This window comes from Nocardioides sp. J54, from assembly GCF_000519005.1.
Lineage (GTDB): Bacteria > Actinomycetota > Actinomycetes > Propionibacteriales > Nocardioidaceae > Nocardioides.
On sequence record NZ_JAER01000002.1, the window covers coordinates 1 to 110,083 of the forward strand.

Consider the following 110,083-nt stretch of genomic DNA (forward strand, 5'->3'; position numbering starts at 1 on the left):
CTGGTGGTCGAGCACGGCTACGACGCCAGCACCCTGCAGACCGCCTTCGGCTCGATCGTTCGTGAGCTCGACCCCGACGCCACCATCATCAACACCGAGAAACAACGCGTCCGCGACGAGAAGGCAGCACACCTGTGCCGCTACCTGTCCATCNNCGANGACGGACGCGGCGGGGTCCGGNTCAAGGGCTACGGCACCATCGAGGACTCCGAACGCATCAAGACCGTCCTCCTCCCCCTCTCCGCACCCCTCACCACCGAACCCGGTGACTGCGGCGGCAAGAACCCCGACCCGGGTGCGCCCATGTTCGATGAGACCGGTGAGGCCACCCACCGCTCGTGTGCCGAGCCGGGTTGCGTGCACGACGGGCGGGATTCCCGCGACCACGGGAAGAGGTTGTGGGACGCCCTGGTCGATGCCTGNGACCGGCTCCGCGCCACCGAGACCCTTCCCCGTGACCACGGGGCCGTGCCGCGGATCATCGTCACCATCGACCACAAGTCACTCGTTCAGAAGGTCATCGACACCGGGGTCGCTGTCGAGGGTGAGACCACCACCGGAGCCCGACTGTCCGCCACCGCCGTACGCCGCCTCGCGTGTGACGCCGAGCTGATCCCCACCGTCCTCGGCAGCCAGGGNCAGGTCCTCGACGTCGGCCGCGCCCAACGGTTGGTGACCGCGGCGATCTGGGTCGCGCTCATCGCCCGCGACCACCACTGCGCCTTCCCCGGCTGCACCCGCCTCCCCCTCGCGTGCGATGCCCACCACATCCAGCACTGGGCCGACGGCGGCCCCACCAGCCTCGACAACCTCGTCATGCTCTGCCGCCACCACCACACCGTGGTCCACCACAGCCCCTGGACCGTCGCCATCGACCCCGACACCAGAAGACCCGTGTGGACCCCACCCCCACGCCTCACCCTCCAATCCCTCCAACGCCGCGCCACCTACCACCCCGCCACCGACGCTGCCTGATCTCCTGCCGCGCCGCCGCTGGTTGAGGTGCGAGGCGCCCCAGCGCCGAGCCTCGAAACCAGTGGCACCGGTCCCCCGGACCCAACCACGCAGAGCCCGCCTCGCAGGCCCGGAGGTTTCGAGGCTCGGCCGCGGGCGGCCTCGCACCTCAACCGCCGGGAGTCAGGCGGGGCGAACCCAAGTCTTGCCGCCACGCGGACCCGACCACCCACGGCCCAGCCATCCGCCGCTGGTTGAGGTGCGAGGCGCCCCAGCGCCGAGCCTCGAAACCAGTGGCCCGGTCCACCGGGAGACACGCTCCAGGGCGCTGCACATGTCCGCATCCGCCCAAAACGAACTCATCCCCACCCTGATCTCTCAGTGGTGGGGATGATCCCTGTGTCCGAGGGGGGACTTGAACCCCCACGCCCTAATACGGGCACTAGCACCTCAAGCTAGCGCGTCTGCCAATTCCGCCACCCGGACGAGTGCGGAGAAACCGTAGCAAAGGGTGTGCTCGGATGCCGCATCGGGACCACCCTTCGTCTCGTCGGCGGGTCCTCTACCAAGGGAAACACCAGCCTCACGGCCCCCAGCACCGGGACGGCGAGGTCGAACAGGCGACCGCGGCGACACGCCGGGCGGCTTGAACGGGCTGGGGTCGCCTGCAACGGTGGGAAAGGTCTCTGACCTCGAACCGAGAAGGCAATCAATGCTCACCCTGACTGAGAACGCTGCCACGATCGTCAAGCAGATGACCGACGCACCCGAGGCTGCCGAGTCCGCCGGGCTCCGCATCTCCGAGGCCGAAGCCGGCTTCGCCGTCACCGCGACCAACCAGCCCGAGGCGGGCGACCAGGTCGTGGAGCAGGACGGGGCGACCGTCTACCTGGACTCCAACGCGGCCGAGAAGCTCGATGCCATGGTGCTGGACGCCGGCGTCGACGACACGGGCGCCATCCAGTTCGGCCTGCTCGCGCAGGCCTGACGTCATCGACGAGGCCCGGGCACCCTCGGTGCCCGGGCTTCGTCATGTCTGGGCCTTCTGGGAGGCTGGCAGGCATGGAGCAGCTGCGGGTCGCGTTCGTCTCCGGCGTCATGCCGGACAAGTGGGCCCGGGTGTGGCGCGAGCGCAACCCCGCGATCCGGCTCGACCTGCTCCCGATCGACCAGACCGACCAGCGCGCCGTCCTCGACGACGGCACCGCCGACATGGTCCTGGCCCGGCTCCCCGTCGACCTCGACTCCCCCGCGCCGCTCCACTGCGTGCGCCTGTACGACGAGCTGCCGGTCGTCGTCGCCGGCCGCGACCACGTCGTCGCGGCAGTCGACGAGCAGGACGTCGTCGCGCCCGACGACCTCGTCGACGACCAGCTCGTCCTCCCCCACCCGTCCGGATGGCGGCCGACGGCTGACCAGCTCGACTTCCCGCCGATGACCGTGAAGGACGCCATCGAGGTGGCTGCGTCCGGCACCGGCATCGTCATCGTGCCGATGTCCGTCGCCCGGCTGCACCACCGCAAGGACGTCGTGCAGCGGGTCGTCGACCTGCCGCCGACCACCGTCGCCCTGCTGTGGCTGCGCGACGCCGACAGCCCGGTGCACCAGGACTTCGTCGGCGTCGTCCGTGGTCGCCGCGCCAGCAGCAGCCGCTGACCCGCTGGCCCAGGCTCAGGCCAGGTGGCTCGCCACCCACTCGCCGAGGACCCGGGCACTGCGGTCGACCATCGCGGTCCACTCCAGCGCGCTCTCGTCGGCGTTGTCCGACACGTGCTTGACCAGCCGCACCGGGACGCCGAACTCCGCGGCGACGTACGCGACCGCGTAGCCTTCCATGTCGACCAGCTGTGCCTGCTCGGCCAGGCGGGCGCGCACGAGCGGGTCGGTGACGAAGACGTCCCCGGTGGCGAGGACCGTCGCCGACTCCCCGACCACCAGCCGCTCACGTGGGTCGTAGCCGAGCGCCCGGATCGCGTCGGCGTTGAGGTCGTGGTTGATGACCGTGCCGACCTCGAAGAGCCCGTCGACGTGGTCGTGCAGCGCGCCGGCGGTGCCGATGTTCACCACCTCGACGTCGTCGAGGTCGCCCATCGTCGCGAGGCGACGCGCGAGGGCGGTCGCGGCGGCGGTCTTGCCCAGCCCGGTGACGAGGACGTCGAGGCCGGCGGGCACGTGGGCGGCTTCGGCCCGGGTCGCGGAGACGATCAGGTGGCGCGGCACGGCGACAACCTAGCGGCCGTGCTTGCGAGGATGGACGGGTGACCACCGTGCGCGCCACCGCCCCCGGTCGGGTGAACCTGATCGGCGAGCACACCGACTACAACGGCGGGCTGTGCCTGCCGATCGCGATCCCGCTCGGGACGACCGCCACGGTCACCCGTCGCGACGACGAGGCGGTGCACGTCACCAGCGACCGGGCTCCCGAGGGCTCCGCCTGGCGACAGTACGTCGACGGCGTGGTCGCCGAGCTCCGCACGCTCGGCTGGGCCGTGCCCGGCCTCGACATCGAGGTCACCAGCACGCTGCCCCTGGGCGGCGGGCTGTCCAGCTCGGCAGCGCTCGAGTGCGCGGTCGCCACCGCGGTCGCGGGGCTGCTCGGGCACGATCTCGTCGCGCACCTGCGCCGGGTCCTCGCCGAGGTCGCGCGCCGGGCCGAGACGCTGCACGTCGGGGCGCCCACGGGCGGGATGGACCAGCTCGCCTCCATGCTCGGACGGCCGGACCACGCCCTCCTCCTGGACTTCGCCGACCCCGAGCGCCCGGGCGTCACCCCCGTGCCCTGCCGTCCCGGCGCGGCGGGTGTCGTGCTCCTCGTGACCGACACCGGGGTGCGGCACCGGCTGGCCGACGGCGACGGCGGCTATGCCCAGCGCCGGCGCGAGTGCGAGGCGGGCGACCCGCGACGGTGGCGGCACGTGCAGTCCGAGAACGACCGCGTCCGCGCTGCCGCCGCTGCGATGGAGGCGGGCTCCTGGGGACGCGTCGGTGAGCTGATGGTTGCCTCGCACGTCTCGTTGCGCGAGGACTTCGAGGTGTCCTGCCGCGAGCTCGACCTCACCGTCGAGGCTGCGCTCGCCGCCGGAGCGCTGGGGGCGCGGATGACGGGCGGGGGCTTCGGCGGCTGCGTGGTGTCGGTGACGCACGAAGGCCGCGTCGACGCCGTACGGGACGGCATCGACGCGGCCTACGAGGCGGCGGGCCTCCCCCGGCCGGTCCACCACGAGGTGGTGCCGGCCGAGGGAGCCCGGCTCACTTGAGCTCGGCGCTCGAGAGCCCGAGGATCCGACGGGCGATGATCAGCTGCTGGATCTGCTGGGTGCCCTCGAAGATGTCGAGGATCTTGGAGTCGCGTGCCCACTTCTCGAGCAGCTCCTCCTCGCTGTAGCCGATCGAGGCGCACAGCTCGACGCAGGACAGCGTCACGTCGGATCCGACGCGGCCCGCCTTCGCCTTGGCCATCGAGGCCTCGAGCGAGTTCGGCTTGCGGTTGTCGGCCATCCACGCGGCCTGGAGGGTGAGCAGGCGGCCCGCCTCCCAGTCTGACTCGAGCTGGAGGAACTTCGCCGCCGCGGCGTGCTGCAGCACCGCCGGCTTGTCGTAGTCGACCTCGATGCCGGCCTCCTTGAGCAGGTCGCGGGTGAGGTCGAGCGAGGCACGGGCGCAACCGACGGCCATGGCCGCCACCAGCGGGCGGGTGTTGTCGAAGGTCGCCATCGCGCCGGCGAAGCCCTTCTCGACGTTGATCTCCGGGTCGCCGAGGAGGTTCTCCTTCGGGACCCGGGCGTCGGTGAAGGTGATGACAGCGGTGTCGGAGGCGCGGATGCCGAGCTTCTCCTCGAGCCGCTCGACCTTGACGCCGGGCGTGCCCTTCTCGACGACGAACGACTTGATCGCCGCCCGGCCGAGGGACTTGTCGAGCGTGGCCCACACGACGATGCAGTCGGAGCGCTCGCCGGAGGTGACGAAGATCTTCTCGCCGTTGATCACGTAGTGGTCGCCGTCGAGCACCGCGGTGGTGGAGATCGCGGCGGAGTCGGAGCCGAAGTGCGGCTCGGTGATCGCCATCGACGCCCAGCGGCCCTTGAACCGCTCGAGCTGCTCGTCGTTGGCCACCGACGCGATGGCCGAGTTGCCCAGACCCTGGCGCGGCATGGAGAGCAGCAGGCCGGTGTCGCCCCAGCACATCTCGGCGACCGAGGTGACCGACGCGAGGTTGGCGCCGTTCTTGACCGACGCGTCGTCGTCCTTGCCGTCGCGGCGGACACCCGTCGCACCGGCACCCTCGCTCGCGCCGGACTCGGAGAGCCCGTCGATCATCGCCGCGAGCATGTCGAGCTCCTTGGGGTACTCGTGCTCGGCGATGTCGTACTTGCGGGAGATCGGTCGCAGCATGTTCATCGCGACCTGGTGGGCCTGGTCGACCAGCGCCCGGTGCTTCTTCGGAACTTCCAGGTTGATGGCCATCAGACCAGCACCGTCCCTTCCATGATCCCGATGGCACGCAGGTCGCGGTACCACCGCTCGACCGGGTGCTCCTTGACGAAGCCGTGGCCACCGAGCAGCTGGACGCCGTCGAGGCCGATCTGCATGCCCTTGTCGGCGCACGCCTTGCGGGCCAGCGCGACCTCGCGGGAGAAGTCCTTGCCCGCGGCGGCGCGCGACGCGGCGCGGTAGGTCAGCAGGCGCATGCCCTGCAGCTCGATCGCGATGTTGGCGACCATGAACGCCACGGACTGGCGGTGGGCGATCGGCTCACCGAAGGCCTCGCGCTCCTTGACGTACGGCGTCACGTAGTCGAGCACGGCCTGCGCAGTACCGACGGCCAGGGCGCACCACGCCAGGCGGGAGAGGCGCACGCACTCGGTGTAGGTCGAGCCGTCGGTCTCGCCGAGCACCGCGTCGGCGGGGACCTTGACGTCCTCGAGGACCAGCTTGGTCATCGACGCGGCCCGCACGCCCATCGCGGGGTCGCCCTCGATGGACAGGCCCTCGGTCGAGGACTCGACGAGGAAGAGGACCGGCTTGCCGTCGAGCTGGGCGCCGACGACGAACAGCTCCGCGTGGTCGCCGCGGGCGACGAGGCTCTTGGTGCCGTTGAGCACGTAGCCGTCGCCCGACTTCGTGGCGGTGGTCGACGGGGACAGCACGTCGAAGAGCACGCTCGGCTCGTTGAGGGCGAGGGCTGCGGCCGGCACCTCGTTGCCGGTGGAGGCCGGCAGGTAGGTCTGCTGCTGCGCGTCGGTCCCCCAGAGGCCGATCGCGGTCGCGACCGAGCCCGGGGCGAGGGTGGCGACGGCGAGGCCCATGTCGCCCTTGGCGAGCGCCTCGGCGACGAGCGTGCCAGCCATCGCGGAGCGCTCCTCCGAGACACCGCCGAGCGACTCGGGCAGACCCAGGATCGGCAGCCCGATCTCGAGGCTCGCCTTGAGCAGGGTGTCGGGCGCGGCGCACGCCTTGTCGGCCTCGGCCGCGGCGGGACGCACGACCTCCTCGGCGAACTCGGTCACGACGTCGACGAGCATCTGCTCGTCCTCGGTCGGGGTGAGGTCGAAGACGCCGGAGCTCGCGGCCGCCGTCGGACGGGTGCCCGGCTGGCCCTTCTTCCCGGCCCTGGCGAACGTGCGGCTCGCGCTGGTCATCGTCTTGAACCCGGTGCGGGTGACCGAGAAGACAGCCTGCTCGGCGGGCTTGCGCATGCGCACCCGGTCGAGGAGGTCGGTCTGGGCGAGGCGGTTGAGGCCGGCGACCAGGTAGCCGATGGGGTCGCGGCTCTCGCTGCTCGGGACCCCGTTCTTGCCGCCCGGCTTGAGGTTGCTGATCAAGGACATGGACCAAATGTAACTGTGAGTTACACGTTGCGCTACACATGGGGTGACAAAGTTCGTTGTGATCCGCGCAGCACTCAGGGCGGGCGTCGGGGCGTCAGCGGGCGGGGATGCGGACCGGGACCGTCCGCTCCTCGACGGTCAGCAGGACCGACGAGGGCGTCACGCCGTTGATCAGCGTCGCGACGCGCGTGGTGCCACCGACGACGAGGGTGCCGCGGCTGAAGTCGGCGGGCACGAGGAACACGGCCGCCCGGGGCAGCGTGGGCGCCTTCACGTCCCGGCGCGGGAACCGCTTGCCGTCCGGACCGCGCAGGCTGAGGTGCCCCGCGTCGAAGTACGACGGCGTCGGGTCGCCGCTGCGGGTGTAGCTCACGTCGACGGCGAGGTAGGCGCGGTCGGTGCGCTGGGGTCCCTTCCGGCCGGCGAAGAAGAACAGCCGGGCCTCGCCGACAGTGAGTCGACGGCTCCGGTCCTGGGCGGCCAGCGGCTGGTCGGCCGTGACTGCGAGGTCGTCGGTGAGGCCGATGTCGACGGCGAGACGGGGGCGGACGAGGACCGCGACCTGGTTGTCCACCTTGCCGCCGGGCAGCGACACCGCCTGGCGAACGCCGTCCGCCGCGAACACGAGCTGGACCGGCGCGTCGTCGGGTGCGACGGCCACGAAGGTCGGGCCACCGGCCGGCAGTGCCCGCGCCGCGCCCCCGCCAACGACGAGGCGCAGGCCCAGGCGGGCCCAGCCCCGGCAACCCCGCGCCTGGCACGGCCCGTCAGCCAGCGTGAACGCCACCAGCCGGTGGCCGTCGGGCGCGATCGACCGCTCCTCGCCCGTGCCCACGGCGGGCACCACGCCGAGGGCCGGCACCGCGACCCCGCCGAGGCGGCCGGGCAGGGCGACCGGCTGCTCGAGGCGGGGCGGGCGGACCAGGTCCGTGGCCAGCACCGTCCCCGGCTCCAGGACTTCCGCAGCCGACAGCTCGGCCTCGGCGCCCGGACCCTCGGCGCGGGGCGTCGGGCGCTCGGAGGAGGGCTCGTCGTCGCGCTGCCACCACCAGCCCGCGGCCACCCCGCCCACGAGGAGGACGAGAGCGGCGGCCATGGCGACGAGGCGACCCCGGGCGCGGCGTGGAGGATCGGGGTGGGGCCGCGCGACCGGCGCCGGCCCGGACGGCGGTCCATGACCTGCCGAGACCGTGCCGTGGTGCTCGGTCCGGGGCGACGGCGGCCCAGCCGGCGGAGCGCGCGTCGGTGCGGGTGGCGGCGCGGCTGGCGGCGCCGCTGGTGGCGCGGCTGGTGGCGCGGCTGGTGGCGCGGCTGGTGGAGCGAGTGTCGGAGCCGGACCCGGTGGTGGCGCGGGGGCGCCCGGCGTCGGATCGTCCACCTTGCCGAGCGCGAACAGCAGGACCCCGAGGGCCCAGCGGGCCCCGTCCGCCTCCCGGGTCCCTCGCTGCTCGGCCAGCCGGGCGCCGTGCTGCTCGATGACCCGGGGAGCGTCGGCTCCCTCGCGGAGCTGGGCCAGGGCCCGGTGCAGGGTGCCGAGCCGGATCGCGTCGGCCAGCAGGTTGACCTCGCCCTCGGTCGCCGCGCCCTCGTCGAGGAAGTCGTCGACCGCAGCGCGGAACTCCACGGCGTCCATCAGGACGTCGCGGCCCGCCCTGTCGACCAGGTCGGCGAGCTCGCGGTGGAGAGCCACTCGTTCAGGCTGACAGAGGCAGGCCGTCAAGTCCGCGGAATTACCGTAAATTCGGGCATTCTGCGTGGTGACGTGACAGGCGGGCGAACCTACGCTGGAGGGATCTCGGGCGCCGCAGTCTCGTTCGTCCCACGGAGACCCCATGAAGCGCCTGCTCGTCCTCAGTGCCGTCGTCCCGCTCGTCGCGACGTTCCTCGTGATCACGGGCGCCCCGCCGGCGCGGGCCGCCAACAGCACCACCGTCGTGAACGGCTTCGACTACCCCTCATCGCTGACATACATCGAGCTGGGTTGCGAGACGCCGAGCGCCTCGGAGGTGTATGCGCTCTACCGGCGCGGCGGTGCGCGGGGGACTCATGCGACCGGTTTCAGGTTTGAGGCTGCGGACACCATGGCGGGCGCCTTGGGTCGGGTGTCGTCGCCATCGACCCTCCACACCGCGACCGTCAGGCTCTACTTCCCTGACCCGGGGGACAACGACACGGTGGCCGACGGCTATTTCGTCGTGCGCTACACGCTGTCGGGCGGCGAGGCATTCGTCGGTTACCACGGCCTCACCGCCCCCGGTCCCGGCGGCGCTTGGGTGACCAGCAAGAACCTCGCGACCGTCCAGCTCGGATGGGTTCGCGAGTCGGACGGCGAGTTCCTCGGCTACAACACCGTCGCAGGCTTCACCCAGGGCACAGTCGGGACTGCCCAAGCCGGCGTGGCGTTCGGGTGCGACGGACGGGACTACTACATCGACGACTTGCGGCTGTCGTCGGCCGCCGGCACGTCGTCGTGGGACTTCGAGGGCGCCCGGTCGCGGTCCTACATCTCCGCGACCCCGACCCACCACAGCGAGCGGCTCGAGCGCGACATCATCAGGTTGCGGCTGGTCCACGGCCAGGACCACCACCTGCTCGGTGACAGTGCAGGCGTGCCCGACGGGGTCGTGGGCAACGCCTACATCGCCGGCACGGCACGCCTCCACGCGCGGGGCTGGAACAAGGCGTCCTTCCGCCGGATCGGGACGGCGAGCTACACCGCGACCACCTACGCGCACTTCCGGATCAAGCCGTCGCGGCAGACGAGGTACCAGGTGCGCACCGTGCCCACCAGTCCCACGTTCGAGAACAGCTCGTCGAAGATCCTCCTCGTCACCGTCCAGCGACGGGTCCGGTCCCGGGTGGCCGACACCAGGATCAGGAGGGGCCAGCGGATCGTGGTCAGCGGCCACGTCCTGCCGCGCGACCGCGGTGTGGGGGTCACCCTCCAGCGACGGGTGAACGGCACCTGGCGGGCGGTCGGCCGCGCCACGACCGGGCGGTCCGGTGGCTACGTCGTCGGCGTGCGCGCCCGCAGCGTCGGGAAGTGGGTCGTGCGGGTCAAGGTCGCCTCCGCGAAGGGCAACGTGGGCAACGTGTCGCGCCCGCGGACGGTGCGCGTGACGCCGCCGCCCCCGAAGCCGTCGCCGGCACCGGCGCCGGTGACGCCGGTCGTGGACACCACGCCCATCCCGCCGACGCACAGCGTGGTGCCCATCAAGCGCCCGGTGGTCGGTGCGACCGTGGCCGACACCGCCGGCCCGGCCGCCCTGTCCGACCCGGTCGTCAGGGTGGTGCCGGAGCAGGTGGGCGAGCGCGCTGCGGTCCCGTTCGCCCGTCCCTGACCGCGCTTGCGAGCCCCTGACCCCCTCCGGCCGGCAGCGGTCGGGCGCCTCCTAGGATCGATGCATGGCGTGGGGAAGGAACGACGTGACGGACACCGGCGAGCCCGACGAGGTCGTGCACGCGCCGTACGGTCCGCTCCCCCGCGGCGGCAACGTCCGCCCGATGACGCGCTGGGGGACGCCGGTCATGCACCGGCCCCAGCAGAAGGTCACCTCGTTCGACGACGACCTGCGGGCGCTGGCCGCGGACATGGTGGCGACGATGTACGCCGCCGAGGGCGTCGGCCTGGCCGCCTGCCAGATCGGCGAGGACGTGGCGATGTTCGTCTTCGACTGCCCCGACGCCGCCGGCGAGCGCTGGGTCGGCGTGGTCTGCAACCCCGTGGTGCACCTGCCCGAGGGCAAGGACCGCCAGCTCGACGACAGCCCCGAGGGGTGCCTGTCGTTCCCGGGCGCGTTCGTCGACTGCGCGCGGCCCGACCACGCCGTCGTGGAGGGTGTCGGGCTCGACGGCCAGCCGGTGCGCTTCGAGGGGGACGGACTGCTCGCCAAGTGCCTGCAGCACGAGACCGACCACACGCTCGGCACCGTCTTCGGCGACCGGCTCGCGGCGCGCGCGATGAAGAAGCTGCGCAAGCAGCACGACGCGGCGGCGGACGAGTACCCGCCGGAGTGGCCCACCTGAGCCCCTCGCTGCGCTACGTTGCCGGACATGCCCGTCGACGCGCAGCTCGCCCCGCTCCTGCAGATGATCGAGGCGGGCACCCCGCTGCACGTGCTGAGCCCGGTCGACGCCCGCGCGTCGTTCCGCAAGCTCGCCGTCGACCTGCGGCCGCCGGAGAGCCTGGCCGACGTCGCCTCGGTCGAGGAGGCCAGCGTCGCCGGCGCGGACGGCCCGCTGGCTGCCCGCGTCTACCGACCGGCCGCTGACGGCCCGGTGCCGACGGTCGTGCTGCTGCACGGCGGCGGCTTCGTGATCGGTGACCTCGACACGCACGACGCGATGGCCCGCGCGATCTGCCACGGCACGCGGTCCGTGGTCGTCTCCGCGGACTACCGGCTGGCGCCGGAGGCGAAGTTCCCTGCCGCGGCCGACGACGCCATCGCGGCGGTGCGCGACGTGCAGGCCCGGCTCGGCGAGTACGGCGGCAGCGACGTCCTGGGCGTCGCGGGCGACTCCGCCGGCGGGAACCTGTCCGCCGTGGCGGCCCAGCACGTGCCCGGGATCGCGGCGCAGCTGCTCGTCTACCCGGCGACCGACGTGCTCGGTGAGTACGCCTCGCGCGAGGAGAACGCGACCGGCTACTTCCTCGACCAGCCGACCCTGCTCTACTTCATCTCGCACTACGCCGACGAGGCCACCGACCTCGCCTCGCCGAGGATCTCCCCGCTGCACGGCGAGCTCGCCGGCCAGCCCCCGGCGGTCGTGGTCACCGCGGAGCTCGACCCGCTCCGCGACGAGGGCGTGGCCTACGCGGACGCCCTGGCAGCTGCCGGGGTCGAGGTGCACCACACGACCTACCCCGGCCTGATCCACGGCTTCTTCGACATGGGCCCGTGGTCGGCGGCCTGCCAGCGGGCGATCGACGAGACGGTCGAGCGCTTCGGCGAGATCCTGAACCGGCACTGAGACCGGACCGGCGAGGGCCGGCCGGGACCCACCCACCCCGTCGCAGGAAGGCCTGCGGGCCGGTCTCACGGGCGCACGGCGCGCACCGACGCCCCGCGGCGCCGGGAGAAACTCTCAGCGGGGGCAACGGCGCCTGCCCGCAGCCGCTGCACGCTGCCCACCGTCCCGTGGGGCGAGACGGAGGGTGGCGGTCGTTGACGTCCGGTGTGGCCGGCCTTACATTCATCCCGAATCCCCATTCTAGAAGCGCTGCTCTAGAGCACCACCGAGCCAGCCGTCCCGGCTGGTCTCCTGACTGACAAGGCATTCCCCCATGTCTACGACGAACGTCTTCGAGGCGGTGAAGACCGGACGGATGTCCGGCATGCAGTGGCGCGCGGTGATCGTCGGCCTCCTGCTGATCGTGCTGGACGGCTACGACATCGCGCTGGCGTCGTTCGCCTCGCCGTACATCGCGCAGGGCCTCCGGCTCACCCCGCAGGAGCTGGGCTACGTCGGCTCCGGAGCCCTGGTGGGCATGTGCATCGGCGCCGGCCTGATCGCGCCGCTCGGCGACAAGTACGGGCGCCGCTTCAGCGCCATCCTCGGCTCGGTGCTGGCGACCGCCGGCATGGCGGTGTCCGCCTCCGCGGACGTCTTCGAGGTCCTCATCGTGGGTCGCGTGATCACCGGCGCCGGCGTCGGCACACTGCTCGCGGCGATCGCGGTGATCTTCTCCGAGTACGTCAACCGCAAGTTCTACGCGCTCGTGATGGGCCTGTACGCCGCCGGCGTGCCCCTGGGCACCCTGTTCGGCTCGCAGCTCGCCGGCCCGGTCATCGCCGAGCACGGCTGGCGCGCCGGCTTCCTCATCGGCCTCTTCGCCACCGGCGCCTGCATCCCGCTGACGCTGTGGGCGATCCCCGAGTCCCTCTCCTTCGTCGCGGGCAGCCGCAAGCCGGGCGCACTGAAGCGCTTCAACAAGCTGCTCACCTCGATGAGGATGCCGGCCGTCGACGCCCTGCCCGACACCAGCAGCCTGGCCAAGCCCAAGGTCCCGGTCTCGGAGGTGTTCCGCGGCAGCATGCTCGTGCGCACGCTGATGGCGATCGTGTCCTACTTCCTGTTCATGGCCGCGTTCTACTTCACGACCCACTGGTCGGCGAAGTACCTGGCCGACGTCACCGGCGACCACTCGATCGCGCCGCACCTGATGACGATGTACAGCGTCGGCGGGCTGATCGGCGTCGCCGTGTTCGCCGTCGTGACGGCGCGAGCCGCGAACCTGTACCTGATCACGGCCGGCGTCCTGCTGGTCTCCGCGCTGGGCATGGGCCTGTACGGCATGGCTGCCACCGCCCAGACCCTGCCGGTGCTGACCCTGTCGGTCGCCTCGGTGTTCCTCTCAGCGGGCACCGCCGGGTTCTACGCCGTGGTGCCCCGGCTCTACCCCGAGAAGATCCGCTCGACCGGCTACGGCATCGTCATCGGCGTCGGCCGCATCGGTGGTGTCGTCGGACCGTCGCTGGGCGGCTTCTTCTTCCAGCGCAACGTCGACGAGCGCCTGGTCTACTGGCTCTTCGCCATCCCGATGGTGCTCTCGGCCGTCATGCTGGTCGCGATGCGCGGCCTGCGCGACGGGCAGGACCTGGCCGACGAGGAGGCCGGGGCCACCATGGCGGGCGGGGCACGGCGCGCCGAGGAGCCCGAGAAGCCCACGGCGCTGGTCTGACCGCAAGAACCCCTGGCACGGGTGCGGACGTCCTCCGGGACGGCCGCACCCGTGCTGTGTTGGTCGGGCGGGGCCCGGCCTGTGCTGGACGAGAGACGAGGAGTGAGGAAGAACCATGGAGACGACTGACCAGAAGAGCGCCCAGCGGACCGCGCTCGTCGTAGCGGGCAGCAGCGGAATCGGCGCCGCGTCGGCCCGCGAGCTCGCCCGGACCGGCCACCGGGTCGCCGTGCTGGCGCGCAGCGAGGCGGCGGACGCCCTCGCGGCCGAGGTGGACGGCATCGCCATCAGGGGCGACTACACCGCGGACGGGGTGGTCGAGGCCGCGGTCACGCAGGTCCACGAGCAGTGGGGCCGCCTCGACGTCGTGGTCAACAGCGCGGGCCACGGCCCGAAGGGTGCGATGACCGAGCTGACCGGCGCCGACTTCGCCGCGGGGTTCGACATCTACTTCCACCACGTCGTGCGGGCCTGCCACGCCGCGCTGCCGATCATGCGCGCCCAGGGCGGGGGCTCGATCGTGAACATCTCCAGCGCGGTGCCGACCGAGCCGTCGCCCCGCTTCCCGACCTCCATGGTCGCCCGGGCCGCCCTCGGCACCTGGGTGAAGCTCTTCTCGACCGAGGTCGCCGCGGACGGGGTCCGGGTCAACAACGTGCTGCCCGGCTACACCGTCGACGACCCGGCAGCCGTGCCGTCGGAGTGGACCGCCGCCATCCCGATGCAGCGCGCGGCTGCCTGCGAGGAGGTGGCCCGGGCCGTCGCCTTCCTGGCCTCCCCCGCCGCGTCCTACATCACCGGCCAGAGCCTGCGTGTCGACGGGGGCACGACCCGCAGCGTCTGATCAGGCGCGGGCCGCCGGCTCGCCGCGCTGCTCCCGCGCGGCCTGGGCGTACCGCTCGACCAGGCCCTCGAGGGCCTGCGCGGCGAGGTCGGCGTACATCTTGAAGTCGAGGTCCACGTGCACGTCGGTGTTGGCGTGCACGTAGAAGCCGTCGTTGATGGCGAGCGAGAGGACGGCGAGCCGGGTCGCGAGGTCCGGGAACGCCTCGAGCACCTCGGGCGGGAGGGACTCCGCCACCCGTTCGACGTTGACGTCGAACATCCGCGCACGGATCTCCACGTAGCGCTTGCGCACCTCGCTGCCCTCGCCGAGGCCGCCCAGTCGCTTGTCGAGGGCCATCATCTGCGCGACGCGCAGGAAGGACTCCTCCAGCGTGTACTCTCGCTCCTCGCCGACCGGGCCGATGATGCCGCGCTCCACCTTGTCGCGCAGGCCGACCGGACCGGCGTAGACCTCCATCCACTTCTCGTAGCTGTGCTCGAGGAGGGCGACGAAGAGCTGTTCCTTGTTCGCGTAGTGCCAGTAGACCGAGCCGATCGGCAGGCCGGACTCCGCGCTGACGTCGGCCATCGTGGTGCCGTCGTAGCCGCGCTCGACCGCCAGCCGCAGGGCCGCCTGGAGGATCTGCGCCTTGGAATTCCCGGACTTGCTCCGTGCCGAGGAGCTGGGCGTTCGTCGAGCCATGGGGTGCAGCCTACGGCTCGCCGTGGGCGTCCGTTGCACGTGGGCCACGCCACTAGTATTCTCATTCTAGAATCGCGGTACTAGTGAGGACGGAACAGACATGACCTTTGCCGTAGCAGCCCTCAGCCACGCGCCTGTGCTCGGCCGCGTCGACCCCGGCGGCACCATCTACGAGGAGATCCTCGAGGCGGTTGCCCGGACCAGGGCGTTCGTCGAGGACTTCGACCCCGAGGTCGTGGTCTCCTTCGGGCCGGACCACTTCAACGGCGTGCTCTACGAGATGATGCCGCCCTTCTGCATCGGCGCCCAGGCCTTCGGCATCGGCGACTGGGGCACCTACGAGGGCCCGCTGCCCGTCGACGCCGACCTCGCCCGCCGCCTCCACTACGACGTGCTCGAGCAGGGCACCGTGGACGTCGCGCGCTCCGAGCGCCTGTACGCCGACCACGGGCTGCTCCAGTCGCTGGAGTTCATCTTCGGCGAGCGGTTCAGCCGCGAGTTCATCCCGGTCTTCGTCAACTGCGTCGGCAAGCCGCTGGGCCCGATGCAGCGCATCCGCCTGCTCGGCGAGGCGATCGGCAAGGCCGCGCTCAAGCTGGACAAGCGCGTGCTCTTCACCGCCTCCGGCGGGCTGTCGCACGACCCGCCGATCCCGGACTTCGACAGCGCGCCCGAGGAGGTCCGCGAGCGCCTGACGAGCAACAAGGTCACCCTGGAGCAGCGCCAGGCGCGCGAGGAGATGATCCTCAAGGCCGCCAACGAGAAGGCTTCCGGCTCGGACAAGTACAAGGACGTCAACTCCGCCTGGGACCGCGAGATCCTCGGCGTGCTGGCCTCCGGGGACCTGAGCCAGGCCGACGCGTGGCGCAACGACTGGATGGTCGCGCAGGGTGGCTCGGGCGCGCAGGAGATGCGCACCTGGCTCGCCGCCTACGCCGCGCTGTCCGCCGCCGGCGAGTACGAGACCGTCGAGGAGAACTACTGGGCCTCCAAGCCGTGGGGCTGCGGCTTCGGCATCGTGACGGCGAGGACCAGTCGATGACCCTCGACCGACCGTTCGCCACCCAGCACGAGACGCTCTGGTCGCAGATCGCCGACCGGGCGCACGTGCTGGAGTTCCCCGAGATCGCGGGCACCCGCACCCGCGTGCTGCGGGTCGGCGAGGAGAACGCCGGGCGCGGCACGATCCTCATGCTCGCCGGGACCACGGGGCACCTGGAGGCGTTCACGCACAACATCCGCGCGCTCTCCGAGCACTACCGGGTGCTGGCCTACGACTACCCCGGCCACGGCTACTCGACGCTCGCCGAGGGCAGCCTCGAAATCAAGGACTACGCCGACCACCTGCTGGCCCTCGTGGACCACTACGGCCTCGAGAAGCCGCACCTGTGCGGGGAGTCCCTCGGCGGCTGGATCGCGCTGAAGGTCGTGCCGGAGCACCCCGAGGTGTTCGGCTCGGTGATCCTCTCCGCCCCCGGCGGCCGGATGATCCCGCCCGCGAAGCTCAACGGCACGCAGAGCGTGTCCGCCGACGCCGTCGCCCAGCCGACCTGGGAGAACGTCAAGCGCCGCCTGGGCGTCGTCATCCACGACGAGGCGGCGATCAGCGACGAGCTCGTCGCCGTCCGGCAGGCGATCTACGCCCAGCCGGGCTTCGTGGCGTCCGCGAAGGCGATCGCCGCGCTGCGGACCCCGGAGGTCCGTGAGCGCAACGCGGTGGACGACAGCGACTACGCCCGCCAGCCGCTGCCGACGCTGCTGGTCTGGACCGACAACGAGCCCTCGGGGAGCCCTGAGGTCGGTGCGCACCTCGCCGAGCTGCTGCCCCGCGGCCGCTTCGTGCTGGCCGAGGGCGCCGCGCACTGGCCGCAGTGGGAGCGCCCCGACGTGTTCAACACCGCGGTCCTCGACTTCCTCGAGAGCCTGGAGGCCTGACATGACCATCTCCCCCACCTCGCTGCGCGAGGACCGCAGCCTCGACGAGGTCACCGACCTCCTCTGGGAGGCGACCCTCGCCAACACGAAGACCGACTTCGTGCACGACCACATCGACCCCGACGACATCGACGCGGCGTACGAGATCCAGCGCCGCATCGTGGCGCGCAAGATCGAGCAGGGCCGGGTCCGCGTCGGCCGCAAGGTCGGCCTGACCAACCCCCGCGTGCAGGCGGCCGTCGGGGTCCACGAGCCCGACTACGGCACGATCTTCGCCGACATGGTCTTCGAGTCGGGCGTCGTGCTGGACCGGTCGAGGTACATCCAGCCGAAGATCGAGGCCGAGGTCTGCATCGCGCTCGGCAAGGAGCTCACCAGCTCCGACCTCGCGTCGGTGGAGGCGGCGATCGAGTGGATCGCGCCGGCCTTCGAGCTGGTCGACGGCCACATGCCGCACTACCGCGGCACGATCGTCGACACCATCGCCGACAACGCCTACTGCGCCGGCATCATCATCGGCGAGCGGCAGGAGTACGGCGCCGTGGACCTCGCCGAGGTCGAGCTGTCCCTGTGCCGGGACGGTGTCGAGATCACCTCCGGCATCGGCTCCAACGTGATGGGCTCCCCGCTCAACGCGGTCTCCTGGCTCGCGCAGACCGCCATCGAGCAGGACCTCCCGCTGCAGGCGGGCGAGATCCTGCTGCCCGGCTCGATCGGCCTGATCATGGACTTCGACGACGGCCCGCTCTACACGGCCGACATCAGCGGCCTGGGCCGCGTCGAGGCCCGGTTCGGAGGTGTCCGGTGAGCACCCCCACCCCCGAGCAGGCGCTCGCCGTCCAGCAGCTCGTCCACGAGTACGGCTTCCGCAACGACCACGGGCAGGCCGACCGCCTCCACGAGCTGGTGACCGAGGACTACACCTCGACCGGACCGATGGGCACCATGAACGGCCGCGAGGCGCTGCGCACGTGGGGCCGGGCCCGGCTGTCGAACACCAGCCAGGTGCGCCACGTGCTCAGCAACCTGCGGGTCTTCGTCGAGGACGGCGTGCTCAGGGCGACCTCCTACTACGTCGCCTACCGCGACACCGGCGCCAACCCGGCCGTCCCGGCCAGCGTCGGTGAGTACCACGACACCTTCGCCGTCGTGGACGGCGAGCTGCGCCTCGCCGCACGCGAGGTGGTGCCGGTGTTCACCAACCCCGACGCGCCGCGCCCGGTGATCGGGGCGCCCAAGTGAGCCGCGTCCCGGCGTACCTGCACGTGGGCACCCGCTCGCAGCAGGTCGTGGAGACGGCGCTGCACGCGGGGTTCGACGGCGTCGTGCTGGACCTCCAGCACGGCGAGCTCGACCTCGGCTCCACCTCGACCATCCTGCGCTCGGTGCCGGGCTGCGTCGAGCGCACGCTGGTCCGGGTGCCCAGCCTCGAGCCCGGGGTCATCGGCACCGTGCTGGACGCCGGCGCAGGCGGCATCATCGCGCCCTGCGTCGAGAGCGCGGAGGAGGCGGCGGCCGTCGTGGCCGCCACCAAGTTCGCACCCGTGGGCGCTCGCAGCCTCGGGCCGCGGCGCCCCGGCCTGTACGACGACGCCGACCCCACCGGGGACGCCAACTGGCGGGTGTGGGCGATCGTCCAGATCGAGTCCCAGCTCGGCGTCGAGCGCCGTGAGGAGATCCTCGCGGTCGAGGGGCTCGACGGCGTGTACGTCGGCCCGGCCGACCTCGCGCTCACCATGGGCGAGGCGCCTCGCCTCGACTGGGAGGACGGCCCGGTCCGCGAGGCGATCGACGCCGTCCTCGCCACCGCCGGCGAGAACGGCCTCTCGCGCGGCATCTTCTCCGTCTCCGGCTCCTACGCCCGCGGCCTCGCCGAGGCGGGGTTCATCGATTTCGTCGGCCTCGGATCCGACCTCGGCCTGATGGCCCAGGCGACCAGGTCCCTCTTGGAAGGCTTCAACTGACATGAACGACGTCCAGGTCCTCGTGGTCGGCGCGGGTCCGACCGGCCTGACCCTCGCGAACATCCTCGGCCAGTACGGCGTGCGTGCCCTGGTCGTCGAGCGGCTGCACGAGCTGATCGACTACCCCCGCGCCATCGGCATCGACGACGAGGCACTGCGCTCGATGCAGGCCATCGAGCTCGTCGACGAGGTGCTCCCCCACACGGTGCCGCACCACATGGTGCGCGCCGTCAACGGCCGCGGCACGATCATCGCCGAGATGGCGCCGCAGACCGACGAGTTCGGCTGGTCGCGCCGCAACGGGTTCATCCAGCCGCTGGTCGACCGCGTGCTGCTCGAGGGGCTCGAGCGCTTCGACCACGTCGGCGTGCGCCTCGGCCACGAGCTCGTGGCGATCACCCAGGACGAGTCGGGCGTCCGCGCCACGCTGCGCGTCGTCGACACCGGCGCGACCGTCGAGGTCACCGCGGACTACCTCGTCGGCACCGAGGGCGGCCGCTCCTTCACGCGGGAGTGGATCGGCGCGGAGTTCGAGGGCATCACCCTGCGCAAGCGCGTGCTGGTCGTCGACGTCGAGGACGACCCGCTGGGCACGCCCAACGCGATCTTCGGCGCCGACCCGGTCCGCGCCTGGGCGACCTTCGGCCTCCCCCACGGCATCCGCCGCTGGGAGTTCATGCTGAACGACGACGAGTCGGTCGAGCTCGCCGAGTCGGACACGTTCGTGCGGCGCCTGCTCGACGAGCACATCCCGAACCCGGAGCGGCTCAACATCATCCGGCGACGCGTCTACACCCACAACGCGCGGATCGCGTCCACCTGGCGCAAGGGACGGGTGTTCCTCGCCGGCGACGCGGCCCACGTGATGCCGGTCAACGCCGGTCAGGGCTGGAACTCCTGCATCCGGGACGCCGTCAACCTGGGCTGGAAGCTCGCGACCGTCCTGAAGGGCGCCGCGGCCGACGAGCTCCTCGACACCTACGAGCTCGAGCGCCGTGACCACGTCAAGGGCATGGTCGACCTCTCGGTCGGCATGGGCAAGGCCTTCGCGGGCGACGGTCGCGGCAAGGAGCTCATCCGCCTCGCCGCCGGTGTCGTGGTCGACAAGGTCCCCGCCGTCAAGCGCTACATCGCCTCGATGCGGTTCAAGCCGATGCCGAAGTACACCCGCGGCGCGGTCGTCGCGGCCGACCCGATCGTCACGAAGTCGGTGCTCAAGGCGCACGGCCCGAACCGGTCCGTCGGCACCCTGTTCATCCAGCCGCGCGTGAGCGACGAGACCGGCGCGGTCCGGCTCCTCGACGACGTGCTCGGCCTGCGCTGGGCCGTGCTCGCGTGGAACAACGACCCGAAGCGCCTGCTGTCCAAGGAGGCCGTCGCGGACCTGGAGCGCCTCGGTACGGTGTTCGTCCAGGCGGTGCCCGAGGTGCAGCGCCCGTGGGCGGCCGAGCGTGCCTCCGAGGGCGTGCTGACCATCGGCGACGCCCAGGGCCGCCTGAAGAAGTGGTTCGACGACAAGCCGGTCTCGGTGCTGTTCGTCCGCCCCGACCGGGTCGTCGCCGCGGAGAGCCTCGCGGTCCAGGCCGTCGACACCGCCGAGCGCCTGCTCGACGCCGTGGCCTACCAGGCCGAGCCGGTCGCGAGCCGCTGAGGAGGACCCCACCCGCGGTGCAGCGCCCGGGCCGGACGTCCCCGTCGCCCCGGGCGCTGCGCCCCTCAGCGCCACCTCCCCGGCTGCGGAACTGCCGGGGAGGTGGACCTGGCCTGGCTGTCGCTGGTCAGCGGCGGGCGGTGACGTAGCAGGCGACGGCCGTCGCGGCGGCGACGTTGAGCGAGTCGATGCCTGCTGCCATGGGGATGATCGCGCGCCGGTCGGCGCTCTGCTCCCAGCGCGCGGACAGGCCGTGGCCCTCCGAGCCGAGGACGAGGGCGACCTTGTCGAGCCCGGCGACTGCCTCGTGGATCGGCCGCGCGTCGGGTGCGAGCGTGAGCGCCACGGTCGTGAACCCGCGGGCGCTGAGGTCCGGCAGGGCGTCGTACCAGTCGGGCAGCCGGGTCCACGGCATGCTGAACACCGCCCCCATCGCCACCTTGATCGCGCGACGGTAGAGCGGGTCGGCGCAGCGCGGGGCCAGCAGCACGGCGTCGAAGCCCAGGGCCGCACCGCTGCGCAGGATCGCCCCGACATTCGTGTGGTCGACGATGTCCTCCAGCACGAGCACCGAGCGGGCACCGGCGAGCACCTCGTCGACCTCGGGGAGCGGCCGGCGGTGCAGCGAGGCCAGCGCGCCACGGTGCACGTGGAAGCCGGTGACCTCCTCGGCCAGCGCCTCGGAGATGAGGTAGCAGGGCGCGTCGGAGCGGTCCAGGACGTCGGCCAGGCCGTCCAGCCAGCGTGGGGCCATGAGGAACGAGCGCGCGTCGTACCCCGCCTCGACGGCGCGGCGCACGACCTTCTCCCCCTCGGCGAGGAAGAGCCCGTGCTCGGCCTCGAGGTTCTTGCGCAGCTCGACGTCACGCAGGTCGCGGTAGTCGGCCAGGCGCGGGTCGTCGGCCGACGTGATCTCGACCAGGTCAGCCATGCCCGGGCGCAGCCGTCGGGAAGGAGTCGGGGTGGGCGACGGCGACCACGTCGCCGATGACGATGATCGCCGGCGGCTTCACGGCCTCGGCCACCAGCCGCTCGGCGAGCGTCTCGAGCGTGGCGAGCACGGTGCGCTGGGTCGGCATCGTGCCGTCGCAGACCACCGCGACCGGGGTCGTGCCGGGGCGCCCGCCGGCGAGCAGGGCCGAGGCGATGTGCGGTGCGTTCTCGACGCCCATCATCACCACGACCGTGCCGCGCATCCGGGCCAGCGCGTCGTAGTCGACGAGCGACTCGGGGTGGCCCGGCGGCAGGTGGCCGGACACGACCGTGAACTCGTGGGTCACCCCGCGGTGGGTGACCGGGATGCCGGCGATGCCCGGCACGGACACCGGCGAGGTCAGGCCGGGGATCACCCGGACCGGCACACCGGCCTCGCGGCACGCGATGACCTCCTCGTAGCCACGGCCGAAGACGAAGTTGTCGCCACCCTTGAACCGGACCACCCGCTTCCCGGCGAGAGCCCGGTCGACGATGATCCGATTGATCTCCTCCTGCATGGCCGAGCGGCCCCGGGGCAGCTTGGCGACGTCGACGAGCTCGACGTCCGCCGGCAGGTCGCCGAGCAGCTCGCGGGGGGCGAGCCGGTCCGCAACGACCACGTCGGCGTTCATCAGCGCCTTGTGGCCGGCGACCGAGATCAGCTCGGGGTCGCCCGGGCCGCCACCCACCAGCGTGACGCCCGGGGACCGCTCCGGCGCGGTGGCGCGGTGGTGGGGCGCGGCGATGGTCCCCGCGCGCAGGGCAGCGACGATCTCGTCGCGCACCGAGGCGGACCGGCGCGGGTCGCGGTTGCCCACGACGGCCACCGTGATGCCGGCCTCGCGCCCGACCGCCGGGGTCCACGCGGTGCCGAGGGTGGCGTCGTCGGAGCGGACGCAGAAGGTCCGCTGCGCCTCGCACAGCTCGGAGATGCGGTTGTTGACCGCGCGGTCGTCGGTGACGGCGATGACGTACCAGGCGCCGTCCACGTCGGCGTCCTCGAAGGGGCGCTGGTGCCAGGTGATCTCGCCGGAGCCGACCAGGCCCTCGATGGCGGGGGTCACGACCGGCGACACGACGTGCACGTCGGCGCCGACCGCGATCAGCTGCGGGACGCGGCGCTGCGCGACGTGTCCGCCGCCGACGACCAGCACGCGGCGCCCGGCGAGGCGCAGGCCGGAGGGGTACGGCGGGAAGTCAGTCACCCGCACATTCTCCCGGCATCCGGCGGGCCGTCACTGACACGGGACCAGCCTGCGGACTAACTTCGGTGACATGAGTCTCGATCGCCCGGTCACCCCGGACCCGTACCCGCTCCTGCCCGCCGTCCCGTCGTTCACCCTGACCAGCGCGGACGTCACCGACGGCCAACCGTTGAAGGACGACCAGGTCGCGGCCCACGGCAACACCTCGCCGCAGCTGTCGTGGTCGGACGTCCCCGAGGGGACGAAGTCGTTCGTCGTGACCTGCTTCGACCCGGACGCCCCGACCCCCAGCGGCTTCTGGCACTGGGTGCTGGTCGACCTGCCCGCCGACGTGACCTCGCTGGAGGCCGGCGCCGGTGCCGAGGGAGCGACGCTGCCGGGCAACGCGTTCATGTGCCGCAACGACGGCGGCGCGAAGGCGTTCATGGGCGCCGCCCCGCCGCAGGGCGACCAGGTGCACCGCTACTTCTTCGTCGTGCACGCGGTGAAGGAGGAGACGCTCGGCGTCGACTCCGACGCCTCGCCCGCAGTGGTGTCCTTCAACCTGGCGTTCAAGTCACTGGGTCGCGCGATCATCCACGGCACCTACCAGCACTGAGCCCCGAGAAGGCCCCGAGAAGGCCCCGAGAAACGGCGTCGGGGAGGCCGCGTGCAGCGACCTCCCCGACGAACCGCAGGCTGGGCGTGGCGTCAGAGCCCCATGCTCTTGGCGATGATCGTCTTCATGACCTCCGACGTGCCGCCGTAGATCCGGGTGACCCGGGTGTCGGCGTACAGGCGGGCGATCGGGTACTCGTTCATGTAGCCGTAGCCGCCGTGCAGCTGCAGGCAGCGGTCGATGACGCGACCGGCGACCTCGGTGCAGAACAGCTTCGCCGACGCCGCGTCGACGGCGGTCAGCTCGCCGGCGTCGTGCGCCTCCAGCGCGCGGTCCACCACGGCCTGCGCCGCGTCGACCTCGGCCTGGCACGCGGCCAGCTCGAACTTGGTGTTCTGGAAGGACGCCACGGTCGTGCCGAAGACCTTCCGGTCCTGGACGTAGGCCTTGGTGAAGTGGATCGCGGCCTGGGCCTGCGCGTAGGCGTGGTAGGCGATGCCGAGGCGCTCCTGCGGCAGGTTCTGGCCCAGGTAGGAGAAGCCCTCGTTCTCCTCCCCCAGCAGGTCGGAGGCCGGCACCCGGACGTCGGTGAACGACAGCTCGGCGGTGTCGGAGACGCGCAGGCCGATCTTGTCGAGTTTGCGGCCGACCTGCCAGCCCGGCGACTTCGTGTCGACGGCGAACAAGGAGATGCCGAAGCGGCGGTTCTCCTCCAGCGGCGGCGAGGTCCGGGCGCAGACGATCACGCGGTCGGCGAGGACACCGCCGGTGATGAACGTCTTGGCGCCGTTGAGCACGTAGGAGTCGCCGTCGCGCTTCGCGGTGGTGCGCATGCCGGCGAGGTCGGAGCCGGTGCCCGGCTCGGTCATCGCGATGGCCCACATCTCCTCGCCGGAGGTGAAGCCGGGCATCCAGCGCTTCATCTGCTCGTCGGAGGCGAACTTGAGCAGGTACGGCAGGCAGAGCTCGAGGTGCACGCCGATCGTGCCGAGGTGGACGCCCAGGCGGGTGGCCTCCTCGGTGAGGATCGCGGAGAACTTGAACGTGTGCAGCCCGGCGCCGCCGTACTCCTCGGGCACCTCGATGCCGAACACGCCGAGCTCGCCGAGCTTGGTGTAGAGCTCGCGCGGGACGATGCCGGCGTCGTACCACTCCTGGTAGTGCGGGACGACCTCGGCTTCCAGGAAGCTCCGGATGGTCTTCCGGAAGTCCTCGTGCTCCTCGGTGAAGACGGTGCGGCGCATGGTGCTCCTCTCGAACGACGTGGGGACCATCATGACACCATCACTGTCACGGTCGTCAGGGAGTCAGCGCACCGAGTCGCCGCCCGCCTCCCGGAGCAGCTGCTCGAAGGGCGTCGTGACGGCGAGTCCCCCGTCCACCGGGCCCGCGTCCTCCCCGGGCGTGGCCCGGCCGGTCCCGCCCGCGCCGCCGAGCAATGCGGCCAGCTCGCCGGCCGCACGCTGCACCCGCTTGTCGAGGCTGCCGTCGGCGCCGGAGCCGAAGTCCTCGCTGGCGGCGAAGACCCCGGTCGGCACGACCACCGCACGCAGGTGGGCGAAGAGCGGGCGCAGCGCGTGGTCGAGGACCAGGCTGTGCCGCGCGGTGCCCGCGGTGGCCGCGACCAGCACCGGCGTCCCGTCGAGCACGCCGCGCTCGACGACGTCGAAGAACGTCTTGAACAGCCCGGAGTACGACGCCGCGAACACCGGCGTGACCACGACGAGTGCGTCGGCGCGCCGGACCTGCTCGAGCGCGTCGGCCAGCTCGCCGGTCGCGAAGCCGGTCAGCAACCGGTCGGCCAGCGCGTGGGCCAGCGGGCGGAGCTCGACGTGCCGGACCTCGACCTCGCGGCCGCGGGCCACGACGGCACCTTCGACGGCCGCGCCGAGCTGGTCGGCGAGCAGCCGCGTCGACGACGGGACCGAGAGTCCCGCGGACACGACGACGACCCGGGTGGTGCTCATGCCTGGACCTCCTCACGGTCCGTGGTGCCGGTCATGGTGTCCTCCGCGTGCACGGAGGTGTCCCTGGCGCCGCCCGCCGCAGCGACGAGCGAGGCGTGGGTCGGGGCGTCCGGCACGTCGGCCGGGCGGCCCTCGGCGAAGCCCTTGCGCATCTCGGGCAGGATCTCGCCGAGCAGGTCCAGCTGCTCCAGCACGGTCTTGAGCGGGAGCCCTGCGTGGTCGACCAGGAAGAGCTGGCGCTGGTAGTCGCCGGCGTACTCCCGGAACGACAGGGTGCGCTCGAGCACCTCCTGCGGGGAGCCGACCGTCAACGGCGTCTGCCGGGTGAAGTCCTCCAGCGACGGGCCGTGGCCGTAGACCGGCGCGTTGTCGAAGTAGGGCCGGAACTCCCGGACGGCGTCCTGGCTGTTGCGCCGCATGAAGAACTGGCCGCCGAGGCCGACGATCGCCTGGTCGGCCCGTCCGTGGCCGTAGTGCTCGAAGCGCTCGCGGTAGAGGCGCACCATCTGCGCGGTGTGCGACGCCGGCCAGAAGATGTGGTTGTGGAAGAACCCGTCACCGTAGTAGGCCGCCTGCTCGGCGATCTCGGGGCTGCGGATCGAGCCGTGCCACACGAACGGCGGGACACCGTCGAGCGGCCGCGGGGTCGAGGTGTAGCCCCGGAGCGGGGTGCGGAAGCGCCCCTCCCAGTCGACGACGTCCTCGGTCCACAGCCGGCGCAGCAGCGCGTAGTTCTCGATCGCGAGGTTGATGCCCTGGCGGATGTCCTTGCCGAACCACGGGTAGACCGGCCCGGTGTTGCCGCGGCCCATCATCAGGTCGACCCGACCGTCGGTCAGGTGCTGGATCTTGGCGTAGTCCTCGGCGATCAGCACCGGGTCGGTCGTGGTGATCAGCGTCGTGGCCGTCGACAGGATGATCCGCTCGGTCTGCGCACCGATGTAGGCGAGCGTCGCCGTCGGGTTGGATGCGATGAACGGCGGGTTGTGGTGCTCGCCGGTCGCGAACACGTCGAGGCCGACCTCCTCGGCCTTCCGCGCGATGGCGACGGTGGCCTTGATCCGCTCGTGCTCGGTCGGCGTGCGGCCGGTCGTGGGGTCCGTGGTGACGTCGCCGACGGTGAAGATGCCGATCTGCATGGTGATCCGCTCCTGGCTGGTGCTGGTGCTGTCACCCGGCCCAACCGGTGACATGTCAACTATATTCCGGTGCGGCGCACGACCAGCACGGCACGGTCGTCGTCACCGAGGTCGACCTGGTCGATGATCCGCTTCGCGGCGCCGTCCCAGTCGTCGAGCACCGCGTCCCGGGCGACGCCGCGCAGCCAGGCGATGCCGTCGTCCATGGTGACCGAGCGGGACTCCACGACCCCGTCGGTGTAGAAGAGCAACGCCTCGCCGGCCGCGAGCCTGCCCCGCGTCTCGCCGAACTCCGGGGTGTCGGTGACCCCGAGGGTGGTGCCGCGGGCGTTGTCGATGCGCCACTCCCGGCGCGCGGCCGACCAGTGCAGGGCGGGCGGGTGCCCGGCGCTGCGGATGCGGTACTCCCCCGTCGCCAGGTCGAGCACGACGTGCACCGCGGTCGCGAGGTTCTCGTCCTCGGGCTGGCGCTGCAGGTAGGCGTTCGCCGCGTCGAGCAGCGCCTCGTCCGGTACGGCGACGACGAGGCTCTCCAGCGCGCCGGCGAGCTTCACCGCGGCCGGGACCGCGGACTGGCCGCTGCCGCAGACGTCGACGAGCACCAGCTGGAGCCGCCGCCCGTCGGCCGACAGGTCGCTGACGATGAAGTCGCCGCCGTACTCGAAGCCGGAGGCGGGCAGCATCGCGGACTGGTGGCACCACCCCGGCGGGAGCTCCGGCATCCGACCGCGGGAGAGCAGGCGGTCGCGCAGTCGGGCCCATTCGGCGTGGTCCTGCATCGGGCCAGCCTACGCACGGTAGCCTTCCCGCGGGCCCGGTCCGACCAACCCCCCTTGGCCGGACCGGGCCTGCTCGTTCCCCGACGGCTCGTAGGATCGTCGCCGTGAGCGAGCCGCCGGAGATCGACATCCTGGGTGAGCCCTGGACGGTTGAGACCATCCCCCTCGACGACGACTTCGAGGGCGAGGTGGTCGCGACGCTGGTCAGCCGGCGGAGCGAGACGCCGACGGAACGGGCGGTGCTGCACGTCCACGGCTTCTCCGACTACTTCTTCCACGCCGAGTTCGGCGCCTGGTGGCTCGAGCGCGGCCACGACGCCTACGGGGTGGACCTGCGCAAGTACGGGCGCTCGCTGCGTCCCCACCAGTCCGCGACCTATGTCGCGGACCTCGAGGAGTACTTCGCCGAGCTCGACGCGGCGTGGGAGCGGATCACCGTCCGCGACGGCCACACCAAGGTCGTCGTCTCAGGTCACTCCACGGGCGGCCTCGTCGTGTCCCTGTGGGCCGACTCGCGCCAGCCACCCGAGCTGGCCGGCCTCCTGCTCAACTCCCCCTGGCTGGACCTGCAGGGCCCGCCGGCGCTGCGTACCGCGCCCGTCGGCCTGCTGCTCGAGCAGGTCGGGCGCCGCCAGCCGATGCGCGAGCTGCGCCGCGAGGTGCGCGGCCACTACGCACGCAGCCTGCACCGCGACCACGGCGGCGAGTGGGAGTTCGACCTGCGCTGGAAGCCGGTCGAGTCCTTCCCAGTCCGCCTCGGCTGGCTGCGGGCGATCCGCCGGGGCCACGCGCGGCTCCAGGCAGGGCTGTCGGTCCAGGCGCCCGTGCTCGTGCTGTCCTCGGACCGCAGCAGCAACCCGCAGGAGATGGACGAGGACGTCTACTCCACCGACATCGTGCTCGACGTTCGACAGATCCGGCGCTGGGCGACCGCGGTCGGCCCGCACGTCACCTACGTCGCCGTCCCCGGCGCGGTGCACGACGTCGTGCTCTCGCGGCCGGAGCCACGCGAGCGCGCCTACGACGAGATCGACCGCTGGCTCGACGCCTACGTCCTGCGCGAGGTGTGACGGTCCTCGCACGGACCGCCCGCGGGGCCGCTAGTCTCCCCGCCATGGATCCCGTCACCGGTCTCTCCCTCGGCCGCATCGGCCTCGGCATCGCGTCCCTCGTCGCCCCGTCCGCGTCGGCCCGCCTCTTCGGCATCGACGCTGTCGCGAACCCGCAGCTGGGTGCGATCAACCGGATGTTCGGCGCGCGCGAGATCGCGCTCGGCGCGGTGACCCTCGCCTCGCGCGGCACCCTGCGCCGCAACATGGTGCTGGTGGGCATGGCCGTCGACGCCGCCGACGCCGCCAGCGCGGGCGTCGAGGTCGCCGGCGGCGGACTCCCGAAGCTGCAGGGCAGCGGGCTCGCGGCCGTCGCCGCGAGCGCCGTTGCGACCGGGGTCGCCGCGCTGGCGCTCAGCCGCGGGAAGTGACCCGGGGCCTCACGTCGCCAGCATCAGGGTGACGGCCGTCAGGCCGACCACCACGATGACGCTGCGCAGCACGAGCGGCGGCAGCCGGCGACCCACGGCCGCACCGAGGAAGCCGCCGACCACCGCGCCGGCGGCGATCACGACCACCACCAGCCAGTCGACCTCCGCGTCGCTGCCGAGCAGCCCGAGCTCGGCAGCTGCGACGAAGATCAGGCCGGCCACGCCGTTGACCACGGCGACCAGCACGTTCTTGATCCCGTTGAGCCGCTGCAGCGTCTCGTTGATGCCGATGCCCAGCACGCCCATGAGGATCACGCCCTGGGCGGCGCCGAAGTAGCCGCCGTAGACGCCGGTCAGGAAGGCCGCGACCAGCACCCACCCCGGCTCGACCGTACGACGACGGGTGCTCCCGCCGGCACCGGCCGCGTCGGCGGCCGCCGTCCGGAGCTCGGCCCGCGCGGCGACGTACCGCGCCAGCCGGGGCTGCACGATGACCAGCGCGACGCCGAGCAGGATGAGCGCGGGCACGACCGCCTCGAAGGCGTCGGGCGGCAGCACGAGCAGCAGCACCGCCCCGACCACGCCACCGGACGTCGAGAGCACGAGCAGTCGCAGGATGCGCGAACGCTGTCCGTCCAGCTCGCTGCGGTAGCCGATCGCGCCCGCGACCGACCCGGGCACGAGCCCGAGGCTGTTGGACATGTTCGCCGTCACCGGCGGGATGCCGATGGCCAGCAGGGTCGGGAAGGTGATCAGGGTCCCGGAGCCCACGACGGCGTTGATGGTGCCGGCGCCGACGCCGGCGAGCAGGACGGCGAGGACGTCGAGGAGGCTCACCCGGCAGGGGGCTCCTCACCGGCCGGGGGCTCCGTGGGGAGCTCGGCCGGCTGGCCCGGCTGACCGGGGTGGGCGGCGTCCTCGGCGGCGGCGAGCGCCTGCTGGACCGCCTCGCTCGTGCTCGAGGTGCGCACCGGCTCGGTCGCCGTGGGGCCCATGTCGACCCGCTTGGCGGGGCCGTCGGTCGACTTCGGGATGCCGGCGACCTCGTGGATCGACGACCCGAGGCCCTCCAGCGCCTTGGTGATCTCCGAGGGGATGACCCAGACCTTGTTGGCGTCGCCCTCGGCGATCTTCGGCATCATCTGGAGGTACTGGTAGGCCAGCAGCGACTGGTCCGGGCGGCCGTCGTGGATCGCCTGGAAGACGGTCTGGATGGCCTGGCCCTCACCCTGGGCGCGCAGGATCTGCGCCTCCCGCTCCGCCTGGGCGCGCAGGATCTGCGACTCGCGCTCACCCTCGGCGTTGAGGATCTGGGACTGCTTGTTGCCCTCGGCAGTGAGGATCGCGGACTGGCGCTGGCCCTCGGCGGACAGGATCAGCGCGCGCTTGTCGCGCTCGGCGCGCATCTGCTTCTCCATCGCGTCCTTGATGGACGGCGGCGGGTCGATCCCCTTGATCTCCACGCGCTTGACCTTGATGCCCCACCGGCCGGTGGTCTCGTCGAGCACGGCCGACAGGCCGCTGTTGATCGACTCGCGGCTGGTCAGGGTCTGCTCGAGGTCCATGCCACCGACGACGTTGCGCAGCGTGGTCATGGTGAGCTGCTCGATGGCCTGGATGTAGTTGGAGATCTCGTAGGTCGCCGCGATCGGGTCGGTCACCTGGAAGTAGATGACCGTGTCGATGTCGACGGTCAGGTTGTCCTCGGTGATCGCCGCCTGCGGGGGGAAGCTCACGACCTGCTCGCGCAGGTCGATCATGTAGCGCACCTTGTCGATGAAGGGCACCACGAAGTTGAGGCCGGCCGGCAACGTCTCCTTGTACTTGCCGAACCGTTCGACGATGCCGGTGTAGGCCTGGGGCACGACCCTGATGGACTTCGCGACCACGGTGATCACGAAGAGCAGCAGCAGGATCAGGATGACCAGCACGACCATGGGGGGGCTCCTTCGGAGGGTCAGGGTGCTCCGGGCAGGGACGGGGGGTCGGACACGGGCCGCACCTGGGCGGTGGCCCCGTTGATGGCGACGACCTCGACGGTACGGCCGACCTCGATGCCGGCCTCGGCGCCGGCCGAGACAGCCAGCCAGCTCTCGCCGCCGATCTTCACGCGGCCCGGCCGGTGCTCGGCCACGGTCTCGGTCACGACCCCGCGCGCGCCGACGAGGCTGGCCGGGCCGAGCACGAGCTCCGGACCACCGTGCAGGCGGCGGACCAGCGGCGGGCGGACGCCGGCGAGGAGCAGCAGCGACGCCGCGGAGGCGACCAGCACCTGCACGACGATGCTGTCGGTCACCAGCGCGGCACCCATGCCGGCCAGCGCGCCGCCGGCGAGCATCAGCAGGAACAGGTCAAGGCTCAGCAGCTCGGCGAGCGCGAGCGCGATCCCGACGGCGAGCCAGGTCTCCCAGAGGTGGTCGCGCAGCCAGTCCATGGCCGAACCCTAGGACATCCCGCGACCGCGGTGCTGCCGCCGTCGCGCCGCGTAGCGGCCCTCGTGCTTCTCGAGCACCAGCGGCATGCCGAAGGTGGCGGACAGGGTCTCGGCCGTCAGGGTCGTCTCCATCGGCCCCTGGGCGACCACCGCCCCGTCGCGCAGCATCAGCACGTGGGTGAAGCCGGGCGGGATCTCCTCGACGTGGTGCGAGACCAGCACGGTCGCCGGTGAGGCGGGGTCGTAGGCCAGCACCGACATGGTCGACACCAGGTCCTCGCGACCGCCCAGGTCGAGCCCGGCAGCGGGCTCGTCGAGCAGCAGCAGCTCGGGGTCGGTCATCAGGGCCCGGGCGATCTGCACGCGCTTGCGCTCCCCCTCGCTGAGGGTGCCGAAGGTGCGGTCGGCGAGGTGCATGACGCCGACCTCCCGCAGCAGTGCGTCGGCGCGGGCGTGGTCGACGTCGTCGTACTCCTCGCGCCAGCGGCCGAGCACGCCGTACGACGCCGACACCACCACGTCGCGGACCTTCTCCTGCCGCGGGATCTGCTCGGCGACGGCGGCGCTGGAGACGCCGATGCGCGGGCGCAGCTCGAAGACGTCGACGGTGCCGATCAGCTCTCCGAGCACCCCGACCGCGCCGGTGGTGGGGTACATCTGGGCCGCCGCGACCTGCATGAGCGTCGTCTTGCCCGCGCCGTTGGCGCCGAGCAGGATCCACCGCTCGCCCTCGCGCACGACCCAGCTCACACGGTCGAGCAGCGTGGCCTGGCCACGCCGGACGGTCACCTCGGCGAGCTCGAGCACGGCGGACATGCAGGCAACCCTAACGACTAGGGTCATGCCGTGAGTGGTCTCCCCGCATCTGCCCGCCTCGCGTGGTGGGGCACGGCGTGGCTGCAGGGCCGGATCGGGCCCGACGCCTTCCTCGACGGCGTGCTCGGCGACGACGTCGCCCACGTCGTCGGCGGTCCCTCGGGCGCCTCTCCCCTGCTGCTCGAGCTCGCGGACGCCCGCAACCGCGGGGCGACGGCCGTCGGCGCGTCCTTCCCGGCGCCCGGTGACCCCGCCGGCCTGCGCGGACCGCGGGACCTCAACGCGGCCGCCATCGACGCCGGCGAGGCAGCCCTGCTGCTGGGTGCCTCGAGCGCCCTGGTCCCGGCGCAGGTCGGCCAGGCGGTCGAGTGGACGCTGCTGCCGGCCGAGCGGCGTCCGCCGCCGGACCTGGGCGAGGCGGACCGGTCGCTGCGGGCCGCACTGCTCGAGGCGGCGGGCACCCTCGCCGAGCTGGACGTGGCGAGCTGGCAGCCGGAGGTCGCCGACCGCCTGCACGACCTGCGCACCGCCGTACCCCTCGAGGCGCCGGACGGCGTCCCCGGCCGCTGCATCGACCTCGCGGGCCGCGCGTTGCACCTCCTCGACGTCGCCCGGCTCGCGCTCGAGGACGACGGCGGCGCCCTCAGCACCGCCGAGGCGACGGCGCGGCGCGCGGCCCTGGAGCCGCTGGAGCGGACCGCCCGGCACGCCCTCGGCGCCGCCTGCTCGCCCGACGGCTGGCCACCGTCACGGTGACCCGCCCGAGAGCCGATAGCCTGCAGCCGCGATGAGCACTCACGACGCCCCCGACACGCTGCTGATCACCGTCACCGGGACCGACCGCCCCGGGGTCACCTCGGCAGTGCTGCAGACCCTCGCCGGCGCCGGCGTCTCCGTCGTCGACCTCGAGCAGATGCTGATGCGCGGGCGGCTCGTGCTCGGCGTGCTCGTGACCGCTCCCCGCGACGGCAAGAAGCTGCGCAAGGCGGTCACCCAGACCGTCGAGGCGCTCGGGATGAACGTCGAGTTCGAGAAGGGGTCCGGTGACAACCGGAGCCGGTCGCCGCACCGCGCCCACGTCACCGTCATCGGCGCTCCGCTCAAGGCGTCTGGCATGGCCGCGATCGCGGGCCGGATCGCCGACTGCGGCGGCAACATCGACCGGATCGAGCGGATGGCGCGCTACCCCGTCACCGCGATCGAGCTGCACGTCTCGGGCGCCGCGCCGGACCGGCTCCGCACCCTGCTGGCCACCGAGGCGGCCCGCCACGGCATCGACGTCGCGGTCCAGCCGGCCAACCTGCTGCGCCACGGCATGCGGCTGATCGTGATGGACGTCGACTCCACGCTCATCCAGGGCGAGGTCATCGAGATGCTCGCCGAGCATGCGGGCTACGGCGCCGAGGTCGCCGACGTGACCGAGCGCGCCATGCGCGGCGAGCTCGACTTCGAGCAGTCGCTGCGGGCGCGGGTCAAGCTGCTGGCCGGGCTCGACGCCTCCGTGCTCGACGAGGTGTACGACGCCATCGTCGTCAACCCCGGCGCCCGGACGATGGTGCGCACGCTGCGCCGCCTCGGTTACCGCTTCGCGATCGTGTCCGGCGGCTTCAGCCAGATCACCGACCGGCTGGCCGCGGACCTGGGCATCCACCGCGCCCGCGCCAACACCCTCGAGATCGTCGACGGCCGGCTCACCGGCGAGGTCGTCGGTCCCGTCGTCGACCGGGCCGGGAAGGCGCAGGCGCTGCGCGAGTTCGCCGCCGACCTCGGTGTCCCGGTCGCCGCGACCATCGCGATCGGTGACGGCGCCAACGACCTCGACATGCTCGACGCCGCCGGCCTGGGCATCGCCTACAACGCCCGCCCGGTGGTGCGCGAGGCCGCCGACACCTCGCTCAACGTGCCGTACCTCGACACGATCATGTACCTGCTCGGCATCAGCCGGGAGGAGATCGAGGCGGCCGACGCCGAGGCCGGGATCGTCACCCCGGCACCGCCGATCGCCTGACCCGGAGCCGCCCGGAGCGGCCCGCCTAGGCGCGGGCGACGTGGAAGTGGCGCAGCCGGGCCTGCATCGCACCGATCTGCGCCCACGCGACCCCCACGTCGAACAAGGCCGCGGTGCTGGTCGGGAAGGTGCCCAGCGCGATCGACTCCGAGGCCTCGCCCTCCCCGTCGTCGAGGAGCTGCACGACCATGCCCATCGTCGGGTTGTGGCCGACGACCACGACCGTCCCGGTGTCGTCGGGCACGCCGCGGACGAGGTCGAGGACACCTTCCTCGTCGGTGCCGTAGAGGCCGCCGTCGTACTCGGGCTCGAGGGTCCAGCCAGCCCCGCCGGCGACCGCGGCCCAGGTCTCCCGGGTGCGGGCGGCGTAGGACACGAACGCGGCGTCGGGGACGACCCCCTGCCCGGCCAGCCACTCCCCCAGCATCCGGGCCTCGACCCGGCCGCGCTCCTCGAGCACCCGGTCCACGTCGCTGGGTGCCCAGGGCTCGGCCTTGGCGTGCCGGATGATCACGAGGCGCCGGGTGGTCTGCACGTGCTCACCCTACGGCGTGCGCCATGCTGGGAGCGTGGATCCGTACGGCACGACCCACTACGTCCCGCTGGCCGTGTTCGCGGTCGGCCTGGTCGTCGCGGTGGTGCTCGGTCGGCGGCACGCCTCCGAGCCGGAGCCGACCCGGCTCAGCCGGGCCTGGGCGCTGCTCATCCCGGTCGTGACGATCCCCTTCCAGGTCATCGACCTGGTCGCGAACTTCGACATCGGCGTCACCCTGCCGCTGCACCTGTGCGACCTGGCCTGGATCGCGGCGACCTGGGCGCTGTGGACCCACCGGCCGTTCCCGGTCGCGCTGACCTTCTTCTGGGGCCTGACGCTGACCATCCAGGGGGTCGTGACGCCCTCGCTGAACGAGGACCTTCCCCACCCGCGGTACTTCGCCTTCTGGGCGCTGCACCTGCTCATCGTGTGGGCGGCGGTCTACCTGGTCGTCGGGCTGCGGAAGGCACCCCGCTGGCGGGACTACCGCGCAGCAGTCCTGACGACGCTGGTGTGGGCGTCGGCGACGTACGCCTTCAACGTCGTCGCCGACACCAATTACGGCTACCTGGTGCGGAAGCCGCGGTCGTCGATCCTCGACCTGCTGGGTCCGTGGCCGTGGTACGTCGTCCAGGAGATCCTGGTCGTCGTCACCGCATGGGCGTTGCTGACCCTGCTCGCGCAGCGATGGTCAGGCACCCATCGCGTGGAAGCCGCCGTCGACGTGCAGGATCTCGCCGGTCGTGGCCGGGAAGAGGTCTGAGAGCAGCGCGCACACCGCGCGGGCAGTGGGCTCCTGGTCGGTGTTGTCCCAGCCGAGCGGCGCCCGGGTGCTCCACATCGACTCGAGGTCCTCGAAACCCGGGATCGCCTTGGCCGCGAGGGTGCGCAGCGGGCCGGCCGAGACCAGGTTGACCCGGATGCCGTCGGCGCCGAGGTCGCGGGCCAGGTAGCGCGCGCAGGACTCGAGGCCGGCCTTGGCCACGCCCATCCAGTCGTAGACCGGCCAGGCGACGGTGGCGTCGAAGGTGAGGCCGACGACCGAGCTGCCGCTGGCCATCAGCGGGCGGCAGGCGACCGCGAGGGACTTCAGCGAGAACGCGGAGACCTCGACCGCCTGCGCGACGTCCTTCCACGGACCGTCGAGGAACTTGCCGCCGAGCAGCGTCTCGGGGTTGCCGTAGGCGATCGAGTGGACGACGCCGTGCAGCACGGCGTCCTCGCCGAGGACCTCGCGCACCGCGCCAGGCAGCGCCGCGAGGTGCTCCTCGTCGGTGACGTCGAGCTCGATGACGGCCGGCAGCTCGGGGAGCCGCTTGACGATCCGGCGGGTGATCCGCAGGGCCTGGCCGAAGTTCGACACGAGCACCGTCGCGCCCTGCTGCTGGGCGAACTTCGCGACCGCGAAGCCGATGGAGGTGTCGAGGGTGACGCCGGCAACCAGGACGTTCTTGCCGGCGAGGATGCCGTTGCGGTTGATCGTGCTGTCCGTGCTGGTGGTGTCGCTCATGTCAGTGCCCCATTCCGAGTCCGCCGTCGACCGGGATCACCGCGCCGGTGACGTACGACGCCGACGGGCTGGCCAGCCAGAGCACGGCTCCGGCGACCTCCGTGGGGTCGGCGTACCGGCCGAGCGGGACCTGGCTCCGGATGCCTTCCTTCTGCTCGTCGGTGAGCACGGCCGTCATGTCGGTGTCGACGTAGCCGGGCGCGACGACGTTCGCGGTGATGGACCGCGGGCCGAGCTCGCGGGCCAGCGAGCGGGCCATGCCCACGAGGCCGGCCTTCGACGCGGCGTAGTTGACCTGGCCGGGCGAGCCGAGCAGGCCGACGACGCTGGAGATGAAGATGATGCGGCCCTTCTTCTGCCGCAGCATGCCCTTGGCGGCACGCTTGGCGAGGCGGAAGGACCCGGTGAGGTTGGTCTCGATGACCGAGCTCCAGTCGTCCTCCGACATGCGCAGCAGCAGGGTGTCGGCGGTGATGCCGGCGTTGGCGACCAGCACCTCGACGGGGCCGTGGGCCTCCTCGGCGGCGGTGAACGCGGCCTCGACGGCGGCCGGGTCGGTGATGTCGGCCTTGAGCTCCAGCGCGCCGTCGGGGGCGCCGCCGCTGCGGGTGGTGACGGCGACCTTGTCGCCGTTGGCGAGGAACGCTTCGGCGATGGCGCGGCCGATGCCGCGGTTGCCGCCGGTGACCAGGACGGATCGGGGTTCGTTCACGTCTCCGACGCTACGGGCGCGGGTGCCTGCCGCTCGCCCGCGGCAGGCACCAACTTCCCCGGCATCCCTTGTAGGGGTCCTACAAGGTCACCCGTGGGTCACTCGTCGTCCTCGAGGCGGAAGCCGATCTTCATGGTCACCTGGAAGTGCTCGACCTGGCCGTCCTTGACCTGGCCACGGACCTGGGTGACCTCGAACCAGTCGAGGTGGCGGAGCGTCTGCCCGGCGCGCGAGACGCCGTTGCGGATGGCCTGGTCGATGCCGTCGGGCGACGTGCCGACGATCTCGCTGATGCGGTAGGTACGGTTCGACATGCCGGTCAGCCTAGTCCTCCGTGCCCGGCGTAGGCTGGGGCCATGTCTTCCCCCCGCCACGGCCGTCAGGGGCCGGACGGTCGGCGGGAGCCGGAGCCGATCCGGATCACCACCGCGGGCGACAACCCGCAGGCCGACATCGCACGGCGCCAGAAGAAGTACGCCATCGCCATGGGCATCCGCACCCTGTGCTTCATCGGTGCCGCGATCAGCGGCGCGGCGGGCATCCACTGGCTCTGGCCGATCCTGATCCTCGCCTCGCTCTTCCTGCCGTACGTCGCCGTCGTGATGGCCAACGCCAACGACAGCCGCGCCTCGTCGCTGCCCCTCACCGGCGGCGGTGACGCGCAGCGCCAGCTCGGCCCCGGGGAGAAGGGTGACCATGGAGCCTGACCGCGACATCTGCTCGGCGAAGGACTGCCGCGCCGACGCGGTGTGGCAGCTGCAGTGGAACAACCCGAAGCTGCACACCCCCGACCGCCGCAAGACGTGGCTCGCCTGCGACGCCCACCGCCAGTCCCTCGCCGACTTCCTCGGCGCCCGCGGCTTCCTTCGCGACACCGTCCCCCACCCCTCCTGACCCGACCCGTCGAGACGTCACCTGTGGCACGTCGAGTGGTCACCTGTGGCGGGTTGAGTGGTCAGGAAGTGCCCGTTGAGTGGTCGGCGGCGTACGACGGGTCTCCTGGTCACAGCCGGCCCGGGATCGTCCACGAATCGTCCACAACGGGCGGCGCCGCCTCGGCTGTCCACCGGCCCCGACCACTGGGGCAGACGGACCGATCGACGCAGCGCATCGTCGGCAGGCATGGACCTCGACGACTTCCCGATCGGCCCCTTCCACCTGCGTGATGCCGACTCGCTCGGCGTGCGTCGACGACGGGTGCGGTCCGCGGAGCAACGCGGCCTCCTCGTGCGTCGTACTCGAGGCATCTACCAGCGTAGCGACCTGCCGGACACCCTCACCGAACGCGCCCAGGCCGTGTCCGCTGCGCTCGCCCCGCACCACGTGGCTGTCGACCGTACGGCGGCGTGGCTCCACGGCGTCGACGTCTTCCCCGCTGGCGAGCTGGCCTCCGGCCCGCTCATCGAGAGCTGCGCATTGCGCGGGCGCACCCGGACCAGACGCCCGGAGGTCGACGGCCGCTCGCGTGACCTGGCACCGGAGGACGTGATGACGGTGGCCGGGGTGCCGGTCACGACACCCTTGCGGACCGCGCTCGACCTCGGTTGCCACCTGCACCAGCGCGACGCGTTCGCGGCGATGTGCCTCCTCGCCCGACGGCACGGGCTGACCACGCGGGACCTCCAGCGCGAGCTGCCCCGCTACCGCCGCCGGCGCGGGGTCGTCCAGCTCCGCATGCTGGTCCCGTGGGTGGACCCGCGCGTCGAGTCGCACCGCGAGGCATGGGTGCTGCTCGAGGTCGTCGGCCGCGGGATGCGCAAGCCGGAGCTCCAGCACTGGATCGAGGTCGAGGGCAAGCCGACCTTCCGACTCGACTTCGCCTGGCCGGACGCCCGGGTGTGCCTGGAGTACGACGGGTACGACGCCCACCTGCGCACCCCCGAGCAGCGGCAGTACGACGAGGAGCGGCGCCGCTGGCTGAGGGAGAACGGCTGGACGGTGATCGTCGTGCGCAACGGCGACTTCACCGGCAGGTCGCTGGACCGCTGGGTCCTCCAGCTGGCGCGAGCGTTGCGGCCGTCGTACACGAACCGGCGGTGGTGAAAGCGACCACTCCTGACCTCTCACCAGGCCGCATCTGACGCTTCAACGCGCCACAACTGACGTCTCAACGGGCCACAGGTGACGTCTCAACGGGCCACAGGTGACGTCTCAACGAGCCACGAGTGACGTCTCGAGGAGGGAGGAGGCTCAGCCGCCGATGGCGGACATGGGGCGGTCGGGCTGGAGGAAGGTGGGGTCGTCGATGCCGTGGCCGGCGGCCTTGGTGGCCATGGCGGCGAGCCAGCGATCGGCGAGCTCGTCGTCGGAGGCGCCGGCGCGCAGGGCGGTGCGCAGGTCGGACTCGGAGCGGGCGAAGAGGCAGTTGCGGACCTGGCCGTCGGCGGTGAGCCGGACGCGGTCGCAGTCGCCGCAGAACGGCCGGGTGACCGAAGCGATGACGCCGACGGTGGCCGGGCCGCCGTCGACGGTGAACAGCTCGGCGGGGGCGCTCCCCCGCGGCTCGGACGCCGGGGTGAGGTCGAAGGCGGCCGACAGCGAGGTGAGGATCTCGTCGGCGGTGATCATCTTGTCCCGGCTCCAGCCGTGCTGGGCGTCGAGGGGCATCTGCTCGATGAAGCGCAGCTGGTAGCCGCGCTCGATGCACCAAGCGAGCAGCTCGGGGGCCTGGTCGTCGTTGACGCCGCGCAGGAGCACGGCGTTGACCTTGACCGGGCCGAGGCCGGCGGCCTCGGCGGCAGCGAGGCCCTCGACGACGTCGTCGAGGCGGTCGCGGCGGGTGATCTCGTGGAAGGACTCACGACGGACGCTGTCGAGGCTGACGTTGACCCGGTTCAGGCCGGCGTCGGCGAGCGCGCCCGCGGTGCGGGCCAGGCCGAGGGCGTTGGTCGTGATCGACATCTCGACGTCGGCAGCGAGCTCACGGACCTGCCGGACGATGTCGACCAGGCCGCGGCGCACCAGCGGCTCGCCGCCGGTGAAGCGCACCTCGTCGACCCCGAGCCGGCCCACGGCGACGCCGATCAGGCGGACGACCTCGTCGTCGGTGAGCTGGTCCTCGGTCGGCATCCAGTCGAGCCCCTCGGCCGGCATGCAGTAGGTGCAGCGCAGGTTGCAACGGTCGGTGAGCGACACCCGGAGGTCCGTCGCCACCCGTCCGTACTGGTCGACCAGGGGCTGCATGCACCCATCCTAGGCCGGTGGGCGGTTGGAAGCAGGCTGGTCCTACCGTTGTCGGGTGCGATCCTGGCTCGCCTCGTGGCGTTTCCTGCTCAGCAGGCGGTGGGTGCTCTTCTTCCTGGCGATCATCCTGCTCGGCTACGGGACGTGGTGGCTGGGCGAGTGGCAGTTCGGCCGGCTCGAGGACCGCCGGGAGCGCAACGAGGTGGTCGCGGCCAACGAGGACCGCGCCCCGGTGCCCGTCAGCGAGGTGCTCGCCCCGGGTCGCCCGGTGGCGAAGGACGACGAGTGGCGCCTGGTCTCCGCCCGCGGCGTGTACGACGTCGAGGACACCGTCGTGGTCCGCTACCGCACCCGCAGCGGCATGCCCGGGGTCGAGGTCGTGGTCCCGCTCGTCACCGCCGACGGGACCGCCGTCGTGGTCGACCGGGGCTGGTTCGCCACCGACGACCCGCAGATCGGTCCCGACGAGCTCCCCGCCCCACCCGCGGGCGAGGTGGCGATCACCGGCTGGGTCCGCGCCGACGGCGAGGGCGACAGCACCAAGGTCGTCGGCCGCTCGACCCGGGCGATCAGCAGCGAGCGGATCGGCGAGGCGATCGGCACCCCGGTGCTCACCGGCTTCGTCGCGCTCAAGGCGGAGGACCCGGAGCCGGAGGACGCCCTCGAGCCCGTCGAGCTCCCCGAGCTCGGCGAGGGGCCGCACTTCTTCTACGGCCTGCAGTGGTGGTTCTTCGGCGTCCTCGGGATCGGCGGGTTCGCCTACCTCGCGTGGGACGAGCGCAGGAACGGTCGCCGCGGCGAGCGGCGCCGCAAGGAACGGGCCCCCGGCCCGTTCTCACGCCGGCGCGAGGACCCGGCTCAGAGCCCGCGCGACATCCCGCCGTCGACGGGCACCATCACGCCGGACACGAACGAGGCCGCCGGGGACAGCACGAACGCCGCGACCCGGCCGAACTCCTCCGGCTGACCGTAGCGGCGCAGCGGGATCTGCGCCTCCGTCGCCGCCCGCGCCGCGTCCGCATCGCCCGTCGCGACGTCCAGCTCCGCGACGCGCTCGGTCGCGACCCGGCCCGGCAGCAGCCCGTTGACCCGGATCCCCCGCGGGCCGAGCTCGTCGGCGAGGTTCTTGGCGACCATCGCCAGGCCGGGCCGCAGGCCGTTGGAGATGGCCAGCCCGGGGATGGGCTGGCGCACGCTGGTGGACAGCACGAACGCGATCGAGCCGCCCTCGCCGAGCTCGGCGGCCGCCGTGCGCGCGAGCCGGACGGCGCCGAGGAAGACCGAGTCGAAGGCGGCGAGCCACTGCTCGTCGGTCATGTCGGTGACCTGGCCGCCCGGCGGTCCGCCGACGCTGACCAGCACGCCGTCGAGGCGCCCCCAGGCGTCCTTCGCGGCCGCGACCAGCCGCGCCGCTGCGTCGGGGTCGGCGTTGTCGGCCACCACCCCGGCGGCGCACCCGTCGCCGCCGATGCCTGCCAGCGCGGCGACCGCCTCGTCCACCGACTCCTGCCGGCGACCCGAGACCACCACCCGGGCGCCGTCGGCGACCAGCGCCTCCGCGGTCGCGCGACCGAGCCCGCGGGTCGCGCCGGTGAGCAGGTAGGCCCGCCCGTCGAGTCCGAGGTCCATCAGCTCGTCTCCATCGTTTCCGTCGTCTCCGTCGTCTCGGTCGTCTCGGTCGTCTCCAGCTCCTCCGCGACCCGCGAGACCGGTACGACGTCCGGTGCTCCCTTCCGCGCCGCGTCGGCCGTGTGGTCGTCGGGCTGCCGCTGCGACTCGCGCTCGGCCTCCACCCGCTTCAGGTAGTGCTCCAGCTCCCGGTTGGTCTGCTCGCCGTCCCACTGGAGGTAGCCGCGCACCAGCTCGGCCACGTGCGGGGCGGCCGCGACACCGCGGTCGAAGGTCTCGATCGAGATCCGCATCCGGCGGGTCAGCACGTCGTCGAGGTGCCGCGCGCCCTCGTGGGTAACGGCGTAGACGGCCTCGGCCTGCAGGTAGTCCTCGGCGCCGGGCAGCGGCTCGGCGAGGTCGGGCTCGGCGGCGATGATGTCGAGCACCTCGAGGACCAGCGAGCCGTACCTCTCCAGCAGGTGCTCGACGCGGTTGACCGCGAGCCCGGACTGCTGGGCGAGCGTGCGGCGCTGGTTCCACAGTGCGTGGAAGCCGTCGGCGCCCACGAGCGGGATGTTCTCGGTGACGCACGCGCCGACCTTGCGGCCGAGCACGTGCTCGAGGCCGTGCACGGCCTCGTCGACGGCGTCGGCAGCCATCACGCGGTAGGTCGTGTACTTGCCGCCGGCGACCACCACCAGGCCCGGCACGCTGTGGGCCACCGCGTGCTCGCGGGAGAGCTTGGACGTCGCCTCGGACTCGCCGGCGAGCAGGGGCCGGAGGCCGGCGTACACGCCCTCGACGTCGTCGCGGGTCAGTGGCACCTCGAGCACCCGGTTGACGTGGTCGAGCAGGTAGTCGATGTCGCTGGAGCTGGCCGCCGGGTGGTCCTTCGACAGCGACCAGTCGGTGTCGGTGGTGCCGATGATCCAGTGCCGCTTCCACGGGATCACGAACAGCACCGACTTCTCCGTGCGCAGGATCAGGCCGGTCTCGCCCCGGATGCGGTCGCGGGGCACGACGAGGTGGATGCCCTTGCTGGCGCGGACCTTGAACTGGCCGCGCTCGCGGGCCATGCCCTGGGTCTCGTCGGTCCACACGCCGGTCGCGTTGATGACCTGCGAGGCGCGGACGTCGAGCTGCTGGCCCGTCTCGAGGTCGACGACGGTGGCGCCGACGACCCGCTCGCTCTCCTTGAGCAGCCCGACGACGCGGGTGCGGGAGGCGACCGCGGCGCCGTAGGTCGCGGCGGTGCGGGCGAGGAACATCGTGTGCCGGGCGTCGTCGACCTGCGCGTCGTAGTAGCGGATCGCACCGACGAGCGCGTCCTTGCGCAGCGACGGGAACGCCTTGCGCGCCCCGTGGCGGGTGAGGTGGCGGTGCACGGGCATGCCGTCGCCGTAGCCGCTGGCCTTCGACATCGCGTCGTACATCGCGACCCCGGTGCCGGCGTACCAGCGCTCCCAGCCGCGTCCGTTGAGCGGGTAGAGGAAGGGCACCGGTCGCACCAGGTGCGGTGCGAGGCGCTGCATGAGCAGCCCGCGCTCCTTGAGCGCCTCCGCGACCAGCCGGAAGTCCATCATCTCCAGGTAGCGCAGGCCGCCGTGGATCAGCTTCGAGCTGCGGCTGGAGGTGCCGGAGGCGAAGTCGCGGGCCTCGACGAGGCCGACGGTCAGTCCGCGGGTGGCCGCGTCGAGCGCCGCGCCGGCCCCCACGACTCCCCCGCCGATCACCAGCACGTCGAGGTGCTGGGTGGCGAGCCGCTTGAGGGCGGCGCTGCGGGCGCGGGGCGAGAGGGCTGCGGGGTTCACGCGTCGACCTCCACCCAGTCGAGGGTCCGCTGGACGGCCTTCTGCCACTGCGCGTAGCCGGTGGCGCGCCGTTCCTCGTCCCAGTGCGGCTCCCAGCGGGTGTCCTCCTGCCAGTTCTCCCGCAGCTCGTCGGTGGAGGACCAGTAGCCGACGGACAGGCCGGCGGCGTAGGCCGCGCCGAGCGCGGTGGTCTCCGGCACGACCGGTCGGCTGACCGGCACGCCGAGGACGTCGGCCTGGATCTGCATGCAGAGGCTGTTGAGGGTCACTCCCCCGTCGACCTTGAGCACCTCGAGCTGCACCCCGGAGTCGGCGCACATCGCCTCGACGACGTCGCGTGACTGGTAGCAGATCGCCTCGAGGGTCGCCCTGGCGACGTGGGCGTTGGTGTTGTAGCGCGACAGCCCGACGATGGCGCCGCGGGCGTCGGAGCGCCAGTAGGGCGCGAACAGGCCGGAGAAGGCGGGCACGAAGTAGACCCCGCCGTTGTCCTCGACCTGGCGGGCGAGCGCCTCGGACTCGCTCGCCCCGCTGATGATCCCGAGCTGGTCGCGCAGCCACTGCACGGCCGACCCGGTGACGGCGATGGAGCCCTCGAGGGCGTAGACGCAGGGCTGGTCGCCCAGCTGGTAGGCCGGCGTGGTCAGCAGGCCGGCCTTCGAGCGGACGATCTCGGTGCCCGTGTTGAGCAGCATGAAGTTGCCGGTGCCGTAGGTGTTCTTCGCCTCGCCCGGTGCGAAGCAGACCTGGCCGACGGTCGCGGCCTGCTGGTCGCCGAGGATGCCGGTGATCGGGACCTCGCCGCCGAACGGACCGTTGCGCCGGGTCGTGCCGTAGGGCGTGGTCGCGGACGACTCCCGGATCTCGGGCAGCATCGCCCGGGGGATGCCGAAGAAGCCCAGTAGCTCGTCGTCCCACTGCAGGGTCTCGAGGTCCATCAGCATGGTGCGGCTGGCGTTGGTGACGTCGGTGACGTGCACGCCGCCGTCGACGCCGCCGGTGAGGTTCCACAGCACCCACGTGTCGGCCGTCCCGAAGAGTGCGTCGCCGCGCTCCGCCTTCTCCCGCACGCCGGGGACGTTCTCCAGGATCCACTGCAGCTTCCCGCCGGAGAAGTACGTCGCCGGGGGCAACCCGGCGCGGTGCCGGATGACGTCTCCCCGACCGTCACGGTCGAGGGCGGCCGCGATGGAGTCGGTGCGGGTGTCCTGCCAGACGATCGCGTTGTGCAGCGGTCGGCCGGACCTCCGGTCCCACACGATCGTGGTCTCGCGCTGGTTGGTGATGCCGACCGCGGCGAGGTCGGCGGCGTCGAGGCGCGCCTTCCCGAGCGCGGTCTGCACGACGGACGACGTGCGCTCCCAGATCTCGACGGGGTTGTGCTCGACCCACCCGGCCCGGGGCAGCACCTGCTGGTGCTCGAGCTGGTGCCGCGCGACCTCCCTGCCCTGGTGGTCGAACACCATGAACCGGGTGCTGGTGGTGCCCTGGTCGATGGCCCCCACGAACCGTGCCTGCGCCATGCGCCCACCCTACGGGCGCCGGGTGACGTCCCGGGGTCGTCTCGGGGACAATCCTGATGCAGGCCGTCGGTGCCGACTGGCAGGGTTGTGCCATGACGGTCGACGCCCCCACCCCCCAGACCACGCCGCCCGCCAGCCGGTACGCCGCGCGAGCCGTCGATCTGCACAAGGTCTACGGCTCCGGCGACTCCGAGGTCCGCGCGCTCGACGGTGTGTCCATCGACCTCGTGGCCGGCGAGTTCACCGCGATCATGGGCCCGTCCGGGTCCGGCAAGTCCACGCTGATGCACTGCCTGGCCGCGCTCGACACGCCCACCGCCGGCACCGTGCTGATCGGCGACACCGACCTGTCACGCCTCAAGGACAAGGCGCTCACGGCGCTGCGCCGCGACGACGTGGGGTTCGTGTTCCAGGCCTTCAACCTGGTGCCGACCCTGTCCGCGCAGGAGAACATCCTGCTCCCGCTCAGCCTGGCCGGGCGCAAGCCCGACCAGGGGTGGTTCGACACCGTCGTGGACACCGTCGGCCTGCGGGACCGGCTCGGCCACCGCCCCGCGGAGATGTCCGGCGGCCAGCAGCAGCGGGTGGCGTGCGCCCGCGCGCTGGTGAGCAAGCCCGAGATCGTCTTCGCCGACGAGCCGACCGGCAACCTCGACAGCACCTCCGGCGCCGAGGTGCTCTCGTTCCTGCGCCGCAGCGTCGACGAGTTCGGCCAGACCATCGTCATGGTCACCCACGACGCCGTCGCGGCGTCGTACTGCGACCGGGTGGTGTTCCTCGCCGACGGCCGCATCGTCGACGAGCTGCGCTCCCCCGACCGCGAGCAGATCCTCACCCACATGACCGAGCTGCAGGCGGCCGCGGCCCGCGGGAAGGCCTGACATGCTGCGGCTGACCCTGCGCAACCTGCTGGCGCGCAAGGTGCGCCTGCTGATGAGCGGCCTCGCGGTCGTCATCGGCGTGGCGTTCCTGTCCGGGGTGCTCGTCTTCAGCAACGGCCTGCAGGCCACCTTCGACGGGATCATCTACGGCTCCACGCCCAGCGGCGTGGTCCGCGCCCAGGACACCGACGAGTTCAGCGACGGCGTCGGCGGGCAGTCGGAGCTCGCGATGGGGCCGGAGACCGTCGCCGCGCTGGAGGAGCTGCCCGAGGTCGAGCGGGCCGACGGCGACATCGCCGCGCCAGGCATGAGCCTGCTCGCGAACGACGGCACCCTCGTCGGCGGCAGCGGCGCCCCGACGCTGGCGTTCAACTACCACGACGGCCCCAACATGGAGGGCGAGCAGATCCTCCTGCTCACCAGCGGCGAGTGGCCCACCGGCACGGACGAGATCGTCCTCGACGACGGCGCCGCGGACAAGGGTGACTACGAGATCGGCGACGAGGTGAAGCTGCTCGCACCCTTCGGCGTCCTCGAGCGGACGGCGACCCTCGTCGGGACCGCCGAGCTCAACGGTGGCGGCACGGCGGGCGCGACCCTGTTGGTCTTCTCGACCGAGGGAGCCCAGGACCTCTTCTTCCAGGGCAGGGACGTCTTCAACCGGATCAGCCTCACCCCGGCACCCGGCGTGACCCAGGAGGAGCTGCGCGACGCCGCGAGCGCGGTGCTGCCGGACGGCTTCGAGGCGGTCACCGGCGACGAGGTGGCCGAGGAGTCGCAGGACGCGGTCGGCAGCTTCCTCGACGTGATCACGACCTTCCTCACGGTGTTCGCGATCATCGCCGTCATCGTCGGCGGGTTCATCATCGTCAACACCTTCTCGATCCTGATCGCCCAGCGCACCCGTGAGCTGGCGCTGCTGCGTGCCCTCGGGTCGTCCCGTGGCCAGGTGATGCAGTCGGTGCTCGTCGAGGCGTTCGTGCTCGCCGTGGTGGCCTCGACGATCGCGATCGGGCTCGGCCTGCTCCTCGCCCGCGGCCTCGCCGCGCTGTTCCGCAGCGTCGGCCTCGACATCGCCGGCGACGCACTCGACCTGACCCTGCAGGCCACGCTGATCAGCTACCTGGTCGGCGTCGGGGTGACCATGGCGGCCGCCTGGCTGCCGGCGCGCCGTGCGGGCCGGGTCGCCCCCGTCGCCGCGATGCGGGCGGACTCCGCACCGGAGCGCGCATCGCTGCGCCGTCGTACCGTCATCGGCGGGGCGGTGCTGGCGATCGGCGCGGGCTTCGCGGTGGCCGGCATCGCCGACACCAACGCGCTGCTGATCGGCATCGGCGCGGTCCTGTGGATCCTCACGGTCGCCGCGATCAGCTCGGTGATCGGCAAGCCGGTCCTCGTCGCCTGCCGCGGCCTGTTCGCCGGCCTGTTCGGCACGACCGGGCGCCTCGCCGGCGAGAACGCGCTGCGCGACCCGCGGCGGACCGGTGCGACCGCGTCGGCGCTGATGATCGGGCTCGCCCTGGTGTCGACGATCGGTGTCCTGGCCGCCTCGCTCAACAAGTCGGTCGACGACGTCGTCGACGAGCAGTTCACCGCCGACCTGCTGGTGCAGAGCACGACCTTCCTGCCGTTCTCGACGGTGGTCGGTGACCGGATCGCCGAGGTCGACGGGGTCGGCACGATGAGCCGGCAGCAGCTCACGACGGCGCAGTACGACGACGACACCGTCTACCTCACCGGCACCGACGACGCCTTCACCTCGATCTACGACCTCGACGTCTTCGAGGGCACCACCGAGCTCGACGGCGACCAGGCGTTCGTGAGCAAGCGGTTCGTCGACGAGCACGACGTGGCCGTCGGCGACACCCTCGACCTCGCGTTCCAGGGCGGGAAGCAGCTGCGGCCCGAGGTCGTCGGGATCGTGGAGGACACCGAGGTCGCCTCCCAGGTGAACGTGCCGCTCAAGCAGCTGGCGAAGGCCGGCGTCCTGCGGCAGGACAGCGCCATCAGCATCCTGCTGGAGCCGGGCGCCGACACCGCGGAGGTGCGCGACGCCATCGACGAGGCGGCCGAGTCGGCGCCGATCGTCGGGGTCTACGACAAGCAGGAGTTCTCCGACGAGATCCGCGAGCAGGTCAACCAGCTGCTCTACATGATCTACGGCCTGCTCGCGCTGGCGATCGTCATCGCGGTGATCGGCATCGTGAACACCCTCGGCCTCAGCGTCATCGAGCGGACCCGTGAGATCGGCCTGCTGCGGGCCGTCGGCATGAGCCGCGCGAAGCTGCGCCGCATGGTGATGCTCGAGTCGGTCACCATCGCCGTGCTCGGTGCGATCCTCGGCATGGTGCTGGGCCTGGTCATCGGCGTGCTGCTCCAGCGGGCGCTGAAGGACGACCTCACCAGCCTCGGCCTGCCGGTCAGCCAGCTCGTGGTCTTCCTGCTGATCGCCATCGTCGTCGGCGTGCTCGCCGCGGTGGTGCCGGCGGTCCGGGCCGCCCGGCTCAACGTGCTGGACGCGATCGCCACCGAGTGAGACCCGGCCGTCGTGCCCGGTCCCGGCGAGCTGGTGGGGGCCGGGCCGCGGTCGTCAGGCCAGCGCGACCAGGTCGGCGTACTCCGGGTTCCAGAGGTCCTCGACACCGTCGGGGAGGATCAGCACGCGGTCCGGCTCCAGTGCGTGGACCGCGCCCTCGTCGTGGGTGACCAGCACGATCGCGCCCTCGTAGCGGCGGATCGCGTTGAGCACCTCCTCGCGGGAGGCCGGGTCGAGGTTGTTGGTCGGCTCGTCGAGGAGCAACACGTTGGCGGCGGAGACGACCAGCGAGGCCAGGGCCAGCCGGGTCTTCTCCCCGCCGGACAGCACGCCGGCGGGCTTGTGCACGTCGTCGCCGGAGAAGAGGAACGAGCCGAGCACGGAGCGGGCCTCGGTGTCGGTCAGCTGCGGCGCGGAGGACTGCATGTTCTCCAGCACCGTTCGGTGCACGTCGAGGGTCTCGTGCTCCTGCGCGTAGTAGCCGACCTTGAGCCCGTGCCCGGCGACGACCTCACCGGTGTCGGGCTTGTCGACGCCGGCGAGGATGCGCAGCATCGTGGTCTTGCCGGCGCCGTTGAGGCCGAGGATGACCACGCGCGAGCCCTTGTCGATGGCGAGGTCGACGGCGGTGAACACCTCGAGCGCGCCGTAGGACTTCGACAGGTCGTGCGCGGTGAGCGGCGTCTTGCCGCACGGTGCCGGGCTGGGGAACTTGATCGCGGCGACCTTGTCGGCCTGCCGCTCGCCCTCCACGCCCTCGAGCAGCCGCTCGGCACGCCGCAGCATCTGCTGCGCGGCGCTCGCCTTGGTGGCCTTGGCACGCATCTTGTTGGCCTGGTCGGTCAGCGTCTTCGCCTTGTTCTGCGCGTTCATCAGCTCGCGCTTGCGGCGGGCCTCGTCGGTCTCGCGCTGGGTGAGGTAGTTGCGCCACCCCATGTTGTAGACGTCGATGACGGCCCGGTTCGCGTCGAGGTGGTAGACCTTGTTGACGGTCTCCTCGAGCAGGTCGTTGTCGTGGGAGATCACGATGAAGCCGCCCTTGTAGGACTTCATCCAGTCGCGCAGCCAGAGGATCGAGTCGGCGTCGAGGTGGTTCGTCGGCTCGTCGAGGATCAGCACCTCGGCGCTCGAGAACAGGATCCGCGCCAGCTCGACGCGGCGCCGCTGGCCGCCGGAGAGCGTGCCGAGCGGCTGGTCCATCAGCCGGTCCGGGATGCCCAGGCTCTGCGCGATCTGGAGCGCCTCGGTCTCGGCCGCGTAGCCGCCGCCCGCGTCGAGCTCGTCCTGGGCGCGCTGGAACTTGCGGAACGCCTTGTCCCGCTCGTCCGGGTCGTCGGAGGCCATCGCGACCTCGGCGGCCCGCATCCGTCGTACGGCGTCGTCCAGCCCGCGGGCGGACAGGATCCGGTCGCGGACGAGGGTCTCCGGGTCCCCGACGCGCGGGTCCTGCGGGAGGTAGCCGAGCTCCCCGCTGTTGGTGACCGTGCCGCTGGCGGGCAGCACGTCGCCGGCGAGCACCTTGGTGAGGGTGGTCTTGCCGGCACCGTTGCGGCCGACGAGGCCGACCTTGTCGCCGGGGCCGACGCGGAAGCTGACGTTCTCCATGAGGAGCCGCGCACCGACGCGAACCTCGAGCTGGTGCACCGTGATCATGACGGGCGCGATTCTCCCACGCGGGTCTCGGCGCGCCCTAAACCGCGACGCGGTGCCCTAGGCTCCTGTCCGTGGTGCGATTCAATCCGAAGGCCCGCCTCGACCGTTCTCGGGTCCGCGACACCGGTTCCGGCGGTGGCGGTGGAGGGTTCGGCGGCAGCGGGATGCGCATCCCGATCCCGACCGGCCGCGGCGGCATCGGCGGGGTCGTCCTGCTGGTCGTCCTGTTCGTGGTGGCCCGGTGCGCCGGCATCGACCTCGGGCTCGGCGGCGGCGGTGGCGGCGGCCTCGGGGCGGCCTACTCGCCGTCACGGCTCAGCGACGCCGAGCAGGGCACCGACCGGTACGCCGGCTGCGAGACCGGCGAGGACGCCAACCGGTCCGCCGACTGCGCGCGGGTCGCGATCGAGAACTCCCTGACCGACTTCTGGTCCGGGCAGCGGGTGCGCGGCTGGCAGCCGATCTCGGCGCTCACCACCTTCTCCGGCAGCGTCTCGACGGCGTGCGGCCAGGCCAGCTCGGCCGTCGGTCCGTTCTACTGCCCTGCCGACCAGGGGATCTTCCTCGACACCTCGTTCTTCGACACCGTGCTCGAGCCGGAGCTCGGGGCGCCGGACGAGCCGTTCGTCGAGTTCTACGTGCTCGCCCACGAGTACGGGCACCACATCTCCAACCTCCAGGGCTTCATGAACCAGGTCCGCAGCCAGCAGGGCCCGACCAGCGACGCGACCCGCCTCGAGTTGCAGGCCGACTGCTACGCGGGCTTGTGGGCGCAGCACGCGACGACGACCGAGGACGCCGCCGGCCAGGTCCTCCTGCAGGAGCTGAGCAACGCCGACATCGAGAACGCCCTCAAGGCAGCGGCTGCCGTCGGCGACGATCACATCCAGCGCAAGACGCAGGGCCAGACCAACCCGGAGACGTGGAACCACGGCTCGTCCGCGCAGCGGATGCACTGGTTCCGCGTCGGCTACGAGGGCGGCGACGTCGCGGCCTGCGACACCTTCTCGGCGTCCGAGTCGGAGGTCCTCGGCCGCGGCTGAGCCCTCCCGGACGCGCCGACGCCCGGGGCCGGCTCAGAGCTCGAGCAGGGCCTCCATGTGCCCGAAGGTGCGCTGCAGCGCGCGCAGGTGCGGGGCGACGGCGGGGTGGCGGTACTTCGCGGCCAGCGCCCCCTCGCCCGTGGCGACCCGCGCCAGCGCCCACTCGGCGCGACTGAGCGCGGTGTAGACCGCGGTGACCTGGGCGCCGAGGACGACGGCGTCGCGATCCGCGACGCCGCCCGGCAGGCCGAGCAGGTAGGCGTCGAGCAGCGGCTCGAACTCCTCGCGCGACGACAGCGACAGGTAGCCCAGGTCGCCACCCACCGGGCCGTGGCCCAGGGTGCCCCAGTCGATGGCCAGCGCGTCGTCACCCTCGCGGCCCGGGAGGTTGAGCGCCGTCGGGTCGCCGTGCTGCGGCACCTGCGGGAGGCCGTCGAGCAGGGTGAGCATCACCTCGCGCCTGGTCCACAGGTGGTCGGCGACGTCGGCGACGGTCGTGCGGGCCAGCGTCGGCCAGCCGCCGTTGCGCGCCACGCGGTCCAGGCGGTCGCGCAGCAGGTCGGTGGCCAGGAACGTCGGGTGGCCGATCTGGGCTCCGGCGAACCGGCCGACGGACAGCGCCAGGAAGAGCCCGCTGGAGGCCGCGTCCTCCACCCAGTCGCGGGTGATGGTGACGCCCTCCTCGTCCTCCTCGACCGACGCCGGCGCCGACCGCAGGCCGGGCGTGCTGACGGTCAGGCCGGTCTCGAGCACGTCGGCCTCGCGGCGCCACCAGGCGACGTGGCTGCGGTCGGAGAGGATCGCCGGGTCGCCGGCCTGCGGTGCGCCGAGGCGCTTGACCACGACCGGCCGGCCACCGAGCGCGGTGCGCCACACACCGACGGTGGACGTCCCGGAACCTCCCGGGAGCGCCACCCAGTCGGGCTCGGGCTGCCACATGCTGCCGAAACTAGTGGATCGGGGCCCCTCGGGCGGGGATGTCCGGACGCCCGGGGAGGATGGGCACGTGCAGATCCAGGCCGACGACCCGCGCCGTCCCGACGTCCTCGCCCTGCTCGAGGAGCACCTCGCGGACATGTACGCCACCTCCCCCGCGGAGAGCGTGCACGCCCTCGACCCGGACGCCCTGGCCGCACCGGGCATCACCTTCTGGACCGCCCGCGACGACGGGGTGCTGCTCGGCTGCGCGGCGCTCAAGGTCGTCTCCGCCGGCCACGCCGAGCTCAAGTCGATGCGCACGGCGAGCACCGCCCGCCGTCGCGGCGTCGCCGCCCGCCTGCTCGACCACGTCCTGACCGAGGCCCGCGCGCAGGGCCACCGCCGGGTCAGCCTCGAGACGGGCACCGAGGACTACTTCGCAGCCGCGCGCACGCTCTACGCGACCCGCGGCTTCACCGAGTGCGGCCCGTTCGACGGCTACGTCCTCGACCCGCACAGCGTCTTCATGACGAAGGAGCTCTAGGGCGCTCCGGGCGCGTTCTCGACGTCGACCACGAGCGCCCCGGCGTCCGCCACCACCTTCTCGAGCACCGCGCGGCGCGGGTCGGGCACGGGGAACCACGGACCGACCACCCGCACCGGTGCGAGCCGCGGGTCGGCGAGCACCTCGGTCACGGCCGTGCGGTCACCGCCAGCCACGACGACGTCGACGCCGGCCAGGACGCGGGCCGCGTGGTCGGCCGCGGCCTCGAAGGCCTCCCGGGCCTGGTTGGCCCGGCGGCGGGCGAAGCGCTGCTGGGACTGTCCGCCGGCCTTGGTGCGGCCCTGGACATGGCGCTGGCCCGTCTTCGACGCCACCACGCTCCCCCGCTCGATGCGGGCCACCGCAAAGCCGCCCTTGCGCACCAGCAGGACCCCCCAGCCGGCGGGCGCCACGGCGGCAGCGGCGAGCGCGGCCGGATCGGGCGGTCCGTCGTACGGGCGGGAGAAGGGGAGGCGGACCACGAAGCGGGACCCGTCGGGCGCCGCGCCCCGGAGGGCGCCCTCGCCGACGACGAGGTCAGCTGTGCCGTGGGACGCCTCGAAGTTGGCGAGCCACCGCGGCCAGCGCGCGACGGGGACGAGGACCTCGGGCACGGGGCGACGCTACCGGGCGGACGCCGACCCGTCCCGACGAGAACGTGTTCTACCCTCCTGCCATGGCCAGGATGCACCCGTGCGAGCCCGTCGGGATCGACTTCGTCGACACCGCGCCCCACCGGTACGCGAACAGCGTGGAGCTCGCCGTCACCCCGGAGCAGCTCTTCGAGGTGCTCGCCGACGCCGACGCGTGGCCGCGCTGGGCGAGCGTGATCACGGGTGTGGAGTGGACGACGCCCGAGCCGCGCGGCGCCGGCACCCGCCGGACGGTGACGATGCGCGGCGGGCTGGTCGGCGACGAGGAGTTCCTCGCCTGGGACCCGCCGACGATGATGTCCTTCCGGTTCAACGAGTCCTCGACGCGGACCGTGCGCGCGTTCGCCGAGCGGTACGACGTCGTCCCCACGGCCGAGGGCTGCCGGCTGACCTGGACGCTCGCGCTCGACGTGCGCGGTCCGTCGCGGCTCGGCATGCCGCTGGGGCGACCCTTCCTGAACGCGGTCTTCAACCGCTTCCTGCGCAACCTGCGGCGCTACACCGACGAGCGGTTCGCGACCGTCCCCTGATCCGCTCGATCGGTCACGCGGTGGACGTTTCGGACCTACGATCGAGGCATGCTCCCCCGACGTCTGGGCGTCGCCCTGCTCCTGGTCGCCCTCTTCGCGCTGCCCGTGCCGGTCGCCGGCCACGCGGCCGCGCCGGCGCGGCTGACCTACACCTGGTCGGCCACGCCCTCACCGGTCGTGCTCAAGCTGGCGGACCGCAACGTGCGCCTGCAGCCGACCAGCTACTGCTGGCAGGGGCCGGCCGAGCAGGTCGATGGCGGGGAGATCAGCACGTCGGTGTGCGCACAGGGCCGCCAGCCCTCCGCCCGCGACCTGGTCACGGTGACCCGCCACGGCGCGATCCGGTTCTGGTTCGGCCGGCCCGGATGGCGGTGGAGCGCCCGGCTGACCAGCCTCGCGCACCCGCGCCGTGCTGCGTGCACGGTGCGGCGCACCCCCACCGCCGTTGCGCCGCGGCAGTTCGACATCAAGGCGCCGCGTTTCCGCGGGAAGTACCGCGTCCTCCTCGTCGGGCACGGCCCGGAGGGCGAGATGACCGTGAGCTTCGCCTGGAAGTACGGCAAGCGCCCGGGCCGCTGCTTCTAGCAGCCCGGGCGCCGGTGCGCGTCGGTCGGTCGGACCCTCGGGTCAGACGTTGAACCCGAGGGCGCGCAGCTGCTCGCGACCGTCGGGGGTGATCTTGTCGGGACCCCACGGCGGCATCCAGACCCAGTTGATCGCGACGTCGTTGACCAGGCCCTCGAGCGCCGAGTTGGTCTGGTCGGTGATGACGTCGGTCAGCGGGCACGCCGCGGAGGTCAGCGTCATGTCGAGCACGACGTTGGTGCCCTCGTCGACGTGGATGCCGTAGACCAGGCCCAGGTCGACGACGTTGATGCCGAGCTCGGGGTCGACGACGTCCTTCATCGCCTCCTCGATGTCGGCGAGCGCGACGCTCGACGACGCGTTGCTCGACGCACCCACGAGGGTGTCGGTGGCCTCGGGGACCTCGGGAAGATCGCTGTTGTCGCTCATGCCTTGTCTCCTTCGCCGGTGGCGGCACCGGTGACCCGGGCCGTCGCGTCCTTCCACGCCATCCAGGACAGCAGGGCGCACTTCACGCGTGCCGGGAACCTGGCGACGCCCGCGAAGGCGATGCCGTCCTCGAGCACCTCCTCGTCCGGCTCGATCGCGCCCTTGCCCTGCATGAGGGTGAGGAACTCCTGGTGGATCGCCATCGCCTCGTCGACGCCCTTGCCGACCACGAGGTCGTGCAGCACGGACGCGGAGGCCTGCGAGATCGAGCAGCCGACCGCGTCGTACGACACGTCGTCGACGACTCCGTCGGCCAGGTGCACGCGCAGGGTCACCTCGTCGCCGCAGGTGGGGTTGACGTGGTGGACCTCCGCGGTGCCGGCCGCGTCGGCGTCACCGCGCAGCCCCTTGCCGTGGGGGTTCTTGTAGTGGTCGAGGATGATCTCCTGGTAGAGGGCATCCAGGTCCTGGCCGTTCGCGGTGCTCATCGTCAGTCCAACTTGAAGTAGGAGCGGGTGTATTCCAGCGCCTCGACGAGGGCGTCGATCTCGCGCGGCTCGGTGTAGAGGTACGACGACATCCGCGTCGAGCTCTGCACGCCGAAGCGCGCGTGCGCCGGCTTCGCGCAGTGGTGCCCGGCACGCACGGCGACGCCGCGGCTGTCGAGCACCTGCGCGATGTCGTGCGGGTGCACACCCTCGACCTCGAACGAGATCGCTCCCCCGCGCCGGGTGGCGTCCAGCGGGCCGAGGACCGTGAGGCCCTTGACCGACTGCAGGCCCTCGAGCGCGTAGGCGGTGATCGCCTGCTCGTGGCGGTGGATCGCCTCCATCCCGACGTGGCCGAGGTAGTCGACGGCCGCGCCGAGGCCGACGGCCTCGACGATCGGCGGCGTGCCGGCCTCGAACTTGTGCGGGATGCCGGCGTAGGTCGAGACGTCCATCCGGACGGTCTCGATCATCTCGCCACCACCGAGGAAGGGCGGGAGCACGTCGAGCACGGCCCGCGAGCCCCAGAGCACGCCGATGCCGGTCGGGCCGACGACCTTGTGGCCGGTGAAGGCCAGCAGGTCGGGACGCTCCTCGGCCGGCATGGCCGCCAGGTCGATCGGCAGCTGCGGCGCCGCCTGCGAGGCGTCGACGACGACGAGTGCGCCGACGGCGTGCGCCTTGCGGGTGATCTCCGCGATCGGGTTGATCGTGCCGAGCATGTTCGACACCCAGGTCAGCGACACGACCTTCGTGCGCTCGGTGATGAGCTCGTCGATCGCCGACAGGTCGAGCTGGCCGTCGTCGGTGAGGCCGAACCACCGCAGCGTCGCGCCGGTGCGCTGCGTGAGCAGCTGCCACGGCACGATGTTGGAGTGGTGCTCCATCTCCGTGATGACCACCTCGTCACCGGGGCCCACCTGCCGGTCCCCCGGCCAGGCCAGGGTGTTCGCGACCAGGTTGAGCGCCTCGGAGGCGTTCTTCGTGAAGATCACCTCGTCCCGCTCCGGGGCGCCGATGAAGGCCGCGACCTTGTCGCGCGCCGCCTCGAACGCCTCGGTGGACTCGGCGCCGAGCTGGTGCATCGCCCGCGCGATGTTCGCGTTGTGCCGCTCGAGGTGGTCGACCATCGTGTCGATCACCACCTGCGGCTTCTGCGAGGTGTTCGCGCTGTCGAGGTAGACCAGCGGCAACCCGCCCGCGAGCGTGCGCTCGAGGATCGGGAAGTCCTTGCGGATGACCGCCAGCTCGGGGAGCAGACCCTCCAGGGTCATGATCAGACCGCCGCCTCGAGGAAGCGCTCGTAACCGTTGGCCTCCAGCTCCTCGGCCAGCTCGGGACCGCCGGACTCGGCGACCTTGCCGGCGACGAACACGTGCACGTGGTCGGGCTTGATGTAGCGCAGGATCCGCGTGTAGTGCGTGATCAGCAGGACGCCCTTGCCCTCGCGCTCACGGAAGCGGTTGACGCCCGCGGAGACGACCTTGAGCGCGTCGATGTCGAGGCCGGAGTCGGTCTCGTCGAGGATCGCGACCTTCGGGTCGAGCAGGTCGAGCTGGGCGATCTCGTGGCGCTTCTTCTCACCACCGGAGAAGCCCTCGTTGACCGAGCGCTGCGAGAAGGAGGCGTCGAGGTTCATCCGCTCCATCGCGCCGTTGACCTCCTTGACCCACGTGCGCAGCTTGGGGGCCTCGCCGTCGATCGCGGTCTTGGCGGTGCGCAGGAAGTTGGCCACCGAGACGCCGGGGACCTCGACGGGGTACTGCATCGCGAGGAACAGGCCGGCGCGGGCGCGCTCGTCGACGGACATCTCGAGGACGTCCTCGCCGTCGAGGGTGACGGTGCCGCCGGTGATCTCGTAGCGCGGGTGGCCCGCGATCGAGTACGCCAGCGTCGACTTGCCGGAGCCGTTGGGGCCCATGATCGCGTGCGTCTCGCCGTCCTTGATGGTCAGCGTGACGCCCTTGAGGATCTCCTTGGGTCCGTCCTCGGTCTGGACCTGGACCTGCAGGTCCTTGATCTCGAGCGTGCTCATGAAGGGGTGACTCCGTTCAGGGTGGTCTCCACGTCGACGTAGACGTCGCCGTCGCGGACTTCGACAGGGAAGGTGGCCACCGGCTCGGTGGCCGGCAGGCAGGTGGGCTTGCCGGTGCGCAGGTCGAAGGTCGACCCGTGCAGCCAGCACTCGATGGTGCAGTCGGCGACCTCGCCCTCGCTCAGCGGGACGGCCGCGTGCGAGCAGAGGTCCTGCAGCGCGTAGACGTCGTCGCCGTCGCGGGCGATCGCCACGTCGTACCGGTCGATCGTGACCCCGAGGGCCTCGTCGGCAGGTACGTCGGCGAGCGCGCAGGCGCGTTCGAAGGTCATGCGAGCTCCAGGTCCGCCAGGACGTGGCGCTGGAGCTCCTCCTCGACCTGCGCCGACAGCTTCTCGGCGAGCTCGGGGACGGTGACCTTGCGGATCAGGTCGTCGAAGAAGCCGCGCACGACCAGCTTGCGGGCCTCGGCCTCGCTGATGCCGCGCGAGCGGAGGTAGAAGAGCTGGTTGTCGTCGAAGCGGCCGACCGCCGACGCGTGGCCGGCGCCCTCGATCTCGCCCGTCTCGATCTCCAGGTTCGGCACCGAGTCGGCCTGGCAGCCGTCGGTGAGCACGAGGTTGCGGTTCTCCTCGTAGGTCTCGATGCCTTCCGCGACCTTGCGGATCAGCACGTTGCCGATCCACACGGTGTGCGCCTTCTCGCCCTGCAGCGCGCCCTTGTAGACGACGTTGGAGGTCGTCTTCGGGGCGTTGTGGTCGACGAACAGCCGGTGCTCGAAGTGCTGGCCGGCGTCGGCGAAGTAGAGCCCGAAGAGCTCGGCCGTGCCGCCGGGGCCGGCGTAGTCGACGTTGGTGCTGGTGCGCACCAGGTCGCCACCGAGGGTGAACTCGAACTGGCGCAGCGTCGCGTCGCGGCCCACGCGGGCGTTGATCTGCTCGGCGTGCACGGCGTCGTCGGCCCAGTCGTTGACGTGGACCAGGTCGAGCTGGGCACCGTCGCCGAGCAGGACCGTGGTGAAGCCGTTGTAGGTCGTGCTGCCGGAGTGCTCGACGAGCACGACGGCGCGCGCGTGGCGGCCGACACGGATCACGACGCGGCCCGCCACGGCCTCCTCGGTCCCGGTCCCGTGCAGCTGCACGCGCACGGGCTCGGTGACGTCGGCCTCGGCGGCGACGTCGAGCAGCACCGCGCTGCCGGCGTTCCTCGCCGCGAGGGCACCGAGCCGGTCGAAGGGCGCCGTGCCGCCGAGGGCGGACGCCTCCTCGAGCGAGAGCTCGCTCAGCGTGACACCGTCGGGCAGCTCGAGCTTGCGCTCGAGCGAACCGGCGGCGGGGGTGTCCTCCAGCAGGCCACGGAGACGCTTGAGCGGGGTGAACCGCCAGATCTCCTCACGACCGGTCGGCGTCGGGTGCGCCTCGAGGTCGTAGGTCGGCTCCGGGTGGAGGTGGGACTCGACGTGCTCCTGCTCCAGGGCGTCGCTGACAACAGCGGCGGTCACCCAACCGCTCCTTCCATCTGCAGTTCGATCAGGCGGTTCAGCTCGAGGGCGTACTCCATGGGGAGCTCCTTCGCGATCGGCTCGACGAAGCCGCGCACGATCATCGCCATCGCCTCGTCCTCCTCCATGCCGCGCGACATGAGGTAGAACAGCTGGTCGTCGGACACCTTCGAGACGGACGCCTCGTGGCCCATCGACACGTCGTCCTCGCGGATGTCGACGTACGGGTAGGTGTCGGACCGGCTGATCTGGTCGACCAGCAGCGCGTCGCACAGCACGTTGGACTTCGAGCCGTGGGCGCCCTCGTTGACCTGGATCAGGCCGCGGTACGACGTCCGGCCGCCGCCGCGGGCGACCGACTTCGACAGGATCGAGCTCGACGTGTTCGGCGCGGCGTGGACCATCTTGGCGCCGGCGTCCTGGTGCTGGCCCTCGCCCGCGAACGCGATCGAGAGGGTCTCGCCCTTGGCGTGCTCGCCCATCAGGTAGACGGCGGGGTACTTCATCGTGACCTTGGAGCCGATGTTGCCGTCGACCCACTCCATCGTCGCGCCGGCCTCGCAGACCGCGCGCTTGGTGACGAGGTTGTAGACGTTGTTCGACCAGTTCTGGATGGTCGTGTAGCGGCAGCGGCCGCCCTTCTTCACGATGATCTCGACGACCGCGGAGTGCAGCGAGTCGGAGCTGTAGATCGGCGCGGTGCAACCCTCGACGTAGTGCACGTAGGCGTCCTCGTCGACGATGATCAGGGTCCGCTCGAACTGGCCCATGTTCTCGGTGTTGATCCGGAAGTAGGCCTGGAGCGGGATGTCGACGTGGACACCCTTGGGCACGTAGATGAACGAGCCGCCCGACCACACCGCGGTGTTCAGCGCGGAGAACTTGTTGTCGCCGACGGGGATGACGGTGCCGAAGTACTCCTTGAAGAGGTCCTCGTGCTCCTTCAGCGCGGTGTCGGTGTCGAGGAAGATCACGCCCTGCTCCTCCAGGTCCTCGCGGATCTGGTGGTAGACGACCTCGGACTCGTACTGCGCGGCGACACCGGCGACCAGGCGCTGCTTCTCCGCCTCCGGGATGCCGAGCTTGTCGTAGGTGTTCTTGATGTCCTCGGGCAGGTCCTCCCAGCTCTGGGCCTGCTTCTCGGTGGACCGCACGAAGTACTTGATGTTGTCGAAGTCGATGTCCGACAGGTCCGAGCCCCACGTGGGCATGGGCTTGCGGTCGAAGAGCTTCAGGCCCTTCAGGCGCAGGTCCAGCATCCAGCCCGGCTCGCTCTTCTTGTCCGAGATGTCGCGGACGACGTCCTCGTTGAGGCCGCGCTTCGCGTTGGCGCCGACGTCGTTCTTGTCGGCCCAGCCGAACTCGTACCGACCGATGCCCTTGAGCTCGGGGTTCAGTTCTTCGATCGAGGTCATGTGGTGACCTGCTCCTTCTTGTTGAGGCCTGCGTCGGGGATGCACGTCGTGCACACCCCGTCACCGTGGGCGATGGTGGCCAGTCGCTGGACATGGGTGCCGAGCACGCGGCTGATCGCCTCGGTCTCGGCCTCGCACAGCTGGGGGAACTCGTGGGCGACGTGGGAGACCGGGCAGTGCTGCTGGCACAGCTGCTCCCCCACGACCGGCAGCTCGCGGACCGTGGCGGCGTACCCCTCGTCGGAGAACACCAGGGCCAGGACCTCAGCCGGCGAGGCCTCGGGGTGCGCGGCGCGCACCTCGGGGAACTTCCTCTCGATGAAGGCGGCCCGTCGCTCGGCGAACGCCTTCACCGCCTCCGACCCGCCGGTCTCGGCCAGGAAGCGAAGAGCCTCCGTCGCGAGGTCGTCGTACTTCTGGTCGAAGGCGTCGCGACCGTGCTCGGTGAGCGCGAACACCTTGGCCGGCCGACCACGTCCGCGCGAACCCACCGGCCGGGGGTCGCGGGCGACGACGGAGCCCTCCGCGACCAGCTGGTCGAGGTGGCGCCGCACGGCCGCCGGGGTCAGCTCGAGGCGCTCGGCGAGGGCCGCCGCGGTGGACGGTCCGTTCTCGAGGATCGACCGGGCGACGCGCTGACGCGTCGGCAGGTCGGTCTCGGTCGCCATTTCCACAACACAAGTGTGCCGATATTGCCGGAGCCCGTTCAAGCAAGGTCACCCTTACCCGAAGCGTCCCGGTGACGCGGCTCACACTCCGGCCCCCGGGCGGGACGTCGTTCGCGGCTCAGGGCCGCCGCGAGGGACGGGTCGCGCGCAGCCAGGCCAGCCCGGCGAAGGGCAGCACGAGGGGCAGGAAGCCGTAGCCCTGCCCGAAGTGCGACCAGACCGTCTTGTCGTGGAACAACCCGTCGTCGAGGTAGCTCCACGTGCCGACCGCGAGCACGCCGACCAGCTCGACGGAGACCGCGGCGGCGGCGACCCGCCACCCGGTGCGCCCGCCGACGAGCAGGCAGGTCGTGGCGCCGAGGTAGATCACCGCGGCGAGCAGCGACAGCCAGTACGGCACCTTGCCCGCGTCGTCGCCGAGCTGGACCGCTGAGCGACCGGTCGCGGCGACCGCGAAGATGCCGTAGACGAAGACCAGGGCCCGGCCCCAGCCCTCCGCGAGCGGGCGGTCCGGGGCGGAGGAGGTCGTCGGCTCAGCCACGGGCGGTCCAGATGTCCCAGAGCCGGGTCTCGAGCCCGGCGACGGTCGCGACGGCGAGCAGCAGGATCGTCGTACCGACCCGGGAGCGCTCGGCGAGCGAGAAGAAGGCGCCGACGACGGGGACCACCGCGACGGTGACCAGGTAGCTCACGAAGACGGTGCCCTCGACGTCGCGGTCGGTCCGGCCGAGCGCCACGCACCCCGCGACGAGCTGCGCGAGCACCGCCAGCTGGAGCACGCCGGCGCCGATGTAGTGCGCGTCCTGCGCCGCCCGGTCACGGACCAGGTCCACCACGAGCAGCAGGGCGACCACGCCGCTGATGGCGAGGATCACGCCGAAGGACCATCCAGTCACGGCCGCCAGCGTAGAGCCGCAGGTCGGGTCCTACACTCGCCGGGTGCCTGTTGGTGGTCCTGCTGTGCTCGTCGACGGGCTCGTGATGCGGTACGGCGACCGCACCGCCGTCGACGGTCTCTCGTTCGAGGTCGAGGCGCACACCGTCACCGCGGTCCTCGGCCCCAACGGCGCCGGGAAGACCACGACCCTCGAGACCTGCGAGGGCTATCGCCGCCCACAGGCCGGCACCGTCCGCGTGCTCGGACTCGACCCGGTCCGCCAGCGACAGGACCTGCTGCCCCGCATCGGGGTCATGCTGCAGGCCGGCGGGGCGTGGAGCGGCGCCCGCGCCGACGAGATGCTGCGCCACTTCGCCCGGCTGCACGCCAACCCGCTCCCGACCGACGTCCTCGTCGAGCGGCTCGCGCTGCACGAGTGCGGCCGCACGCCGTACCGGCGGCTCTCCGGTGGCCAGCAGCAGCGCCTCGGCCTCGCCCTGGCCCTCATCGGGCGTCCCGAGCTGGTCTTCGTCGACGAGCCCACGGCCGGGCTGGACCCGCAGATCCGCCGCGGCGTGTGGGAGCTGCTCGAGGAGCTGCGCGCGGACGGGGTCACGGTCGTGCTCACGACCCACTACCTGGAGGAGGCCGAGCGGCTCGCGGACAAGGTCCACATCCTCGACCAGGGCCGGCTGGTGGCCAGCGGATCGCCGCTCGAGCTCACCCGCGGCGGCACCGTCGCGACGATCCGGCTCGTGGTGACCCAGCCGTTCCCGGCCGGCGCTCCCGAGGCGCTCGCCCGAGCGCTCGGCGACACCACCGAGCTCACCGTCCTCGACCCGCTCAGCCTCCAGGTCTCCGGGCCGGCGGACGGCACGACGCTGGCCACCGTCGCCGCGTGGTGCGCCGACCACGACGTGCTCCCCGAGTCGCTCTCGCTGGGCCAGCGCAATCTCGAGGACGTCTTCCTCGAGCTCACCGGGCGGGAGGACCTGCGATGAGCCCCGACATCGGAGCCCCCGCGGGCTCGGGCACCTTCGCCCCTGCGCCCGGCGCCGCCCCCGTGGCCCGGCAGCTGCTGACCCAGGCCGGGATGGAGGCGCGGCTGATGCTGCGCAACGGTGAGCAGCTGCTGCTCGCCGTCGTCATCCCGGTCATCGTCCTCGTCGGCGCCGTCCGCAGCGCGGACCGCCTCGACCTGGGCATCGACGGCCGCCCGGTCGACGTCCTCACCCCCGGCGTGCTCGCCCTCGCGGTGATGTCGACGGCCTTCACCTCGCTGGCGATCGCCACCGGGTTCGAGCGCAGGTACGGCGTCCTCAAGCGCCTCGGCACCGCTCCCCTCTCGCGCACCACCCTGCTCGGCGGCAAGGTCGCGGCACTCCTGGCCGTCGAGGTCGTGCAGTTCGTCGTGATCGGCGGCGTCGGCCTCGCTCTCGGCTGGGACGGCCCGGACGGTTTCGTCGGCGTGCTCGCCGTGGTGCTCGCGGCCCTGTGCGGGACCGCCGCGTTCGCCTCCCTCGGCATGCTGATCGCCGGCACCCTGCGGGCCGAGGCGACGCTGGCCGCCGCCAACCTCGTCTACCTGCTCCTGCTCGCCGGCGGTGCCGTGATCCTGCCCGTCAGCACGTACGGTGGCCTCGGGGAGGTCGTGCAGTGGCTCCCCTCGGGCGCGCTCGGCGAGGCCATGCGGAGCGCCAGCGACGGCGTCGTGGCCGTCCGCGACCTGCTCGTGCTGGTCGCGTGGGCCGCCGTCGGCTCCGTCCTGACCGCCCGCACCTTCCAGTGGGAGTGACCGTGACCACCTCGACCGAGAGCCGCCTGTCGGGCATCCAGCGCGCCCTGGGCGACCGCCTGGTGCCCCTCGCCTGGGCGAACCTCGTCGCCAACATCGGCATCGTCGTCACCGGCGGTGCCGTCCGCCTCACCGGCTCCGGCCTCGGCTGCCCGACCTGGCCCAAGTGCACCGACGAGTCCTACCTGCCCCACGGTGAGCTCGGCCTGCACGGCGCCATCGAGTTCGGCAACCGGCTGCTGACCTACGTCCTGGTCGCCATCGCCGTCGCCTGCTGGTTCGCAGCCCGCGCCCGCGCAGCCGAGCACCCCCTCGCCGTACGGCTGTCCACGATCATCGCGCTCGGCATCCCCGCCCAGGCGGTGCTGGGCGGCATCACGGTCCTCACCGACCTCAACCCGTGGATCGTCGCCGGGCACCTCCTGGTGTCGATGGCGATCGTCGGCGTCTGCGTCCTGCTGATCGACCACGTCAACGGCCCCACCCGCGCCTCCTCGCCGCTCCCGGTACGCCGCCTGTCCGCCGCCCTGTTCACCGTCGGCTGGGCGGTCCTCTACCTCGGCACCGTCGTCACCGGCTCCGGCCCCCACTCCGGCGACCTCGACTCCCGGCGCACCGGCCTGGACCCGCAGGTCATGTCCCACGTCCACGCCTGGGTGGTCTACCTGCTGGTCGCCCTGACTCTGGTCGTGCTCTGGCAGTCGCGCCGCCTCGGCCTGCTCACCCTCTTCCGCGCCGCCCGCCTCCTGCTCGTCATCGAGCTGCTCCAGGGCGCCATCGGCTTCTGGCAGTACTTCACCGACCTCCCCGAGCTCCTCGTCGGCATCCACATGCTCGGCGCCGGCGCGACCTCGGCGGGGATCACCTGGGTGCTGCTCGCCACCCGCGCCCGCCGCTGAGGGGGCTCGTCGCACCTCCGGGAGCTGCGGGTTGGTCCCAAACCGCAACAATTCGGGGTCGGGCCCTGTAGTTCCTGCCCAATCGTGGGGGTCGGTCTGCTGGGCAGGGTTGGTTTCCGGGCCGGGTGGTGGCGGTACCTCCCGCCAGCTCCTCCGCGGGGCTCGGAGCGGGACCCCACCGCCGGCGTCACTGACTCCGCTGCGTGCGCGGGACCTGGCCCCGACGCCGACGGCACCCCGACATCGCCCCGCGGGGGCCCGGCTCCCGGCACCGCCCCCACCCGGCCACTCCCGGGGTCTGGGGTCTGTCGTTTGGTCCCAAACCGCAGGTTTCCGGGCTCTGGAGCTGTAGTTCCTGCCCGATCGCGGGACATCAGCCGCGAACGCACCCTGGGGCCTGCCGCCAGGCGGAGGCAGGTCCTACGGAAGCCAACTGCGCGCGCGGCAGCGCGCCGCCCTCGACGGGCGACACGCTCGCGCCATCCGATAGGGCTTGCCGCCAGGCGGAGGCAGGTCCTACGGAAGCCAACTGCGCGCGCGGCAGCGCGCCGCCCTCGACAGGCGACACGCTCGCGCAATCGGCTCAGAACAGCAGCGGGTCGATCGCGACGGCCACGAACAGCAGGCTGAGGTAGAGGTTCGAAGCGTGGAAGAGCTTCATCGGCTGCAGCACGCTGAGCTCGTTCGAGTCCTTGGCCCGGCGGTGCAGGGCGTGGGCCTGGGCGAGGAAGATCGCGCCGAGGACGCCGGCGACGACCGGGTAGACGACGCCGGTCTCGGCGACGGGCCACAGCACCAGCGAGGTCGCGACCATCACCCAGCTGTAGACGACGATCTGGAAGGCCACCGAGCGGGCGGGCTTCACGACCGGGAGCATCGGGACGTCGACCTGGGCGTAGTCCTCGCGGTAGCGCAGGGCGAGGGCCCAGGTGTGCGGCGGCGTCCAGAAGAAGACGACGAGGAAGAGCACGATCGGGACCCACGACAGCTCGCCGGTGACGGCGGTCCAGCCGATGAGGGCCGGGAAGCAGCCGGCGATGCCGCCCCAGACGATGTTCTGGGTGGTCCGCCGCTTGAGCAGCATCGTGTAGACGAAGACGTAGAACGCGTTGGCGCTGACCGACAGGACGGCCGAGAGGGTGTTGACCCAGACGGCGAGGATCACGGTCGAGGCGACGCCGAGGACGGTGCCGAACACGAGAGCGGCGGCCGGGGTGACGATGTGGCGCGGCAGCGCCCGGCGCCGGGTACGACGCATCTGCTCGTCGATGTCACGGTCGTAGACGCAGTTGAACACCGAGGCGGAGCCGGCGGAGAGCGTCCCGCCGACGACGGTGGCCAGGACCAGGCCGAGCTCGGGGACGCCGCGCGCTGCGAAGAACATCACCGGGACGGTGGTCAGCAGCAGGAGCTCGATGACCCGGGGCTTGGTGAGCCCGACGTACGCCATGACGACGTCGCGGAAGGTCTTCGGGGTCCCTGCGTCGTCGGCCAGCAGCTCGCGGCTGGTGGGGTCGACGTAGGTCACTACCGTTCCTCGCAGGATGGGGTCGAAGCGTGTCGAGTGTAGCCCCAAGCAGCCCTGTCCGCCGCACCCGGCCAGTGTCGGGTACGACACCGTGCTCGGTAGGCTCGGAGCCATGATCCCGGAGCTGGACTGGACCGACCTCGACCGCAAGGCCGTCGACACCGCACGCGTGCTGGCCATGGACGCCGTGCAGAAGGTCGGGAACGGCCACCCCGGCACCGCGATGAGCCTCGCCCCGGCGGCGTACCTGCTGTTCCAGAAGGTGATGCGCCACGACCCCGCCGACCCGGACTGGATGGCCCGCGACCGCTTCGTGCTGAGCGCCGGCCACAGCTCGATCACGCTGTACACGCAGCTCTACCTCGGCGGCTTCGGGCTGGAGCTCTCGGACCTGCAGACCCTGCGCACCTGGGGCTCGAAGACCCCGGGCCACCCCGAGTTCGGGCACACCGCCGGCGTCGAGGTGACCACCGGGCCGCTCGGCCAGGGCATCTCCAACGCGGTCGGCATGGCGATGGCCGCCCGCCGCGAGCGCGGCCTGCTCGACCCCGAGGCCGGCGACGGCGAGTCGATCTTCGACCACAACATCTACGTCATCGCCTCCGACGGTGACCTCGAGGAGGGCGTGAGCAGCGAGGCGTCGTCCATCGCGGGCACGCAGGAGCTCGGCAACCTCACGGTCATCTACGACGCCAACCGGATCTCGATCGAGGGCGACACCCACATCGCGTTCAACGAGGACGTGGCGAAGCGCTACGAGGCCTACGGCTGGCACGTGCAGACGGTGGACTGGACCGGCACCGACCACTCCGACCTCGCGAACTACGAGGAGGACGTCCCGGCGCTGCACGCCGCGCTGAAGGCGGCCGCCGAGGTCACCGACAAGCCGTCGATGATCGTCCTCAAGACGGTCATCGCCTGGCCGGCCCCGAACGCGCAGAACACCGAGGCCGCCCACGGCTCGGCGCTCGGCGCCGAGGAGGTCGCGGCGACCAAGGAGATCCTCGGGTTCGACCCGGGGAAGGACTTCGAAGTCCCCGAGGACGTGCTGGCGCACACCCGCGGCCTGGTCGAGCGCGGCAAGAAGTGGGCCGCCGAGTGGAACCAGCGGTACGACGCGTGGGCGGCCGCCCACCCCGAGGGCGCCGCGCTGCTCGCCCGGATGAAGGAGCGGGCCCTGCCCGAGGGCCTCGAGGCCGCGCTGCCGACGTTCGAGGCGGACGCCAAGGGCGTGGCCACCCGCGCCGCGTCCGGCAAGGTCATCAACGCGATCGCCCCGGTCATGCCGGAGCTGTGGGGCGGCTCGGCCGACCTCGCCGGCTCGAACAACACGACCATCAAGGACGCGCCGTCCTTCCTGCCGACCGACCGCTCCGTCGAGGAGTGGCAGGGCGACCCCTACCAGGGCCGCGTGATCCACTTCGGCATCCGCGAGCACGGCATGGGCGCGATCATGAACGGCATCGCTGTCCACGGCGGCACCCGCGTCTTCGGCGGCACCTTCCTCACGTTCTCGGACTACATGCGCGGCGCGGTCCGCGTCGCGGCGCTGATGAAGGCGCCGGTCGTCTACGTCTGGACGCACGACTCCATCGGCCTCGGCGAGGACGGCCCGACCCACCAGCCGATCGAGCACCTCTGGGCGCTGCGCGGCATCCCGGGCCTCGACATCGTCCGCCCCGCGGACGCCAACGAGGTCGCGGCAGCGTGGCTCCAGGTGCTGCGCAACACCGACCGCCCGGCCGGCCTGGTCCTGAGCCGCCAGAACGTCCCGGTCTTCCCGCGGGGCACCGACGGCTTCGCCTCCACGGATGACGTCGCCAAGGGTGGGTACGTCCTGCTCGACGCCGAGGGCGGCGAGCCCGACGTCGTCCTGCTGGCCACCGGCTCCGAGGTCCAGCTCGCCGTCACCGCCCGCGAGCAGCTCGCGGCCGAGGGCGTGCAGGCGCGCGTCGTGTCGCTCCCCTGCCTCGAGTGGTTCGAGGAGCAGACCCAGGCCTACCGCGACTCGGTGATCCCGCCGACCGTGAAGGCCCGGGTCTCGGTCGAGGCGGGCAGCCGCACCGGCTGGCGCGAGTATGTCGGCGACGCCGGCCGGATCGTGAGCATCGACCACTACGGTGCGAGCGCCGACGCCGGCACGCTGTTCCGCGAGTTCGGTTTCACCCCCGAGGCAGTCGCCCAGGCCGCCCGGGAGAGCATCAGCGCCGCATCGCTCTGACCACCGTCGGATCGGTGCAGTGACCACCACTCTCACGAGGAGGATCCATGACTGACCGATTGAAGGCGCTCGCCGACGCGGGCGTGTCCATCTGGCTCGACGACCTTTCCAGGGAGCGCATCGAGACCGGCAACCTGGCCGAGCTCGTCGAGGGCTCCTCCGTCGTGGGCGTCACCACCAACCCGACGATCTTCGCCAGCGCGATCGCCGACGGCGAGCGGTACGACGAGCAGGTCCGTGGCCTGGTCGCCGACGGCGCCGACGTGGACAAGGTGATCTTCGAGCTCACCACCGACGACGTGCGCAACGCCTGCGACGTGCTCGCGCCGGTCGCCGAGCGCACGAAGGACGACGGCCGGGTCTCGATCGAGGTCGAGCCCGACCTGGCGAACGACACCGACGCGACGGTCGCGTCCGCGAAGGCGCTGTGGAAGGCGGTCGACCGCCCCAACGCGCTGATCAAGATCCCGGCGACCCTCGAGGGCCTGCCGGCGATCACCGAGGTCATCGGAGCCGGCATCAGCGTCAACGTCACGCTGATCTTCTCGGTCGAGCGCTACCGCGCGGTCATGGACGCCTACCTCGCCGGGCTGGAGAAGGCCCGCGAGGCGGGCCACGACCTGGCGACGATCCGCTCGGTCGCGTCCTTCTTCGTGTCCCGGGTCGACACCGAGATCGACGCCCGGCTGGAGAAGATCGGGACCGACGAGGCCCTCGCACTGCGCGGCAAGGCCGCCGTCGCGAACGCCCGGCTCGCCTACGCAGCGTTCGAGGAGGTCATCGCCTCCGACCGCTGGCAGCAGCTCGCCGCCGCCGGCGCGCACCCCCAGCGCCCGCTGTGGGCGTCGACGGGAGTGAAGAACCCGGACTACCCCGACACCCTCTACGTCACCGACCTCGTCGTGGCCGACACCGTGAACACGATGCCGGAGAAGACGCTGCAGGCCTTCGCCGACCACGGTGAGGTGCGGGGCGACCAGGTGACCGGCAAGGCCGGCGAGGCCCAGGAGGTCTTCGACCAGATCGCGGCCGCCGGCGTTGACCTCGACGACGTCTTCCTCGTGCTCGAGCAGGAGGGCGTCTCCAAGTTCAAGGCGTCGTGGTCCGAGCTCGTCGAGACCGTCAAGGGCCAGATGGCCGCGGTCACGGGACCGGCCGAGGGCTGACCCCGTGGTCGCGGCGCCGGTCGACCCCCGCTCCACGGCCGCCTGGGCGACGCTGACGAGGCTCGCTGACGGCTTCACCCCGGACCTGCGGCGCTGGTTCGCCGAGGAGCCCGAACGCGCGGCCCGGCTCACCCTCGACGTGGGCGACCTCCACGTCGACCTGTCCAAGAACCTCCTCGACGACGCGGTGCTGGCCGCGCTAGTCGAGCTCGCGGGCGAGGTCGGCCTGGAGGCGCGGCGCGACGCGATGTTCCGCGGTGACCACATCAACGTCACCGAGGACCGCGCCGTGCTGCACACCGCGCTGCGGCAGCCGCCGGACGTCGAGGTCGAGGTCGAGGGCCAGGACGTCGTCGACGACGTCCACGACGTGCTGCGCAAGGTCTACGCCTTCGCCGACGACGTGCGCTCGGGCCGCTGGACCGGGGTCACCGGACAGCGGATCTCGACGGTCGTCAACATCGGCATCGGCGGCTCCGACCTGGGTCCGGTGATGGCCTACGAGGCCCTGGCGCCGTACGTCCAGGACGGCATCGAGTGCCGGTTCATCAGCAACATCGACCCGACCGACGCGGCCAGCACGTTGACCGGGCTCGACCCGGCAACGACGCTGTTCATCGTGTCCAGCAAGACCTTCGGCACCCTGGAGACCCTGACCAACGCCCGACTGTGCCGCGCGTGGCTGCTCGACTCGCTGCGCAGCAGCGGCGCCATCGGGCGGGGCGAGGACGACACGGCCGCCGCGGTGGCGAAGCACTTCGTCGCGGTCTCCACGGCGCTGGACAAGGTGGCCGAGTTCGGCATCGACCCCGACAACGCCTTCGGGTTCTGGGACTGGGTCGGCGGGCGCTACTCGGTCGACTCCGCGATCGGCACCTCGCTGGTGGTGGCCATCGGCCCCGAGCGCTTCGACGAGTTCCTCGCCGGCTTCCACGCCGTCGACGAGCACTTCCTGCGCACGCCCCTGGACCGGAACGTGCCGGTGCTGATGGGCCTGCTCAACGTCTGGTACACCAACTTCCTCGACGCGCAGACCCACGCCGTGCTGCCGTACTCCCAGCTCCTGCACCGCTTCCCGGCGTACCTCCAGCAGCTGACCATGGAGTCCAACGGCAAGAGCGTGCGCTGGGACGGCAGCCCGGTCACCACCGACACCGGCGAGGTGTTCTGGGGCGAGCCCGGCACCAACGGGCAGCACGCGTTCTACCAGCTGATCCACCAGGGCACCCGGCTCGTGCCAGCGGACTTCATCGCTTTCGCCGACCCGGCCTACCCGCTCGCGGACGGTGATAAGGACGTGCACGAGCTGCTGCTGGCGAACTTCTTCGCCCAGACCAAGGCGCTCGCGTTCGGCAAGACCGCCGACGAGGTGCGCGCCGAGGGCACCCCCGAGGCGATCGTCCCGGCGCGGGTCTTCCCGGGCAACCGGCCGACGACGTCGATCATGGCGCCGGCGCTGACGCCGTCCGTGCTCGGCCAGCTGATCGCGCTCTACGAGCACATCACCTTCACCCAGGGCGTGGTGTGGGGCATCGACAGCTTCGACCAGTGGGGCGTCGAGCTCGGCAAGCAGCTCGCCCTCCAGCTCGCCCCCGCCATCGACGGCGAGGAGTCTGCCCTCGCCGACCAGGACGGCTCGACCCGCGCCCTCATCCGCTACTACCTGGAGCACCGCACCCGATGACCGTTGACCGACCTGCTCCCCTCGTCGAGGTCCACGACGACGCCGCCGCGCTGGCGACCGCCGTCGCCGGCGAGCTCCTCAACCGCATCGCCGACGCCCAGGCCGCCGGCCACGTGCCGGACATCGGCCTGACCGGCGGCTCGATCGCCGAGGCGATCCACCGCGAGGTGGCCCGCCTGGCCGACGCCTCCGGCGTGGACTGGGGTGCGGTGCGCTTCTACTTCGGCGACGAGCGGTTCGTCCCGTCCGACTCCCCCGACCGCAACGTCGCCCAGGCGCGGGCAGCCTTCCTCGACGAGGTCGGCGCGTCGCGGGTGCACTCCGCCCCGGCGGCGGACGAGGTCGCCACGGCCGAGGAGTCGGCGGAGCAGTACGCCGCCACGATCCGCTCGACGGGCAGCGGCGACTTCGACGTGCTGATGCTGGGCGTCGGCCCCGACGGCCACATCGCCTCGCTTTTCCCGGGCCACCCCGGGCTGGACGCGACGGGCGACCTGGCCGTCGCCGTCCACGACTCCCCCAAGCCGCCGCCGGACCGGGTCAGCCTCACCTTCGAGGCCCTGAACCGGGCGCAGGCGGTGTGGTTCGTGGTGAGCGGCGACGGCAAGGCCGACGCCGTTCGGCGGGTCATGGCTGAGGTCGCGCCGGACGCCGAGGACGCGGCCCGTCGGGAGACGCCGGCGCGCGGCGTGCGCGGGATCGCCGAGACGGTGTGGTTCCTCGACACGGGGGCGGCCTCCGCCATCTGACCGGTGGCTCCCCTGACTGTCCGTCTGGCGGACGATCCCGCGGCCGGAACTGGACAGTAGCGTGTGGTCTTGGTCACCGGGACACTCCCGCGACACGATGTCCGGCATGACGTCCACCACGAACGAAGCGCAACGGCGCGGAGCGTTCAGCAGTCGCAAGGTGTTCATCTTCGCCGCGATCGGATCCGCGGTCGGGCTGGGCAACATCTGGCGGTTCCCCTACGTCGCCTACGAGAACGGCGGCGGAGCGTTCCTGATCCCGTACCTCGTCGCCCTGCTCACGGCCGGCCTGCCGTTCCTCTTCCTCGACTACGCCCTCGGGCACCGCTACCGCGGCTCCGCGCCGCTCACCTTCGCGCGGCTGCGCCGCAAGACCGAGGCCCTCGGCTGGTGGCAGGTCGCGATCTGCTTCCTGATCGCGATCTACTACGCCGCCGTCATCGCCTGGGCCCTGCGCTACACCTTCTTCTCCGTCAACGAGGCGTGGGGCGACGACCCGGAGGGCTTCCTCTTCGGTGACTTCCTCCAGGCCGGGGACCCGGGCGTCACCCTCGACGTCGTGGTCGGCGTGCTGGTGCCACTCGCCCTCGTCTGGGTCGTCGTGCTCCTCATCATGGCCCTCGGCGTGCAGAAGGGCATCGGCCTTCTTTCGCTGTGGTTCATCCCGGTCCTGTTCATCGCCTTCGGCGCGCTGGTGATCCGTGCGCTCACCCTCGACGGTGCGTCGATCGGCCTCGACGCCCTCTTCTCACCCAGCTGGGACGCGCTCGCCGAGCCCGGTGTCTGGGCGGCCGCCTTCGGCCAGATCTTCTTCTCGCTCTCGATCGGCTTCGGCATCATGATCACCTACGCGTCGTACGTCGACCGGCACAACGACATGCCGGGCGCGGGCTTCGTGGTCGGTTTCGCCAACTCGGGGTTCGAGCTGCTCGCCGGCATCGGTGTCTTCGCCGCGCTCGGGTTCATGGCCCAGGCCAGTGGTGTCGCCGTCGAGGACGTCGCCGCCGACGGCCTCGGCCTCGCCTTCGTGGTCTTCCCGGCCCTGATCAGCGAGGCACCCGCGGGCGCGCTCATCGGCGTGCTGTTCTTCGGGTCGCTGGTGATCGCCGGCCTCACGTCGCTGGTGAGCGTCATCGAGGTCGTCATCTCGGCCGTCCGCGACAAGTTCGAGATGACCCGGGTGGGCGCCTCGATGGCCGTCGGCGTCCCGGCCGCGCTGCTGAGCCTCGTGCTGTTCAGCACCACCAGCGGCGTCTACGTGCTCGACATCATCGACCACTTCATCAACCAGTACGGCATCCTCGTCGTCGCCGTCGTCAGCATGGTCGTCGTGGCCTGGGGCCTGCGCGAGCTGCCGTCCCTGGCCGCGCACCTCAACCGGTTCGGCTCGCTGCCGCTCGGCCGGCCGTGGTACGCGCTCGTCGGCTTCGTCGCGCCGGTCGCCCTGACCTACGTCCTGATCGACGCCCTCGTCGCCGACATCAAGGAGCCCTACGAGGGCTACCCCGCCTGGATGCTGAACGTCCTCGGCTGGGGCAGCGCCGTGGCAGTCGTGGTGTTCGCCGTCGCGGCCGCCCAGGTCCGCTGGCGCCCCGAGACCAGCCTCGATGCCGAGTCCGACACCCTCAAGAAGGAGATCCAGTGAGCCTCGACGCCGTCATCTTGATGCTGGTCGCCATGGCGATCCTGTGGGGCGGCCTCATCGTCGCCATCATCCGCCTCAACCGCCACGACCTCCCGTCCCTGGACGACGTCCACCGCGACCTCTGACCACCCACGAACGAGCCTGAGACATGCCGACTGCCGGTGGTTGAGGTGCGAGGCGCCCCAGCGCCCAGCCAGGCCGCCGGTGGTTGAGGGGTGAGGCGCCCCAGCGCCGAGCCTCGAAACCACCGGCACCGATGCACCCGACTGTGCCCACCACAGCCCGCCATCAAGGCCCGGAGGTTTCGAGGCTCCTCGCTGGCGCTCGTCGCACCTCAACCACCGGGCGAAGGGCTTGCCGCCAGGCGTACCGTGCAATCGAACGAAGGCAACGGCGTGCGCGGCAGCGCGGGGGATCAGAAGATGATCTCGCCGGACTTCCGACGGGAACGGAGCAGCTGGATCGCCTCGTCGAGGATGACCTCGGCCTCCTTGTCGGAGCGACGCTCCTTCACGTAGGCCAGGTGCGTCTTGTAGGGCTCGATCTTCGGCGCCGGCGGGGCGTTGTCGGAGTCGAGGCCGGCGGGGAGGCCGCACTTGGGGCAGTCCCAGGACTCCGGGACGGCGGCCTCGACCGAGAACGTGATCACCGAGCGGTGGCTGTTCGCGCAGAAGTACGTCACTGCCTGACGCGGCGCAGCCTCACCACGCTCGGCCTCACCCATCGGGCCTGCACCGACGCGACTACCGCGGATTGCGTTCCCACCACCAGCCAACGGATTCTCTCCTCCAGCATCGAGTGACCCGCGATGCCGCGGGCCGGTTGCAGTCGATCAGTTCTGATAGGCGAGCAGCAGGCCGAGCGCGAGGACGCACGCGAACCAGATGACGCCGATGCCGACCGTGAACCGGTCGAGGTTGCGCTCAGCAACGGACGAGCCGCCGAGCGAGCTCGAGACGCCGCCGCCGAACATGTCCGAGAGTCCGCCGCCACGACCCTTGTGCAGCAACACCAGAAGGATGAGCAGGAGGCTCGTGATCACGAGCAGCACAGTGAGGAGCGTCGACAACACGCGTGGAATCCTACGTCAGGGCCGGAGCTATCCCAGCACCGGCATGTCGTAGAAGCGGCAGATTCCGCCGAACTCGTCCGCCTCGAGGCTCGCGCCGCCCACGAGGGCGCCGTCGACGTCCGGCTTCGCCATGATGCCGGCGACGTTCGCGGCCTTCACCGAGCCGCCGTAGAGGATGCGCACGGAGTCGGCGGCCTCGTCGCCGAAGGACTCGCGGACCTGGGTGCGGATCGCGGCGCAGACCTCCTGCGCGTCGTCCGGGGTGGCGACCTCGCCGGTGCCGATGGCCCACACGGGCTCGTAGGCGATGACCAGGCCGGCGACCTGGGCCTTGGTCAGGCCCGCGAGCGAGCCGCGGACCTGCTCGTTGGTGAACGCGACGTGCTCGCCGGCCTGGCGCACCTCGAGGCCCTCGCCGACGCAGACGATGGGGGTGATCTTCTCCCCCAGCGCCGCCTTGGCCTTGGCGTTGACGACCTCGTCGGTCTCGGCGTGGTACTGCCGGCGCTCGGAGTGGCCGACCACGACGTAGGAGCAGCCGAGCTTGGCGAGCATCGCGGCCGAGATCTCCCCGGTGTAGGCGCCGCTGGCGTGCTGCGAGACGTCCTGGGCGCCGTACCTGATCGAGAGGCGGTCACCGTCGACGAGCGTCTGCACGGAGCGGATGTCGGTGAACGGAGGGATGACCGCGACCTCGACCTTGCCGTAGTCGTGGCGCTTGTCGGACAGGGTCCACGCGAGCTTCTGCACCAGCACCACGGCCTCGGCGTGGTTGAGGTTCATCTTCCAGTTGCCCGCCATCAGCGGGGTGCGTGCAGCAGCCATGGCTCAGGAGTCTCCCTGCTCGAGGACGGTGATGCCGGGCAGCTCCTTGCCCTCGAGGTACTCGAGGCTGGCGCCGCCACCGGTGGAGATGTGGCCGAACGCGTCCTCGTCGAAGCCGAGGGCGCGTACGGCGGCCGCGGAGTCCCCGCCGCCGACGACCGACAGACCCTCGACGCGGGTCAGGGCCTCGGCGACCGCGTGGGTGCCCTCGGCGAAGGCGGCCTGCTCGAAGACGCCCATCGGGCCGTTCCAGAAGACGGTGCGCGCGTCGGCGAGGGCCGCAGCGAACGCCTTGCCGGACTCGGGGCCGATGTCGAGGCCGAGGGTGTCGGCCGGGATGTCGGTCGCCGGGACGACGCGGGCCGAGGCCTCGTCGCCGAAGCTGTCGGCCACGACGATGTCGGTCGGCAGGACGATCTCGACGCCGAGCTCCTGCGCGCGCTGCTGGTAGGAGCGCACGGTGTCGAGCTGGTCCTCCTCGAGCAGGCTCTGGCCGACCTCGTGGCCCTCGGCCTTGAGGAAGGTGAAGACCATGCCGCCGCCGATGAGGAGCTTGTCGGCCTTGCCGAGCAGGTTGTCGATCACGCCGAGCTTGTCGGAGACCTTCGAGCCGCCGAGGACGACGACGTAGGGCCGCTTGGGCTCGACGGTCAGCCGCCGCAGCACGTCGATCTCGGTGGCGACCAGGCCGCCCATCGCGTGCGGGAGTCGCTGCGCGACGTCGTACACGCTGGCCTGCTTGCGGTGCACGACACCGAAGCCGTCGCTGACGAAGGCGTCGGCCAGGGCGGCGAGCTGGTCGGCGAAGGCCCCGCGCTCGGCGTCGTCCTTGCTGGTCTCGCCCGCGTTGAACCGGACGTTCTCCAGCAGGGCGACCTCGCCGTCACCCAGGGCAGCCACCGTCTCCTGCGCCGACGCGCCGACCGTGTCGGTCGCGAAGGCGACCGGGCGGTCGAGCAGCTCGGCGAGGCGGGACGCGACCGGCGCCAGGGAGTACGCCGGGTCGGGCTCCCCCTTGGGCCGGCCGAGGTGCGCGGTCACCACGACCCGGGCGCCGGCGTCGGCGAGCGCCTTGATGGTCGGGACGCTCGCACGGATGCGGCCGTCGTCGGTGATCGTGGTCCCGTCGAGGGGGACGTTGAGGTCCGAGCGGACCAGGACACGCTTGCCGGTGACCTCGCCGAGGCCCTTGTACTCCGTCACAAGCGTCAGAGCGTAGCGCCCACGTGCGTGATGAGGTCCGCGAGGCGGTTGGAGTAGCCCCACTCGTTGTCGTACCAGCCCGCGACCTTGACCTGGTTGCCGATCACCTTGGTGAGCGGCGCGTCGAAGATGCACGAGGCCGGGTTGGTCACGATGTCGGAGGACACGATCGGGTCGGTCGAGTAGACGAGGAACCGGCCGTCGGCGGCGGCCTTGACGATCTCGTTGACCTCCTCGACCGAGGTCTCACGGGACGCCTCGAAGGACAGGTCCGTCAGCGAGCCGGTCGGGGTCGGCACGCGCAGGGCGTAGCCGTCGAGCTTGCCCTTGAGCTCGGGCAGGACGAGGCCGATCGCCTTCGCGGCGCCGGTCGAGGTCGGGACGATGTTGATCGCGGCGGCACGGGCGCGACGCAGGTCCTTGTGGATGTTGTCCTGCAGGTTCTGGTCGGCGGTGTAGGCGTGCACCGTCGTCATCAGGCCCTTGACGATGCCGAGGCCGTCGTTGAGCGCCTTCGCCATCGGCGCGAGGCAGTTCGTGGTGCACGAGGCGTTGGAGATGACGGTGTGCGCGCCCGGGTCGTAGAGGTCGTGGTTGACGCCCATGACGATGGTGACGTCCTCGTTCTTCGCCGGCGCGGAGATGATCACCTTCTTCGCGCCACCTCCGTCGACGTGGGCGCGGGCCTGGGTCGCGTCGGTGAAGAAGCCGGTGGACTCCACCACGACGTCGACGCCGAGGTCGCCCCAGCCCAGGGCGGCCGGGTCACGCTCCGCGAAGGCCTTGATCTTCGTGCCGCCGACGACGATCGCGTCGTCGGTCGAGGAGACGTCGGCGTCCAGCGGGCCGAGGATGGAGTCCCACTTGAGGAGGTGGGCCAGGGTCGCGTTGTCCGTCAGGTCGTTGACCCCGACGATCTCGATGTCCGCACCACTGGCACGTACTGCTCGGAAGAAGTTGCGGCCGATCCGGCCGAATCCATTGATGCCTACGCGGACAGTCACGTGGTTGCTCCTCTGCTCGGTCAGCGGGGGTGTCGCGAGTGTGACGCAGATCATGCGTCCCCTCGACCCTAGCCGCGGCGTACGAACGCCCGCCGCCCCTCGTCCGGCATACGGGCAGGTAGCAACAAGTACCCACACGTTCCCACATCCATCCGGGTCGACCCGGGCATGGAGGGGCGGTGGGCAGCAGCGAGTGCGGTGACCGGGGTGACCGGGATGAGCGGTCAGGCGTCGCCGGCGAGCATCTCCGGCGTGAGCGAGGCCTCGGTGTCCGGGATGCCGAGGTCCTCGGCGCGCTTGTCGGCCATGGCGAGCAGGCGGCGGATCCGGCCGGCGATCGCGTCCTTGGTGAGCACCGGGTCGTGGAGCTGGCCGAGCTCCTCGAGCGAGGCCTGCTTGTGCTGCAGCCGGAGCTCGCCGGCCATCCGCAGGTGGTCGGGGACCTCCTCGCCGAGGATCTCCATCGCGCGCTCGACGCGGGCGCCGGCGGTGACGGCGGCGCGGGCGGAGCGGCGCAGGTTGGCGTCGTCGAAGTTCGCGAGCCGGTTGGCGGTGGCGCGCACCTCGCGGCGCATCCGGCGCTCCTCCCAGGCCATCAGCGTCTCGTGCGCGCCGAGCCGGGTGAGCAGCTGGCCGATCGCGTCGCCGTCACGGATCACGACGCGGTCGACGCCGCGGACCTCGCGGGCCTTGGCCTGGATGCCGAGGCGGCGAGCCACGCCGACGAGGGCGAGCGCGGCCTCGGAGCCGGGGCAGGTGACCTCGAGCGAGGACGACCGGCCGGGCTCGGTCAGCGAGCCGTGGGCCAGGAACGCCCCGCGCCACGCCGCGACCGCGTCGCAGGCGCCGCCGGAGACGACGGCGGGCGGCAGACCCCGCACGGGGCGGCCGCGCTGGTCGAGCAGCCCGGTCTGGCGCGCGAGCGCCTCGCCGTCCTTCGCCACGCGGACGATGTAGCGGCTCCCCTTGCGCAGGCCGTTGCCCTGCACCATGACCACATCGGAGGACTGGCCGTAGATCTCGGAGATGTCCTTGCGCAGGCGGCGCGCGGCGGCGCCCGTGTCGAGCTCGGCCTCGACCACGATCCGGCCACCGACGATGTGCAGGCCACCCGAGAAGCGCAGCGTGGAGGCGACCTCGGCCTTGCGGCAACACGCCTTGGTGACCGGGGTACTGGCCAGCTCCGCCTTCACCTGTGCCGTCATCGCCATGCCGCTGATCCTGCCACGTTGGTCAACAACCCTCGACGGCGAGGACGACGTGACGAACCAGACGTCCCGGCCGGTGGCAGCCGCTCCCACTCGGGGGCGGAGCTGGTTCAGCCGGCCTCGAAGATCCGGGCGTACGCCGCCGCGAGCTTCACCGCGTCGTGGCGGGGCGAGCCGTCACCCACGGCGACGTCGTCGACGACGAGCCGTGCCCCGAGCAGGCGCACCAGCTCCTCGACCTCGGCGAGGTCGGCACCGACCGAGCCGCGGTCGGCCAGCACGGTGTGGATGGCCAGGTCGGGGGCGTGCTCGGCGAGCACCCGGAGGTGGTCGGCGGGGCCGAAGCCGTGCGTCTCCCCCTCCTGCTCGGCGAGGTTGAGCACGACGACGAGGCGGGCCGGCGTCGCGACCAGCGCCTCGCGCAGCGCGGGCACCAGCAGGTGCGGCAGCACGGAGGTGAACCAGGACCCCGGGCCGAGGACGGCCCAGTCGGCCTGGGCGATCGCGTCGAGGACGGCGGGGCTGACCTCGGGGACCGCCGGGTCGAGAGCGATCGAGTCGATGACGCCGTCGGTCGTCGCGACCTCGACCTGGCCCCTCACGGACGTCAGCGCATCGGGGTCGCCGGCGACGAGGCCCCGCACCTCGGCGGTGATGTCCATCGGGGTGAGCGCCATCGGGAGCACCCGGCCGCGGGCGCCGAGCAGGCGGCCGACCCAGTCGAGCGCGTCGACGTGGTCGCCGAGCAGCTCCCACAGGCCCACGATGAGCAGGTTGCCGACGACGTGGCCGCGCATCTCGCCGTCGCCCTGGAAGCGGTGCTGCAGCACCCGGGCCCAGGTGTCGCCCCACTCGTCGTCACCGCAGAGCGCGGCGAGCGCCATCCGCAGGTCGCCGGGGGGCAGGACGCCGAACTCTCCGCGGAGCCGGCCGGAGGAGCCGCCGTTGTCGGCGACGGTGACGACGGCGGTGAGCTCGTCGAGGGTGAGGTCGTCGAGCAGGTGCCGCAGGGCGCTGAGGGAGGCGTGGAGGCCGTGGCCGCCGCCGAGCGCGACCACCGCCTGCGCCCGCAGGTCACTCACGGCCGAGGTCGCGGTGGATCGCGCGGGCGACGTACCCCTGCTCGAGCAGGCGCCGGGTGATCTCCTCGGTCATGGCGACGCTGCGGTGCTTGCCGCCGGTGCAGCCGATGGCGACCCGCATGAAGCGCTTGCCCTCGCGCAGGTAGCCCTGGGCGACGCCGGAGAGCAGCGTGACGTAGGCGTCGAGGAACTCCTCCGCGCCGGGCTGGTCGAGGACGTAGGCGGCGACCTCGAGGTCCTGGCCGGTGCGTGGGCGGAGCTCGGGCACCCAGTGCGGGTTGGGGAGGAAGCGCATGTCGGCGACGTAGTCGGCGTCCACGGGGATGCCGTACTTGAAGCCGAAGCTGATCACGGTGACCCGCAGCCGGGTGGACTCGGCCGTGCCGAAGGCCTCGGCGATCCGGTCGGTCAGCTGGTGGACGTTGAGCTTGCTCGTGTCGATGACGAGGTCGGCCTCGGAGCGCAGGTCGCCGAGGACGACGCGCTCGCGCTGGAGGCCGTCGAGGAGGCGGCCGCCCCGCTGCAGCGGGTGCGGGCGGCGCGCGGCCTCCTGGCGGCGGACGAGCACCTCGTCGGAGGCGTCGAGGAAGACGAGCGTCGTGTCGCGACCGGTGGCCCCGTGGGCGAGCACGCTGCGCAGGCCCTGGAAGAACTCACCGGACCGGACGTCGACGACGACGGCGACCGGCTGCGCGGGGCCGTGGCTCTCGTCGACGAGCCGAACGACGTCGGCCAGCAGGCTCGGCGGCAGGTTGTCGACGACGAAGAAGCCGAGGTCCTCCAGCTCCTTCGCCGCGGTGCTGCGGCCGGCACCGGTCATCCCGGTGACCACGACGAGCGGCCCGGGGGTGCTGTCACTCATGGGGGTCATTGTGGTGGAACCTTCGCCCGGGGCGTCGCACCGGTGTCCTCGCGGTCCAGCGCCTCCTTGATGGCGGCGGCGGTGCGCGGTCCGACGCCGGGCACCGCGGCGATCTCCTCGACGCTGGCCGCACGCAGCTTGCGCAGCGAGCCGAAGTGGCGCAGCAGCGTCTTGCGGCGCACCTCGCCGAGTCCGGGAACGCCGTCGAGGACGCTCTCGACCATGGACTTCGAGCGGCGGTTACGGTGGTGGGCGATGGCGAACCGGTGCGCCTCGTCCCGGACCCGCTGCAGCAGGTAGAGGCCCTCGGAGGTGCGCGGCAGGATGACCGGGTCCTCCTCCCCCGGCAGCCAGACCTCCTCGAGCCGCTTGGCCAGGCCGCAGACGGGGATGTCGTCGATGCCGAGCTCGTCGAGCGCGCGCTGCGCCGCCGCCACCTGGGGCGCGCCGCCGTCGACCACGACCAGCCCGGGGGCGTAGGCGAACTTGCGGGGCCGGCCGGTGTCCGGGTCGACCAGCATCGGCCCGGTGCCGGCCTCGGGGTCACCGGGTCGCACCTCGGAGCGGGCCTGCTCGTCGAGCAGGCGCCGGAACCGGCGGGTAATCACCTCGTGCATCGCGGCGACGTCGTCGGAGCCGTCCTGGTCGCGGATCACGAACCGGCGGTACTCCCCCTTGCGGGCCAGGCCGTCCTCGAAGACCACCATCGACGCGACGATCTCGGTGCCCTGGGTGTGCGAGACGTCGAAGCACTCGATGCGCAGCGGCGCCTCCTCGAGCTCCAGCGCCTCGGCGATCTCGGCGAGAGCGAGGTTGCGGGTCGTCAGATCACTGGCACGCTTGGTCTTGTGGAGCGCGAGGGACTCCTTGGCGTTGCGGGCGACGGTCTCCTGGAGAGCCCGCTTGTCGCCACGCTGCGGGACCCGCAGCTCGACCCGCGAGCCGCGCAGGTCGGACAGCAGCTGCTCCCACGTCGCCGGCTCCGGCGGGAGCTCCGGCACGAGGATCTCCCGCGGCACCGCGTCCCGGGCGTCCTCACGCGACACGCTGGCGTAGAGCTGGAGCAGGAAGTGCTCGACCAGCGAGGAGGTGTCGCCGTCGTCGGTGCGGTCGGCGACCCAGCCGCGCTGGCCGCGGATCCGGCCGCCGCGGACGTAGAAGACCTGGACCGCGACCTCGAGCGGGTCCTCGGCCAGCGCGATCACGTCGGCGTCCGAGCCGTCGCCCAGGACGACCGCCTGCTTCTCCAGCGCCTTCTGCATCGCGCCGAGGTCGTCGCGCAGCCGGGCTGCCTTCTCGAAGTCGAGGGCGTCCGACGCGGCGTACATCTCCTGCTCGATGCGCTTCATGAACGGTCGGGTCCGCCCGGCCATGAACTCGCAGAAGTCGTCGACGATCGCCCGGTGGTCCTCGGGCGAGATGTTGCCGACGCACGGGGCCGAGCACTTGTCGATGTAACCCAGCAGGCACGGCCGGCCGATCTGGCTGGACCGCTTGAAGACGCCGTTGCTGCACGAGCGCATCGGGAAGACGCGGAGCAGGATGTCGACGGTCTCGCGGATCGCCCAGGCGTGGCTGTAGGGGCCGAAGTAGCGCGTGCCGCGGCGCTTGGCACCGCGGCCGACCGTCACCCGCGGGAACTCCTCCGACACCGTGACGGCCAGCCACGGGTAGGACTTGTCGTCGCGGTACTTCACGTTGAACCGCGGGTCGTACTCCTTGATCCAGGAGTACTCCAGCTGCAGCGCCTCGACCTCGGTCTTGACGACCGTCCACTCGACCGACGCGGCCGTGGTCACCATCGTGGCCGTGCGCGGGTGGAGGTTGCCGATGTCCTGGAAGTACGACGACAGGCGGGCCCGCAGGCTCTTCGCCTTGCCGACGTAGATGACCCGGCCGCGCGCGTCACGGAACCGGTAGACACCCGGCTCCGTGGGGATCTCGCCCGGCTTGGGCCGGTAGCTCAACGGGTCAGGCACTGCTCCACCCTACGGAGACGTGCCGACAGTGCTCTTACTAGGCAATGTCTGGTGGTTTACTAGGGTTATGGGTGGTCGAGACGCGTACGGGTACTCCCTCACCACGAGCCGCCCGGCTGCCGAGGCCTACGTCGACGGCGTCCGGGACCTGCTGCGGCTGCGGGCCGGTGCCGCGAACCGGTTCGCCGCCGCCATCACCCTCGACCCGACCTTCGCCCTGGGGCACGCCACCCTCGCCCTGCTCGGCCACGAGATGTGCGTGCAGGTCGACGTGGCCTCGCGGCTCGCCGACGCCCGGCTGCACGCCCAGCGGGCGAGCGAGCGGGAGCGCAGCCACGTGCACGCCATCGACCGGCACCTCCAGGGCGACTCCGGCCCGCTGGTGAGCCACCTGGCGGCGTACCCCCGGGACGCGGTGCTGCTGTCGGTGGCGATGCCGACCATCGCCTTCGCCGGCGTGACCGACCTGCCCGAGGAGGCCTGGCGGATCGTCGAGCAGGCCGCGCCCGCCTACGGCGACGACCCGTGGATCAACGGGCTCATGGCCTTCGTCCGCCAGGAGCAGCGGCGCTTCGACGAGGCCATGGACCTCGCCTGCCGCTCGCTGGCGGTCGAGCCGGCGGGCGGGCACGCTGCGCACGCGCGGGCGCACGCGCACTACGAGACCGGCGACCACGCGGCCGGGCTGGCGTGGATGGACGCCTGGGTTTTGGGCGACGGCGCGCAGACCGACAGCCTCACGCACTTCTCCTGGCACGCCGCGCTGCACGAGCTCTCGCTCGGCGACGTCGAGGCCGTCCGGCGCCGCTACGAGTCTCAGCTGCAGCCGCGCCACGCGGTCGGCTGCCGGGCGCTCGTGGACACCGGGTCGCTGCTCTTCCGCTGGGCGCTGACCCCCGGCGGGGTCGAGGTGCCGACCCTCGACGAGGTGGTCGCGCTCACCGGCACCGGGGTCCTGGAGCAGCCGTCGACGGCGTTCCTCGGGATGCACTCCGCCGTGGCACTCCTGGCCGTCGGTGACGACGCCGGGCTCGACCGGCTGGCCCGCTGGTGCGATGCCCACCCGGCCGCCACCCACCGGGAGGTGGTGGGCCCGCTCGCCCGGGCGCTGCAGCTGATGGCGGCCGGGCGGTGGAGCGAGGGCGCCGACCGGCTCGCCGACCTCGGGCCGCACGTGTGGCGGGTCGGCGGCTCGGACGCGCAGCGCGAGATCGTCGAGGAGGCCCGCATCGCGGCCCTGCTCCGCGCCGGGAGGTACGACGAGGCGCGCGTCGTGCTCGACGCACGGCTGGACCGCCGGCCGTCCCCGCGCGACGCCGCGTGGCGCCGGGAGGCCCAGGAGGCCCAAGAGGCTCAGGCGGCGAGGATCCGGTCGTCCCTGACCTCGATCGGCACCTCGGCGAGCGCGGAGCGGGCCGGGCCGCCCTCGACCTCGCCGGTCTCGGCGGAGTAGACCGACCCGTGGTTGTCGCAGCGGATGCTGCCGTCCTCCACGGAGGTGACCAGCAGCATCTGGTGCGTGCACACCGCGGTGAACGCCTTGAACGTCCCCTCGGTCGGCTGGGTGACCACGACCTTCTGGTCGGTCAGCACGACGCCGCCGCCGACGGGCACCTCGGCGGTGCCGACGAGGTCCGCGCCCGCGTCGACCGCGGGCGACGAGCCGCCACCACCGTCGCCTCCCCCGGCGCAGCCCGCGAGGGCGGCGGCGACGCCGAGCGCGCCGAGCCCGGAGAAGACGATGCGTCGGCTGACGACCGGGGCCGTCACGCCTTGACCACCTGGTCACCCCGGACGTCGACCGCCACCTCGGGCAGCGCCGAGGGTGCCGGGCCGCCGGTGACCGAGCCGTCGTCGACGGAGAACATCGAGCCGTGGCAGGCGCAGGCGATGGCGCCGTCCTCGACCGAGGTCACCAGGCACGCCTGGTGGGTGCAGATCGCGCTGAACGCCTTGAACTCCCCCGCCTCGGGCTGCGTGACGACGACCTCCTCGTCCTTGAGGATCACGCCGCCGCCGACCGGGACGTCGGCGGTCGCGACGAGCGCGTTCGCCGGGGCCGCGCCCGGGGAGCCCGCCGGGGCCGAGGAGCTCGCGCCGCCGGTCGGCGAGGCCGGGCCGGTGCTGGCGGGTCCGCTCGAGGTCGGCTCCGCTGCCGTCGTACCGCCGTCGTCGCCGCACGCGGCGAGGAGGGGGACGCTGACACCGAGGGTCGCTGCTCCGGAGAGGGCCCGTCGCCTGCTCAGGGGGGCGGTCATGGCGGTCAGGCTACGGGGCCTTCCTGAACGCAGCCTATGAGGTGCTCGCGGCCTTCTTCCGCGTCGTGGCCTTCGTCGCAGCCTTCTTCGTCGGAGCCTTCGTCGTCGTAGCGCTCTTCGTCGCAGCGCTCTTCGTCGTCGCCTTCTTCGCTGCGCTCTTCCTGGCTGCGGACTTCTTCGCGGGTGCCTCGGTGCGCGGTGCCCGCTTCGGGGCACCGGGCTGCTCGGCGTGGCGCCCCTCGAGCAGCGGCTTGAGGAACTGGCCGGTGTAGCTCTCCGGCACCGCGGCGACGTCCTCGGGCGTGCCTTCGGCGACGACGGTGCCGCCGCGCGAGCCGCCCTCGGGACCCATGTCGATGATCCAGTCGGCGGTCTTGATGACGTCGAGGTTGTGCTCGATCACCAGGACGGTGTTGCCCTTGTCGACGAGGCTGGAGAGGACGCCGAGCAGCTTGCGGATGTCCTCGAAGTGGAGGCCGGTCGTCGGCTCGTCGAGGACGTAGACCGTGCGGCCGGTCGACCGCTTCTGCAGCTCCGCGGCGAGCTTGACGCGCTGTGCCTCACCACCGGACAGGGTGGTGGCGGGCTGGCCGAGCCGGACGTAGCCCAGGCCGACCTCGACGAGGGTCTTCATGTGCCGCGCGATGGCCGGCACGGCGGCGAAGAACTCCAGCGCCTCCTCGATCGGCATGTCGAGGATCTCGGCGATGGTCTTGCCCTTGTAGTGGACCTCGAGCGTCTCGCGGTTGTAGCGGGCGCCGTGGCACACCTCGCACGGGACGTAGACGTCCGGCAGGAAGTTCATCTCGATCTTGATCGTGCCGTCACCGGCGCACGCCTCGCAGCGGCCGCCCTTGACGTTGAACGAGAAGCGGCCCTGCTGGTAGCCGCGCATCTTCGCCTCGGGCGTCTGCGCGAACAGCTTGCGGACGTGGTCGAAGACGCCGGTGTAGGTCGCCGGGTTGGACCGCGGGGTGCGGCCGATCGGTGACTGGTCGACGTGGATGACCTTGTCGACGTGCTCGAGGCCGGTGATCTTCTGGTGCCGGCCGGGGATGGACCGGGAGTTGTAGATCTGCTTGGCCAGCGAGGTGTAGAGGATGTCGTTGACCAGGGTCGACTTGCCGGAGCCGGAGACACCGGTGACCGCGCAGAAGACGCCGAGCGGGAAGCTCACGTCGACGTTCTGCAGGTTGTGCTCGCGGGCGCCGTGGACCGTGAGCTCCCGACCGACGGTCCGCGGCCGGCGCACGGCCGGCACGGGGATCTCGCGACGGCCGGAGAGGTACTGCCCGGTCATCGAGTCCGGGTGCTCGAGCAGGTCCTTGACCGTGCCCGAGTGCACCACCTGTCCCCCGTGCTCGCCGGCGCCCGGGCCGATGTCGACGATCCAGTCGGCGACCCGGATCGTGTCCTCGTCGTGCTCGACGACGATGAGGGTGTTGCCGAGCTCCTTGAGCCGGACGAGGGTCTCGATGAGCTTCTGGTTGTCGCGCTGGTGCAGGCCGATCGACGGCTCGTCGAGGACGTAGAGGACGCCGACCAGGCCGGCGCCGATCTGGGTCGCGAGCCGGATCCGCTGCGCCTCGCCGCCCGACAGCGAGCCGGAGGGCCGGTCGAGCGAGAGGTAGTCGAGGCCGACGTCGAGCAGGAAGTTCAGCCGCTCCTGGATCTCCTTGAGGACCCGCTCACCGATCTGCCGCTCGCGGGCGGACAGGTCGAGGTCGTTGAGGTAGGCCGCCGCCTCGCTGATCGGCAGGGCGCAGACCTCGGCGATGTTCTTGCCGCCGCGGTCCTTCGGGCCGAGGGTGACGGCCATCGAGACCGGCTTGAGCCGGCTGCCGACGCACACGGGGCACGGGACCTCGCGCATGAAGCCCTCGAACCGCTCGCGGCTGGTGTCGCTCTCGGCCTCGCGGTGGCGGCGCTCGACGTACGTCTTCACGCCCTCGAAGTCGGCGTAGTAGGAGCGCTGCCGGCCGTAGCGGTTGCGTGTGACCACGTGGACCTTGGTCGGGTGCCCCTCGAGGATCGCCTTGCGGGCGCGCGACGACAGCTGTTCCCACGGGGTGTCGACGTCGAAGCCGAGCTCCTCGCCGAGGGCGACGAGCAGGCGGCCGAAGTAGTCGGCCACGTGGGCGTGGCTCCACGGCTGCAGCGCACCCTCCGCGAGGGTCGCGGTCGGGTCGGGGACGACCAGCTCCGGGTCGACCTCCATGCGGGTGCCGAGGCCGGTGCAGGCCGGGCAGGCCCCGAACGGGGAGTTGAAGGAGAACGAGCGCGGCTCGAGGTCGTCGGTCTCGATGGCGTGCTCGTTGGGGCACGCCATCTTCTCGGAGAACTTCAGCTCCTTGCCGGCGTCGACCAGGTCGAACACGACGAGCCCGCCGGCGAGGCCGAGCGCCGTCTCGACGGAGTCGGTGAGCCGGCGCTTGGCCGACTCCTTGACCGCGAGCCGGTCGACGACGACCTCGATCGTGTGCTTGAGCTTCTTGTCCAGGGTCGGCGGGTTGTCGAGGCTGTGCGTCTCGCCATCGACCCGGGCCCGCGAGAAGCCCTGGGACTGCAGCTGGCGGAACAGCTCGACGTACTCGCCCTTGCGGCCGCGGACGACCGGGGCCAGCACCTGGAAGCGGGTGCCCTCCTCGAGGGCCAGCATCCGGTCGACGATCTGCTGCGGCGTCTGCCGCTCGATCGGGGCGCCGCAGGTCGGGCAGTGCGGACGGCCCGCGCGGGCGTAGAGCAGGCGGAGGTAGTCGTAGACCTCGGTGATCGTGCCGACCGTCGAGCGCGGGTTCTTCGACGTCGACTTCTGGTCGATCGAGACGGCCGGGGACAGGCCCTCGATGAAGTCCACGTCGGGCTTGTCCATCTGGCCGAGGAACTGCCGGGCGTACGCCGAGAGGGACTCCACGTAGCGCCGCTGGCCCTCGGCGAAGATCGTGTCGAACGCCAGGCTCGACTTTCCGGACCCGGAGAGGCCGGTGAACACGATCAGGGAGTCGCGGGGAAGGTCGATCGAGACGTCCTTGAGGTTGTGCTCGCGCGCCCCACGGATGATCAGCTGATCCTGCACTACCGGTCCCTTGCTGGTGACTGTCGGAATCGAACAAGTGTTCGTCATGGTACGGCGTGGACGCAAACTGCCACACCGGGGAACTACCCTCTCACCCGCCGCCGACAACGGTCCTTTTCACGCGGAGGCCGGCGACCGGGGACGGCAGCCCGGGGCATGATGGCCCGATGGCCCTCCTCGCCCAGCTCGAGTCCGCCAGCCAGCGGATGCTCCACACGGTCGACCGCCTCCCCGACGACGCCTGGGGCGCACCGACCCGCTGCGCCGGCTGGAGCCGCGCGCACGTCATCGCCCACGTAGCGCTCAACGCCGAGGCCCTCGCCGGGGTCCTCCGCGGGTTCCGCGACGGCGTCCCGGTGACGATGTACACCTCCCAGGCGGACCGGGACCGCGACATCGACGACCTAGCGGCGCTCGCCGCCACCTCACCCGCGGCCGTACGGGAGCGGCTCCGTACGTCGGTCGCCGCGTTCGCCGAGGTGGCGGACGTCGCCGCCGGCCTGCCCGAGGGCACCACCTTCGAGCGCACGCCGGGCGGGCAGCTGATGCCGGCGACCGCCGTACCGTTCATCCGGCTGCGCGAGGTCGAGATCCACCACGCCGACCTCGACGCCGGATACACCGCCTCCGACTGGCCGCAGGCGACCGCGATGGACTTCCTCGCCGAGGAGGTGCGCCGCGCCTCCGGCCCGGGCTTCCACGTCGTCGCGACGGACGAGCCGGCGCGGTGGACCTTCGGCAGCGCCGGCCCCGACGCCCCGACCGTGAGCGGCCCGCTGGCGGCCCTCGCGTGGTGGGCGACGGGACGTGACCCGGGGCCAGTACTGTCCAGCACGAACGGGACGCTTCCGACGATGGAGGGACGATGACCTACACCGGAGAGGTGACGCCGGGCGGCGCGCCCGACGTGCGCGAGCTGGCGGCGCTGACGATCACCAAGCTGGCCGTCGACGAGAAGATGTCGAACAACTGCTACCTGCTCACCTGCCGCGCGACGGGCGAGAACCTCCTCGTCGACGCCGCCGACCAGCCGGAGAGCATCCTCCAGGTCGCCGACGGGGCCATCGCCACCGTCGCCACCACCCACCAGCACTGGGACCACCACCGCGGCCTCGCCGAGGTGGTGAAGGTCACGGGCGCCACCACCGTCGCCGGCGAGCCCGACGCCGACGCGATCACCGAGCAGACCGGCGTCACCATCGACCGCCGCGTCGGCGACGGCGACAAGGTCGCCGTCGGCGAGTGCGAGCTGGAGGTCATCCGGATCACCGGCCACACCCCCGGCTCGATCTGCCTGCTCTACCGCGACCCCGAGGGCTCGCCGCACCTCTTCACCGGTGACTCCCTCTTCCCCGGCGGCGTCGGCAACACCTTCGGCGACAGCGCCGCCTTCGCCACGCTGATCGACGACGTCGAGTCGAAGATCTTCGGCACCCTGCCCGACGACACCTGGTTCTACCCCGGCCACGGCAACGACTCCACCCTCGGCGCCGAGCGCCCCCACCTCGCGGAGTGGCGCGAGCGCGGCTGGTGAACCCCGGCGACGAGCTCGTCCCGCTGTACGGCGAGGACGGCCGCCCCACCGGCGAGGTCGTCCCCCGCCGGGAGGTGCGCGCCCGCAACCTCCGCCACGCGGCGACCGCGGTCGTCGTCCGCAACCGGGCCGGTGAGGTCTACGTCCACCGTCGTACCGACACCAAGGACGTGTTCCCCGGCCACTACGACTTCGCCGCCGGCGGCGTCCTCCAGGTCGGCGAGGAGCCGTACGACGCCGCCGTCCGCGAGGCCGCAGAGGAGCTCGGCGTCACCGGCGTCCCGCTCCGGCCCCTCGACGAGGCCGACTACGCCGACGAGCACACCCGCTACCACGCCTACTGCTTCACCTGCGTCTACGACGGCCCGATCACCTGGCAGCCGGAGGAAGTCGTCTGGGGTGCGTGGGTGAGCGTCGACGACCTGCGGGAGATGGTGCGGACGTTGCCCTTCGTCCCCGACACCGTGGGGTTGCTGTGGAAGGTGGTCGGGGACGTCTGACGGGCTGGGCTGGCTGCGGTTGCGTAGCCGGCACAGGACCGAGGAGGCAGCGACGAGGGGCTTGAGCAGATGGTCGGGTCCGGCGGTCGGCTTGCGGTTGCGTCGGTGCCTGATCTGCGCGGGTTGCGGTTCCGTAGCCGGCACAGTCCCGAAAGGCAGCGACGAGGAGTCTGCGCAGGTGGTCGGGTCCGCCTGTCGGTTTGCGGTTCCGTAGACGGCCCCTTGGCTGGTCACGCCGGGCACCCGACTCCCGGTGGTTGAGGTGCGACGAGCGCTAGCGAGGAGCCTCGAAACCACCGGGCCTCGAAGGCGGGCTGTGGATGGAGACTTGGGAGAATCGCCAGTCCACAGGCGGGTTTCCGGCCAATCAAAGTGTCGGTGGTCTCTGGAAGAATCCAGTCATGGATCTCGGAACCAACACATCGATCGGCCAGTATGACGGCCGTTCCGTCCCCGAGCTCCTCGGCGAGATCCGCTCACGAGTCGACGCCCGCAAGAACCTCTGGATCGACGAGTGGATCGCGATCGTCGCCTGGGCCGACCAGAACGTCATCGACTCCCCTGAAGGTGCGGCCACGTTGCTGGACGGGGTCGTCGACACCGGTGTCCCGATCGCTGGCCCTGGCGCACCCCTCGTCTCTGAGTTCGCGTTGATGGAACTGATTGCTGTCCTCGGCCGCTCCCCCATCGGTGGTCATGCCTACGTCGGGCAGGTGATCGAGTGCGCCTGGCGCCTTCCGCGCCTCTACCGGGCCGTGGTCGCCGGGCGGGTGCACACGTGGAAGGCCCAGCGCATCGCCGACCTCACCCACCCGCTCAGCCCTGAGGCAGCAGAGTTCGTGGACCGCCAGCTCGACGCCGCGATTGAGGACGTCGGCTGGAAGCAGCTCGAACGACTGGTCACCGAGGCAGTGCTGCGCTTCGACCCGGAGCGAGCGGCGGCCGAGCGCGAACGGATCAGCGACCACCGGCACTTCGACATCGACGAGCCCAGCGACACCGGGCACGTGATCGTGCACGGCCTCATGGATGCCGCCGACGGCCACGACCTCGACGAAGCGATCAGCCGTCGAGCGATCCTCCTCGGCAAGTGCGGTGACGACTCGTCGATGGACGTGCGCCGGTCGAAGGCTGCGGCTGAGCTGGCCCGGCAGGACCTGTCGCTGGACCTGTTGTTCGCCGACCCCGACACCGGCGAGGTCCTCGCCACCGCACCCGGCCGCCGCGTCACGTTGAACGTCCACGTCACCGACACCACCCTCACCGGCGACAACCTCGTCGCCCGCTGCGAGGAAACCGGCACGCCGGTCCTCGCCACCCAAGTCAAGGAGTGGCTGCAAGCACCGAGGACGACCGTCATCGTCCGCCCGGTCATCGACCTGGCCGACTGCGTTCCGGTGGACTCCTACGAGATCCCCGACCGCCACCGGCAACGGGTCCAGCTGCGCGACCACGCCTGTCGCTTCCCCGGCTGCACCGTCAAGGCGACCCGCTGCGACCTCGACCACACGATCGAGCACAACCGCGGCGGCCCGACGTGTCCGTGCAATCTCGTCCCGCTCTGCCGGCGGCACCACCGGGCCAAGACCTTCAGCCTGTGGCGCTACGTGACGGTGCAGCCCGGCCACTACCTGTGGATGTCACCGAACGGCCGGCACTTCCTGGTCAGTCTGAAGGGAACGCGGGTCCTCGACACCCCGCGCCGCCTCCACCCCGACGACTACTAGCTCCCAAGCCCCACACCCCGCCCACCGGCGGGGTCACAGGCATGTTCACTGCCCCTTGCGCCGGTCAGTGCCAACCCCACCCCCCTGACAGGCCCGGAGGTTTCGAGGCTCGGCCGCGGGCGGCCTCGCACCTCAACCACCGGGAGAGGGCTTGCCGCCAGGCGGACTCAGCCACCCACGGGAGGCAACTGCGCGCGCGGCAGCGCGGCGCCCGCGCCGAAGGTGCGTCGAGGGCAAGTGCGGGCCGAGCGCAGCGAGTGCCTGCGCGCCGCCTTCGACAGGCGACGCGCTCGCGCCATCAACACAGGGCGGCGCGGACGCAGTCCGTGCCGGCAACCGCGCCGGAAAGCCGACCGGCAGGGCCCCGGGGTCAAGGATCGCGAAGCGACCGCGTAGCGGCGGAGCGCAGCGACGTCCTTGACGCCGGGGGCCGGGCGGCTACGGTGCGCGGCCGCCGACACCAACCACGAGGCAACGCTCCCGCCGCTGGTTGAGGTGCGAGGCGCCCCAGCGCCGAGCCTCGAAACCAGTGGCCCCGGTCCACCGGACCCTGCCGGGCACAGTCCGCCTCGCAGGCCCGGAGGCTTCGAGGCTCCTCGCTGGCGCTCGTCGCACCTCAACCGCCGGGAGGAAAGCTCCAAGACGTCATGCGGATCGTGGCCTGGGGCCCACGATCCGTATGACCTCCCACGAAGGCGGCGGCCGCGCGCCGGCGGCGCGGACGCAGTCCGTGCCGGCAACCGCGCCGGAAAGCCGACCGGCAGTGCCCCCGGGGTCAAGGATCGCGAAGCGACCGCGTAGCGGCGGAGCGCAGCGACGTCCTTGACGCCGGGGGCCGGTCGGCTACGGTGCGCGGCCGCCGACACCAACCACGACAGCGACCAACCGCCGCTGGTTGAGGTGCGAGGCGCCCCAGCGCCGAGCCTCGAAACCAGTGGCCACGGTCCACCGGACTCTGCCGGGCACAGTCCGCCTCGCAGGCCCGGAGGTTTCGACGCTCCTCTCTGGCGCTTGTCGCACCTCAACCACCGGGAGACAGAGCACGGGGACGTCATGCGTTCCGCGGCCTGGAGCCCACTATCCGCGTGACCTCCCACGAAGCGGCGGTACGGTGCGCGGCCGCCGACACCAACCACGACAGCGCCCAACCACCGGGAGGCAATGCTCCACGACGGGAGTCGCGCACCCGCGGTGCGCGGCGGCCAACACCAGCGACACGACAGGTGCCACGATGGTCCGGTGCGCACTCGGGGCCTCCTGCTGATCCTGTCCACCTCTCTCGCCCTTGCGGGGTGCGGCGAGTCGAGCTCCTCGGAGCCGACAGGAGCGCCGTGGGCGTTGCCGGTCGGGGCGACGGAGTGGGACGTGACGGCGCCGGCGTGGTTCCACGCGGGGACGTTGCACGTCGGGGACGAGAGCGTCGAGCTCGGCGAGCGGGTGGACACCTTCGTGCTCGGCCGCACCGGTGCCTACTGGATGCGCGGCGACACGCTGATGTTCACCAGTGCCGAGGGAGCGACGGAGGAGGTCGCGGAGGTGGGCTGGGACAACCTCGCGGTCTCGGCGGACCGATCGGTGCTGGCGACGGTGGACCAGTCGCGGGGGCCGACGGACCGGTACGGGACGCACGTGATGCAGGTGGCGGTGTTCGACACCCGCACCGGGGAGCAGCTCTACCGGACGCCGGACGAGGAGCCTGACGACGGCGACGACCTGGCTGACCTCTACGGCGAGATCATGCCGCTGCTCGAGGGGGTCAGCACGGAGCACGTGTTCTACGACGACGCCACGATCGACCTCGCGGTCGGATCGGTGACGCCGACGACGGAGGACGCCGAGGGGCTCCCGGTCTACGAGGACTGGGCGGAGACGCTGTTCCCCGACGGATACCGCGTCGGCCTCCGCGGGAACGGCCGCGAGCGGCAGGTGGCGGACTCGCGGATCGACCGGCTCGGCATCCTCTCCCCCGACCGGAGCACGATCTTCGACACCAGCGTCTGGCCCACCCCGGCGGTCGTGTACGACGCCGCGACGGGTCGGCAGCGCGAGATCGGGGCGCCGTGGCGGCACTTCACGCTCGTGGGGTGGACGGACGAGGACACCTTCGTCGGCGTCGCGGAGAGGATCGTCGCCGAGCACCCGGTCAACAACCTGCGCGCGCGCCAGGTCGTCTCGTGCGAGCTGGACTCGCTGGAGTGCACCCCGGTCAGCCCGGTGGTCGAGACCGACGACAGCGAGGACGTCGAGGGCGAGAACGCCACGTTGCTCGTCGAGGGCGGTCGGCCCTACGGCGGGGTCTGACCGGCCCCGGTCCAGCGTCGGCGGCCCAGACCGGAGTCGAACCGGTCGCCGCGGCAAGCGGCTTCTTCATCGGCAAATCCCTGCGGGCCAGGTTGCCGGCGACGTCGTTGGCGCCAGCAAGGACGCGGTACCCGCCCCGCGCCTGCGCAACCGTCTGAGGGACAACCCTCGACAGGTTCGGGGGCCAGCACCGATGCGGCCGAGGCCGACGCGGCGGACAGTGGCAGGGACCGTGACCACCCGACACAGGAGCGCACCGATGGACGCCACCCACCTCCGGCCCGGAGAGGGCACTCACCACCGCATGACCGACGGCGACCACGTCGCCAAGGTCGCGGTCCGCGACGAGCAGGGCGCCTTCGAGGTGTTCGAGATCGTCGCGCACGCCGCACCGCCCTCGCCGCCGCACATCTCGCCGTGGTCCGCGGTCCTCTACCTCGTCGAGGGACGCGTCCGGGCGTCGGTCGACGGCCAGGAGCACGACGTCGAGCCGGGCGGGGTGGTCGTCTTCCCTGCCGGCACGCCGAGCACCTTCGAGGTCGTCGGGGAGAGCGCCCGCTTCGTCGGCATCACCTCCGGGGACGGCGCCGGCCGGTTCTTCGCGGACTTCGCCGCGTCCGTGCCGGCCGACCGGCCTGTCGAGGAGTCGATCGGCACGATCCTCGAGGTCACCGCGCGGCACGGGGTCAGGATGGCTGCGCCGGCGGTGTGAACCGCGCCCGCGCCCGGGCCACCTCGGCGCGGGTCACGCAGCCCTGGACGTGGTCGTTGACCAGGCCCATCGCCTGCATGAAGGCGAAGGCGGTGGTCGGGCCGACGAAGCGCCAGCCGCGCTTCTTGAGGTCCTTCGACATCGCGACCGCCGACGGCGACGTGGTCAGCGACTGCGGCTCGCCGAGCTCGTCGAGCGGTGGCTCGAACGACCAGAAGTACGCCGCCAGCGAGCCCCGCTCCTCGACGAGGTCGAGGGCACGGGCGGCGTTGTTGACGACCGCCTCGATCTTGCCGCGGTGGCGGACGATGCCGGCGTCACCGAGCAGCCGGGCGACGTCCTGCTCGTCGTACCCCGCGACCACGTGGAAGTCGAAGTCGGCGAAGGCGGCGCGGAAGGCCGGGCGCTTCACCAGGATGGTGCGCCAGCTCAGGCCGGACTGGAAGCCCTCGAGGCTGACCTTCTCGAAGAGGCGGCGGTCCTCGACGACCGGGAAGCCCCACTCGGTGTCGTGGTAGGCCGGGAACTCAGGGGCCGAGACGGCCCATGCACAGCGCAAATGCCCGTCGGGGCCGGGCAGCACGTTCGTCATGCGACGAACTGTGCCACCCGACCCCGACAGGATGGTCTGCGACCGCTGCCGATCGTCAGGTCAGCGTGTGACCTGGGACCAGCGGGTGATCTGGGATCAGATCGCGCGGACGTTCTCCGCCTGCAGGCCCTTCTGGCCCTGGGTGACGTCGAACTCGACGCGCTGCTCCTCGGCGAGCGACTTGAAGCCGGTGCCGGCGATGCCGGTGTGGTGCACGAACACGTCGGCGCCGCCGCCGTCCTGCGCGATGAAGCCGAAGCCCTTGGTGTCGTTGAACCACTTCACGGTGCCAACTGCCATTTTCCTACTCCTTGTGTGTCATCCCGGAAGCCGCGCGGGCCTGATGGACGCGCGGGCTGAAGCCAACTGAAAACGCGCCTCGTGGAATGACCAGGTGGAGCTACAACAGTGATTCCGATTGCCAGCAGGATGGCCTGGCAACGGGACAGGGCCGACGAGTCGGTCCCCTTCAACACCCATGACGCTACCAGTGATGTGCTCGCGTGGCACCATCCCCGGCCCTAGTGTCTGTCCATGGCGTTCACCCCGCGACAGGTACGGGCGATGGGCCTCATCGCCGACACGTTCGCGACCGGCGGGGGCGGCGTGCCGTCACCTACCCAGGTCGGCTCCCACGAGCTCGCGCTCCGGATCGCGGAGGCGAACCCGCGAGCCGGCGAGGTGCGCCAGCTCAAGGCGCTCCTCGACGTGTGGGACACCCGCGCCTTCGGCGTCGCGCTGACCGGCCGCCCCCGGCGCTTCTCGGAGCTCAGCCAGGCCGAGCGGGAGGCGGCGCTGCTGTCGCTGTCCGACTCGCGGGTCGGCGCCAAGCGGGCGCTGTTCCAGGGGCTCAAGAGCGCCTCCCTGCTCCCCTACTACATGACCGGCGGGGCGGCCGTGTGGGACGAGATCGGCTACCCCGGCCCCCTCGGGAAGCGCCCGGACCCGCCGGCGGCGACGATCGCCCCGGTCCCGGTCACCCGCGACACCGACCTCGCCTGCGACGTCGTGGTCGTCGGCTCCGGCGCAGGTGGCGGTACGGCGGCCGGCGTGCTCGCGGCCGCCGGGCTCGACGTCGTGGTCCTCGAGGCCGGCGGCTTCCACGACGAGCGGCACTTCGACGGCGGCGAGGAGACCGGCTTCCTCGGGCTCTACGCCCTCGCCCCGCAGTCCACGGCCGAGGGACAGGTGCAGCTCGTCGCCGGCCGCGGCCTCGGTGGCGGCACGGTCGTGAACTACACGACCTCCTTCCGGACCCCCGACCACGTGCGCGCGGAGTGGGCGGGGCTCGGCGCGACGCAGTTCTCCGGCCCGGAGTACACCGCGTCGATGGATGCGGTGTGCGCGCGGCTCGGCGTCAACACCGAGCACGACAAGGCCGCCCCGCGTGACGCGATCCTCGAGCGCGGCGCGCGGGCGCTCGGGTGGGACGTCGCCGCGATGCCGCGCAACGTCCGGGGCTGCGACCAGGACGTCGAGTGCGGGCGTTGCGGGATGGGCTGCCGGCTCGGTGCGAAGCAGTCCACCGCGAAGACGTGGCTGGCCGACGCCGCCGACGCCGGGGCTCGGATCCTCACCGGAGTCAGGGTGCGGACGGTGAGCACCAGCTTCGGCCGGGCGACCGGCGTGGTCGGCGAGACCGCCGAGGGGCACCGGGTCCGGGTGCGGGCCAGGGCCGTGGTGGTCGGTGCCGGGGCGATCCAGACGCCCGCGCTGCTCCAGCGCAGCGGGCTGACCAACGCCAACATCGGCCGCTACCTGCGCCTGCACCCCGCGACAGCAGTGTGGGGCCGGATGGCCGAGCCGGTCGACGGCTGGGTCGGCGCGATGCAGAGCAGGTACGTCGACGCGCTCACCGACCTCGACGGCAGCGGGTACGGCGTCCTCTACGAGACCGCACCGCTCACGCCGGCGTTCGGCACCGGCTTCGTCAACTGGCGCGGCGCCGACGACTTCCGGCGCCGCATGGTCGAGCTCCAGCACACCCTGGGCGTCGCCGTCATCGTCCGCGACCGCGACCCCGGTGGCACGGTGCGCATCGGGCGTGACGGCGAGCCGGTCGTGCGCTACCAGCTCTCGCCGCGCGACACCGACCACCTCGTGCAGGGCCTCGTCGGCGGCGCGCGGATCGCCGAGGCGGCCGGCGCCGACTGGATCGCCTCGACCCACCACCGGACCGTCAGCTACGAGCCGGGCAGGCGTGGCTCGATCTCCACCTTCGAGGCCGACCTGCGCGCTGCCGGCGCCGCGCCGGCGACGATGGCGCTCGCCGCGCTGCACATCATGGGCACCGCCCGGATGGGCGGCTCGGCGGCCGACTCGGCCGTGGACCCCGACGGGCAGACGTGGGACGTGCAGAACCTGTACGTCGCCGACGCCTCCTGCTTCCCGACCGCGTCCGGCGTGAACCCGATGATCTCCATCGAGTCCATCGCGCACATGAACGCCACCCGCCTGGCGGCACGGCTGACCTGAGCCGCAGAAGGGGCTCAGAGCGCGAGCAGGCGCTCCTCGAGGCTGGAGGAGACCCGCGAGCCGAGGACCTCGATGGCGCCGGCGATGAGCGGGTTCGCGAGCTTCGCCGCCCCGTGCGGGGCGAACTCGGAGTGGTAGGTGACCGTCGTGGTCTCCTGGCCGGACTCGAAGGTGATCGTGTCCGTCACGGTGACGCCGTTGGCCTCGCCGACGAGCTCGAAGACCTGGTGCGGCTCGAAGCGGGTGACCTCGTAGTCGACCTCGACCTCGCGGCCGACCATCTTGCTGACGTTGTGGTAGGTCGTCCCGACGCCGCCGTCACCGGAGGTGCGGGTGGTCGAGACGGTGGGCGGGTCCCACTCCTCGGTCCTCGTGAAGTCGGTGAGGTAGTCCCAGACCAGCTGGACGGGGCGGGCGACGGTGATCGTGCGTTCGACGGTCGGCATGCGGCGGTGGTACCCGCCCGCCCGCGGTCCAGCCGGAACCCGGCAGGCCCGTCAGCTGTAGGTGATCTTGACGTGGTCGGTGAGGGGCACCGACTGGCAACCGAGGCGGATGCCGTCCTCGAGGTCGTCCTTGTCGAGCACGTCGTTGTAGAGCATCTTCACGTCACCCTCGAGCAGCCGGATGGCGCACGCAGAGCACTCCCCCTCGCGGCAGGAGTACGGCGCCTTGACGCCCTTGCTCTCGAGGAAGTCGAGCAGCTTCGTGCGCGGGTCCCAGTCGTCGAAGGTGAACTCCTCACCGTCGAGCTCCACCTCGACCTTGACCGGACCGGCGGGCGCGTCGGAGAAGACGTCCGCGGCAGCGCCGTCGTCGTCGGACTCGGCGAGGGCGATCTCGTTCTCGGCCTGCTCGAGCTCGGCGAGGTCGCCGAAGGGGTTGCCGCCGAGGGAGACGAACTTCTCCTGGTGGCGCAGGCTGCGCGGGACCTCGAGCTCCTTGAGCGCGGTCGTGACCATCTTCATGAACGGCGCCGGGCCGCACACGAAGGAGTCCCAGCCGCCGTACTGCGCAGCGAAGGCCTTGAGCTGATCCTGCGTCGGCAGACCCTGCACGGACTCCAGCCAGTGGATCACCTGGAGGCGGTCCGGGTGCTCGGCGGCGAGCCGGCTCAGCTCGGCGGCGAAGATGACCGACTGCTCGTCGCGGTTCGCGTAGAACACCACGACCCGGCCCTTGCCCTCGGCGAGCGCCGTGCGCGTGATCGACATGATCGGCGTGACGCCCGAGCCGCCGGCGAACAGCAGCAGGTCGGCGTCGAGCGAGGCCGGCGTGAAGATGCCGGACGGCGGCAGCACCCGCAGGGTGTCACCGACCGAGAGGTTGTCGCAGATCCAGTTCGACGCGTAGCCGTCGGCGGTGCGCTTCACGGTCACCGTCAGCGGCCCGCCGTCGTGCGGGCTGCTGGACAGGGAGTAGCAGCGGGCGGCGATCCCGGTCTGGTCGCTCGGGACCGCGACGGTCAGGAACTGGCCCGGCTTGTAGGCGAACTTCTCCTCCGCCCCTGCGGGCACGGCGAAGCTGATCGACTTGGCGTCGGCGGTCTCCTCGACCACGTCGACGACGTCGAGGACGAAGGACTCGATGTCCACAACACTCCCTGGGAAAAGATGAGATGGGCGGGCGCTCAGTACCCGTCGTGGGCACCGATCGGGACATCACCGGCCCGAACAGCCTCGTCGATGCTAGCCATCATCCGGGGGCAGGGCTGGTGCACGTCCCGCCCTCCGGGTGCCGTGCCGCGTCGCTGGAACTCCTGGCAGTCCGCGCGGGCCTGGGTCGACCACTGCACCGAGGTGTGGTGCTCGCTGTTCTTCTTGACCCGCACCCTTGCCAGGCAATCCAGGCAGGCGACCTCCACCAGGCGCTCCTCGGTGTAGCGTCGGAGGTCGGCGAGGGTCTCCTCGCTGGTCGGGACGAAGGACGCCATGGGTACGCCGGCCTCAGGCGTCCGCAGACGCGGTGGACCCGGCCTCGGCGGCCGCCCGGCGGGCGAGGTTCTCGGCGACCTCGGCCTGCCAGTACTCGTTGGCCTTGGTGGTGTCGACCTCGAACTCGAAGCGGTCCACCATCTCCGGCTTCACGTCGGCGACGTCGACGTAGAACTGCTCGTACCAGCGACGCAGCTGGTAGACCGGGCCGTCCTCCTCGCAGAGCAGCGGGTTCTGGACGGCGACCTTGTTCTCCCAGATCGCGACGTCCTGGAGGAAGCCGTCGCCGAAGGACTCGGTGTAGCGCTCGGCGATGTAGGCGCAGGTCTTCTCGTCGAGGCCCTCGGGCTTGCGCACGCTGATGCCGTACTGGAGCGTGAACGACTCCGGCCCGGTCGGGATGTGGCAGTTGATGAGGATGACCTCGGTGATGAAGCCCTTGTAGTCGACCTCGAGCCAGTTGATCATGTACGACGGCCCGTAGTAGGTCGCCACCGACTTGAGCATCGAGTTCTCGTCGCCGTACCCGCCGGCGGCGGTGTCGGGGCGGCCCTTCGACTCCATGAACTGGGTCGCGGTGTGGCCCTCGAAGACGTTGCGGAAGCTCGTCGGGAACGCGAAGTGCACGTAGTAGAAGTGCGCCATGTCCGCGACGTTGTCGATGAGCTCGCGGCAGTGCGAGCCGTTGATCTCGCGACGGTGCCACGACCACGGCGTGTACTTGTCGGTCATCACGTCCGGCAGCTCAGGCGGCAGCAGGTCGTGATCGGCCGCCGCGCCCTCCGGGTCGTGCCAGATGAGCAGCTGGCCGTTGCGCACGACGGTCTCGTAGCGCTGCGTGCGCGCACGCAGCGGGACCCGCCGGGCGTAGGGGATCTCCTTGCACTTGCCGTCACCGCCCCAGCGCCAGTCGTGGAACGGGCACGCGACGTTGTCGCCCTTGACCTCGCCCTGGGTCAGGTCGCCACCCATGTGGCGGCAGAAGCCGTCGAGGACGTTGAGGCCGCCCTTCGAGTCCTGCCAGACCACGAGCTTGGTGCCGAAGCCGTGCACGGCGTGCGGCTTGCCGTCCGAGAACTCCGAGGCCAGCCCCAGGCAGTGCCACCCACGCGCGAAGCGGATCGGCGCAGTGCCCTGGTCGAGAAGTCGGGTGTCGCTCATGTAGAACACGTTACAGTTTTGCCGTTAGGGTGACAACAACCAGGCGCCACGACGCGCCCGGAACCATCGTCGCAGGAGATCCGATGCACATCGACCTGGAGCCGCAGCAGGTAGCGCTGCGCGAGGAGCTGCGTGAGTACTTCGCACAGCTCGTGACGCCCGAGATCCGCGCCGGCCTGGCGTCGGCCACCGGAGAGTTCGGCGAGGCGGGCGTCTACAAGGACGTCATCCGCCAGATCGGAAGGGACGGCTGGCTGGGCATCGGGTGGCCCAAGGAGTACGGCGGCCAGGCGCGCTCGATGGTGGAGCAGCTGATCTTCACCGACGCTGCCGCCATCGCCGGCGTGCCGATCCCCTACCTGACGCTCAACACCGTCGGCCCGACGATCATGCGCTTCGGCAGCGACGAGCAGAAGGAGTACTTCCTCCCGAAGATCCTCGCCGGCGAGCTGCACTTCTCGATCGGCTACTCCGAGCCCGGCTCCGGCACCGACCTCGCGTCGCTGAAGACCAGGGCCGTCCTCGACGAGTCCACCGGCGAGTGGGTGATCAACGGCCAGAAGATGTGGACCTCGCTGATCCAGTACGCCGACTGGATCTGGCTGGCGTGCCGCACCGAGCCCGACGCCCCGCGCCACAAGGGCCTGTCGATGATCCTGGTGCCGGCGGACGCCCCCGGCGTGTCGTACACCCCGGTCCACACCGTGGCCGGGGTCGGCACCTCGGCGACCTACTACTCCGACGTCCGGGTCCCCGCGTCCAACCTCGTCGCCGAGCGCGGCGGCGGGTGGGCGCTGATGACCAACCAGCTCAACCACGAGCGGGTGGCGCTGACCTCCGCGGCGCCGCTGCAGCACTCGCTGGGCCTGGTGAAGCAGTGGGCGGCCGAGACCCGCAACCCGGACGGCGCGCGCGTCATCGACACCGAGTGGGTCCAGGTCGCGCTGGGGCGGGCGCACGCCCGGATCGAGGCGCTGACCCTGATCAACTGGAAGCTGGCCGCCGATGCCGACCACGGCGTCGCCCTGTCGCCGGCCGAGGCGTCGGCCACCAAGATCTACGGCTCCGAGCTGGCGACCGAGGTCTACCGCTCGCTGATGGAGGTCGTCGGCCCGCACGCCGGGGTGACCGGCGACTCCCCGGGTGCTGTCCTCGCCGGCCGCCTCGAGCGCTACCACCGCTCGTCGCTGGTGATGACCTTCGGCGGCGGCACCAACGAGATCCAGCGCGACATCATCGGCTACGTCGGCCTCGGCCTGCCCGCGGCCAAGCGGGCCTGAGCCCCGAGCCCGACGAGACAGGACACGAGATGGACTTCCTCTTCACCCCCGAGCAGGACGAGGCCGCGGAGCTCGCTGCGCAGATCCTCGCCGACCGCACGACGAACGACCGGCTCAAGCAGGTCGAGGCCGGCGGCGACCGGTTCGACCTTGCGCTCTGGAAGGAGCTCGACGACGCCGGCCTGCTGACGCTGCACCTGCCCGAGGAGCACGGCGGCGCTGGCCTCGGCCTGGTGGAGCTCGCCCGCGTGCTCGTCGAGGTCGGCAAGCGGGTCGCTCCGGTGCCGCTGGCCGTGCACGGCGCCTGCACCGCCCTCCTCGCCGAGCACGGCGTGGAACCCGACGCCGGCGTGTACGCCGCCGCGGTCGCCGAGGAGCGCACCCACCTGCCGGCCGTGCCGACCGTCACCGCCACCGCCGACGGCGCGCTCACCGGCACCAAGACGCTCGTGCGGGCCGGGATGGCCGCCGACGCGCTGCTCGTCACCGCGACCGGCCCCGACGGCCCGGCCGTCCACCTGGTCGACGTGTCCGCGAACGGTGTCGAGCGGGTGGCCCAGCGCACGAGCGACGGCGACCTCGCTGCGATGGTCACCCTGGCCGGTGCACCGTCGACCCGCGTCGGTGACGCGACCGCGGCGGCCCGCCTCGGCCAGCTGCTGGTCGCGCTCGCCGCCGCCGAGCAGCTCGGCGTCACCGAGGGGGCGCTGCGCCTCACCGCGGACTACGCGAAGACGCGGGAGCAGTTCGGACGCCCGATCGGCACCTTCCAGGCTGTCTCGCAGCGCCTCGCCGACGGGTTCATCGACGTCCTCGGCCAGCGGCTCACGCTCTGGCAGGCCGTGTGGCGCCTGCACGAGGGCCTGCCGGCTGCGACGGAGGTGGCCACCGCCAAGCTGTGGGCGGCCGACGCGGGCCACCGGATCGCGCACACCACGGTCCACGTGCACGGCGGCGTCGGCATCGACCTCGACGGCGAGGCGCACCGCTACTTCACCAGCGGCAAGCGTTTCGAGTTCCTCTTCGGCGGCGCCACCGAGCAGGCCCTGGCCATCGGCCGCACCTTCGCGTGACGGTCCGGGACCTCCTCCTCGCCCGCGCCGACGACGACCGCCCCGCCCTGCGCTGGCGTGACGACGCCGGCGCGGTGCGGGAGCTGTCCTGGCGACAGTACGTCGCCGCGGCGACCCGGCTCGCCGCCGACCTCGAGGCGGGGCTCGACCCGTCTCGACCGCCGCACGTGGGCGTGCTGCTGCCGAACGGACCCGCCTTCGCGCTCCACCTCGCCGCGGCCGGGCTCGGCGGCCACGTGCTGGTGGGGCTGAACACGACCCGGCGGGGCGCGGCCCTGGACGCCGACGCACAGCGCGCCGACTGCCAGCTGGTGGTGGACTCCCCCGACCGCGCCCTCGCCGCGCTGGCCGGTCCTGCCAGCCCTGACGAGGCGGCTCCGCCGGCCGCCTCCGGCCTGGGTCCCGACGCGTTGTTCATGCTGATCTTCACCAGCGGCACGAGCGGCTCGCCGAAGGCGGTCCGCGTCACCCACGAGAAGGTCACCGGACCCGGGACCCACCTCGTCGGCCGGCTCGGGCTCACCCCGGACGACGTGCACTACGTCTCGATGCCGATGTTCCACTCCAACGCCGTGATGGCCGGGTGGGCGCCGGCACTCACCAACGGCTCCACGTTCGCGGTCGCGCCGTTCTCGGCGAGCGGCTTCCTGCGCGACGTCCGGGACTTCGGCGCGACCTACGCCAACTACGTCGGCAAGCCGCTGACCTACGTGCTGGCGACGCCGGAGCAGCACGACGACACCGAGAACCCGCTGCGCCTGGTCTTCGGCAACGAGGCCAACGACGCCGACATCGTCGAGTTCGGCCGACGCTTCGGCTGCGAGGTGGTCGACTCCTACTCCTCGACCGAGAACGCCGTCATCGTGCAGCGCCGGCCGGGGATGCCGGCCGGTGCGCTCGGCATGCCGCTCGACGGCGTCAAGGTGCTCTCACCCGAGACCGCCGAGGAGGTGCCGGACGCGGTGTTCGACGCCGCCGGGCGGCTGCTCAACCCGGACGAGGCGATCGGCGAGCTGGTCAACACCACCGGCCGCGGCGCGTTCGCGGGCTACTACAACGACGACGCCGCCGAGGCCGAGCGGATGCGGGGAGGGATGTACTGGTCCGGCGACCTCGCCTACCGCGACGCCGACGGCTGGGTCTACTTCGCCGGCCGCACCGGTGACTGGCTGCGGGTGGACGGGGAGAACCTCGCCGCGGCACCGATCGAGCGGATCCTGCTGCGGCACCCCGCGGTCGCCGAGGCGGCGGTCCACGCCGTGCCCGACGAGAAGGTCGGTGACCAGGTCGCCGCGGCGCTCGTGCTGCGCGGCCCGCTGACCCCCGACGGGCTCGAGGAGTTCCTCGATGCCCAGGGCGACCTCTCCCCCAAGGCGTGGCCCCGCTACGTGCGGGTCGTCGACGACCTGCCGCGGACGGCGACGAACAAGGTGCTCAAGCGCGCCCTGTCCGCCGAGGGAGTGCCGGCCCCGGGCACGGCGTGGGTGCGCGAGGAGCGCGGCACGTCGTACCGCTGAGGCAGGCCGGGCAATCAGGTCAGGGCAGCAGCCCGGCGGCCGGTCCGCGGAGGCCGACGACGAAGAGGCCCTCGTCGGTGTCGGTGTACCAGACCTGGCGTCGCTCGACGTCCCACGCGGGCTGCGAGAGGGCCGACGCGCCGTCGGGGCCCGGCTGGTTGAAGTAGCCGACCTCGCGCGGACGGCGGACGTCGGTGATGTCGAACAGCCGCAGCCCGGAGCCGATCATCGAGCAACCGGCGATCCTCGGGTCGGTGCGGGTCGGCAGGGAGCAGTAGTGGCCGGTGTAGCTCCGCACGATCGACGACGCGCCCGGGTCACCGGTGAGGTCGGCGCGGACGGCGGGGTCGTGCACCTCGAGGCGGATGTTGGAGACGACCTCGGGCTCGCGCGGGTCGGTGACGTCGATGATCCGGGCGGCGCCGACCGGGCTGCGCGGCTGGTTGAACTGGCGCAGGTCGCCGAAGAGGTCGCTGAACTCGTCGACCTCGAGGACGTACTGCCGGCCGTCGCGGGTGAACGGCTCGGCGACCTGCGGGATCGACGACTCCTCCCACGTCAGGCGCGACAGCGTGCGGACCTGCGGGTCCGGGCGCCGGTCCTGGATGTCGGACACGTCGAGGATGTCGAGGCCGGCGCCGTCGAGCAGCTTCGCGTCACGCCCGCTCGGGGTGCCGATGTTCGCGGCGTACATGGTCCGGCCGTCGTCGGACAGGCGCAGGCCGTGGTAGACGACGCCGCCCTTCGTGCGCAGCACCTTCGGCCGGCGCGGGTCGGCGAGGTCGACGGCGGTGAGCGTGAAGCCGACGGCGCCCGCGGTCCAGAAGGTCTGGCCGTCGGGGGCGAAGCCGCTCTCGTGGCCGAGCACGCCCGACAGGGTCGAGGACTGCAGCTTCGGCTTGCGGCAGTCCTGGCTGACGTCGTACACGTCGAGGATGCCGGGTGCGGTGGCCAGGGTGCCCATGACCGCGACGAGCAGGCCGCGCTCCTGGTTGACGAGCAGCGACTCGTGCGGCTGCAGCATCGCCGGTGAGACCAGGTTGGCGGTCTTCACGGGCTTCGCCGGGTTCGTCATGTCCAGCACGACCACGCCGAGGCCGGCGCCGCCGGTGAGCAGGCCGAGGGCGTTGAGGCCGACCATCAGAGCGGAGTCGTAGTAGGCGCAGGTGCGTCCACTGGCGTCGGTGTAGCGCTGCACCTTGTAGCCGCCCGAGCCGAGCACCGACCGCTTGCCGTGCCGGCCGACCTCGACCGTGTTGCACCGGTACCCCTCGCGCGCCCGGCCGGAGGTGTGGTCGGCCTTCGGCACCCGGCCCTGGATGGACGTCTCGACCGGGTCGCCGGCTGCGCAGGTCGCGCGCGGGACCGCGATGAGCGGCAGCTCGGCCTGCGAGGACCCTGCTGTCGCGACCGCGCTCGCCACCACGAGCGCGGAGGCGAGCAGCGCGATCAGCAGCCGGCGCAGTGCCGGCCGGCGGCGGGCCGACGTCTCCGTCCCGGGCTCGTCCGGACCGTCCCAGCCGTCCGGACCGTCCCAGCCGTCCATCGTGCGCTGCTCAGCCACTTCCGACCCCCACGTCAGAGCATGCCCGGGCTGCGTCAGCCCTCGTAGGCGACCTCAGCCTGCCACCCGGACTCGTCCTGGTCGAGGGCGGCGCGCAGGGCGCGGGCGACGTTGTCGGGCGCGAAGGGCCCCTCCGTCGAGAGCAGGCCGCGCACGGTGACGGACACCGCGCGGATGCCGTCGCCGGCCAGCGCGGCGTCGATGCTGCGCACGAGGTTCTGCAGCCCGGCCTTCTGCACGCCGAGCGAGGCCGCGCCGAACCACGGCTTGTCGGCAGCCATGCTCCCGGTCGCGGTGACCCGGCCACCGGGGCCCATGAAGGGGCGCGCCGCCTGGAGCACGGTGAGCAGCGCGCCGACACCGAGGCGGACGTCCTCGAGCAGCTCGTCGGGCGACAGGGACAGCGGGTCCTTCTCCCGGTAGGCAGACGGGTTGAAGTGCAGCACGTCGACCTTGCCGAGCTTCTCCGCCATCCGGGTGACCGCCGCCCGGGTCGCGATCTCGTCGGTGAGATCCACGAGGGCCTTGTCGGCAGAGCCACCGGCGGCCGTGACCTCGTCGGCGAGGGTGGCGAGCACCCCCGGGTCGGCGCCGAGAAGTCCGACGGCCGCCCCCTCCGCGGCGTAGAGGCGGGCGAGCGAGCCGCTCACCCCGGGTCCGGCTCCGGCGATCAGGACGTTGCGGGTCATGCCCGCCAGCCTAGGCTCGTCCCGGCGCCGGCAGCAGGCGCGTCAGGGCAGGAGCTCCTCGACGCCGTTGGTGAGCCGGACGACGTGGAAGCCGCTGGTGCCGTCGGTGTACCAGACGGAGTCGTTGGCGGCGTCCCACGCCGGCTGCGACAGCGCGCTCGCACCGCCCTTCGAGGGCAGGTTGAAGTAGGCGACCTCGACGGGGTGCTCGACGTTGCTGATGTCGAAGATGCGCAGGCCAGAGCCGATCATGGAGCAGGCGGCTAGGTCCGGCGCGTCGCGCGTGGGGACCGAGCAGTAGTGGGCGGAGTAGCCGCCGATCGGGAGCGAGGTGCCCGGGTCGGAGAGCACCTCCTTCGTGCGGTTCTCCTGCTGGTGCACCTCGAGCCGGATGTCGGAGACGACCGTCGGCCGGGTCGGGTCGGTGACGTCGATGATCCGCGCCCCGCCGACCGGGCTGTTCCTGAAGTCCACGGTGAAGCCCTCGCCGAACCAGTCGGTGAACTCGTCGACCTCGAGCACGTAGTCGCGACCGTCCCGGTGGAACGGCTCGGCGACCTGAGGGATCGAGATGCCGGGCCAGTCGACCTCGCCGACCTTGCTGATGCGCGGCTTCGGCCGGCGGTCCTGGACCTGGCCGACGTCCCAGACCTGGAGGCTGGGGTCGTCGAGGATGGACGTGCCGGAGGGGCTGCCCATGTTCGCCACGTACATGGTGCGGCCGTCGTCGGAGAAGCGCAGCCCGTGGGCGACCACGCCGGTCTCGGTCATCAGCACGCGCGGGCGGCGGGGCTCGGTCAGGTCGACCGCTGTCATGGTGAACCCTGCGGCTCCGGCGGTCCAGAAGGTCATCCCGTCGGGGGCGAACCCGCTCTCGTGGCCGAGCACGCCCGACAGGGTCGTCGACATCAGCCTCGGCTTGCGGCAGTCCTGGCTGACGTCGTACACGTCGAGGACGCCGGGTGCGGCGGCCAGGGTGCCCATCACACCGACGAGCAGGCCGCGCTCCTGGTTGACGAGCAGCGACTCGTGCGGCTGCAGCATCGCCGGGGTGATGAGGTTGGCGGTCTTGACCGGCTTCGCGGGGTCGGTCATGTCCAGCACCACGACGCCGAGCCCGGTGCCGTTGAGCAGGTTGCCGACGACGTCGAGGCCCAGCATCCGGGTCGAGTCGTAGAACGCGCAGGTGCGACCCTTCGCGTCGGTGTAGCGCAGGGTCTTGAAGCCGCCGGTGGTGCCGTGGCGGGCGACGGCGACGGTGTTGCAGGTGTAGCCCTGCAGGGCGCGGCCGGAGGTGAAGTCGGCCTTCGGCACCCGGCCCTGCAGGTCGGTGGTCTCGGGGCGGGACCCCTCGCCGCAGCTGGCCTCGGGGACCGGCTGGGGCGGGGTGGGGTCCTCCGCGGCAGCGATGGTGCCGCCGACCAGGACCGTGGCGGCCGCCAGGGCGACGACCAGTCGTCGCCGCGCCGGGTCGGTGATCGTGCGCCGCAGAGCCCCCATGCCCCGCTCCCCTCGTCAGGTGCCGTCAGACGCCGGCGATGCCGTCGAGCTTCTTGACCGTGTCCTGGAACTCCGCGACCAGGTCGGCCATCACCTCGGCGACCGGGCGGACCTCGTTCATCCGGCCGACGATCTGGCCGACCGGCATGGAGATCACGTCGGGGTCGCCCGAGGCGTTGATCCGGTTGTGGGCGTCCGCGACCAGCAGGTTCTGCAGTGGCATCGGGAGCGGCGCCGGGGCACCCTCCTCGTTCCAGGCCTCGGTCCACTTCGTCTTGAGCAGGCGGGCCGGCTTGCCGGTGTAGATGCGGGTGCGCACGGTGTCGGACGACGTGGCGCGCAGGAACGCGGTCTCCCAGCCCTTGTTGGACGCGAGGTTGCGGTACTCCTCGGTGCCGAGCCAGATCGAGCCGGTCCACACGCCCTGCGAGCCGAGTGCCAGCGACGCCGCGATCTGGCGGCCGGAGCCGATGCCGCCCGCGCCGAGGACCGGGACGTCCGGGCCGACGGCGTCGACGATGTCGGGGGTGAGCACCATGCTGGCGATCTCGCCGGTGTGGCCGCCGGCCTCGTAGCCCTGGGCGATGATGATGTCGACGCCGTTGGCGACGTGGCTCTGGGCGTGCTTCGGGGCGCCTGCGAGCGCGGCGACCTTCAGGCCGGCGGCCTGGCACTCCTTGATCACGTCGTTCGGCGGCGTGCCCAGCGCGTTGGCGATGAGCACCGGACGGTGCTGCAGCGCGACGTCGACGTGCGAGCGGGCCATCGAGTGGAGCCAGCCGAGGACGCCCTCGCGGCCCTCGCCCTCGGGCAGCGGCGGGACGCCGAGCTTGAGGAGGGTCTCGTCGACGAACTTCCTGTGCTCCTCGGGGATGTACGACGACAGGTCGGCCGAGGTGCCCTCGGTGGGGACCTTCATCGGCATGACCACGTCGACGCCGTACGGCTTGCCGTCGGTGTTCTCGTCCATCCAGGTCAGGACCCGGTCGAGCTCGTCGGGGTCGTTGAAGCGGACGCAGCCGAGGACGCCGAGGCCGCCGGCGCGCGACACCGCGGCCGCGACGTGCTCGGACGGGGTGAACGCGAAGATCGGGTACTCGATGCCGAAGGCGTCGCAGAGGGGGGTGCGCATCAGGCGTTGGCTCCTGAGTTCGTGTCGATGGTGACGTGGTCGGCGAGGGCGAGCTCCTTCGCCCTGGGGTACTGCGCCTTGCCGGTGGCGTTGCGGGGGATCTCCTCCACGATCGTCAGGCGGCGCGGCAGCTTGTAGCCGGAGAGGTGCGAGCGCAGGAAGGTGCGCAGCTCCTCGAGGTCGATGGTGTGGCCGGGACGGGGCTCGACGACGGCGGAGACCGCCTGGCCGTACTTCTCGTCGGGCAGCCCGACCACGAGCGCGTCGTACACGCCGGGGTGGGCCTTGATCGCCTGCTCGACCTCCTCGGGGTAGACCTTCTCCCCGCCGGTGTTGATGCAGTTCGAGCCGCGACCGAGCAGCGTGATCCGGTTGCCCTCCTCGATCCGGGCGTTGTCGCCGGGGATCGAGTAGCGGACGCCGTCGATCTCGATGAACGTCCGCGCCGACTTCTCCGGGTCCTTGTAGTAACCGACCGGGACGTGGCCGGCGCGGGCGGTGCGCCCGACCTTGCCGACGTCCTTGACCGGGTCCAGCGGGCGGTTGTCGTCA

At 71.9% G+C, this 110,083-nt stretch carries 111 protein-coding genes and 1 tRNA gene (1 of these 112 cut by a window edge); 51 read left to right on the plus strand and 61 right to left on the minus strand.

All coding sequences use genetic code 11. From position 1 onward, the window contains the following. Positions 1-3 precede the first annotated feature (3 nt). Positions 4-975, plus strand: coding sequence for a DUF222 domain-containing protein (locus tag NOCJ54_RS27915; protein ID WP_442937271.1), 972 nt, complete (start codon positions 4-6; stop codon positions 973-975). A gap of 379 nt (positions 976-1,354) precedes the next feature. Here NOCJ54_RS27915 and NOCJ54_RS0101300 read toward each other — a convergent pair. Next, a tRNA-Leu gene (locus NOCJ54_RS0101300) sits at positions 1,355-1,440 on the minus strand. 226 nt (positions 1,441-1,666) lie between these two features. Here NOCJ54_RS0101300 and NOCJ54_RS0101305 point away from each other — a divergent pair. Together NOCJ54_RS0101305 and NOCJ54_RS0101310 are read left to right on the plus strand one after the other, a co-directional pair. Beyond that, the gene (locus NOCJ54_RS0101305) at positions 1,667-1,942 is read left to right on the plus strand and encodes a Fe-S cluster assembly protein HesB (protein ID WP_028654006.1); all 276 of its coding nucleotides are present in this window, start codon (positions 1,667-1,669) and stop codon (positions 1,940-1,942) included. A 74-nt stretch (positions 1,943-2,016) separates the two neighbouring features. Beyond that, on the plus strand, positions 2,017-2,610 hold the full coding sequence (locus tag NOCJ54_RS0101310) for a LysR substrate-binding domain-containing protein (RefSeq protein WP_036516481.1): 594 nt from the start codon (positions 2,017-2,019) through the stop codon (positions 2,608-2,610). 15 nt (positions 2,611-2,625) lie between these two features. Here the strand turns inward: NOCJ54_RS0101310 and NOCJ54_RS0101315 are convergent, their stop codons facing one another. Continuing rightward, a complete protein-coding gene (locus NOCJ54_RS0101315; RefSeq protein ID WP_028654008.1) occupies positions 2,626-3,174 on the minus strand; it encodes a nucleosidase in 549 nt (182 codons plus the stop codon). 38 nt (positions 3,175-3,212) lie between these two features. Between NOCJ54_RS0101315 and NOCJ54_RS23310 the strand changes: the two genes are divergently transcribed. Further along, positions 3,213-4,211 (plus strand): galactokinase, encoded by a 999-nt coding sequence (locus tag NOCJ54_RS23310; protein ID WP_051485361.1) that lies wholly within the window; start codon positions 3,213-3,215, stop codon positions 4,209-4,211. On the opposite strand, the gene NOCJ54_RS0101325 is transcribed toward NOCJ54_RS23310, so the two are convergent. The 3 genes from NOCJ54_RS0101325 to NOCJ54_RS0101335 form a co-directional block, all read right to left on the minus strand. Beyond that, positions 4,204-5,418: an acyl-CoA dehydrogenase family protein gene (locus tag NOCJ54_RS0101325; RefSeq protein ID WP_028654009.1), complete on the minus strand. Its 1,215-nt coding sequence runs from the start codon at positions 5,416-5,418 to the stop codon at positions 4,204-4,206. The two genes, NOCJ54_RS23310 and NOCJ54_RS0101325, sit on opposite strands and share 8 nt — an antisense overlap. Then, on the minus strand, positions 5,418-6,782 hold the full coding sequence (locus NOCJ54_RS0101330) for an acyl-CoA dehydrogenase family protein (protein WP_051485362.1): 1,365 nt from the start codon (positions 6,780-6,782) through the stop codon (positions 5,418-5,420). Before NOCJ54_RS0101330 ends, NOCJ54_RS0101325 begins: the two co-directional genes overlap by 1 nt. A 94-nt stretch (positions 6,783-6,876) precedes the next feature. Beyond that, positions 6,877-8,472, minus strand: a complete 1,596-nt coding sequence (locus NOCJ54_RS0101335) for a hypothetical protein (RefSeq protein WP_028654011.1) — start codon at positions 8,470-8,472, stop codon at positions 6,877-6,879. Positions 8,473-8,614: 142 nt separating this feature from the next. Between NOCJ54_RS0101335 and NOCJ54_RS29280 the strand changes: the two genes are divergently transcribed. From NOCJ54_RS29280 to NOCJ54_RS0101365, 5 genes are all read left to right on the plus strand, one after another. Beyond that, complete coding sequence (locus tag NOCJ54_RS29280) at positions 8,615-10,123, plus strand: hypothetical protein (RefSeq protein WP_028654012.1); 1,509 nt, start codon at positions 8,615-8,617, stop codon at positions 10,121-10,123. Between the two features lie 64 nt (positions 10,124-10,187). Further along, positions 10,188-10,808: a peptide deformylase gene (def, locus tag NOCJ54_RS0101345; protein WP_084254862.1), complete on the plus strand. Its 621-nt coding sequence runs from the start codon at positions 10,188-10,190 to the stop codon at positions 10,806-10,808. Between the two features lie 27 nt (positions 10,809-10,835). Then, the gene (locus NOCJ54_RS0101350) at positions 10,836-11,753 is read left to right on the plus strand and encodes an alpha/beta hydrolase (protein WP_028654014.1); all 918 of its coding nucleotides are present in this window, start codon (positions 10,836-10,838) and stop codon (positions 11,751-11,753) included. A gap of 313 nt (positions 11,754-12,066) precedes the next feature. Beyond that, complete coding sequence (locus NOCJ54_RS0101360) at positions 12,067-13,464, plus strand: MFS transporter (RefSeq protein ID WP_084254863.1); 1,398 nt, start codon at positions 12,067-12,069, stop codon at positions 13,462-13,464. Positions 13,465-13,579: 115 nt separating this feature from the next. Continuing rightward, positions 13,580-14,308: an SDR family oxidoreductase gene (locus NOCJ54_RS0101365; RefSeq protein WP_028654016.1), complete on the plus strand. Its 729-nt coding sequence runs from the start codon at positions 13,580-13,582 to the stop codon at positions 14,306-14,308. Here the strand turns inward: NOCJ54_RS0101365 and NOCJ54_RS0101370 are convergent, their stop codons facing one another. After that, a complete protein-coding gene (locus tag NOCJ54_RS0101370) occupies positions 14,309-14,992 on the minus strand; it encodes a TetR/AcrR family transcriptional regulator (protein WP_028654017.1) in 684 nt (227 codons plus the stop codon). A gap of 100 nt (positions 14,993-15,092) precedes the next feature. On the opposite strand from NOCJ54_RS0101370, the gene NOCJ54_RS0101375 reads away from it, so the two are divergent. Genes NOCJ54_RS0101375 through NOCJ54_RS0101400 form a run of 6 tightly spaced genes read left to right on the plus strand, consistent with a single transcriptional unit; the run spans position 15,093 to position 20,542 of the window. After that, positions 15,093-16,034 carry a 3-carboxyethylcatechol 2,3-dioxygenase gene (locus tag NOCJ54_RS0101375; RefSeq protein ID WP_028654018.1) on the plus strand — a complete coding sequence of 314 codons (942 nt, stop codon included), beginning with the start codon at positions 15,093-15,095 and terminating at the stop codon, positions 16,032-16,034. Further along, positions 16,031-16,927 (plus strand): alpha/beta fold hydrolase, encoded by an 897-nt coding sequence (locus tag NOCJ54_RS0101380; protein ID WP_051485363.1) that lies wholly within the window; start codon positions 16,031-16,033, stop codon positions 16,925-16,927. The genes NOCJ54_RS0101375 and NOCJ54_RS0101380 overlap by 4 nt, the downstream gene beginning before the upstream one ends. A 1-nt stretch (position 16,928) precedes the next feature. Beyond that, entirely contained in the window at positions 16,929-17,735 is an 807-nt protein-coding gene (locus NOCJ54_RS29750) for a 2-keto-4-pentenoate hydratase (RefSeq protein ID WP_028654020.1), read from the plus strand. Then, positions 17,732-18,169 carry a nuclear transport factor 2 family protein gene (locus NOCJ54_RS29755; protein ID WP_051485364.1) on the plus strand — a complete coding sequence of 146 codons (438 nt, stop codon included), beginning with the start codon at positions 17,732-17,734 and terminating at the stop codon, positions 18,167-18,169. The genes NOCJ54_RS29750 and NOCJ54_RS29755 overlap by 4 nt, the downstream gene beginning before the upstream one ends. After that, the gene (locus NOCJ54_RS23325; RefSeq protein ID WP_051485365.1) at positions 18,166-18,891 is read left to right on the plus strand and encodes an HpcH/HpaI aldolase family protein; all 726 of its coding nucleotides are present in this window, start codon (positions 18,166-18,168) and stop codon (positions 18,889-18,891) included. The genes NOCJ54_RS29755 and NOCJ54_RS23325 overlap by 4 nt, the downstream gene beginning before the upstream one ends. Before the next feature lies 1 nt (position 18,892). Further along, entirely contained in the window at positions 18,893-20,542 is a 1,650-nt protein-coding gene (locus NOCJ54_RS0101400; protein ID WP_028654021.1) for a bifunctional 3-(3-hydroxy-phenyl)propionate/3-hydroxycinnamic acid hydroxylase, read from the plus strand. A gap of 127 nt (positions 20,543-20,669) precedes the next feature. Here NOCJ54_RS0101400 and NOCJ54_RS0101405 read toward each other — a convergent pair whose 3' ends face one another. Both NOCJ54_RS0101405 and cobA read right to left on the minus strand, forming a co-directional pair. Beyond that, a complete protein-coding gene (locus NOCJ54_RS0101405; RefSeq protein WP_028654022.1) occupies positions 20,670-21,473 on the minus strand; it encodes a TrmH family RNA methyltransferase in 804 nt (267 codons plus the stop codon). Continuing rightward, the gene (gene cobA / locus NOCJ54_RS23330; protein WP_036516484.1) at positions 21,466-22,722 is read right to left on the minus strand and encodes a uroporphyrinogen-III C-methyltransferase; all 1,257 of its coding nucleotides are present in this window, start codon (positions 22,720-22,722) and stop codon (positions 21,466-21,468) included. The genes NOCJ54_RS0101405 and cobA overlap by 8 nt, the downstream gene beginning before the upstream one ends. A gap of 70 nt (positions 22,723-22,792) precedes the next feature. On the opposite strand from cobA, the gene NOCJ54_RS0101415 reads away from it, so the two are divergent. Beyond that, positions 22,793-23,320 (plus strand): YbhB/YbcL family Raf kinase inhibitor-like protein, encoded by a 528-nt coding sequence (locus NOCJ54_RS0101415; protein ID WP_028654023.1) that lies wholly within the window; start codon positions 22,793-22,795, stop codon positions 23,318-23,320. A gap of 92 nt (positions 23,321-23,412) precedes the next feature. Here the strand turns inward: NOCJ54_RS0101415 and NOCJ54_RS0101420 are convergent, their stop codons facing one another. From NOCJ54_RS0101420 to NOCJ54_RS23335, 4 genes are all read right to left on the minus strand, one after another. Then, the gene (locus NOCJ54_RS0101420; protein ID WP_028654024.1) at positions 23,413-24,564 is read right to left on the minus strand and encodes an acyl-CoA dehydrogenase family protein; all 1,152 of its coding nucleotides are present in this window, start codon (positions 24,562-24,564) and stop codon (positions 23,413-23,415) included. A gap of 63 nt (positions 24,565-24,627) precedes the next feature. Continuing rightward, positions 24,628-25,287, minus strand: coding sequence for a CE1759 family FMN reductase (locus tag NOCJ54_RS0101425; RefSeq protein WP_028654025.1), 660 nt, complete (start codon positions 25,285-25,287; stop codon positions 24,628-24,630). Beyond that, positions 25,284-26,426 (minus strand): LLM class flavin-dependent oxidoreductase, encoded by a 1,143-nt coding sequence (locus NOCJ54_RS0101430; protein WP_028654026.1) that lies wholly within the window; start codon positions 26,424-26,426, stop codon positions 25,284-25,286. Before NOCJ54_RS0101430 ends, NOCJ54_RS0101425 begins: the two co-directional genes overlap by 4 nt. Before the next feature lie 59 nt (positions 26,427-26,485). Then, positions 26,486-27,205: a PP2C family protein-serine/threonine phosphatase gene (locus NOCJ54_RS23335; RefSeq protein WP_051485366.1), complete on the minus strand. Its 720-nt coding sequence runs from the start codon at positions 27,203-27,205 to the stop codon at positions 26,486-26,488. Positions 27,206-27,309: 104 nt separating this feature from the next. Here NOCJ54_RS23335 and NOCJ54_RS0101440 point away from each other — a divergent pair, with 104 nt between their 5' ends. Together NOCJ54_RS0101440 and NOCJ54_RS0101445 are read left to right on the plus strand one after the other, a co-directional pair. Then, positions 27,310-28,275 carry an alpha/beta hydrolase gene (locus NOCJ54_RS0101440; RefSeq protein ID WP_036516486.1) on the plus strand — a complete coding sequence of 322 codons (966 nt, stop codon included), beginning with the start codon at positions 27,310-27,312 and terminating at the stop codon, positions 28,273-28,275. Between the two features lie 44 nt (positions 28,276-28,319). Next, complete coding sequence (locus tag NOCJ54_RS0101445; protein ID WP_028654028.1) at positions 28,320-28,685, plus strand: hypothetical protein; 366 nt, start codon at positions 28,320-28,322, stop codon at positions 28,683-28,685. A gap of 9 nt (positions 28,686-28,694) precedes the next feature. Here NOCJ54_RS0101445 and NOCJ54_RS0101450 read toward each other — a convergent pair whose 3' ends face one another. Genes NOCJ54_RS0101450 through NOCJ54_RS0101465 form a run of 4 tightly spaced genes read right to left on the minus strand, consistent with a single transcriptional unit; the run spans position 28,695 to position 31,935 of the window. Continuing rightward, entirely contained in the window at positions 28,695-29,522 is an 828-nt protein-coding gene (locus NOCJ54_RS0101450) for a sulfite exporter TauE/SafE family protein (RefSeq protein WP_028654029.1), read from the minus strand. Next, on the minus strand, positions 29,519-30,622 hold the full coding sequence (locus tag NOCJ54_RS0101455) for an SPFH domain-containing protein (RefSeq protein WP_028654030.1): 1,104 nt from the start codon (positions 30,620-30,622) through the stop codon (positions 29,519-29,521). The genes NOCJ54_RS0101450 and NOCJ54_RS0101455 overlap by 4 nt, the downstream gene beginning before the upstream one ends. Positions 30,623-30,642: 20 nt before the next feature. After that, the gene (locus NOCJ54_RS0101460) at positions 30,643-31,119 is read right to left on the minus strand and encodes an NfeD family protein (RefSeq protein WP_028654031.1); all 477 of its coding nucleotides are present in this window, start codon (positions 31,117-31,119) and stop codon (positions 30,643-30,645) included. 9 nt (positions 31,120-31,128) lie between these two features. Then, entirely contained in the window at positions 31,129-31,935 is an 807-nt protein-coding gene (locus NOCJ54_RS0101465) for an ABC transporter ATP-binding protein (RefSeq protein WP_028654032.1), read from the minus strand. A 30-nt stretch (positions 31,936-31,965) separates the two neighbouring features. Between NOCJ54_RS0101465 and NOCJ54_RS0101470 the strand changes: the two genes are divergently transcribed. Further along, positions 31,966-32,691: a hypothetical protein gene (locus NOCJ54_RS0101470; protein ID WP_028654033.1), complete on the plus strand. Its 726-nt coding sequence runs from the start codon at positions 31,966-31,968 to the stop codon at positions 32,689-32,691. Between the two features lie 31 nt (positions 32,692-32,722). After that, positions 32,723-33,943 (plus strand): phosphoserine phosphatase SerB, encoded by a 1,221-nt coding sequence (serB, locus tag NOCJ54_RS0101475; protein WP_028654034.1) that lies wholly within the window; start codon positions 32,723-32,725, stop codon positions 33,941-33,943. A 25-nt stretch (positions 33,944-33,968) separates the two neighbouring features. On the opposite strand, the gene NOCJ54_RS0101480 is transcribed toward serB, so the two are convergent. Next, positions 33,969-34,478 (minus strand): SixA phosphatase family protein, encoded by a 510-nt coding sequence (locus tag NOCJ54_RS0101480; protein ID WP_028654035.1) that lies wholly within the window; start codon positions 34,476-34,478, stop codon positions 33,969-33,971. 34 nt (positions 34,479-34,512) lie between these two features. On the opposite strand from NOCJ54_RS0101480, the gene NOCJ54_RS23340 reads away from it, so the two are divergent. Next, positions 34,513-35,241, plus strand: coding sequence for a YwaF family protein (locus tag NOCJ54_RS23340; RefSeq protein WP_036516490.1), 729 nt, complete (start codon positions 34,513-34,515; stop codon positions 35,239-35,241). Here the strand turns inward: NOCJ54_RS23340 and fabI are convergent. From fabI to NOCJ54_RS0101500, 3 genes are all read right to left on the minus strand, one after another. Continuing rightward, positions 35,170-35,988, minus strand: a complete 819-nt coding sequence (gene fabI / locus NOCJ54_RS0101490) for an enoyl-ACP reductase FabI (protein ID WP_051485367.1) — start codon at positions 35,986-35,988, stop codon at positions 35,170-35,172. The genes NOCJ54_RS23340 and fabI overlap by 72 nt on opposite strands. Position 35,989: 1 nt before the next feature. Beyond that, positions 35,990-36,700 (minus strand): 3-oxoacyl-ACP reductase FabG, encoded by a 711-nt coding sequence (gene fabG / locus NOCJ54_RS0101495; RefSeq protein WP_028654037.1) that lies wholly within the window; start codon positions 36,698-36,700, stop codon positions 35,990-35,992. A 98-nt stretch (positions 36,701-36,798) separates the two neighbouring features. Beyond that, the gene (locus NOCJ54_RS0101500) at positions 36,799-37,014 is read right to left on the minus strand and encodes a dodecin (protein WP_028654038.1); all 216 of its coding nucleotides are present in this window, start codon (positions 37,012-37,014) and stop codon (positions 36,799-36,801) included. Between the two features lie 42 nt (positions 37,015-37,056). On the opposite strand from NOCJ54_RS0101500, the gene NOCJ54_RS27920 reads away from it, so the two are divergent. From NOCJ54_RS27920 to NOCJ54_RS0101515, 3 genes are all read left to right on the plus strand, one after another. After that, positions 37,057-37,407 carry a DUF3099 domain-containing protein gene (locus NOCJ54_RS27920; RefSeq protein WP_051485368.1) on the plus strand — a complete coding sequence of 117 codons (351 nt, stop codon included), beginning with the start codon at positions 37,057-37,059 and terminating at the stop codon, positions 37,405-37,407. After that, the gene (locus NOCJ54_RS0101510; RefSeq protein ID WP_036516492.1) at positions 37,397-37,594 is read left to right on the plus strand and encodes a hypothetical protein; all 198 of its coding nucleotides are present in this window, start codon (positions 37,397-37,399) and stop codon (positions 37,592-37,594) included. The genes NOCJ54_RS27920 and NOCJ54_RS0101510 overlap by 11 nt, the downstream gene beginning before the upstream one ends. Before the next feature lie 228 nt (positions 37,595-37,822). Next, on the plus strand, positions 37,823-38,743 hold the full coding sequence (locus NOCJ54_RS0101515; RefSeq protein ID WP_028654040.1) for a type IV toxin-antitoxin system AbiEi family antitoxin domain-containing protein: 921 nt from the start codon (positions 37,823-37,825) through the stop codon (positions 38,741-38,743). Between the two features lie 147 nt (positions 38,744-38,890). Here NOCJ54_RS0101515 and moaA read toward each other — a convergent pair whose 3' ends face one another. Continuing rightward, positions 38,891-39,883 (minus strand): GTP 3',8-cyclase MoaA, encoded by a 993-nt coding sequence (moaA, locus tag NOCJ54_RS0101520; protein WP_028654041.1) that lies wholly within the window; start codon positions 39,881-39,883, stop codon positions 38,891-38,893. 55 nt (positions 39,884-39,938) lie between these two features. Here moaA and NOCJ54_RS23350 point away from each other — a divergent pair, with 55 nt between their 5' ends. Beyond that, the gene (locus NOCJ54_RS23350; RefSeq protein ID WP_051485369.1) at positions 39,939-40,850 is read left to right on the plus strand and encodes an SURF1 family cytochrome oxidase biogenesis protein; all 912 of its coding nucleotides are present in this window, start codon (positions 39,939-39,941) and stop codon (positions 40,848-40,850) included. Here the strand turns inward: NOCJ54_RS23350 and NOCJ54_RS0101530 are convergent. Genes NOCJ54_RS0101530 through glpK form a run of 3 tightly spaced genes read right to left on the minus strand, consistent with a single transcriptional unit; the run spans position 40,742 to position 44,828 of the window. Further along, positions 40,742-41,512, minus strand: a complete 771-nt coding sequence (locus NOCJ54_RS0101530; protein WP_028654042.1) for an SDR family oxidoreductase — start codon at positions 41,510-41,512, stop codon at positions 40,742-40,744. The genes NOCJ54_RS23350 and NOCJ54_RS0101530 overlap by 109 nt on opposite strands. Further along, the gene (locus NOCJ54_RS23355) at positions 41,512-43,305 is read right to left on the minus strand and encodes a glycerol-3-phosphate dehydrogenase/oxidase (RefSeq protein ID WP_084254865.1); all 1,794 of its coding nucleotides are present in this window, start codon (positions 43,303-43,305) and stop codon (positions 41,512-41,514) included. The genes NOCJ54_RS0101530 and NOCJ54_RS23355 overlap by 1 nt, the downstream gene beginning before the upstream one ends. After that, positions 43,302-44,828, minus strand: a complete 1,527-nt coding sequence (glpK, locus tag NOCJ54_RS0101540; RefSeq protein ID WP_028654043.1) for a glycerol kinase GlpK — start codon at positions 44,826-44,828, stop codon at positions 43,302-43,304. Before glpK ends, NOCJ54_RS23355 begins: the two co-directional genes overlap by 4 nt. Before the next feature lie 92 nt (positions 44,829-44,920). Here glpK and NOCJ54_RS0101545 point away from each other — a divergent pair, with 92 nt between their 5' ends. Both NOCJ54_RS0101545 and NOCJ54_RS0101550 read left to right on the plus strand, forming a co-directional pair. Then, positions 44,921-45,709, plus strand: coding sequence for an ABC transporter ATP-binding protein (locus NOCJ54_RS0101545; protein ID WP_028654044.1), 789 nt, complete (start codon positions 44,921-44,923; stop codon positions 45,707-45,709). Position 45,710: 1 nt separating this feature from the next. Beyond that, positions 45,711-48,245, plus strand: a complete 2,535-nt coding sequence (locus tag NOCJ54_RS0101550; protein ID WP_028654045.1) for an ABC transporter permease — start codon at positions 45,711-45,713, stop codon at positions 48,243-48,245. 54 nt (positions 48,246-48,299) lie between these two features. On the opposite strand, the gene NOCJ54_RS0101555 is transcribed toward NOCJ54_RS0101550, so the two are convergent. Next, positions 48,300-49,898, minus strand: a complete 1,599-nt coding sequence (locus NOCJ54_RS0101555; protein ID WP_028654046.1) for an ABC-F family ATP-binding cassette domain-containing protein — start codon at positions 49,896-49,898, stop codon at positions 48,300-48,302. 71 nt (positions 49,899-49,969) lie between these two features. Here NOCJ54_RS0101555 and ypfJ point away from each other — a divergent pair, with 71 nt between their 5' ends. Continuing rightward, complete coding sequence (ypfJ, locus tag NOCJ54_RS0101560) at positions 49,970-50,941, plus strand: KPN_02809 family neutral zinc metallopeptidase (protein ID WP_232221647.1); 972 nt, start codon at positions 49,970-49,972, stop codon at positions 50,939-50,941. A gap of 33 nt (positions 50,942-50,974) precedes the next feature. Here the strand turns inward: ypfJ and NOCJ54_RS0101565 are convergent, their stop codons facing one another. Then, entirely contained in the window at positions 50,975-51,880 is a 906-nt protein-coding gene (locus tag NOCJ54_RS0101565; RefSeq protein WP_028654048.1) for a phosphotransferase, read from the minus strand. 67 nt (positions 51,881-51,947) lie between these two features. Between NOCJ54_RS0101565 and NOCJ54_RS0101570 the strand changes: the two genes are divergently transcribed. Beyond that, a complete protein-coding gene (locus NOCJ54_RS0101570; RefSeq protein WP_028654049.1) occupies positions 51,948-52,403 on the plus strand; it encodes a GNAT family N-acetyltransferase in 456 nt (151 codons plus the stop codon). Here the strand turns inward: NOCJ54_RS0101570 and NOCJ54_RS0101575 are convergent. Next, entirely contained in the window at positions 52,400-53,017 is a 618-nt protein-coding gene (locus NOCJ54_RS0101575) for an acVLRF1 family peptidyl-tRNA hydrolase (RefSeq protein WP_028654050.1), read from the minus strand. The two genes, NOCJ54_RS0101570 and NOCJ54_RS0101575, sit on opposite strands and share 4 nt — an antisense overlap. 62 nt (positions 53,018-53,079) lie before the next feature. Here NOCJ54_RS0101575 and NOCJ54_RS0101580 point away from each other — a divergent pair, with 62 nt between their 5' ends. Together NOCJ54_RS0101580 and NOCJ54_RS0101585 are read left to right on the plus strand one after the other, a co-directional pair. Further along, positions 53,080-53,586, plus strand: coding sequence for an SRPBCC family protein (locus tag NOCJ54_RS0101580; RefSeq protein WP_198020060.1), 507 nt, complete (start codon positions 53,080-53,082; stop codon positions 53,584-53,586). A gap of 48 nt (positions 53,587-53,634) precedes the next feature. Then, positions 53,635-54,171: a hypothetical protein gene (locus NOCJ54_RS0101585; protein ID WP_028654052.1), complete on the plus strand. Its 537-nt coding sequence runs from the start codon at positions 53,635-53,637 to the stop codon at positions 54,169-54,171. Between the two features lie 42 nt (positions 54,172-54,213). On the opposite strand, the gene NOCJ54_RS0101590 is transcribed toward NOCJ54_RS0101585, so the two are convergent. The 10 genes from NOCJ54_RS0101590 to NOCJ54_RS0101635 all read right to left on the minus strand — a co-directional run bounded on the left by NOCJ54_RS0101590 (position 54,214) and on the right by NOCJ54_RS0101635 (position 61,603). After that, positions 54,214-54,600, minus strand: a complete 387-nt coding sequence (locus NOCJ54_RS0101590) for a metal-sulfur cluster assembly factor (RefSeq protein ID WP_028654053.1) — start codon at positions 54,598-54,600, stop codon at positions 54,214-54,216. Further along, positions 54,597-55,088: a Fe-S cluster assembly sulfur transfer protein SufU gene (sufU, locus tag NOCJ54_RS0101595; RefSeq protein ID WP_028654054.1), complete on the minus strand. Its 492-nt coding sequence runs from the start codon at positions 55,086-55,088 to the stop codon at positions 54,597-54,599. The genes NOCJ54_RS0101590 and sufU overlap by 4 nt, the downstream gene beginning before the upstream one ends. 2 nt (positions 55,089-55,090) lie before the next feature. After that, entirely contained in the window at positions 55,091-56,362 is a 1,272-nt protein-coding gene (locus NOCJ54_RS0101600; RefSeq protein ID WP_028654055.1) for a cysteine desulfurase, read from the minus strand. A gap of 2 nt (positions 56,363-56,364) precedes the next feature. Continuing rightward, entirely contained in the window at positions 56,365-57,123 is a 759-nt protein-coding gene (sufC, locus tag NOCJ54_RS0101605) for a Fe-S cluster assembly ATPase SufC (protein ID WP_028654056.1), read from the minus strand. Beyond that, entirely contained in the window at positions 57,120-57,455 is a 336-nt protein-coding gene (locus NOCJ54_RS0101610; protein ID WP_028654057.1) for a non-heme iron oxygenase ferredoxin subunit, read from the minus strand. Before NOCJ54_RS0101610 ends, sufC begins: the two co-directional genes overlap by 4 nt. Next, complete coding sequence (gene sufD / locus NOCJ54_RS0101615) at positions 57,452-58,624, minus strand: Fe-S cluster assembly protein SufD (protein WP_028654058.1); 1,173 nt, start codon at positions 58,622-58,624, stop codon at positions 57,452-57,454. The genes NOCJ54_RS0101610 and sufD overlap by 4 nt, the downstream gene beginning before the upstream one ends. Continuing rightward, positions 58,621-60,039, minus strand: coding sequence for a Fe-S cluster assembly protein SufB (gene sufB, locus NOCJ54_RS0101620; protein WP_028654059.1), 1,419 nt, complete (start codon positions 60,037-60,039; stop codon positions 58,621-58,623). The genes sufD and sufB overlap by 4 nt, the downstream gene beginning before the upstream one ends. After that, positions 60,036-60,707, minus strand: a complete 672-nt coding sequence (locus tag NOCJ54_RS0101625; RefSeq protein WP_036516495.1) for a helix-turn-helix transcriptional regulator — start codon at positions 60,705-60,707, stop codon at positions 60,036-60,038. Before NOCJ54_RS0101625 ends, sufB begins: the two co-directional genes overlap by 4 nt. Before the next feature lie 118 nt (positions 60,708-60,825). Further along, a complete protein-coding gene (locus NOCJ54_RS0101630) occupies positions 60,826-61,248 on the minus strand; it encodes a hypothetical protein (RefSeq protein ID WP_028654061.1) in 423 nt (140 codons plus the stop codon). Next, a complete protein-coding gene (locus NOCJ54_RS0101635; protein ID WP_145725727.1) occupies positions 61,241-61,603 on the minus strand; it encodes a hypothetical protein in 363 nt (120 codons plus the stop codon). Before NOCJ54_RS0101635 ends, NOCJ54_RS0101630 begins: the two co-directional genes overlap by 8 nt. Before the next feature lie 43 nt (positions 61,604-61,646). Here NOCJ54_RS0101635 and NOCJ54_RS0101640 point away from each other — a divergent pair, with 43 nt between their 5' ends. From NOCJ54_RS0101640 to NOCJ54_RS0101650, 3 genes are read left to right on the plus strand one after another with little or no spacing between them, the layout of a single operon-like run. Next, complete coding sequence (locus NOCJ54_RS0101640; protein ID WP_028654063.1) at positions 61,647-62,585, plus strand: ABC transporter ATP-binding protein; 939 nt, start codon at positions 61,647-61,649, stop codon at positions 62,583-62,585. After that, entirely contained in the window at positions 62,582-63,379 is a 798-nt protein-coding gene (locus NOCJ54_RS0101645) for an ABC transporter permease (RefSeq protein WP_036516499.1), read from the plus strand. The genes NOCJ54_RS0101640 and NOCJ54_RS0101645 overlap by 4 nt, the downstream gene beginning before the upstream one ends. A 2-nt stretch (positions 63,380-63,381) precedes the next feature. Continuing rightward, positions 63,382-64,278 carry a COX15/CtaA family protein gene (locus NOCJ54_RS0101650; RefSeq protein ID WP_232221648.1) on the plus strand — a complete coding sequence of 299 codons (897 nt, stop codon included), beginning with the start codon at positions 63,382-63,384 and terminating at the stop codon, positions 64,276-64,278. Between the two features lie 583 nt (positions 64,279-64,861). Here the strand turns inward: NOCJ54_RS0101650 and NOCJ54_RS0101655 are convergent. Then, positions 64,862-65,776: a heme o synthase gene (locus tag NOCJ54_RS0101655; protein WP_028654066.1), complete on the minus strand. Its 915-nt coding sequence runs from the start codon at positions 65,774-65,776 to the stop codon at positions 64,862-64,864. A gap of 142 nt (positions 65,777-65,918) precedes the next feature. Here NOCJ54_RS0101655 and tkt point away from each other — a divergent pair, with 142 nt between their 5' ends. The 6 genes from tkt (at position 65,919) to NOCJ54_RS29290 (ending at position 73,396) form a co-directional block, all read left to right on the plus strand. After that, complete coding sequence (gene tkt, locus NOCJ54_RS0101660; RefSeq protein ID WP_036516504.1) at positions 65,919-68,027, plus strand: transketolase; 2,109 nt, start codon at positions 65,919-65,921, stop codon at positions 68,025-68,027. Between the two features lie 47 nt (positions 68,028-68,074). After that, complete coding sequence (tal, locus tag NOCJ54_RS0101665) at positions 68,075-69,193, plus strand: transaldolase (protein WP_028654068.1); 1,119 nt, start codon at positions 68,075-68,077, stop codon at positions 69,191-69,193. Positions 69,194-69,197: 4 nt separating this feature from the next. Further along, a complete protein-coding gene (pgi, locus tag NOCJ54_RS0101670; RefSeq protein ID WP_028654069.1) occupies positions 69,198-70,877 on the plus strand; it encodes a glucose-6-phosphate isomerase in 1,680 nt (559 codons plus the stop codon). Then, positions 70,874-71,626 (plus strand): 6-phosphogluconolactonase, encoded by a 753-nt coding sequence (pgl, locus tag NOCJ54_RS0101675; RefSeq protein WP_028654070.1) that lies wholly within the window; start codon positions 70,874-70,876, stop codon positions 71,624-71,626. Before pgi ends, pgl begins: the two co-directional genes overlap by 4 nt. 106 nt (positions 71,627-71,732) lie before the next feature. After that, positions 71,733-73,271 (plus strand): sodium-dependent transporter, encoded by a 1,539-nt coding sequence (locus NOCJ54_RS23360; RefSeq protein ID WP_036516507.1) that lies wholly within the window; start codon positions 71,733-71,735, stop codon positions 73,269-73,271. After that, complete coding sequence (locus NOCJ54_RS29290) at positions 73,268-73,396, plus strand: methionine/alanine import family NSS transporter small subunit (protein WP_145726019.1); 129 nt, start codon at positions 73,268-73,270, stop codon at positions 73,394-73,396. The genes NOCJ54_RS23360 and NOCJ54_RS29290 overlap by 4 nt, the downstream gene beginning before the upstream one ends. A gap of 290 nt (positions 73,397-73,686) precedes the next feature. Here the strand turns inward: NOCJ54_RS29290 and NOCJ54_RS0101690 are convergent, their stop codons facing one another. The 9 genes from NOCJ54_RS0101690 to uvrC all read right to left on the minus strand — a co-directional run bounded on the left by NOCJ54_RS0101690 (position 73,687) and on the right by uvrC (position 82,506). Next, positions 73,687-74,046: an RNA polymerase-binding protein RbpA gene (locus tag NOCJ54_RS0101690; protein WP_028654071.1), complete on the minus strand. Its 360-nt coding sequence runs from the start codon at positions 74,044-74,046 to the stop codon at positions 73,687-73,689. 57 nt (positions 74,047-74,103) lie between these two features. After that, positions 74,104-74,340, minus strand: coding sequence for a preprotein translocase subunit SecG (gene secG, locus NOCJ54_RS0101695; RefSeq protein ID WP_028654072.1), 237 nt, complete (start codon positions 74,338-74,340; stop codon positions 74,104-74,106). A gap of 30 nt (positions 74,341-74,370) precedes the next feature. Beyond that, positions 74,371-75,168, minus strand: a complete 798-nt coding sequence (gene tpiA / locus NOCJ54_RS0101700; protein WP_028654073.1) for a triose-phosphate isomerase — start codon at positions 75,166-75,168, stop codon at positions 74,371-74,373. A 3-nt stretch (positions 75,169-75,171) separates the two neighbouring features. Further along, entirely contained in the window at positions 75,172-76,371 is a 1,200-nt protein-coding gene (locus NOCJ54_RS0101705; RefSeq protein WP_036516508.1) for a phosphoglycerate kinase, read from the minus strand. Between the two features lie 5 nt (positions 76,372-76,376). Further along, positions 76,377-77,375, minus strand: coding sequence for a type I glyceraldehyde-3-phosphate dehydrogenase (gene gap, locus NOCJ54_RS0101710; RefSeq protein WP_028654075.1), 999 nt, complete (start codon positions 77,373-77,375; stop codon positions 76,377-76,379). Between the two features lie 224 nt (positions 77,376-77,599). Beyond that, positions 77,600-78,586 (minus strand): DNA-binding protein WhiA, encoded by a 987-nt coding sequence (gene whiA / locus NOCJ54_RS0101715; RefSeq protein ID WP_028654076.1) that lies wholly within the window; start codon positions 78,584-78,586, stop codon positions 77,600-77,602. Between the two features lie 107 nt (positions 78,587-78,693). Further along, positions 78,694-79,665 (minus strand): gluconeogenesis factor YvcK family protein, encoded by a 972-nt coding sequence (locus tag NOCJ54_RS0101720; protein WP_028654077.1) that lies wholly within the window; start codon positions 79,663-79,665, stop codon positions 78,694-78,696. Further along, positions 79,658-80,527: an RNase adapter RapZ gene (rapZ, locus tag NOCJ54_RS0101725; protein ID WP_051485371.1), complete on the minus strand. Its 870-nt coding sequence runs from the start codon at positions 80,525-80,527 to the stop codon at positions 79,658-79,660. Before rapZ ends, NOCJ54_RS0101720 begins: the two co-directional genes overlap by 8 nt. A gap of 5 nt (positions 80,528-80,532) precedes the next feature. After that, a complete protein-coding gene (gene uvrC / locus NOCJ54_RS23365) occupies positions 80,533-82,506 on the minus strand; it encodes an excinuclease ABC subunit UvrC (RefSeq protein ID WP_036516509.1) in 1,974 nt (657 codons plus the stop codon). Between the two features lie 67 nt (positions 82,507-82,573). Here uvrC and NOCJ54_RS23370 point away from each other — a divergent pair, with 67 nt between their 5' ends. After that, on the plus strand, positions 82,574-83,959 hold the full coding sequence (locus NOCJ54_RS23370; RefSeq protein ID WP_198020065.1) for a pyridine nucleotide-disulfide oxidoreductase: 1,386 nt from the start codon (positions 82,574-82,576) through the stop codon (positions 83,957-83,959). On the opposite strand, the gene NOCJ54_RS0101740 is transcribed toward NOCJ54_RS23370, so the two are convergent. Genes NOCJ54_RS0101740 through uvrA form a run of 3 tightly spaced genes read right to left on the minus strand, consistent with a single transcriptional unit; the run spans position 83,860 to position 87,888 of the window. After that, positions 83,860-84,276, minus strand: coding sequence for a Rieske (2Fe-2S) protein (locus NOCJ54_RS0101740; RefSeq protein ID WP_028654079.1), 417 nt, complete (start codon positions 84,274-84,276; stop codon positions 83,860-83,862). The two genes, NOCJ54_RS23370 and NOCJ54_RS0101740, sit on opposite strands and share 100 nt — an antisense overlap. Beyond that, a complete protein-coding gene (locus tag NOCJ54_RS0101745; RefSeq protein WP_028654080.1) occupies positions 84,273-84,764 on the minus strand; it encodes a Rieske (2Fe-2S) protein in 492 nt (163 codons plus the stop codon). Before NOCJ54_RS0101745 ends, NOCJ54_RS0101740 begins: the two co-directional genes overlap by 4 nt. Positions 84,765-84,798: 34 nt before the next feature. After that, on the minus strand, positions 84,799-87,888 hold the full coding sequence (gene uvrA, locus NOCJ54_RS0101750) for an excinuclease ABC subunit UvrA (RefSeq protein ID WP_232221649.1): 3,090 nt from the start codon (positions 87,886-87,888) through the stop codon (positions 84,799-84,801). 119 nt (positions 87,889-88,007) lie between these two features. Here uvrA and NOCJ54_RS27925 point away from each other — a divergent pair, with 119 nt between their 5' ends. The 6 genes from NOCJ54_RS27925 to NOCJ54_RS0101780 all read left to right on the plus strand — a co-directional run bounded on the left by NOCJ54_RS27925 (position 88,008) and on the right by NOCJ54_RS0101780 (position 94,614). Continuing rightward, on the plus strand, positions 88,008-88,709 hold the full coding sequence (locus NOCJ54_RS27925) for a maleylpyruvate isomerase family mycothiol-dependent enzyme (RefSeq protein ID WP_051485372.1): 702 nt from the start codon (positions 88,008-88,010) through the stop codon (positions 88,707-88,709). Then, positions 88,706-89,374 carry an MBL fold metallo-hydrolase gene (locus NOCJ54_RS0101760; RefSeq protein ID WP_028654082.1) on the plus strand — a complete coding sequence of 223 codons (669 nt, stop codon included), beginning with the start codon at positions 88,706-88,708 and terminating at the stop codon, positions 89,372-89,374. Before NOCJ54_RS27925 ends, NOCJ54_RS0101760 begins: the two co-directional genes overlap by 4 nt. Next, positions 89,371-89,874, plus strand: coding sequence for an NUDIX hydrolase (locus NOCJ54_RS0101765; RefSeq protein ID WP_028654083.1), 504 nt, complete (start codon positions 89,371-89,373; stop codon positions 89,872-89,874). The genes NOCJ54_RS0101760 and NOCJ54_RS0101765 overlap by 4 nt, the downstream gene beginning before the upstream one ends. Positions 89,875-90,275: 401 nt before the next feature. After that, positions 90,276-91,601 (plus strand): HNH endonuclease signature motif containing protein, encoded by a 1,326-nt coding sequence (locus tag NOCJ54_RS0101770; protein WP_028654084.1) that lies wholly within the window; start codon positions 90,276-90,278, stop codon positions 91,599-91,601. A 1,239-nt stretch (positions 91,602-92,840) separates the two neighbouring features. After that, positions 92,841-93,902, plus strand: coding sequence for a hypothetical protein (locus NOCJ54_RS0101775; RefSeq protein ID WP_157514760.1), 1,062 nt, complete (start codon positions 92,841-92,843; stop codon positions 93,900-93,902). Positions 93,903-94,161: 259 nt separating this feature from the next. Then, positions 94,162-94,614 (plus strand): cupin domain-containing protein, encoded by a 453-nt coding sequence (locus NOCJ54_RS0101780; RefSeq protein ID WP_028654086.1) that lies wholly within the window; start codon positions 94,162-94,164, stop codon positions 94,612-94,614. Here the strand turns inward: NOCJ54_RS0101780 and NOCJ54_RS0101785 are convergent. Further along, positions 94,589-95,206 carry a DNA-3-methyladenine glycosylase I gene (locus NOCJ54_RS0101785; protein WP_028654087.1) on the minus strand — a complete coding sequence of 206 codons (618 nt, stop codon included), beginning with the start codon at positions 95,204-95,206 and terminating at the stop codon, positions 94,589-94,591. The genes NOCJ54_RS0101780 and NOCJ54_RS0101785 overlap by 26 nt on opposite strands. A gap of 96 nt (positions 95,207-95,302) precedes the next feature. Then, complete coding sequence (locus NOCJ54_RS0101790) at positions 95,303-95,506, minus strand: cold-shock protein (protein WP_028654088.1); 204 nt, start codon at positions 95,504-95,506, stop codon at positions 95,303-95,305. 234 nt (positions 95,507-95,740) lie between these two features. Between NOCJ54_RS0101790 and NOCJ54_RS0101795 the strand changes: the two genes are divergently transcribed. Beyond that, positions 95,741-97,681, plus strand: coding sequence for a GMC family oxidoreductase (locus NOCJ54_RS0101795; RefSeq protein WP_028654089.1), 1,941 nt, complete (start codon positions 95,741-95,743; stop codon positions 97,679-97,681). 14 nt (positions 97,682-97,695) lie between these two features. Here the strand turns inward: NOCJ54_RS0101795 and NOCJ54_RS0101800 are convergent, their stop codons facing one another. Genes NOCJ54_RS0101800 through NOCJ54_RS0101815 form a run of 4 tightly spaced genes read right to left on the minus strand, consistent with a single transcriptional unit; the run spans position 97,696 to position 100,776 of the window. After that, positions 97,696-98,127 (minus strand): SRPBCC family protein, encoded by a 432-nt coding sequence (locus NOCJ54_RS0101800; protein ID WP_028654090.1) that lies wholly within the window; start codon positions 98,125-98,127, stop codon positions 97,696-97,698. A 51-nt stretch (positions 98,128-98,178) separates the two neighbouring features. Then, on the minus strand, positions 98,179-99,276 hold the full coding sequence (locus NOCJ54_RS0101805; protein WP_028654091.1) for a ferredoxin--NADP reductase: 1,098 nt from the start codon (positions 99,274-99,276) through the stop codon (positions 98,179-98,181). A 35-nt stretch (positions 99,277-99,311) separates the two neighbouring features. Beyond that, positions 99,312-99,614: a hypothetical protein gene (locus tag NOCJ54_RS0101810; RefSeq protein WP_028654092.1), complete on the minus strand. Its 303-nt coding sequence runs from the start codon at positions 99,612-99,614 to the stop codon at positions 99,312-99,314. Between the two features lie 13 nt (positions 99,615-99,627). Further along, positions 99,628-100,776 (minus strand): Rieske 2Fe-2S domain-containing protein, encoded by a 1,149-nt coding sequence (locus tag NOCJ54_RS0101815; protein ID WP_028654093.1) that lies wholly within the window; start codon positions 100,774-100,776, stop codon positions 99,628-99,630. 83 nt (positions 100,777-100,859) lie between these two features. On the opposite strand from NOCJ54_RS0101815, the gene NOCJ54_RS0101820 reads away from it, so the two are divergent. From NOCJ54_RS0101820 to NOCJ54_RS0101830, 3 genes are read left to right on the plus strand one after another with little or no spacing between them, the layout of a single operon-like run. After that, the gene (locus tag NOCJ54_RS0101820; RefSeq protein WP_028654094.1) at positions 100,860-102,056 is read left to right on the plus strand and encodes an acyl-CoA dehydrogenase family protein; all 1,197 of its coding nucleotides are present in this window, start codon (positions 100,860-100,862) and stop codon (positions 102,054-102,056) included. A gap of 29 nt (positions 102,057-102,085) precedes the next feature. Beyond that, on the plus strand, positions 102,086-103,129 hold the full coding sequence (locus NOCJ54_RS0101825; RefSeq protein WP_028654095.1) for an acyl-CoA dehydrogenase family protein: 1,044 nt from the start codon (positions 102,086-102,088) through the stop codon (positions 103,127-103,129). After that, a complete protein-coding gene (locus NOCJ54_RS0101830) occupies positions 103,126-104,646 on the plus strand; it encodes an AMP-binding protein (RefSeq protein ID WP_028654096.1) in 1,521 nt (506 codons plus the stop codon). Before NOCJ54_RS0101825 ends, NOCJ54_RS0101830 begins: the two co-directional genes overlap by 4 nt. Before the next feature lie 19 nt (positions 104,647-104,665). Here NOCJ54_RS0101830 and NOCJ54_RS0101835 read toward each other — a convergent pair whose 3' ends face one another. The 5 genes in view from NOCJ54_RS0101835 to NOCJ54_RS0101855 are tightly spaced (at most 42 nt apart) and all read right to left on the minus strand, a layout consistent with a single transcriptional unit that may run on beyond the window. Beyond that, complete coding sequence (locus NOCJ54_RS0101835) at positions 104,666-106,210, minus strand: LVIVD repeat-containing protein (protein ID WP_051485373.1); 1,545 nt, start codon at positions 106,208-106,210, stop codon at positions 104,666-104,668. A gap of 35 nt (positions 106,211-106,245) precedes the next feature. Continuing rightward, positions 106,246-106,899 (minus strand): SDR family NAD(P)-dependent oxidoreductase, encoded by a 654-nt coding sequence (locus NOCJ54_RS0101840; protein ID WP_028654098.1) that lies wholly within the window; start codon positions 106,897-106,899, stop codon positions 106,246-106,248. A gap of 42 nt (positions 106,900-106,941) precedes the next feature. After that, the gene (locus tag NOCJ54_RS23380; RefSeq protein ID WP_051485374.1) at positions 106,942-108,399 is read right to left on the minus strand and encodes an LVIVD repeat-containing protein; all 1,458 of its coding nucleotides are present in this window, start codon (positions 108,397-108,399) and stop codon (positions 106,942-106,944) included. Between the two features lie 25 nt (positions 108,400-108,424). Continuing rightward, complete coding sequence (locus NOCJ54_RS0101850; protein ID WP_028654099.1) at positions 108,425-109,531, minus strand: NAD(P)H-dependent flavin oxidoreductase; 1,107 nt, start codon at positions 109,529-109,531, stop codon at positions 108,425-108,427. Further along, on the minus strand, positions 109,531-110,083 hold the final stretch of the coding sequence (locus NOCJ54_RS0101855; RefSeq protein ID WP_028654100.1) for an acyl-CoA synthetase. It continues 1,091 nt past the right edge of the window; 553 of the gene's 1,644 nt are visible here — the last part of the coding sequence; its start codon lies off the right edge, out of view; its stop codon occupies positions 109,531-109,533. The genes NOCJ54_RS0101850 and NOCJ54_RS0101855 overlap by 1 nt, the downstream gene beginning before the upstream one ends.

Bases quoted from the DNA above. Each gene is read 5' to 3' on its own strand.
- NOCJ54_RS0101305 (WP_028654006.1), top strand. From the start codon at position 1,667: ATGCTCACCCTGACTGAGAACGCTGCCACGATCGTCAAGCAGATGACC.
- NOCJ54_RS0101310 (WP_036516481.1), top strand. From the start codon at position 2,017: ATGGAGCAGCTGCGGGTCGCGTTCGTCTCCGGCGTCATGCCGGACAAG.
- NOCJ54_RS0101325 (WP_028654009.1), bottom strand. From the start codon at position 5,418: ATGGCCATCAACCTGGAAGTTCCGAAGAAGCACCGGGCGCTGGTCGAC.
- NOCJ54_RS0101330 (WP_051485362.1), bottom strand. From the start codon at position 6,782: ATGTCCTTGATCAGCAACCTCAAGCCGGGCGGCAAGAACGGGGTCCCG.
- NOCJ54_RS29280 (WP_028654012.1), top strand. From the start codon at position 8,615: ATGAAGCGCCTGCTCGTCCTCAGTGCCGTCGTCCCGCTCGTCGCGACG.
- def (WP_084254862.1), top strand. From the start codon at position 10,188: ATGGCGTGGGGAAGGAACGACGTGACGGACACCGGCGAGCCCGACGAG.
- NOCJ54_RS0101350 (WP_028654014.1), top strand. From the start codon at position 10,836: ATGCCCGTCGACGCGCAGCTCGCCCCGCTCCTGCAGATGATCGAGGCG.
- NOCJ54_RS0101360 (WP_084254863.1), top strand. From the start codon at position 12,067: ATGTCTACGACGAACGTCTTCGAGGCGGTGAAGACCGGACGGATGTCC.
- NOCJ54_RS0101365 (WP_028654016.1), top strand. From the start codon at position 13,580: ATGGAGACGACTGACCAGAAGAGCGCCCAGCGGACCGCGCTCGTCGTA.
- NOCJ54_RS0101370 (WP_028654017.1), bottom strand. From the start codon at position 14,992: ATGGCTCGACGAACGCCCAGCTCCTCGGCACGGAGCAAGTCCGGGAAT.
- NOCJ54_RS0101375 (WP_028654018.1), top strand. From the start codon at position 15,093: ATGACCTTTGCCGTAGCAGCCCTCAGCCACGCGCCTGTGCTCGGCCGC.
- NOCJ54_RS0101380 (WP_051485363.1), top strand. From the start codon at position 16,031: ATGACCCTCGACCGACCGTTCGCCACCCAGCACGAGACGCTCTGGTCG.
- NOCJ54_RS29750 (WP_028654020.1), top strand. From the start codon at position 16,929: ATGACCATCTCCCCCACCTCGCTGCGCGAGGACCGCAGCCTCGACGAG.
- NOCJ54_RS0101400 (WP_028654021.1), top strand. From the start codon at position 18,893: ATGAACGACGTCCAGGTCCTCGTGGTCGGCGCGGGTCCGACCGGCCTG.
- NOCJ54_RS0101405 (WP_028654022.1), bottom strand. From the start codon at position 21,473: ATGGCTGACCTGGTCGAGATCACGTCGGCCGACGACCCGCGCCTGGCC.
- NOCJ54_RS0101415 (WP_028654023.1), top strand. From the start codon at position 22,793: ATGAGTCTCGATCGCCCGGTCACCCCGGACCCGTACCCGCTCCTGCCC.
- NOCJ54_RS0101420 (WP_028654024.1), bottom strand. From the start codon at position 24,564: ATGCGCCGCACCGTCTTCACCGAGGAGCACGAGGACTTCCGGAAGACC.
- NOCJ54_RS0101425 (WP_028654025.1), bottom strand. From the start codon at position 25,287: ATGAGCACCACCCGGGTCGTCGTCGTGTCCGCGGGACTCTCGGTCCCG.
- NOCJ54_RS0101430 (WP_028654026.1), bottom strand. From the start codon at position 26,426: ATGCAGATCGGCATCTTCACCGTCGGCGACGTCACCACGGACCCCACG.
- NOCJ54_RS23335 (WP_051485366.1), bottom strand. From the start codon at position 27,205: ATGCAGGACCACGCCGAATGGGCCCGACTGCGCGACCGCCTGCTCTCC.
- NOCJ54_RS0101445 (WP_028654028.1), top strand. From the start codon at position 28,320: ATGGATCCCGTCACCGGTCTCTCCCTCGGCCGCATCGGCCTCGGCATC.
- NOCJ54_RS0101455 (WP_028654030.1), bottom strand. From the start codon at position 30,622: ATGGTCGTGCTGGTCATCCTGATCCTGCTGCTGCTCTTCGTGATCACC.
- NOCJ54_RS0101460 (WP_028654031.1), bottom strand. From the start codon at position 31,119: ATGGACTGGCTGCGCGACCACCTCTGGGAGACCTGGCTCGCCGTCGGG.
- NOCJ54_RS0101465 (WP_028654032.1), bottom strand. From the start codon at position 31,935: ATGTCCGCCGTGCTCGAGCTCGCCGAGGTGACCGTCCGGCGTGGCCAG.
- serB (WP_028654034.1), top strand. From the start codon at position 32,723: ATGAGCACTCACGACGCCCCCGACACGCTGCTGATCACCGTCACCGGG.
- fabI (WP_051485367.1), bottom strand. From the start codon at position 35,988: ATGAGCGACACCACCAGCACGGACAGCACGATCAACCGCAACGGCATC.
- NOCJ54_RS0101500 (WP_028654038.1), bottom strand. From the start codon at position 37,014: ATGTCGAACCGTACCTACCGCATCAGCGAGATCGTCGGCACGTCGCCC.
- NOCJ54_RS27920 (WP_051485368.1), top strand. From the start codon at position 37,057: ATGTCTTCCCCCCGCCACGGCCGTCAGGGGCCGGACGGTCGGCGGGAG.
- NOCJ54_RS0101510 (WP_036516492.1), top strand. From the start codon at position 37,397: ATGGAGCCTGACCGCGACATCTGCTCGGCGAAGGACTGCCGCGCCGAC.
- NOCJ54_RS0101515 (WP_028654040.1), top strand. From the start codon at position 37,823: ATGGACCTCGACGACTTCCCGATCGGCCCCTTCCACCTGCGTGATGCC.
- moaA (WP_028654041.1), bottom strand. From the start codon at position 39,883: ATGCAGCCCCTGGTCGACCAGTACGGACGGGTGGCGACGGACCTCCGG.
- NOCJ54_RS0101530 (WP_028654042.1), bottom strand. From the start codon at position 41,512: ATGGACCTCGGACTCGACGGGCGGGCCTACCTGCTCACCGGCGCGACC.
- glpK (WP_028654043.1), bottom strand. From the start codon at position 44,828: ATGGCGCAGGCACGGTTCGTGGGGGCCATCGACCAGGGCACCACCAGC.
- NOCJ54_RS0101545 (WP_028654044.1), top strand. From the start codon at position 44,921: ATGACGGTCGACGCCCCCACCCCCCAGACCACGCCGCCCGCCAGCCGG.
- NOCJ54_RS0101550 (WP_028654045.1), top strand. From the start codon at position 45,711: ATGCTGCGGCTGACCCTGCGCAACCTGCTGGCGCGCAAGGTGCGCCTG.
- NOCJ54_RS0101555 (WP_028654046.1), bottom strand. From the start codon at position 49,898: ATGATCACGGTGCACCAGCTCGAGGTTCGCGTCGGTGCGCGGCTCCTC.
- NOCJ54_RS0101565 (WP_028654048.1), bottom strand. From the start codon at position 51,880: ATGTGGCAGCCCGAGCCCGACTGGGTGGCGCTCCCGGGAGGTTCCGGG.
- NOCJ54_RS0101580 (WP_198020060.1), top strand. From the start codon at position 53,080: ATGGCCAGGATGCACCCGTGCGAGCCCGTCGGGATCGACTTCGTCGAC.
- NOCJ54_RS0101585 (WP_028654052.1), top strand. From the start codon at position 53,635: ATGCTCCCCCGACGTCTGGGCGTCGCCCTGCTCCTGGTCGCCCTCTTC.
- NOCJ54_RS0101590 (WP_028654053.1), bottom strand. From the start codon at position 54,600: ATGAGCGACAACAGCGATCTTCCCGAGGTCCCCGAGGCCACCGACACC.
- sufU (WP_028654054.1), bottom strand. From the start codon at position 55,088: ATGAGCACCGCGAACGGCCAGGACCTGGATGCCCTCTACCAGGAGATC.
- NOCJ54_RS0101600 (WP_028654055.1), bottom strand. From the start codon at position 56,362: ATGACCCTGGAGGGTCTGCTCCCCGAGCTGGCGGTCATCCGCAAGGAC.
- sufC (WP_028654056.1), bottom strand. From the start codon at position 57,123: ATGAGCACGCTCGAGATCAAGGACCTGCAGGTCCAGGTCCAGACCGAG.
- NOCJ54_RS0101610 (WP_028654057.1), bottom strand. From the start codon at position 57,455: ATGACCTTCGAACGCGCCTGCGCGCTCGCCGACGTACCTGCCGACGAG.
- sufB (WP_028654059.1), bottom strand. From the start codon at position 60,039: ATGACCTCGATCGAAGAACTGAACCCCGAGCTCAAGGGCATCGGTCGG.
- NOCJ54_RS0101625 (WP_036516495.1), bottom strand. From the start codon at position 60,707: ATGGCGACCGAGACCGACCTGCCGACGCGTCAGCGCGTCGCCCGGTCG.
- NOCJ54_RS0101645 (WP_036516499.1), top strand. From the start codon at position 62,582: ATGAGCCCCGACATCGGAGCCCCCGCGGGCTCGGGCACCTTCGCCCCT.
- tkt (WP_036516504.1), top strand. From the start codon at position 65,919: ATGATCCCGGAGCTGGACTGGACCGACCTCGACCGCAAGGCCGTCGAC.
- tal (WP_028654068.1), top strand. From the start codon at position 68,075: ATGACTGACCGATTGAAGGCGCTCGCCGACGCGGGCGTGTCCATCTGG.
- pgl (WP_028654070.1), top strand. From the start codon at position 70,874: ATGACCGTTGACCGACCTGCTCCCCTCGTCGAGGTCCACGACGACGCC.
- NOCJ54_RS23360 (WP_036516507.1), top strand. From the start codon at position 71,733: ATGACGTCCACCACGAACGAAGCGCAACGGCGCGGAGCGTTCAGCAGT.
- tpiA (WP_028654073.1), bottom strand. From the start codon at position 75,168: ATGGCTGCTGCACGCACCCCGCTGATGGCGGGCAACTGGAAGATGAAC.
- whiA (WP_028654076.1), bottom strand. From the start codon at position 78,586: ATGGCGATGACGGCACAGGTGAAGGCGGAGCTGGCCAGTACCCCGGTC.
- rapZ (WP_051485371.1), bottom strand. From the start codon at position 80,527: ATGAGTGACAGCACCCCCGGGCCGCTCGTCGTGGTCACCGGGATGACC.
- NOCJ54_RS23370 (WP_198020065.1), top strand. From the start codon at position 82,574: ATGGGTGGTCGAGACGCGTACGGGTACTCCCTCACCACGAGCCGCCCG.
- NOCJ54_RS0101745 (WP_028654080.1), bottom strand. From the start codon at position 84,764: ATGACCGCCCCCCTGAGCAGGCGACGGGCCCTCTCCGGAGCAGCGACC.
- uvrA (WP_232221649.1), bottom strand. From the start codon at position 87,888: ATGACGAACACTTGTTCGATTCCGACAGTCACCAGCAAGGGACCGGTA.
- NOCJ54_RS27925 (WP_051485372.1), top strand. From the start codon at position 88,008: ATGGCCCTCCTCGCCCAGCTCGAGTCCGCCAGCCAGCGGATGCTCCAC.
- NOCJ54_RS0101760 (WP_028654082.1), top strand. From the start codon at position 88,706: ATGACCTACACCGGAGAGGTGACGCCGGGCGGCGCGCCCGACGTGCGC.
- NOCJ54_RS0101770 (WP_028654084.1), top strand. From the start codon at position 90,276: ATGGATCTCGGAACCAACACATCGATCGGCCAGTATGACGGCCGTTCC.
- NOCJ54_RS0101780 (WP_028654086.1), top strand. From the start codon at position 94,162: ATGGACGCCACCCACCTCCGGCCCGGAGAGGGCACTCACCACCGCATG.
- NOCJ54_RS0101785 (WP_028654087.1), bottom strand. From the start codon at position 95,206: ATGACGAACGTGCTGCCCGGCCCCGACGGGCATTTGCGCTGTGCATGG.
- NOCJ54_RS0101790 (WP_028654088.1), bottom strand. From the start codon at position 95,506: ATGGCAGTTGGCACCGTGAAGTGGTTCAACGACACCAAGGGCTTCGGC.
- NOCJ54_RS0101795 (WP_028654089.1), top strand. From the start codon at position 95,741: ATGGCGTTCACCCCGCGACAGGTACGGGCGATGGGCCTCATCGCCGAC.
- NOCJ54_RS0101800 (WP_028654090.1), bottom strand. From the start codon at position 98,127: ATGCCGACCGTCGAACGCACGATCACCGTCGCCCGCCCCGTCCAGCTG.
- NOCJ54_RS0101810 (WP_028654092.1), bottom strand. From the start codon at position 99,614: ATGGCGTCCTTCGTCCCGACCAGCGAGGAGACCCTCGCCGACCTCCGA.
- NOCJ54_RS0101815 (WP_028654093.1), bottom strand. From the start codon at position 100,776: ATGAGCGACACCCGACTTCTCGACCAGGGCACTGCGCCGATCCGCTTC.
- NOCJ54_RS0101820 (WP_028654094.1), top strand. From the start codon at position 100,860: ATGCACATCGACCTGGAGCCGCAGCAGGTAGCGCTGCGCGAGGAGCTG.
- NOCJ54_RS0101825 (WP_028654095.1), top strand. From the start codon at position 102,086: ATGGACTTCCTCTTCACCCCCGAGCAGGACGAGGCCGCGGAGCTCGCT.
- NOCJ54_RS0101840 (WP_028654098.1), bottom strand. From the start codon at position 106,899: ATGACCCGCAACGTCCTGATCGCCGGAGCCGGACCCGGGGTGAGCGGC.
- NOCJ54_RS23380 (WP_051485374.1), bottom strand. From the start codon at position 108,399: ATGGGGGCTCTGCGGCGCACGATCACCGACCCGGCGCGGCGACGACTG.
- NOCJ54_RS0101850 (WP_028654099.1), bottom strand. From the start codon at position 109,531: ATGCGCACCCCCCTCTGCGACGCCTTCGGCATCGAGTACCCGATCTTC.